This window comes from Halopseudomonas xiamenensis (assembly GCF_014219065.1).
Lineage (GTDB): Bacteria > Pseudomonadota > Gammaproteobacteria > Pseudomonadales > Pseudomonadaceae > Halopseudomonas > Halopseudomonas xiamenensis.
The window spans coordinates 1-111,527 of sequence record NZ_JACLGO010000012.1 but is presented as its reverse complement, the minus strand read 5'-3'; the positions used below and the strand labels follow the sequence as shown (position 1 = coordinate 111,527).

The 111,527-nt window shown below is 60.9% G+C and carries 116 protein-coding genes (1 of these 116 running past the window's edge); 71 read left to right on the top strand and 45 right to left on the bottom strand.

Going from position 1 to position 111,527, the window contains the following annotated elements; genetic code table 11:
• The 38 genes from rplA to H6X51_RS10145 form a co-directional block, all read left to right on the top strand.
• Window positions 1-376, top strand: partial view of a 50S ribosomal protein L1 gene (rplA, locus tag H6X51_RS10330; protein WP_185267455.1) — the 3' portion only. Its footprint begins 320 nt before the window's first position; only the last 376 of its 696 coding nucleotides appear in the window; the start codon falls outside the window, past its left edge; the stop codon is at window positions 374-376.
• A gap of 202 nt (window positions 377-578) precedes the next feature.
• Window positions 579-1,079: a 50S ribosomal protein L10 gene (rplJ, locus tag H6X51_RS10325; protein ID WP_185267454.1), complete on the top strand. Its 501-nt coding sequence runs from the start codon at window positions 579-581 to the stop codon at window positions 1,077-1,079.
• Between the two features lie 82 nt (window positions 1,080-1,161).
• Entirely contained in the window at window positions 1,162-1,533 is a 372-nt protein-coding gene (gene rplL / locus H6X51_RS10320; RefSeq protein WP_185267453.1) for a 50S ribosomal protein L7/L12, read from the top strand.
• Between the two features lie 205 nt (window positions 1,534-1,738).
• Window positions 1,739-5,809: a DNA-directed RNA polymerase subunit beta gene (gene rpoB / locus H6X51_RS10315; protein WP_185267452.1), complete on the top strand. Its 4,071-nt coding sequence runs from the start codon at window positions 1,739-1,741 to the stop codon at window positions 5,807-5,809.
• A gap of 67 nt (window positions 5,810-5,876) precedes the next feature.
• Window positions 5,877-10,076 carry a DNA-directed RNA polymerase subunit beta' gene (gene rpoC, locus H6X51_RS10310; RefSeq protein WP_185267451.1) on the top strand — a complete coding sequence of 1,400 codons (4,200 nt, stop codon included), beginning with the start codon at window positions 5,877-5,879 and terminating at the stop codon, window positions 10,074-10,076.
• Window positions 10,077-10,222: 146 nt separating this feature from the next.
• The gene (rpsL, locus tag H6X51_RS10305) at window positions 10,223-10,594 is read left to right on the top strand and encodes a 30S ribosomal protein S12 (RefSeq protein ID WP_036993737.1); all 372 of its coding nucleotides are present in this window, start codon (window positions 10,223-10,225) and stop codon (window positions 10,592-10,594) included.
• A 95-nt stretch (window positions 10,595-10,689) separates the two neighbouring features.
• On the top strand, window positions 10,690-11,163 hold the full coding sequence (rpsG, locus tag H6X51_RS10300; protein ID WP_185267450.1) for a 30S ribosomal protein S7: 474 nt from the start codon (window positions 10,690-10,692) through the stop codon (window positions 11,161-11,163).
• A 21-nt stretch (window positions 11,164-11,184) separates the two neighbouring features.
• A complete protein-coding gene (fusA, locus tag H6X51_RS10295; protein WP_185267449.1) occupies window positions 11,185-13,287 on the top strand; it encodes an elongation factor G in 2,103 nt (700 codons plus the stop codon).
• A gap of 33 nt (window positions 13,288-13,320) precedes the next feature.
• Window positions 13,321-14,520, top strand: a complete 1,200-nt coding sequence (tuf, locus tag H6X51_RS10290; protein WP_105646772.1) for an elongation factor Tu — start codon at window positions 13,321-13,323, stop codon at window positions 14,518-14,520.
• A gap of 154 nt (window positions 14,521-14,674) precedes the next feature.
• Window positions 14,675-14,986 (top strand): 30S ribosomal protein S10, encoded by a 312-nt coding sequence (rpsJ, locus tag H6X51_RS10285; protein WP_044501102.1) that lies wholly within the window; start codon window positions 14,675-14,677, stop codon window positions 14,984-14,986.
• Between the two features lie 94 nt (window positions 14,987-15,080).
• On the top strand, window positions 15,081-15,719 hold the full coding sequence (rplC, locus tag H6X51_RS10280) for a 50S ribosomal protein L3 (protein ID WP_185267448.1): 639 nt from the start codon (window positions 15,081-15,083) through the stop codon (window positions 15,717-15,719).
• Window positions 15,720-15,731: 12 nt separating this feature from the next.
• Window positions 15,732-16,334, top strand: a complete 603-nt coding sequence (rplD, locus tag H6X51_RS10275; RefSeq protein WP_185267447.1) for a 50S ribosomal protein L4 — start codon at window positions 15,732-15,734, stop codon at window positions 16,332-16,334.
• Window positions 16,331-16,627, top strand: a complete 297-nt coding sequence (rplW, locus tag H6X51_RS10270; RefSeq protein ID WP_105646758.1) for a 50S ribosomal protein L23 — start codon at window positions 16,331-16,333, stop codon at window positions 16,625-16,627. The genes rplD and rplW overlap by 4 nt, the downstream gene beginning before the upstream one ends.
• A gap of 14 nt (window positions 16,628-16,641) precedes the next feature.
• Window positions 16,642-17,466 (top strand): 50S ribosomal protein L2, encoded by an 825-nt coding sequence (gene rplB / locus H6X51_RS10265; RefSeq protein ID WP_185267446.1) that lies wholly within the window; start codon window positions 16,642-16,644, stop codon window positions 17,464-17,466.
• A gap of 15 nt (window positions 17,467-17,481) precedes the next feature.
• Window positions 17,482-17,757, top strand: coding sequence for a 30S ribosomal protein S19 (gene rpsS, locus H6X51_RS10260; protein WP_105646756.1), 276 nt, complete (start codon window positions 17,482-17,484; stop codon window positions 17,755-17,757).
• A 12-nt stretch (window positions 17,758-17,769) separates the two neighbouring features.
• On the top strand, window positions 17,770-18,102 hold the full coding sequence (gene rplV, locus H6X51_RS10255) for a 50S ribosomal protein L22 (protein ID WP_185267445.1): 333 nt from the start codon (window positions 17,770-17,772) through the stop codon (window positions 18,100-18,102).
• An 11-nt stretch (window positions 18,103-18,113) separates the two neighbouring features.
• Window positions 18,114-18,794 (top strand): 30S ribosomal protein S3, encoded by a 681-nt coding sequence (rpsC, locus tag H6X51_RS10250; protein WP_185267444.1) that lies wholly within the window; start codon window positions 18,114-18,116, stop codon window positions 18,792-18,794.
• Between the two features lie 11 nt (window positions 18,795-18,805).
• Entirely contained in the window at window positions 18,806-19,219 is a 414-nt protein-coding gene (gene rplP, locus H6X51_RS10245; protein WP_036993714.1) for a 50S ribosomal protein L16, read from the top strand.
• Complete coding sequence (gene rpmC, locus H6X51_RS10240) at window positions 19,219-19,410, top strand: 50S ribosomal protein L29 (protein ID WP_036993711.1); 192 nt, start codon at window positions 19,219-19,221, stop codon at window positions 19,408-19,410. Before rplP ends, rpmC begins: the two co-directional genes overlap by 1 nt.
• A gap of 2 nt (window positions 19,411-19,412) precedes the next feature.
• Window positions 19,413-19,676 (top strand): 30S ribosomal protein S17, encoded by a 264-nt coding sequence (gene rpsQ, locus H6X51_RS10235; RefSeq protein WP_185267443.1) that lies wholly within the window; start codon window positions 19,413-19,415, stop codon window positions 19,674-19,676.
• Window positions 19,677-19,720: 44 nt separating this feature from the next.
• Window positions 19,721-20,089, top strand: coding sequence for a 50S ribosomal protein L14 (gene rplN, locus H6X51_RS10230; protein WP_036993708.1), 369 nt, complete (start codon window positions 19,721-19,723; stop codon window positions 20,087-20,089).
• Window positions 20,090-20,100: 11 nt separating this feature from the next.
• On the top strand, window positions 20,101-20,415 hold the full coding sequence (gene rplX, locus H6X51_RS10225) for a 50S ribosomal protein L24 (protein ID WP_185267442.1): 315 nt from the start codon (window positions 20,101-20,103) through the stop codon (window positions 20,413-20,415).
• A 17-nt stretch (window positions 20,416-20,432) separates the two neighbouring features.
• Window positions 20,433-20,972 (top strand): 50S ribosomal protein L5, encoded by a 540-nt coding sequence (rplE, locus tag H6X51_RS10220; protein WP_185267441.1) that lies wholly within the window; start codon window positions 20,433-20,435, stop codon window positions 20,970-20,972.
• A gap of 9 nt (window positions 20,973-20,981) precedes the next feature.
• The gene (gene rpsN, locus H6X51_RS10215; protein WP_185267440.1) at window positions 20,982-21,287 is read left to right on the top strand and encodes a 30S ribosomal protein S14; all 306 of its coding nucleotides are present in this window, start codon (window positions 20,982-20,984) and stop codon (window positions 21,285-21,287) included.
• Window positions 21,288-21,326: 39 nt separating this feature from the next.
• Entirely contained in the window at window positions 21,327-21,719 is a 393-nt protein-coding gene (rpsH, locus tag H6X51_RS10210; RefSeq protein ID WP_185267439.1) for a 30S ribosomal protein S8, read from the top strand.
• A 12-nt stretch (window positions 21,720-21,731) separates the two neighbouring features.
• A complete protein-coding gene (rplF, locus tag H6X51_RS10205) occupies window positions 21,732-22,262 on the top strand; it encodes a 50S ribosomal protein L6 (protein ID WP_185267438.1) in 531 nt (176 codons plus the stop codon).
• 11 nt (window positions 22,263-22,273) lie between these two features.
• On the top strand, window positions 22,274-22,624 hold the full coding sequence (gene rplR / locus H6X51_RS10200) for a 50S ribosomal protein L18 (RefSeq protein WP_185267437.1): 351 nt from the start codon (window positions 22,274-22,276) through the stop codon (window positions 22,622-22,624).
• 10 nt (window positions 22,625-22,634) lie between these two features.
• Window positions 22,635-23,138: a 30S ribosomal protein S5 gene (rpsE, locus tag H6X51_RS10195; protein ID WP_185267436.1), complete on the top strand. Its 504-nt coding sequence runs from the start codon at window positions 22,635-22,637 to the stop codon at window positions 23,136-23,138.
• A 6-nt stretch (window positions 23,139-23,144) separates the two neighbouring features.
• Window positions 23,145-23,327, top strand: a complete 183-nt coding sequence (gene rpmD, locus H6X51_RS10190) for a 50S ribosomal protein L30 (protein ID WP_185267435.1) — start codon at window positions 23,145-23,147, stop codon at window positions 23,325-23,327.
• Between the two features lie 3 nt (window positions 23,328-23,330).
• A complete protein-coding gene (gene rplO / locus H6X51_RS10185) occupies window positions 23,331-23,765 on the top strand; it encodes a 50S ribosomal protein L15 (protein ID WP_185267434.1) in 435 nt (144 codons plus the stop codon).
• Window positions 23,766-23,772: 7 nt separating this feature from the next.
• Window positions 23,773-25,101 carry a preprotein translocase subunit SecY gene (gene secY, locus H6X51_RS10180; RefSeq protein ID WP_185267433.1) on the top strand — a complete coding sequence of 443 codons (1,329 nt, stop codon included), beginning with the start codon at window positions 23,773-23,775 and terminating at the stop codon, window positions 25,099-25,101.
• A gap of 24 nt (window positions 25,102-25,125) precedes the next feature.
• On the top strand, window positions 25,126-25,242 hold the full coding sequence (rpmJ, locus tag H6X51_RS10175) for a 50S ribosomal protein L36 (protein WP_074781302.1): 117 nt from the start codon (window positions 25,126-25,128) through the stop codon (window positions 25,240-25,242).
• 173 nt (window positions 25,243-25,415) lie between these two features.
• On the top strand, window positions 25,416-25,772 hold the full coding sequence (gene rpsM / locus H6X51_RS10170; protein WP_105646743.1) for a 30S ribosomal protein S13: 357 nt from the start codon (window positions 25,416-25,418) through the stop codon (window positions 25,770-25,772).
• Window positions 25,773-25,792: 20 nt separating this feature from the next.
• Window positions 25,793-26,182: a 30S ribosomal protein S11 gene (rpsK, locus tag H6X51_RS10165; protein ID WP_022962893.1), complete on the top strand. Its 390-nt coding sequence runs from the start codon at window positions 25,793-25,795 to the stop codon at window positions 26,180-26,182.
• A 15-nt stretch (window positions 26,183-26,197) separates the two neighbouring features.
• Window positions 26,198-26,818 carry a 30S ribosomal protein S4 gene (gene rpsD / locus H6X51_RS10160; RefSeq protein ID WP_185267432.1) on the top strand — a complete coding sequence of 207 codons (621 nt, stop codon included), beginning with the start codon at window positions 26,198-26,200 and terminating at the stop codon, window positions 26,816-26,818.
• Between the two features lie 26 nt (window positions 26,819-26,844).
• A complete protein-coding gene (locus tag H6X51_RS10155) occupies window positions 26,845-27,846 on the top strand; it encodes a DNA-directed RNA polymerase subunit alpha (protein WP_185267431.1) in 1,002 nt (333 codons plus the stop codon).
• A gap of 25 nt (window positions 27,847-27,871) precedes the next feature.
• Complete coding sequence (gene rplQ / locus H6X51_RS10150; RefSeq protein WP_036993680.1) at window positions 27,872-28,255, top strand: 50S ribosomal protein L17; 384 nt, start codon at window positions 27,872-27,874, stop codon at window positions 28,253-28,255.
• A gap of 219 nt (window positions 28,256-28,474) precedes the next feature.
• Entirely contained in the window at window positions 28,475-29,935 is a 1,461-nt protein-coding gene (locus tag H6X51_RS10145) for a catalase (protein WP_185267430.1), read from the top strand.
• A 144-nt stretch (window positions 29,936-30,079) separates the two neighbouring features.
• Here the strand turns inward: H6X51_RS10145 and H6X51_RS10140 are convergent, their stop codons facing one another.
• From H6X51_RS10140 to uvrA, 4 genes are read right to left on the bottom strand one after another with little or no spacing between them, the layout of a single operon-like run.
• Complete coding sequence (locus tag H6X51_RS10140) at window positions 30,080-30,853, bottom strand: MetQ/NlpA family ABC transporter substrate-binding protein (RefSeq protein ID WP_185267429.1); 774 nt, start codon at window positions 30,851-30,853, stop codon at window positions 30,080-30,082.
• Window positions 30,854-30,894: 41 nt separating this feature from the next.
• Window positions 30,895-31,560 (bottom strand): methionine ABC transporter permease, encoded by a 666-nt coding sequence (locus H6X51_RS10135; protein ID WP_185267428.1) that lies wholly within the window; start codon window positions 31,558-31,560, stop codon window positions 30,895-30,897.
• Window positions 31,557-32,561: a methionine ABC transporter ATP-binding protein gene (locus H6X51_RS10130; RefSeq protein ID WP_185267427.1), complete on the bottom strand. Its 1,005-nt coding sequence runs from the start codon at window positions 32,559-32,561 to the stop codon at window positions 31,557-31,559. Before H6X51_RS10130 ends, H6X51_RS10135 begins: the two co-directional genes overlap by 4 nt.
• Before the next feature lie 16 nt (window positions 32,562-32,577).
• Window positions 32,578-35,412, bottom strand: a complete 2,835-nt coding sequence (gene uvrA / locus H6X51_RS10125) for an excinuclease ABC subunit UvrA (RefSeq protein ID WP_185267426.1) — start codon at window positions 35,410-35,412, stop codon at window positions 32,578-32,580.
• A 209-nt stretch (window positions 35,413-35,621) separates the two neighbouring features.
• Here uvrA and H6X51_RS10120 point away from each other — a divergent pair, with 209 nt between their 5' ends.
• Together H6X51_RS10120 and ssb are read left to right on the top strand one after the other, a co-directional pair.
• Window positions 35,622-36,992: an MFS transporter gene (locus H6X51_RS10120; RefSeq protein ID WP_185267425.1), complete on the top strand. Its 1,371-nt coding sequence runs from the start codon at window positions 35,622-35,624 to the stop codon at window positions 36,990-36,992.
• Between the two features lie 28 nt (window positions 36,993-37,020).
• Complete coding sequence (gene ssb / locus H6X51_RS10115) at window positions 37,021-37,524, top strand: single-stranded DNA-binding protein (protein ID WP_185267424.1); 504 nt, start codon at window positions 37,021-37,023, stop codon at window positions 37,522-37,524.
• Between the two features lie 292 nt (window positions 37,525-37,816).
• On the opposite strand, the gene H6X51_RS10110 is transcribed toward ssb, so the two are convergent.
• The gene (locus H6X51_RS10110) at window positions 37,817-38,323 is read right to left on the bottom strand and encodes a cupredoxin domain-containing protein (RefSeq protein WP_185267423.1); all 507 of its coding nucleotides are present in this window, start codon (window positions 38,321-38,323) and stop codon (window positions 37,817-37,819) included.
• Between the two features lie 346 nt (window positions 38,324-38,669).
• Here H6X51_RS10110 and H6X51_RS10105 point away from each other — a divergent pair, with 346 nt between their 5' ends.
• Window positions 38,670-39,347 carry a histidine phosphatase family protein gene (locus H6X51_RS10105; protein WP_185267422.1) on the top strand — a complete coding sequence of 226 codons (678 nt, stop codon included), beginning with the start codon at window positions 38,670-38,672 and terminating at the stop codon, window positions 39,345-39,347.
• Between the two features lie 81 nt (window positions 39,348-39,428).
• On the top strand, window positions 39,429-40,307 hold the full coding sequence (locus tag H6X51_RS10100; protein ID WP_185267421.1) for a sugar nucleotide-binding protein: 879 nt from the start codon (window positions 39,429-39,431) through the stop codon (window positions 40,305-40,307).
• 55 nt (window positions 40,308-40,362) lie between these two features.
• Here H6X51_RS10100 and H6X51_RS10095 read toward each other — a convergent pair whose 3' ends face one another.
• On the bottom strand, window positions 40,363-41,034 hold the full coding sequence (locus tag H6X51_RS10095; RefSeq protein ID WP_185267420.1) for an OmpW family outer membrane protein: 672 nt from the start codon (window positions 41,032-41,034) through the stop codon (window positions 40,363-40,365).
• Between the two features lie 212 nt (window positions 41,035-41,246).
• On the opposite strand from H6X51_RS10095, the gene H6X51_RS10090 reads away from it, so the two are divergent.
• From H6X51_RS10090 to H6X51_RS10065, 6 genes are read left to right on the top strand one after another with little or no spacing between them, the layout of a single operon-like run.
• Window positions 41,247-41,990, top strand: a complete 744-nt coding sequence (locus H6X51_RS10090) for a DUF3450 domain-containing protein (RefSeq protein ID WP_235991300.1) — start codon at window positions 41,247-41,249, stop codon at window positions 41,988-41,990.
• A complete protein-coding gene (locus H6X51_RS10085) occupies window positions 41,987-43,333 on the top strand; it encodes a MotA/TolQ/ExbB proton channel family protein (protein ID WP_185267418.1) in 1,347 nt (448 codons plus the stop codon). Before H6X51_RS10090 ends, H6X51_RS10085 begins: the two co-directional genes overlap by 4 nt.
• Window positions 43,326-43,841, top strand: coding sequence for a MotA/TolQ/ExbB proton channel family protein (locus H6X51_RS10080; protein WP_328795655.1), 516 nt, complete (start codon window positions 43,326-43,328; stop codon window positions 43,839-43,841). Before H6X51_RS10085 ends, H6X51_RS10080 begins: the two co-directional genes overlap by 8 nt.
• 12 nt (window positions 43,842-43,853) lie before the next feature.
• Entirely contained in the window at window positions 43,854-44,267 is a 414-nt protein-coding gene (locus tag H6X51_RS10075) for an ExbD/TolR family protein (protein ID WP_185267417.1), read from the top strand.
• Window positions 44,267-44,956 (top strand): energy transducer TonB, encoded by a 690-nt coding sequence (locus H6X51_RS10070; protein ID WP_185267416.1) that lies wholly within the window; start codon window positions 44,267-44,269, stop codon window positions 44,954-44,956. The genes H6X51_RS10075 and H6X51_RS10070 overlap by 1 nt, the downstream gene beginning before the upstream one ends.
• 2 nt (window positions 44,957-44,958) lie before the next feature.
• Complete coding sequence (locus H6X51_RS10065; protein ID WP_185267415.1) at window positions 44,959-46,065, top strand: tetratricopeptide repeat protein; 1,107 nt, start codon at window positions 44,959-44,961, stop codon at window positions 46,063-46,065.
• 13 nt (window positions 46,066-46,078) lie between these two features.
• On the opposite strand, the gene H6X51_RS10060 is transcribed toward H6X51_RS10065, so the two are convergent.
• The 11 genes from H6X51_RS10060 to H6X51_RS10010 form a co-directional block, all read right to left on the bottom strand.
• The gene (locus H6X51_RS10060; RefSeq protein ID WP_185267414.1) at window positions 46,079-46,594 is read right to left on the bottom strand and encodes a DUF3299 domain-containing protein; all 516 of its coding nucleotides are present in this window, start codon (window positions 46,592-46,594) and stop codon (window positions 46,079-46,081) included.
• Window positions 46,595-46,606: 12 nt separating this feature from the next.
• A complete protein-coding gene (locus tag H6X51_RS10055; protein ID WP_185267413.1) occupies window positions 46,607-47,869 on the bottom strand; it encodes an ABC transporter permease in 1,263 nt (420 codons plus the stop codon).
• Complete coding sequence (locus H6X51_RS10050; RefSeq protein WP_185267412.1) at window positions 47,869-48,579, bottom strand: ATP-binding cassette domain-containing protein; 711 nt, start codon at window positions 48,577-48,579, stop codon at window positions 47,869-47,871. The genes H6X51_RS10055 and H6X51_RS10050 overlap by 1 nt, the downstream gene beginning before the upstream one ends.
• A gap of 22 nt (window positions 48,580-48,601) precedes the next feature.
• Window positions 48,602-49,216: a DUF2796 domain-containing protein gene (locus H6X51_RS10045; protein ID WP_185267411.1), complete on the bottom strand. Its 615-nt coding sequence runs from the start codon at window positions 49,214-49,216 to the stop codon at window positions 48,602-48,604.
• Between the two features lie 96 nt (window positions 49,217-49,312).
• Window positions 49,313-50,590, bottom strand: coding sequence for a cytosine permease (codB, locus tag H6X51_RS10040; protein WP_185267410.1), 1,278 nt, complete (start codon window positions 50,588-50,590; stop codon window positions 49,313-49,315).
• 25 nt (window positions 50,591-50,615) lie between these two features.
• Complete coding sequence (locus H6X51_RS10035; RefSeq protein WP_185267409.1) at window positions 50,616-51,896, bottom strand: amidohydrolase family protein; 1,281 nt, start codon at window positions 51,894-51,896, stop codon at window positions 50,616-50,618.
• Between the two features lie 122 nt (window positions 51,897-52,018).
• Window positions 52,019-52,825: an outer membrane protein OmpK gene (locus tag H6X51_RS10030; RefSeq protein ID WP_185267408.1), complete on the bottom strand. Its 807-nt coding sequence runs from the start codon at window positions 52,823-52,825 to the stop codon at window positions 52,019-52,021.
• 63 nt (window positions 52,826-52,888) lie between these two features.
• A complete protein-coding gene (locus H6X51_RS10025; RefSeq protein ID WP_185267407.1) occupies window positions 52,889-53,311 on the bottom strand; it encodes a DMT family transporter in 423 nt (140 codons plus the stop codon).
• 60 nt (window positions 53,312-53,371) lie between these two features.
• Complete coding sequence (gene hydA / locus H6X51_RS10020; RefSeq protein WP_185267406.1) at window positions 53,372-54,817, bottom strand: dihydropyrimidinase; 1,446 nt, start codon at window positions 54,815-54,817, stop codon at window positions 53,372-53,374.
• 71 nt (window positions 54,818-54,888) lie between these two features.
• The gene (locus H6X51_RS10015; protein ID WP_185267405.1) at window positions 54,889-56,382 is read right to left on the bottom strand and encodes an NCS1 family nucleobase:cation symporter-1; all 1,494 of its coding nucleotides are present in this window, start codon (window positions 56,380-56,382) and stop codon (window positions 54,889-54,891) included.
• 581 nt (window positions 56,383-56,963) lie between these two features.
• A complete protein-coding gene (locus tag H6X51_RS10010; RefSeq protein WP_185267404.1) occupies window positions 56,964-57,878 on the bottom strand; it encodes a LysR family transcriptional regulator in 915 nt (304 codons plus the stop codon).
• A 156-nt stretch (window positions 57,879-58,034) separates the two neighbouring features.
• On the opposite strand from H6X51_RS10010, the gene H6X51_RS10005 reads away from it, so the two are divergent.
• Together H6X51_RS10005 and H6X51_RS10000 are read left to right on the top strand one after the other, a co-directional pair.
• Window positions 58,035-59,378, top strand: coding sequence for an aspartate aminotransferase family protein (locus H6X51_RS10005; RefSeq protein WP_185267403.1), 1,344 nt, complete (start codon window positions 58,035-58,037; stop codon window positions 59,376-59,378).
• A 33-nt stretch (window positions 59,379-59,411) separates the two neighbouring features.
• Complete coding sequence (locus H6X51_RS10000; protein ID WP_185267402.1) at window positions 59,412-60,902, top strand: CoA-acylating methylmalonate-semialdehyde dehydrogenase; 1,491 nt, start codon at window positions 59,412-59,414, stop codon at window positions 60,900-60,902.
• A 73-nt stretch (window positions 60,903-60,975) separates the two neighbouring features.
• Here H6X51_RS10000 and alr read toward each other — a convergent pair whose 3' ends face one another.
• From alr to H6X51_RS09985, 3 genes are all read right to left on the bottom strand, one after another.
• Window positions 60,976-62,046 (bottom strand): alanine racemase, encoded by a 1,071-nt coding sequence (gene alr / locus H6X51_RS09995; RefSeq protein WP_185267401.1) that lies wholly within the window; start codon window positions 62,044-62,046, stop codon window positions 60,976-60,978.
• A gap of 106 nt (window positions 62,047-62,152) precedes the next feature.
• The gene (locus H6X51_RS09990) at window positions 62,153-62,509 is read right to left on the bottom strand and encodes a RidA family protein (protein WP_185267400.1); all 357 of its coding nucleotides are present in this window, start codon (window positions 62,507-62,509) and stop codon (window positions 62,153-62,155) included.
• A 27-nt stretch (window positions 62,510-62,536) separates the two neighbouring features.
• A complete protein-coding gene (locus H6X51_RS09985; protein ID WP_185267399.1) occupies window positions 62,537-63,796 on the bottom strand; it encodes a D-amino acid dehydrogenase in 1,260 nt (419 codons plus the stop codon).
• 299 nt (window positions 63,797-64,095) lie between these two features.
• Between H6X51_RS09985 and H6X51_RS09980 the strand changes: the two genes are divergently transcribed.
• Window positions 64,096-64,776, top strand: coding sequence for a TetR family transcriptional regulator C-terminal domain-containing protein (locus H6X51_RS09980; protein ID WP_221627301.1), 681 nt, complete (start codon window positions 64,096-64,098; stop codon window positions 64,774-64,776).
• 61 nt (window positions 64,777-64,837) lie between these two features.
• Here the strand turns inward: H6X51_RS09980 and H6X51_RS09975 are convergent, their stop codons facing one another.
• The 9 genes from H6X51_RS09975 to H6X51_RS09935 all read right to left on the bottom strand — a co-directional run bounded on the left by H6X51_RS09975 (window position 64,838) and on the right by H6X51_RS09935 (window position 74,646).
• Window positions 64,838-66,070, bottom strand: coding sequence for a Zn-dependent hydrolase (locus H6X51_RS09975; RefSeq protein ID WP_185267398.1), 1,233 nt, complete (start codon window positions 66,068-66,070; stop codon window positions 64,838-64,840).
• Between the two features lie 66 nt (window positions 66,071-66,136).
• Window positions 66,137-67,141 carry a TIGR03842 family LLM class F420-dependent oxidoreductase gene (locus H6X51_RS09970; protein WP_185267397.1) on the bottom strand — a complete coding sequence of 335 codons (1,005 nt, stop codon included), beginning with the start codon at window positions 67,139-67,141 and terminating at the stop codon, window positions 66,137-66,139.
• Window positions 67,142-67,179: 38 nt separating this feature from the next.
• A complete protein-coding gene (npdG, locus tag H6X51_RS09965; RefSeq protein WP_185267396.1) occupies window positions 67,180-67,848 on the bottom strand; it encodes an NADPH-dependent F420 reductase in 669 nt (222 codons plus the stop codon).
• Window positions 67,845-69,305: a coenzyme F420-0:L-glutamate ligase gene (gene cofE / locus H6X51_RS09960; protein WP_185267395.1), complete on the bottom strand. Its 1,461-nt coding sequence runs from the start codon at window positions 69,303-69,305 to the stop codon at window positions 67,845-67,847. The genes npdG and cofE overlap by 4 nt, the downstream gene beginning before the upstream one ends.
• Window positions 69,299-70,270, bottom strand: coding sequence for a 2-phospho-L-lactate transferase (cofD, locus tag H6X51_RS09955; RefSeq protein ID WP_185267394.1), 972 nt, complete (start codon window positions 70,268-70,270; stop codon window positions 69,299-69,301). Before cofD ends, cofE begins: the two co-directional genes overlap by 7 nt.
• On the bottom strand, window positions 70,267-71,493 hold the full coding sequence (gene cofH / locus H6X51_RS09950) for a 5-amino-6-(D-ribitylamino)uracil--L-tyrosine 4-hydroxyphenyl transferase CofH (protein ID WP_185267393.1): 1,227 nt from the start codon (window positions 71,491-71,493) through the stop codon (window positions 70,267-70,269). Before cofH ends, cofD begins: the two co-directional genes overlap by 4 nt.
• Window positions 71,494-71,504: 11 nt before the next feature.
• A complete protein-coding gene (cofG, locus tag H6X51_RS09945) occupies window positions 71,505-72,644 on the bottom strand; it encodes a 7,8-didemethyl-8-hydroxy-5-deazariboflavin synthase CofG (RefSeq protein WP_221627300.1) in 1,140 nt (379 codons plus the stop codon).
• Window positions 72,645-73,057: 413 nt separating this feature from the next.
• A complete protein-coding gene (gene trxA / locus H6X51_RS09940) occupies window positions 73,058-73,936 on the bottom strand; it encodes a thioredoxin (RefSeq protein WP_185267392.1) in 879 nt (292 codons plus the stop codon).
• 56 nt (window positions 73,937-73,992) lie between these two features.
• Window positions 73,993-74,646, bottom strand: coding sequence for a class I SAM-dependent methyltransferase (locus tag H6X51_RS09935; protein WP_185267391.1), 654 nt, complete (start codon window positions 74,644-74,646; stop codon window positions 73,993-73,995).
• 179 nt (window positions 74,647-74,825) lie between these two features.
• On the opposite strand from H6X51_RS09935, the gene H6X51_RS09930 reads away from it, so the two are divergent.
• The 12 genes from H6X51_RS09930 (at window position 74,826) to H6X51_RS09875 (ending at window position 84,343) form a co-directional block, all read left to right on the top strand.
• Window positions 74,826-76,325, top strand: coding sequence for an AMP-binding protein (locus H6X51_RS09930; protein ID WP_185267390.1), 1,500 nt, complete (start codon window positions 74,826-74,828; stop codon window positions 76,323-76,325).
• 93 nt (window positions 76,326-76,418) lie between these two features.
• Complete coding sequence (gene nrdR / locus H6X51_RS09925; protein ID WP_105646702.1) at window positions 76,419-76,886, top strand: transcriptional regulator NrdR; 468 nt, start codon at window positions 76,419-76,421, stop codon at window positions 76,884-76,886.
• A complete protein-coding gene (gene ribD, locus H6X51_RS09920; protein ID WP_185267389.1) occupies window positions 76,879-78,012 on the top strand; it encodes a bifunctional diaminohydroxyphosphoribosylaminopyrimidine deaminase/5-amino-6-(5-phosphoribosylamino)uracil reductase RibD in 1,134 nt (377 codons plus the stop codon). Before nrdR ends, ribD begins: the two co-directional genes overlap by 8 nt.
• Before the next feature lie 82 nt (window positions 78,013-78,094).
• The gene (locus H6X51_RS09915; protein WP_185267388.1) at window positions 78,095-78,760 is read left to right on the top strand and encodes a riboflavin synthase; all 666 of its coding nucleotides are present in this window, start codon (window positions 78,095-78,097) and stop codon (window positions 78,758-78,760) included.
• Between the two features lie 18 nt (window positions 78,761-78,778).
• A complete protein-coding gene (gene ribBA, locus H6X51_RS09910) occupies window positions 78,779-79,873 on the top strand; it encodes a bifunctional 3,4-dihydroxy-2-butanone-4-phosphate synthase/GTP cyclohydrolase II (RefSeq protein ID WP_185267387.1) in 1,095 nt (364 codons plus the stop codon).
• A 58-nt stretch (window positions 79,874-79,931) separates the two neighbouring features.
• Window positions 79,932-80,408, top strand: coding sequence for a 6,7-dimethyl-8-ribityllumazine synthase (gene ribH, locus H6X51_RS09905; protein ID WP_185267386.1), 477 nt, complete (start codon window positions 79,932-79,934; stop codon window positions 80,406-80,408).
• A gap of 54 nt (window positions 80,409-80,462) precedes the next feature.
• Window positions 80,463-80,897, top strand: coding sequence for a transcription antitermination factor NusB (gene nusB / locus H6X51_RS09900; RefSeq protein ID WP_185267461.1), 435 nt, complete (start codon window positions 80,463-80,465; stop codon window positions 80,895-80,897).
• 26 nt (window positions 80,898-80,923) lie between these two features.
• Window positions 80,924-81,901, top strand: a complete 978-nt coding sequence (thiL, locus tag H6X51_RS09895; protein WP_185267460.1) for a thiamine-phosphate kinase — start codon at window positions 80,924-80,926, stop codon at window positions 81,899-81,901.
• The gene (locus H6X51_RS09890) at window positions 81,894-82,388 is read left to right on the top strand and encodes a phosphatidylglycerophosphatase A family protein (RefSeq protein WP_185267385.1); all 495 of its coding nucleotides are present in this window, start codon (window positions 81,894-81,896) and stop codon (window positions 82,386-82,388) included. The genes thiL and H6X51_RS09890 overlap by 8 nt, the downstream gene beginning before the upstream one ends.
• A gap of 102 nt (window positions 82,389-82,490) precedes the next feature.
• The gene (ribA, locus tag H6X51_RS09885) at window positions 82,491-83,102 is read left to right on the top strand and encodes a GTP cyclohydrolase II (protein ID WP_185267384.1); all 612 of its coding nucleotides are present in this window, start codon (window positions 82,491-82,493) and stop codon (window positions 83,100-83,102) included.
• Entirely contained in the window at window positions 83,099-83,530 is a 432-nt protein-coding gene (locus H6X51_RS09880; RefSeq protein WP_185267383.1) for a hypothetical protein, read from the top strand. The genes ribA and H6X51_RS09880 overlap by 4 nt, the downstream gene beginning before the upstream one ends.
• A gap of 54 nt (window positions 83,531-83,584) precedes the next feature.
• Window positions 83,585-84,343, top strand: a complete 759-nt coding sequence (locus H6X51_RS09875; protein ID WP_185267382.1) for an NYN domain-containing protein — start codon at window positions 83,585-83,587, stop codon at window positions 84,341-84,343.
• Window positions 84,344-84,411: 68 nt separating this feature from the next.
• Here H6X51_RS09875 and H6X51_RS09870 read toward each other — a convergent pair whose 3' ends face one another.
• On the bottom strand, window positions 84,412-85,785 hold the full coding sequence (locus H6X51_RS09870) for a DUF1329 domain-containing protein (protein WP_185267381.1): 1,374 nt from the start codon (window positions 85,783-85,785) through the stop codon (window positions 84,412-84,414).
• Window positions 85,786-85,812: 27 nt separating this feature from the next.
• A complete protein-coding gene (locus H6X51_RS09865; protein WP_185267380.1) occupies window positions 85,813-87,615 on the bottom strand; it encodes a DUF1302 domain-containing protein in 1,803 nt (600 codons plus the stop codon).
• Between the two features lie 325 nt (window positions 87,616-87,940).
• Between H6X51_RS09865 and H6X51_RS09860 the strand changes: the two genes are divergently transcribed.
• Window positions 87,941-88,906: an AraC family transcriptional regulator gene (locus tag H6X51_RS09860; protein ID WP_185267379.1), complete on the top strand. Its 966-nt coding sequence runs from the start codon at window positions 87,941-87,943 to the stop codon at window positions 88,904-88,906.
• Here H6X51_RS09860 and H6X51_RS09855 read toward each other — a convergent pair.
• The 9 genes from H6X51_RS09855 to crp all read right to left on the bottom strand — a co-directional run bounded on the left by H6X51_RS09855 (window position 88,870) and on the right by crp (window position 100,662).
• Window positions 88,870-92,502, bottom strand: a complete 3,633-nt coding sequence (locus H6X51_RS09855; RefSeq protein ID WP_185267378.1) for an ATP-binding protein — start codon at window positions 92,500-92,502, stop codon at window positions 88,870-88,872. The genes H6X51_RS09860 and H6X51_RS09855 overlap by 37 nt on opposite strands.
• A complete protein-coding gene (locus H6X51_RS09850; protein ID WP_221627299.1) occupies window positions 92,502-93,155 on the bottom strand; it encodes a DUF4194 domain-containing protein in 654 nt (217 codons plus the stop codon). Before H6X51_RS09850 ends, H6X51_RS09855 begins: the two co-directional genes overlap by 1 nt.
• Window positions 93,148-94,587 carry a Wadjet anti-phage system protein JetA family protein gene (locus tag H6X51_RS09845; RefSeq protein WP_185267376.1) on the bottom strand — a complete coding sequence of 480 codons (1,440 nt, stop codon included), beginning with the start codon at window positions 94,585-94,587 and terminating at the stop codon, window positions 93,148-93,150. Before H6X51_RS09845 ends, H6X51_RS09850 begins: the two co-directional genes overlap by 8 nt.
• 100 nt (window positions 94,588-94,687) lie before the next feature.
• Window positions 94,688-96,571, bottom strand: a complete 1,884-nt coding sequence (gene dxs, locus H6X51_RS09840) for a 1-deoxy-D-xylulose-5-phosphate synthase (protein WP_185267375.1) — start codon at window positions 96,569-96,571, stop codon at window positions 94,688-94,690.
• 108 nt (window positions 96,572-96,679) lie between these two features.
• Window positions 96,680-97,567, bottom strand: coding sequence for a polyprenyl synthetase family protein (locus tag H6X51_RS09835; protein WP_185267374.1), 888 nt, complete (start codon window positions 97,565-97,567; stop codon window positions 96,680-96,682).
• On the bottom strand, window positions 97,564-97,803 hold the full coding sequence (locus H6X51_RS09830) for an exodeoxyribonuclease VII small subunit (RefSeq protein WP_185267373.1): 240 nt from the start codon (window positions 97,801-97,803) through the stop codon (window positions 97,564-97,566). The genes H6X51_RS09835 and H6X51_RS09830 overlap by 4 nt, the downstream gene beginning before the upstream one ends.
• 72 nt (window positions 97,804-97,875) lie before the next feature.
• On the bottom strand, window positions 97,876-98,598 hold the full coding sequence (locus H6X51_RS09825; protein WP_185267372.1) for a 16S rRNA (uracil(1498)-N(3))-methyltransferase: 723 nt from the start codon (window positions 98,596-98,598) through the stop codon (window positions 97,876-97,878).
• A gap of 3 nt (window positions 98,599-98,601) precedes the next feature.
• Window positions 98,602-99,954: an adenosylmethionine--8-amino-7-oxononanoate transaminase gene (locus tag H6X51_RS09820; RefSeq protein ID WP_185267371.1), complete on the bottom strand. Its 1,353-nt coding sequence runs from the start codon at window positions 99,952-99,954 to the stop codon at window positions 98,602-98,604.
• A gap of 63 nt (window positions 99,955-100,017) precedes the next feature.
• Complete coding sequence (crp, locus tag H6X51_RS09815; RefSeq protein WP_185267370.1) at window positions 100,018-100,662, bottom strand: cAMP-activated global transcriptional regulator CRP; 645 nt, start codon at window positions 100,660-100,662, stop codon at window positions 100,018-100,020.
• A gap of 181 nt (window positions 100,663-100,843) precedes the next feature.
• Between crp and H6X51_RS09810 the strand changes: the two genes are divergently transcribed.
• Window positions 100,844-101,266 carry an OsmC family protein gene (locus H6X51_RS09810; RefSeq protein ID WP_185267369.1) on the top strand — a complete coding sequence of 141 codons (423 nt, stop codon included), beginning with the start codon at window positions 100,844-100,846 and terminating at the stop codon, window positions 101,264-101,266.
• Between the two features lie 112 nt (window positions 101,267-101,378).
• Here H6X51_RS09810 and coq7 read toward each other — a convergent pair whose 3' ends face one another.
• A complete protein-coding gene (gene coq7 / locus H6X51_RS09805; protein ID WP_185267368.1) occupies window positions 101,379-102,023 on the bottom strand; it encodes a 2-polyprenyl-3-methyl-6-methoxy-1,4-benzoquinone monooxygenase in 645 nt (214 codons plus the stop codon).
• Between the two features lie 42 nt (window positions 102,024-102,065).
• Complete coding sequence (locus H6X51_RS09800) at window positions 102,066-102,404, bottom strand: histidine triad nucleotide-binding protein (RefSeq protein ID WP_328795654.1); 339 nt, start codon at window positions 102,402-102,404, stop codon at window positions 102,066-102,068.
• A 79-nt stretch (window positions 102,405-102,483) separates the two neighbouring features.
• Here H6X51_RS09800 and H6X51_RS09795 point away from each other — a divergent pair, with 79 nt between their 5' ends.
• A complete protein-coding gene (locus tag H6X51_RS09795; RefSeq protein WP_185267366.1) occupies window positions 102,484-103,965 on the top strand; it encodes an AAA family ATPase in 1,482 nt (493 codons plus the stop codon).
• Here H6X51_RS09795 and hemJ read toward each other — a convergent pair.
• Window positions 103,962-104,384 (bottom strand): protoporphyrinogen oxidase HemJ, encoded by a 423-nt coding sequence (gene hemJ, locus H6X51_RS09790; protein ID WP_185267365.1) that lies wholly within the window; start codon window positions 104,382-104,384, stop codon window positions 103,962-103,964. The genes H6X51_RS09795 and hemJ overlap by 4 nt on opposite strands.
• A 117-nt stretch (window positions 104,385-104,501) precedes the next feature.
• Here hemJ and argC point away from each other — a divergent pair, with 117 nt between their 5' ends.
• From argC to erpA, 4 genes are all read left to right on the top strand, one after another.
• Window positions 104,502-105,536 (top strand): N-acetyl-gamma-glutamyl-phosphate reductase, encoded by a 1,035-nt coding sequence (gene argC / locus H6X51_RS09785; RefSeq protein WP_185267364.1) that lies wholly within the window; start codon window positions 104,502-104,504, stop codon window positions 105,534-105,536.
• Window positions 105,536-106,282 (top strand): DUF6776 family protein, encoded by a 747-nt coding sequence (locus H6X51_RS09780; RefSeq protein ID WP_185267363.1) that lies wholly within the window; start codon window positions 105,536-105,538, stop codon window positions 106,280-106,282. Before argC ends, H6X51_RS09780 begins: the two co-directional genes overlap by 1 nt.
• Window positions 106,282-106,707, top strand: a complete 426-nt coding sequence (locus tag H6X51_RS09775; RefSeq protein ID WP_185267362.1) for a bactofilin family protein — start codon at window positions 106,282-106,284, stop codon at window positions 106,705-106,707. The genes H6X51_RS09780 and H6X51_RS09775 overlap by 1 nt, the downstream gene beginning before the upstream one ends.
• 66 nt (window positions 106,708-106,773) lie before the next feature.
• A complete protein-coding gene (erpA, locus tag H6X51_RS09770; protein ID WP_185267361.1) occupies window positions 106,774-107,127 on the top strand; it encodes an iron-sulfur cluster insertion protein ErpA in 354 nt (117 codons plus the stop codon).
• Window positions 107,128-107,143: 16 nt separating this feature from the next.
• Here erpA and H6X51_RS09765 read toward each other — a convergent pair whose 3' ends face one another.
• Window positions 107,144-108,244: an anhydro-N-acetylmuramic acid kinase gene (locus H6X51_RS09765; RefSeq protein WP_328795653.1), complete on the bottom strand. Its 1,101-nt coding sequence runs from the start codon at window positions 108,242-108,244 to the stop codon at window positions 107,144-107,146.
• Entirely contained in the window at window positions 108,245-109,702 is a 1,458-nt protein-coding gene (locus tag H6X51_RS09760; RefSeq protein WP_185267360.1) for an OapA family protein, read from the bottom strand.
• 239 nt (window positions 109,703-109,941) lie between these two features.
• On the opposite strand from H6X51_RS09760, the gene tyrS reads away from it, so the two are divergent.
• On the top strand, window positions 109,942-111,141 hold the full coding sequence (gene tyrS / locus H6X51_RS09755; RefSeq protein ID WP_185267359.1) for a tyrosine--tRNA ligase: 1,200 nt from the start codon (window positions 109,942-109,944) through the stop codon (window positions 111,139-111,141).
• Window positions 111,142-111,527: the final 386 nt, after the last annotated feature.

Sequence of the window (111,527 nt, the reverse complement as noted above, 5' to 3'; positions counted from 1 at the left end):
TGATCTGAACTACGACGTGGTCATCGCTTCCCCGGATGCGATGCGTGTGGTTGGTCAGCTGGGTCAGGTACTGGGCCCGCGTGGCCTGATGCCGAACCCCAAGGTCGGCACCGTATCCGCCGACGTGGCCACCGCGGTGAAGAACGCCAAGGCCGGTCAGGTTCGCTACCGCACCGACAAGAACGGTATCATTCATTGCTCCGTAGGCAAGGTCGGTTTCGAGCCGGTCAAGCTGAAGGAGAACGTGGAAGCTCTGCTGGCCGATCTGAAGCGTGCCAAGCCGTCCACTTCCAAGGGCGTTTACCTGCAGCGCGTGTCCCTGAGCACCACCATGGGCCCGGGTCTGCAGGTTGATCACAGCGCTCTGAATATCTGATTCAACGACGCGCCGCTTGCGGCGCGTCAACTATTGGGGTCCCTGCCAGTTGGGGGCTGTCCAAGACCGTAGGGGGCGCAAGCCTTAAACCGGGAGCAATCCCAAGCCTACGCAGATGGTGCTCACGATTCAGTGCAGGCTGGATCAGACACCAAAACACGTCGCCCCAGGGCGATCAATGGTAAATCCAGGAGTAGAACCCGTGGCAATTAAGCTCGAAGACAAAAAGGCCATCGTCGCTGAAGTCAACGAAGCTGCCAAAGGTGCGCTGTCTGCCGTTGTGGTTGATGCCCGCGGTGTGAGCGTGTCTGCCATGACTGGTCTGCGCAAAGACGCGCGCGAAGCCGGTGTGTACGTACGTGTTGTACGTAACACCCTGCTGCGTCGTGCAGTTGAAGGCACCGAGTACGAATGCCTCAACGAAGTCTTTGTCGGTCCTACCCTTATCGCGTTCTCCAACGAGCACCCGGGCGCAGCCGCCCGTCTGTTCAAGGAATTCGCCAAGGGCCAGGACAAGTTCCAGATCAAGGCAGCCGCGTTCGAAGGCAATTACCTTGCAGCTGATCAAGTCGACAAACTGGCTTCTCTGCCGACCTACGACGAGGCTATCAGCCAGCTGATGAGCGTTATCCAAGGCGCTACCAGCAAGTTCGTTCGTACTTTGGCCGCTGTCCGCGATCAGAAGGAAGCCGAGGCTGCCTGATTGGCTGGCTAGTGCTTTGTTCGTTTGCTTTTAATGTTTTGACGACCCCAAGGGGCGTCCCCCAATACAGGAATATAGAGTCATGGCTCTGACCAACGAAGATATCATCAACGCAGTATCTGAAATGTCCGTTATGCAGGTCGTTGAACTGATCAGCGCAATGGAAGAGAAGTTCGGTGTGTCCGCTGCTGCAGCTGTTGCTGCTGGCCCGGCTGCTGGTGGCGCTGCTGCCGCTGAAGAGCAAACCGAGTTCAACGTCATCCTGACTGCCGCTGGCGACAAGAAAGTCAACGTCATCAAGGCTGTTCGTGAACTGACCGGTCTGGGCCTGAAAGAAGCCAAGGCCATGGTTGACGGCGCTCCGTCCACCATCAAGGAAGGCGTTTCCAAGGACGAGGCCGAAGCGGCCAAGAAGTCTCTGGAAGAGGCAGGTGCAGCGGTCGAGCTCAAGTAAGCTTGCGCGACCTTGCGTCGACAGTCTGATCAACGGTCAGATTGATGGCTGGTGGCCTGTGTGCCACCGGCCTTTTGCCGTTCCAGCCTGATGGGTTGCGACGGTACCACTCCAAGCGAGTGAGCAAGACAAGGTCTTGCAAGCATTTTCAGGCTTTCCCGTCAGGGGGAGCCACTCAAGCAGGTGACCAAGCTGGGGAACGCTGATGGCTTACTCATACACTGAGAAAAAACGTATCCGCAAGGACTTTGGCAAACTGCCGCATGTGATGGATGTGCCCTATCTGCTGGCTATTCAGCTGGATTCCTACCGGGAATTCCTGCAAGCCGGTGTGGATAAGGACAGCGTTCGTGATATCGGTCTGCACGCGGCCTTCAAATCTGTCTTCCCCATTATCAGCTATTCCGGTAATGCGGCGCTCGAGTATGTCGGTTACCGGCTGGGTGACCCGGCTTTCGATGTAAAGGAGTGTGTGCTGCGCGGTGTGACCTATGCGGTCCCGCTGCGGGTGAAAGTGCGCCTGATCATCTTTGATCGCGAATCGGCCAGCAAGGCGATCAAGGATATCAAGGAGCAAGAAGTCTACATGGGTGAAATACCCCTGATGACCGAGAACGGTACCTTCGTGATCAATGGTACCGAGCGTGTGATCGTCTCCCAGCTGCATCGCAGCCCGGGTGTGTTCTTCGACCATGACCGTGGCAAGACGCACAGTTCCGGCAAGCTGCTGTATTCCGCCCGCGTGATTCCCTACCGCGGTTCCTGGCTGGACTTCGAGTTCGATCCCAAAGATGCGGTGTTCGTCCGTATTGACCGTCGCCGTAAGCTGCCGGCGTCGGTGCTGCTGCGCGCGCTGGGCTATCAGACCGAGGAAATCCTCGACATCTTCTACGACACCAACAAGTTCGAGGTGCAGGGCGAGAGCCTGCAGCTGGAGCTGGTACCGCAGCGCCTGCGCGGTGAGATCGCCACTTTCGATATCACTGACGGCAAAGGCAAGGTCATCGTCGAGAAGGGCCGCCGGATTACCGCGCGCCATATCAACCAGCTGGAAAAAGCCGGTATCAACAGCCTGGAAGTGCCCTACGACTACCTGGTTGGCCGTACCATCGCCAAGACCGTGGTGCACCCGGCGACCGGCGAAATTCTGGTTGACTGCAACACCGAGATCAGCGTCGATCTGATCGACAAGCTGGTCAAGGCGCAGATTTCGCAGATCGAAACCCTGTACACCAACGACATCGATTGCGGTCCGTTCATCTCCGATACCCTGCGTATCGATACCACCACCAGCCAGCTCGAAGCGCTGGTGGAGATCTACCGCATGATGCGTCCCGGCGAGCCGCCGACCAAGGATGCCGCCGAAACCCTGTTCGGTAACCTGTTCTTCAGCAGCGACCGCTACGACCTGTCCGCCGTCGGCCGCATGAAGTTCAACCGCCGTATCGGCCGCGAGGAAATCGAAGGCGCCGGCGTACTGAGCAAGGAAGATATCATCGAGGTGCTCAAGACCCTGGTCGATATCCGTAACGGCAAGGGTGTGGTCGACGATATCGATCACCTGGGTAACCGTCGCATCCGCTCGGTTGGCGAAATGGCCGAGAACCAGTTCCGTGTGGGCCTGGTACGCGTTGAGCGCGCCGTGAAGGAACGCCTGTCCATGGCCGAAAGCGAAGGCCTGATGCCGCAGGACCTGATCAACGCCAAGCCGGTGGCTGCCGCGGTCAAGGAATTCTTCGGTTCCAGCCAGCTGTCGCAGTTCATGGACCAGAACAACCCGCTGTCCGAGATTACCCACAAGCGCCGTGTGTCCGCGCTTGGGCCGGGCGGTCTGACCCGTGAGCGCGCCGGCTTCGAAGTGCGTGACGTACACCCGACCCACTATGGTCGTGTATGTCCGATCGAAACCCCGGAAGGTCCGAACATCGGTCTGATCAACTCGTTGGCGACCTATGCGCGTACCAACGAGTACGGCTTCCTGGAAAGTCCCTATCGCCGCGTCAAGGACACCGTTGTTACCGACGAGATCGTGTTCCTGTCGGCCATCGAGGAGGCTGACCATGTCATCGCCCAGGCCAGTGCCGAGGTACGTGATGGCAAGCTGGTCGAAGAGCTGGTCGCGGTTCGTCACATGAACGAGTTCAGCGTCAAGGCGCCGGAAGAAGTCACCCTGATGGACGTATCGCCGCGTCAGGTCGTGTCGGTCGCCGCCTCGCTGATCCCGTTCCTCGAACACGATGACGCCAACCGTGCCCTCATGGGTTCGAACATGCAGCGCCAGGCTGTACCGACCCTGCGTGCCGAGAAGCCGCTGGTAGGTACCGGTATGGAGCGCAACGTGGCGCTGGACTCCGGTGTCTGCGTGACCGCCCGCCGTGGTGGTGTGGTCGACTCGGTGGATGCTAGTCGTATCGTTATCCGTGTGAACGACGACGAGGTCGAGGCCGGTGAGGCCGGTGTGGATATCTACACCCTGACCAAGTACACCCGTTCCAACCAGAACACCTGCATCAACCAGCGTCCGCTGGTGAAGAAAGGTGATGTGGTGGCGATCAAGGACATTCTCGCCGACGGTTCCTCCGTCGATATGGGTGAGCTGGCCCTGGGCCAGAACATGCGCGTGGCGTTCATGCCGTGGAACGGCTACAACTTCGAGGACTCGATCCTCGTTTCCGAGCGTGTGGTTCAGGAAGACCGCTTCACCACCATCCACATCCAGGAACTGACCTGCGTATCCCGTGACACCAAGCTGGGGCCGGAGGAGATCACCTCGGACATCCCCAACGTCGGTGAAGCGGCGCTGGGCAAGCTGGATGAGGCCGGTATCGTCTACGTCGGCGCCGAAGTCGGCCCGGGCGACATCCTGGTCGGCAAGGTCACGCCCAAGGGCGAGACCCAACTGACGCCGGAAGAGAAACTGCTGCGCGCGATCTTCGGTGAAAAGGCCTCCGATGTGAAGGATACCTCCCTGCGCGTGCCGACCGGCACCAAGGGTACCGTCATCGACGTGCAGGTATTCACCCGCGATGGCGTCGAGCGCGACAGCCGTGCGCTGGCCATCGAGAAGCAGCAGCTCGACGAGATCCGCAAGGATCTGCAGGAAGAGTTCCGCATCATCGAGACAGCAGCGTTCGAGCGTCTCGGTGCGGCGCTGATCGGGCAGTCCGCCGAAGGTGGCGCTGGCCTGAAGAAAGGTACCGCGTTGACCGCCGAGATCCTCGAAGGTATCGAGCGTGGCCAGTGGTTCAAGCTGCGCATGAGCGATGATGCGCTCAACGAGCAGCTGGAGCGCACCCAGGCCTACCTGATCGATCGCCGCAAGATGCTCGACGAGAAGTTCGAGGACAAGAAACGCAAGCTGCAGCAGGGCGACGACCTGGCGCCGGGCGTACTGAAGATCGTCAAGGTCTACCTGGCGATCAAGCGTCGCATCCAGCCGGGTGACAAGATGGCTGGTCGCCACGGTAACAAGGGTGTCATCTCGGTGATCATGCCGATCGAGGACATGCCGCATGACGAGAACGGCACGCCGGTGGATATCGTGCTCAACCCGCTGGGTGTACCGTCGCGGATGAACGTCGGTCAGATCCTGGAAACCCACCTGGGCCTGGCGGCCAAGGGCCTGGGCGAAAAGATCAACCGCATGCTGGAAGAGCAGCGCAAGATTGCCGAGCTGCGCGAGTTCCTCGACGAGGTGTACAACAAGGTTGGTGGTCGCCAGGAAAACCTGGATGCCCTCAATGACCAGGAAGTCATCGACCTGGCCAACAACCTGCGCGCTGGTGTGCCCATGGCCACAGCGGTGTTTGATGGCGCCGAAGAGGTCGAGATCAAGCACATGCTGCGCCTGGCGGACCTGCCGGACAGCGGTCAGATGCGCCTGTACGATGGCCGTACCGGCAATGCATTCGATCGCCCGGTCACCGTCGGCTACATGTACATGCTCAAGCTGAACCACCTGGTCGACGACAAGATGCACGCCCGTTCGACCGGTTCCTACAGCCTGGTAACACAGCAGCCGCTGGGTGGTAAGGCCCAGTTCGGTGGTCAGCGTTTCGGTGAGATGGAGGTCTGGGCCCTGGAAGCCTATGGCGCAGCCTACACCCTGCAGGAAATGCTGACCGTGAAATCGGATGACGTGAACGGCCGGACCAAGATGTACAAGAACATCGTGGACGGCGACCATCGCATGGAGGCCGGCATGCCGGAGTCCTTCAACGTGCTGGTCAAGGAAATCCGTTCGCTGGCCATCGATATCGACCTGGAATCCGAATAACCACCGACTGCCCACGTCTCGGGCGGCGCGATCCGCCGCCCTTGAGACACTGCGAGGAGTATAGGCCTTGAAAGACTTATTGAACCTGCTCAAGTCCCAAGGACAGATTGAAGAGTTCGATTCCATCCGAATCGGCTTGGCATCGCCGGAAATGATCCGGTCCTGGTCCTACGGCGAAGTGAAAAAGCCGGAAACCATCAACTACCGTACCTTCAAACCGGAGCGTGACGGCCTGTTCTGCGCCAAGATCTTTGGCCCGGTCAAGGACTACGAGTGCCTGTGCGGCAAGTACAAGCGCCTCAAGCACCGTGGCGTGATCTGCGAGAAGTGCGGCGTGGAAGTCGCCCTGGCCAAGGTGCGTCGTGAGCGCATGGGCCACATCGAGCTGGCTTCGCCGGTCGCGCACATCTGGTTCCTGAAATCCCTGCCGTCCCGGATCGGTCTGCTGCTGGACATGACCCTGCGCGATATCGAGCGGGTACTGTATTTCGAAAGCTATGTGGTGATCGAGCCGGGTCTGACCACGCTGGAGAAGGGCCAGCTGCTGAACGATGAGCAGTACTTCGAAGCGCTGGAAGAGTTCGGTGACGAGTTCGACGCGCGCATGGGTGCCGAAGCGGTATTCCAGCTGCTGACCGCGATGGATCTGGATCACGAGATCGGCCGCCTGCGTGAGGAAATTCCGCAGACCACCTCGGAAACCAAGATCAAGAAGCTGTCCAAGCGTCTGAAGCTGATGGAAGCCTTCCACGGCTCCGGCAACAAGCCGGAGTGGATGGTCATGACCGTGCTGCCGGTACTGCCGCCGGACCTGCGTCCGCTGGTACCGCTGGACGGTGGCCGCTTCGCCACCTCGGACCTGAACGACCTGTACCGCCGGGTGATCAACCGTAACAACCGTCTCAAGCGCCTGCTTGATCTGTCGGCGCCCGACATCATCGTGCGCAACGAGAAGCGCATGCTGCAGGAGTCGGTGGATGCGTTGCTGGACAACGGCCGTCGCGGTCGTGCCATCACCGGTACCAACAAGCGCCCGCTGAAATCCCTGGCCGACATGATCAAGGGCAAGCAGGGTCGTTTCCGTCAGAACCTGCTGGGCAAGCGCGTCGACTACTCCGGTCGTTCGGTGATCGTGGTTGGTCCGACCCTGCGTCTGCACCAGTGCGGTCTGCCGAAGAAAATGGCCCTGGAACTGTTCAAGCCGTTCATCTTCGGCAAGCTGGAACACCGTGGCCTGGCGACCACCATCAAGGCCGCCAAGAAGATGGTCGAGCGTGAGCTGCCCGAGGTCTGGGATATCCTCGCCGAAGTCATCCGCGAACATCCGGTACTGCTGAACCGTGCCCCGACCCTGCACCGTCTGGGTATCCAGGCGTTCGAGCCGGTGCTGATCGAAGGTAAGGCCATCCAGCTGCACCCGCTGGTGTGTGCGGCGTACAACGCCGACTTCGACGGTGACCAGATGGCCGTGCACGTACCGCTGACCCTGGAAGCCCAGCTGGAAGCCCGTGCGCTGATGATGTCGACCAACAACATCCTGTCGCCGGCCAGCGGCGAGCCGATCATCGTGCCGTCGCAGGACGTGGTTCTGGGGCTGTACTACATGACCCGTTCGCATATCAATGCGCGCGGTGAAGGCATGCGTTTCAGCAGCATTGCCGAAGTCGAAATGGCCTATCGCAGCGGCCAGGTCGAACTGCATGCGCTGGTCAAGGTACGCATTACCGAGACCGTCAAGCACCAGGACGGCAGCACGGTAACCGAAACCCGTATCGTCGACACCACTGTCGGTCGTGCACTGCTGTTCCAGATCCTGCCCGAGGGGCTGCCCTTCGCGCTGGTCGATCAGCCGTTGAAGAAGAAGGCGATCTCCAAGCTGATCAACACCAGCTACCGGGTGGTGGGTCTGAAGGAAACCGTGATCTTCGCTGACCAGTTGATGTACACCGGTTTCGCCTACTCGACCATTTCCGGTGCCTCGATCGGTGTCAACGACTTCGAGATTCCGCAGGAGAAGGCGGACATCATCGAGCGTGCCACCGCCGAAGTGAAGGAAATCGAGGACCAGTATGCCTCGGGTCTGGTTACCGCCGGCGAGAAGTACAACAAGGTCATCGACCTGTGGTCCCGTGCCAACGATGAAATTTCCAAGGCGATGATGGACAACCTGAAGGTTGACCGTGTCCTCGACCGCGAAGGCAAGGAAGTGGACCAGGAGTCCTTCAACTCCATGTACATGATGGCTGACTCCGGTGCCCGGGGCTCGGCGGCACAGATTCGCCAGCTGGCCGGTATGCGTGGCCTGATGGCCAAGCCGGACGGCTCGATCATCGAGACGCCGATCATCGCCAACTTCCGTGAGGGTCTGAACGTACTGCAGTACTTCATCTCCACCCACGGTGCCCGTAAGGGTCTGGCCGATACGGCACTGAAGACCGCCAACTCCGGTTACCTGACCCGTCGTCTGGTCGATGTGGCCCAGGATCTGGTGATCACCGAAGTGGACTGTGGCACCGACCAGGGTCTGGTGATGAAGCCGCATATCGAAGGTGGCGACATCGTCGAGCCGCTGGGTGAGCGGGTCCTGGGTCGGGTCATCGCCCGCGACGTGCTCAAGCCGGGCACCGACGAGGTGATCGTGAATGCCGGTACCTTGATCGACGAGCAGTGGGTCGAGTTCCTCGAAACCAACAGTGTCGATGAAGTGCTGGTACGTTCGCCGATCACCTGTGAAACCCGCTACGGTGTGTGCTCCACCTGCTATGGTCGCGACCTGGCCCGTGGGCACCAGATCAACATCGGTGAGGCAGTGGGTGTCATCGCTGCCCAGTCGATCGGTGAGCCGGGTACCCAGCTGACCATGCGTACCTTCCACATCGGTGGTGCGGCCAGCCGGACCGCCGCGCAGGACAGCGTTCAGGTCAAGAGCGCCGGTACCATTCGTCTGCACAACCTCAAGCATGTGGTGCGTGACGATGGTGCGCTGGTTGCCGTGTCCCGTTCCGGTGAGCTGGCCCTGGCCGACGAGTTCGGTCGTGAGCGCGAGCGCTACAAGCTGCCTTACGGTGCAGTGATCTCCATCCATGAGGGTGAGCAGGTCCAGGCCGGGCAGGTGGTGGTCAAGTGGGACCCGCACACCCACCCGATCGTGACCGAAATCGCCGGTACCGTGCAGTTCGTGGGCATGGAGGAGGGTATCACCATCCGCCGCCAGACCGACGAGCTGACCGGCCTGAGCAACATCGAGGTGATGGCGGTACACGAGCGGCCGTCCGCTGGTAAGGATATCCGTCCGACCATCAAGCTGATCGGCAGCGACGGCAAGGAACTGATGCTGCCGGGTACCGATGTGCCGGCGCAGTACTTCCTGCCGGAGAAGACCCAGGTCAACCTGTCCGATGGGGCGCAGGTAACCATTGGTGACGTTATCGCGCGTATCCCGCGGGAAACCTCCAAGACCCGCGATATCACCGGGGGTCTGCCGCGCGTGGCGGATCTGTTCGAGGCGCGCCGTCCGAAGGAGCCGTCCATCCTGGCGGAAGTCAGCGGGACCATTTCCTTCGGCAAGGAAACCAAGGGCAAGCGTCGCCTGGTGATCACCCCCACCGATGGCAGCGATCCGTACGAGGAGCTGATTCCGAAGTGGCGTCACCTGAACGTGTTCGAGGGTGAGCAGGTCACCAAGGGTGAGGTTATCTCCGATGGTCCGAGCAACCCGCACGATATCCTGCGTCTGCTGGGTGTCAGCGAGCTGGCCAAGTACATCGTCAACGAGATCCAGGACGTGTACCGCCTGCAGGGTGTGAAGATCAACGACAAGCACATCGAGGTGACCATCCGTCAGATGCTGCGCAAGGTCGAGATCACCGAGTCCGGCGATTCCAGCTTCATCAAGGGTGACCAGGTCGAGCTGACCCAGGTGCTGGAAGAGAACGAGACGCTGGCGACGCAGGACAAGTTCCCGGCCAAGTACGAGCGCGTGCTGCTGGGTATCACCAAGGCCTCGCTGTCGACCGAATCGTTCATTTCGGCGGCCTCCTTCCAGGAGACCACCCGCGTGCTGACCGAGGCTGCCGTCACCGGCAAGCGCGATCATCTGCGCGGTCTGAAGGAAAACGTGGTGGTCGGTCGTCTGATTCCGGCCGGTACCGGTCTGGCCTATCACGCCGAGCGCAAGCGTCAGCGCATGGCTGACAAGCCGACCAAGGTAAGTGCAAGTGAAGTCGAGCAGGCACTGTCCGATGCGCTGAATTTCAGCGGCAACTAGGTAGTGTCACCCGTCGCGGACCGCGGCGGGTGTGCTTGACGCTCAGGGGCGGGGTCTATAGAATTCCGTACCCCTAAAATAGGCGGGGCATTTTGCCCTGCCGTTTTATTTAATATGTCCCAGGGACATCTATGGAGTTTTGCTAGATGGCAACAATCAACCAGCTGGTTCAAAAGCCGCGCAAGCGTGTTGCTGAAAAAAGCGACGTGCCCGCGCTGCAGAACTGCCCGCAGCGTCGCGGTGTATGTACTCGCGTATATACCACCACGCCGAAGAAGCCGAACTCGGCTCTGCGTAAGGTCTGCCGTGTGCGCCTGACCAACGGCTTCGAAGTTTCTTCCTATATCGGTGGTGAAGGCCACAACCTGCAAGAGCACAGCGTCGTTCTGATTCGCGGCGGCCGTGTAAAAGACTTGCCGGGTGTGCGTTACCACACTGTTCGCGGTTCGCTGGACACCTCCGGTGTCAAAGACCGTAAGCAGGGTCGTTCCAAGTACGGCGCCAAGCGTCCGAAGTAATTGAATTCATTTAACCTGAGTCGATAAGAGTAAGGTCAGGCGTAACCATATTGTTGCAGTCCTGAGCTAACCTGAAGACCGTTTGAGGGCTTATCATGCCAAGACGTCGTGTAGCGGCAAAACGTGAGATCCTGCCAGAACCAAAATATGGCAGCCAGATTCTCGCCAAATTCATGAACCATGTAATGGAAAGCGGCAAGAAATCCACCGCTGAGCGCATCGTGTACGGTGCTCTGGAAAAAGTCAAAGAGCGTACCAAGACTGATGATCCGGTCGAGCTGTTCGAAAAGGCACTCGATGCCATCGCGCCGCTGGTCGAGGTCAAGTCGCGCCGTGTAGGTGGTGCCACCTACCAGGTTCCGGTTGAAGTGCGTCCCTCCCGCCGCAATGCCCTGGCAATGCGCTGGCTGGTAGATGCTGCCCGTAAGCGTGGCGAGAAGTCGATGGATCTGCGCCTTGCTGGTGAACTGCTTGATGCATCCGAAGGCAAAGGTTCTGCGGTCAAGAAGCGTGAAGACGTGCACCGTATGGCTGAAGCTAACAAAGCCTTCTCCCACTATCGCTTCTAAACAACGACTCAGGAGACTATCGTGGCTCGTACAACCCCGATCAATCTGTACCGAAATATCGGTATTTGTGCGCACGTCGATGCGGGCAAAACCACAACCACGGAACGGATCCTGTTCTACACCGGCGTCAACCACAAGATGGGTGAAACCCATGATGGCGCCAGTACCACTGACTGGATGGCGCAGGAGCAGGAGCGTGGTATCACCATTACCTCTGCTGCGGTAACCGCCTTCTGGCAGGGTTCCGAGAAGCAGTACAAGCAGCACCGCGTAAACGTCATCGACACCCCCGGCCACGTTGACTTCACCATCGAAGTAGAGCGTTCCCTGCGCGTGCTCGACGGCGCGGTCGTGGTATTCTGCGGCACCTCCGGGGTTGAGCCGCAGTCCGAGACCGTATGGCGTCAGGCCAACAAGTACGGTGTGCCGCGTATTGTCTACGTGAACAAGCTGGACCGTCAGGGTGCCAACTTCCTGCGCGTGGTCGAGCAGATCAAGAAGCGCCTGGGTCACACCCCGGTGCCGCTGCAGCTGCAGATCGGTTCGGAAGAGAACTTCGCAGGTCAGGTCGATCTGCTGCGCATGAAGGCTATCTACTGGAACGATGCCGACATGGGTATGACCTTCCGTGAGGAAGAGATCCCGGAAGACATGGTCGAGCTGGCCAATCAGTACCGCGAGAATCTGGTCGAAGCAGCTGCCGAAGCCAACGAAGAGCTGATGAACAAGTACCTGGAAGAGGGCGAACTGACTCTGGAAGAGATCAAGGCCGGTCTGCGTCAGCGTACCCTTGCCAGCGAAATCGTTCCCGCTGTCTGCGGTTCCTCGTTCAAGAACAAGGGTGTGCCGCTGGTGCTGGACGCCGTTATCGACTTCCTGCCGGCCCCTGATGAGGTCGAGGCCATCAAGGGTGTACACCCGGATGACGACGAGAAGACCGATCAGCGTATTTCCAGTGACGACGAGCCTTTCGCCGCACTGGCGTTCAAGATCGCTACCGACCCCTTCGTTGGTACCCTGACCTTCGTTCGCGTGTACTCCGGCGTACTGGCTTCCGGTGACTCGGTGATCAACTCGGTCAAGGGCAAGAAGGAGCGCGTCGGCCGTATGGTGCAGATGCAGGCCAACAACCGCGAAGAAATCAAGGAAGTGCGCGCTGGTGACATCGCTGCCCTGATCGGCATGAAGGATGTGACCACCGGTGACACCCTGTGCGATATGGAAAAGCAGATCGTACTGGAGCGCATGGAATTCCCCGAGCCGGTAATCCATGTTGCCGTCGAGCCGAAGACCAAGGCCGACCAGGAGAAGATGGGTATCGCTCTGGGCAAACTGGCCCAGGAAGATCCGTCCTTCCGCGTGCGTACTGACGAGGAATCCGGCCAGACCATCATCGGTGGTATGGGTGAGCTGCACCTGGACATCATCGTTGACCGCATGAAGCGCGAGTTCAACGTTGAGGCCAACATCGGCAAGCCGCAGGTGGCCTATCGCGAAGCGATTCGCAATACTTGTGAAATCGAAGGCAAGTTCGTGCGCCAGTCCGGTGGTCGTGGTCAGTTCGGTCACGTCTGGATTCGCTTCGAGCCGGCTGATGAAGCTGCCGAAGGTCTGGTTTTCGCCAGCGAAGTGGTTGGTGGTGTGGTACCCAAGGAATACATTCCTGCGGTACAGAAGGGCATTGATGAGCAGATGAAGAACGGTGTTCTCGCCGGTTACCCCCTGCTCAGCCTCAAGGCAACCATCTTTGATGGTTCTTATCATGATGTGGACTCGAACGAAATGGCGTTCAAGATCGCCGCTTCCATGGCCACCAAGCAGTTGGCCCAGAAAGGCGGTGCTGTTCTGCTCGAGCCGATCATGAAAGTTGAAGTAGTGACCCCTGAGGACTACATGGGTGACGTGATGGGTGACCTCAACCGTCGTCGTGGTCTGGTCCAGGGTATGGAAGACTCTCCCTCCGGGAAGGTCATCCGTGCTGAGGTTCCGCTGGGTGAGATGTTTGGTTACGCCACGGATGTACGCTCCATGTCCCAAGGACGCGCGAGCTACTCCATGGAGTTCTCCAAATACGCCGAGGCTCCCTCGAACATCGTTGACGCTATTATCAAGAAGCAAGGTTGATTGCTTCCTGGCTAATTCAAGAGGTTACTAATCGTGGCAAAAGAAAAGTTTGAACGCAGCAAACCGCACCTGAACGTGGGCACCATCGGTCACGTTGACCATGGCAAGACCACTCTGACCGCTGCCCTGACCCGCGTTTGCGCCGAAGTGTTCGGCAGCGCCGGCACCTCCAAGGGTTACGATCAGATCGATAACGCCCCTGAAGAAAAGGCGCGCGGTATCACCATCAACACCTCGCACGTAGAGTACGATTCCCCGACTCGTCACTACGCGCACGTTGATTGTCCTGGTCACGCCGACTACGTCAAGAACATGATCACCGGTGCTGCCCAGATGGACGGCGCGATCCTGGTCTGCTCCGCTGCTGACGGCCCCATGCCGCAGACCCGCGAGCACATCCTGCTGTCCCGTCAGGTAGGCGTACCCTACATTGTCGTGTTCCTGAACAAGGCCGACATGGTTGACGACGAAGAGCTGCTGGAGCTGGTGGAAATGGAAGTGCGCGATCTGCTGAGCACTTACGACTTCCCTGGCGACGACACGCCGATCATCGTTGGTTCGGCGCTGATGGCGCTGAACGGTCAGGACGACAACGGCATGGGCACCACCGCCGTCAAGACCCTGGTCGAGACTCTGGACAGCTACATTCCTGAGCCTGAGCGTGCCATCGACAAGCCGTTCCTGATGCCGATCGAAGACGTGTTCTCGATCTCCGGTCGCGGTACCGTTGTGACTGGCCGTGTTGAGCGCGGTATCGTTCGCGTCCAGGAAGAAGTGGAAATCGTTGGTATCAAGGACACCGTCAAGACTACCTGTACTGGTGTCGAGATGTTCCGCAAGCTGCTGGACGAAGGCCGTGCCGGTGAGAACGTTGGCGTTCTGCTGCGTGGTACCAAGCGTGAAGACGTTGAGCGTGGTCAGGTTCTGGCCAAGCCGGGCACCATCAAGCCGCACACCCAGTTCGAAGCTGAAGTGTACGTGCTGGGCAAGGACGAAGGTGGTCGTCACACCCCGTTCTTCAAGGGCTACCGTCCGCAGTTCTACTTCCGTACCACTGACGTGACCGGTTCCTGCGAACTGCCGGAAGGCGTGGAAATGGTCATGCCGGGCGACAACGTCAAGCTGGTTGTCACCCTGATCGCTCCGATCGCCATGGAAGACGGCCTGCGCTTCGCGATTCGCGAAGGTGGTCGTACCGTTGGCGCCGGCGTGGTTGCCAAGATCATCGCCTGATGATCCAGCTGTAAACAAGAGCCCCCGATGATCGGGGGCTTTTGTATTGTGGTTGACACTGGGCTGGTGCGTCTGTAATATTGCGCCTCCCTTGGATGGGCCCGCCTGTGTCTGGGTGTGCTCTGAAGAATTGAAACTTGGAGTTTCTGGTCAAATGCAGAACCAACAGATTCGTATTCGGTTGAAGGCTTTTGACCATCGCCTGATAGATCAATCAACCCAGGAAATCGTGGATACCGCGAAACGTACTGGGGCTCAGGTGCGTGGTCCGATACCTTTGCCGACACGCAAAGAGCGTTTTACCGTGCTGATTTCTCCGCACGTCAACAAAGATGCCCGGGATCAATATGAAATTCGTACCCACAAGCGGGTACTGGATATCGTTCAGCCCACCGACAAGACTGTCGATGCGCTGATGAAACTGGACCTTGCAGCTGGCGTTGAGGTTCAGATCAGCCTCGGCTGATAGCCCCACACGACGGGGGCTATCCAGCCGTGTAACGCCCTGAAATGGGCGGCCATAGCGGGTAATAGCCCCGTGCACTCATGAGGTTTACAACATGACTATTGGTGTAGTCGGCCGGAAATGCGGTATGACCCGCGTTTTCACTGAAGATGGTGTTTCCATTCCTGTTACGGTGGTCGAGGTCGAGCCAAACCGTATCACTCAAGTCAAGTCCCTGGATAAGGACGGCTATCAGGCTGTTCAGATCACCGTGGGCGAGCGTCGCGCCAGTCGCGTCAGCAAGCCGATGGCCGGGCATTTTGCCAAAGCCAATACTGCTGCAGGTCGCAGCGTATGCGAATTCCGCCTGGAAGAAGGTGCCGAATTCGACGCGGGTGCAGAAATCACCGTTGGTATTTTCGAAGCGGGCCAGAAAGTCGACGTTACCGGTCAGTCCAAAGGTAAGGGCTTTGCCGGTACCATCAAGCGCTGGAATTTCCGCGGCCAGGATGCCACCCACGGTAACTCCCTGTCCCACCGTGTTCCGGGTTCCATTGGCCAGTGCCAAACCCCCGGTCGCGTATTCAAGGGCAAGAAAATGGCCGGACACATGGGCGCCAGACAAGTGACTGTGCAGACCCTGGAAATCGTACGTGTCGACGCCGAACGTAACCTGCTGCTGATCAAGGGCCCGGTTCCCGGCGCACCCGGCAGCGACGTTATTGTCCGCCCGGCCGTCAAGGTCAAGGGTTAAGGGGGAGTCCAGATGAATTTGAATGTAGCTGGTGCGAGCGCGATCGAAGTATCCGATCTGGCCTTCGCCACCGAGTTTAACGAGACCCTGGTTCACCAAGCCGTTGTTGCCTACATGGCTGGTGGTCGTCAGGGCACCAAGCAGCAGAAGACCCGCTCCGAAGTGTCCGGTGGCGGCAAGAAGCCCTGGCGCCAGAAAGGCACCGGTCGCGCTCGTGCCGGTACCATCCGCAGCCCGATCTGGCGCGGGGGCGGTACCACTTTTGCAGCTCGTCCGCGCAACCATGAGCAGAAGCTCAACCGGAAGATGTATCGTGGCGCCATGCGCTCGATCCTGTCCGAGCTGGTGCGTCAGGATCGCCTGGTCGTGGTTGACAGCTTCGGTGTCGAAGCGCCCAAGACCAAGGCCCTGGTTGGCAAGCTCAAGGAGCTGAGCCTGGAGAACGTGCTGATCGTTACCGATAGCCTGGATACCAACCTGTACCTGGCTGCACGTAACCTGCCGCATGTCGATGTGCGTGACGTGCAGGGTTCCGACCCGGTCAGCCTGATCGCTTACGACAAGGTACTGATCACCGTGCCTGCTGTTAAGAAGTTCGAGGAGATGCTGGGATGAACCAAGAGCGCATTTTCAAAGTACTGCTTGGCCCGCATGTATCCGAGAAGGCTACCGTGCTGGCTGACAGCAAGAACCAGATCGTGTTCAAGGTGGACACCACCGCGACCAAGCTGGAAATCAAGAAAGCCGTTGAGCAACTGTTCAACGTCAAGGTCGACAGCGTGTCGACTCTGAATGTCAAAGGCAAGACCAAGCGAACCGTTCGCGGCCTGGGCAAGCGTAATGACTGGAAGAAGGCCTATGTCAGCCTGCAGCCCGGTCAGGACATCGACTTTGCCAGCGCTGAATAAGACAGGGGTACATCATGGCGATTGTTAAATGTAAACCTACTTCCGCTGGCCGCCGCTTCGTTGTAAAGGTCGTAAGCTCGGACCTGCACAAGGGTGCTCCCTATGCACCTCTGCTGGAGAAGCAAGGCAAGTCTGGTGGACGTAACAATAATGGTCGTATCACCACGCGTCATCGTGGTGGCGGTCATAAGCAGCACTACCGTCTGGTCGATTTTCGTCGCAACAAGGATGGCATTCCTGCCACCGTTGAGCGTATCGAATACGATCCGAACCGTACCGCTCATATTGCTCTGCTGAAGTATGCCGATGGCGAGCGTCGCTACATCATCGCGCCCAAGGGTGTGACTGCTGGCGATCAACTGGTCTCTGGTGCCGATGCGCCGATCAAGCCCGGTAACACTCTGCCGCTGCGCAACATCCCGGTGGGTAGCACCATCCACGCGATCGAACTGAAGCCGGGTAAAGGCGCTCAGGTTGCCCGCAGTGCCGGTGCTTCCGTACAGCTGGTCGCCCGTGAAGGCGCCTATGTCACCGTTCGCCTGCGTTCCGGCGAAATGCGCAAGGTCCTCGGCGAGTGCCGTGCCACCCTGGGTGAAGTATCCAACGGTGAACACAGCCTGCGCTCCCTGGGCAAAGCCGGTGCCACTCGCTGGCGCGGTGTGCGTCCGACCGTTCGTGGTGTTGCCATGAACCCGGTTGATCACCCGCATGGTGGTGGTGAAGGGCGTACTTCTGGTGGTCGTCATCCGGTGTCGCCGTGGGGCTTCCCCACCAAGGGTGCCAAGACTCGGTCCAACAAGCGCACTGACAATATGATTGTCCGTCGTCGCAGCAAGTAATAGAGGGGAAACGACGTGCCGCGTTCTCTGAAGAAAGGTCCTTTTATCGATCTTCACCTGTTGAAGAAGGTCGAAACAGCAGCAGAAAAGAACGATCGCAAGCCAGTCAAGACCTGGTCGCGCCGCTCCATGGTTCTGCCGCAGATGGTTGGTCTGACCATCGCAGTACACAACGGTCGTCAGCATGTTCCGGTCATTGTTACCGAAGACATGGTCGGCCATAAATTGGGCGAATTCTCTGCCACGCGTACCTATCGCGGTCACGCGGCAGACAAGAAAGCCAAGCGCTAAGGGGTTAGGAAGATGGAAGTAGCCGCTACCGTTAAGGGCGCCCGACTCTCTGCCCAGAAAGCTCGCTTGGTCGCCGATCAGATCCGCGGGAAGAAGGTGGACGAGGCCCTGAATCTGCTGACTTTCAGCAACAAGAAGGCCGCTGACATCATCAAGAAAGTGCTGGAGTCGGCGATTGCCAACGCCGAGCACAATGATGGTGCAGACGTGGATGACCTGAAGGTCTCCACCGTGTTTGTCAACGAAGGTCGCTCCCTGAAGCGCATCATGCCGCGGGCCAAGGGCCGCGCTGATCGCATCGTAAAGCGGTCTTGCCACATCACGGTCAAGGTTGCTGACAAGTAGGAGTCGATCACATGGGTCAGAAAGTAAATCCGACGGGCATTCGCCTCGGTATTGTTAAACAGCACACTTCGGTGTGGTACGCAGATGGCCGCACCTATGCGGACTATCTGAACACTGACTTGAAGGTACGCGAGTACATTCAGGACAAATTGAAAAGCGCTTCTGTCAGCCGCGTTGACATCCAGCGCCCGGCACAGACCGCCCGCATCACCATTCACACCGCCCGCCCAGGCATCGTGATTGGCAAGAAAGGCGAGGACGTCGAGAAGCTGCGTCAGGAACTGACCAGCCAGATGGGTGTTCCGGTGCACATCAACATCGAAGAGATCCGCAAGCCGGAACTCGACGGTGCCCTGGTGGCCCAGAGCGTTGCCCAGCAGCTCGAGCGTCGGGTCATGTTCCGCCGCGCGATGAAGCGTGCTGTACAGAACGCCATGCGTATTGGTGCCAAGGGTATCAAGATCCAGGTCAGCGGCCGTCTCGGCGGCGCCGAGATCGCCCGTACCGAATGGTACCGTGAAGGCCGTGTGCCGCTGCACACTCTGCGTGCCGACATCGACTACGCAACGGCTGAAGCCCACACCACCTACGGTGTGATCGGTGTGAAGGTTTGGATTTTCAAAGGCGAGATCATTGGTGGTCAGCCCGAGGAAGTCAAAGCCGTCGCGACCAAGAAAAAAGCTGCTAAGTAAGGGGTACGCACATGTTACAACCCAAGCGTACGAAGTTCCGCAAGCAGATGACCGGTCACAACCGTGGCCTGGCGCATCGCGGCAGTAAAGTGAGCTTTGGCGAATACGCACTCAAATCCGTCAGCCGTGGTCGTTTGACCGCACGTCAGATTGAAGCGGCACGTCGTGCTCTGACTCGTCACGTCAAGCGTGGCGGTAAAATCTGGATCCGTGTCTTCCCTGACAAGCCGATCTCCAAGAAGCCTCTCGAGGTGCGGATGGGTAAAGGTAAGGGTAACGTCGAATACTGGGTAGCCCAGATTCAGCCGGGCAAGGTCCTGTATGAGATTGAAGGTGTTTCCGAAGAGCTGGCGCGCGAGGCATTTGCCCTGGCCGCTGCCAAGCTGCCGCTGGCAACCACCTTTGTTAAGCGGACGGTGATGTGATGAAAGCGACAGAACTTCGTGAAAAATCTGCCGAGCAGCTGAACGAGCAGCTGCTCACCCTGCTGCGTGACCAGTTCAATCTGCGCATGCAGAAGGCAACCGGTCAACTCGGCCAGAGTCACCTGCTGAAGCAGACCAAGCGTGACATCGCTCGAGTCAAGACCGTGCTCAATCAGAAAGGTGGTAACTGATCATGGCCGAGAACACTACAGTTCGTACCGTTACTGGCCGTGTGGTCAGCGACAAGATGGAAAAAACCGTTACTGTGCTCATCGAGCGTCAGGTAAAGCATCCGCTGTACGGCAAGTACGTACGTCGGTCTACCAAGCTGCATGCGCATGACGAGAACAACGAATGCCGCATCGGCGATTTGGTAACCATTCGGGAAACCCGTCCCTTGGCCAAGACCAAGAGCTGGACCCTGGTACAGATCGACGAGCGCGCGGCGCAAGTCTAAGCCCCGCGCTGTTATAGCGGATTATTTAAGGGTCGGAGAAAGTTATGATTCAGACTCAATCCATGCTGGATGTGGCTGACAACAGTGGTGCACGCCGCGTTATGTGCATCAAGGTTCTGGGCGGTTCTCACCGTCGCTACGCTGGCATTGGCGATATCATCAAGGTGACCGTGAAGGAAGCGATTCCGCGCGGCAAAGTAAAGAAAGGCCAGGTGCTGACTGCGGTCATCGTGCGTACCCGTCACGGCGTACGCCGTACCGACGGTTCGCTGATCCGTTTCGATGGCAACGCTGCTGTTCTGCTCAACAACAAGAATGAGCCGATCGGTACCCGCATCTTTGGGCCAGTGACTCGTGAGCTGCGTAACGAGCAGTTCATGAAGATCGTTTCCCTCGCGCCCGAAGTGCTGTAAGGAGCCCGGTCATGCAAAAGATCAAACGTGACGACGACGTAATCGTCATCGCCGGCAAAGACAAAGGCAAGCGCGGCAAGGTCCTCAAGGTCCTGGTCGACAACCGCCTGGTGATTTCCGGTGTCAACATTATCAAGCGCCACACCAAGGCCAACCCGATGGCCGGTGTGCAGGGCGGTATTGTTGAAAAGGAGGCGCCGATCCACGTCTCCAACGTGGCTATCTTCAACCCTGAGACCAGCAAGGCCGATCGCGTCGGCTTCAAGGTCGAAGACGGTAAGAAGGTTCGTATTTTCAAGTCGACCCAAAAAGCCGTCGACGCTTGAGAATCTAGGTGCTTACCATGGCAAGATTGAAAGAACATTATCGGAACACCCTGGTTCCGCAGCTCAAGGAACAACTGGGCCTGCAGAACGTGATGGAAGTTCCGAAAATCACCAAGATCACCCTGAACATGGGCCTTGGTGAAGCAGTAGGTGACAAGAAAGTCATTGAAAACGCACTGGCTGACCTGGAAAAGATCACCGGCCGTAAAGGCATCGTGACCTATTCCCGCAAGTCGATTGCTGGCTTCAAGATTCGTGATGGCTGGCCGATCGGTGTCAAGGTGACCCTGCGCCGTGAGCAGATGTACGAATTCCTGGATCGTCTGCTGTCGATCTCGCTGCCGCGTGTACGTGACTTCCGTGGTCTGAATGCCAAGTCCTTCGATGGTCGCGGCAACTACAGCATGGGTGTCAAGGAGCAGATCATCTTCCCGGAAATCGATTACGACAAGATCGATGCCCTGCGTGGTCTGGACATTACCTTCACCACCACTGCTCGGACTGACGATGAAGGCCGTGCGCTGCTGCGCGCGTTTGCTTTCCCGTTCCGCAACTAGGAGTCAGCAATGGCCAAAATCAGCATGAAGAACCGCGAGGCCAAGCGCGCTCGTCTGGTTGCCAAGTACGCCGCCAAGCGTGCTGAGCTCAAGGCGCTGGTCGGCAACGTCAACGTGTCTGTCGAAGACCGTTGGAATGCCCAGGTAGCCCTGCAGAAATTGCCGCGTGATGCGAGCCCAGTGCGTCAGCGTAACCGCTGCCGCGTGACTGGCCGTCCGCACGGCGTATACCGCAAGTTCGGTCTTTCCCGCATCAAACTGCGCGAAGCTGCCATGCGCGGTGATGTACCCGGTCTGGTCAAGGCCAGCTGGTAAACAAGACCTTAATTACTCAGTTTCAGGAGCACAAAGCCCATGAGTATGCAGGACCCGTTAGCCGATATGCTAACCCGTATCCGTAATGCCCAGATGGCTGAAAAGTCCAGTGTCAGCATGCCTTCGGCAAAGCTGAAGGTGGCTGTCGCCAAAGTCCTTAAAGAAGAAGGCTATGTAGCCGGTTACGAAGTTCAGGGCGATATCAAGCCTGTTCTGTCGATCGAGCTCAAGTACTTCGAGGGCAAGCCGGTAATCGAAGAGCTGAAGCGCACCAGTCGTCCTGGTCTGCGTCAGTACAAGTCCGTTGACCAGCTGCCCAAGGTCAAGGGTGGACTGGGTGTGTCGATCGTCTCCACCAACAAGGGTGTGATGACTGATCGTGCCGCTCGCGCTGCCGGTATCGGCGGCGAAGTGCTCTGCACCGTATTCTGATAGGGGGTTACGATGTCTCGCGTCGCTAAAAACCCTGTCAAATTGCCGCAGGGTGTAGAAATCAAAGTTGACGGCCAGGAAGTATCGGTCAAGGGCCCCAAGGGCGCCCTTAGCCTGAATATGCATCCTGCCGTCGAGATGGTCCAGGAAGACGGCGAGCTGCGTTTCGCACCGCGTCCTGGTAGTGTCAATGCAGCCATGGCCGGCACCACACGTGCACTGGTCAACAACATGGTTGTAGGCGTCAGCCAAGGCTTCGAGCGCAAGCTGCAGCTGGTCGGGGTAGGTTACCGGGCGCAGGCCAAGGGGCAGGTTCTGTCTCTGGCTCTGGGCTTCTCCCACCCGATCGACTATCAGTTGCCGGAAGGTGTTTCCGTGGAAACCCCGAGCCAGACTGATATCGTCATCAAAGGTATCGACAAGCAACTGATCGGCCAGGTAGCCGCGGAAATCCGCGACTTCCGTCGCCCAGAGCCTTACAAAGGCAAGGGTGTTCGCTACGCCGACGAGGTCGTGCGTCGTAAAGAAGCCAAGAAGAAGTAGGGCATAGCAAAATGAGCGATAAAAAAGTTATTCGTCTCCGTCGCGCTCGTCGTTCGCGTCTGAAACTGCGCGAGCTCGAAGCCGTACGTCTGTGCGTGTACCGTTCTTCGCAGCACATGTACGCGCAAGTGATCTCGGCCGATGGTTCCAAGGTTCTGGCCAGCGCTTCCACTCTTGACGCCAGTCTGCGCGGTGGCAACACCGGCAACGCTGAAGCCGCCAAGCAGGTTGGACTTCTGGTTGCTGAGCGTGCCAAGGCCGCCGGTGTAACTCAGGTCTCCTTCGACCGTTCCGGCTTCAAGTATCATGGCCGCGTGAAAGCGCTGGCCGACGCCGCTCGTGAAGGCGGGCTGGAATTCTAAGGGTAGAGCTATGGCTAATTTCGAGCAAAAGCGTGACGAAGGTTACATTGAGAAACTGGTTCAGGTTAACCGCGTCGCCAAAGTAGTCAAAGGCGGTCGGATCTTTGCCTTCACCGCGCTGACCGTGGTCGGCGATGGCAATGGTCGCGTGGGCTTCGGTCGTGGCAAGGCGCGTGAAGTGCCTGCTGCGATCCAGAAGGCCATGGAAGCCGCACGTCGTAACATGATCCAGGTGGATCTGAATGGCACCACCATTCAGTATCCGCTGCGTGCCGCTCATGGCGCCTCCAAGGTGTTCATGATGCCGGCTTCCGAAGGTACCGGTGTCATCGCCGGCGGTGCAATGCGCGCCGTTCTGGAAGCTGCAGGCATTCATAACGTACTGGCCAAGTGTTACGGTTCCACTAATCCGGTCAACGTTGTCCAGGCTACCTACAAGGGTCTGAAGTCAATGCAGTCTCCCGAGTCTGTTGCGGCCAAGCGTGGCAAGACCGTTGAAGACATCGTGGGGTAAGCTGACATGGCTAATGCAAAAATCAAAGTCACCCAGTTCAAGAGCGTGATCGGTCGTCTGCCCAGCCACAAGGCCTGTATCCAAGGCCTGGGTCTGCGTCGCATCGGTCACACCGTCGAAGTGGAAGATACTCCGGCTGTTCGTGGGATGATCAACAAGGTCGCCTACATGGTCCGGGTCGAGGGTTAAGACATGAAACTGAATGATCTGCGTTCCGCGCCCGGTGCACGCCCAGCCAAGCTGCGCGTCGGTCGTGGTATCGGCAGCGGCCTGGGCAAGACTGCCGGCCGCGGCCACAAGGGTTTGACTTCGCGCTCCGGCGGTAAGGTCGCTCCGGGTTTCGAGGGTGGTCAACAGCCGTTGCACCGTCGTCTGCCGAAGTTCGGCTTTACCTCCAGAATTGCGATGGTTACTGCCGAAATTCGTACCAGCGAGCTGAACAAGCTGGACGTTGATGTCATTGATCTGCAGGCATTGAAAGATGCCAACATCATTGGCAGCAAGTTTGTGCGGGCCAAGGTCGTCCTGTCCGGTGATGTGACCAAAGCGGTTACACTCAAGGGCCTGATGGCTACCAAGGGTGCCCGTGCAGCGATCGAAGCAGCTGGCGGCAAGATCGAGGAATAAGGACTACATGGCTAAGCAAGGCGCTCTCTCTGGAATGAATCAAGGCGGCCTGACCGAACTGTGGGGGCGCTTGCGCTTCCTGTTCCTGGCAATCATCGTTTACCGAATTGGCGCGCATATACCGGTGCCCGGTATCAATCCTGATCGCCTGGCTGATATGTTCAGACAGAATGAGGGGACCATTCTTAGCCTGTTCAACATGTTCTCGGGTGGTGCCCTGGAGCGGATGAGTATCTTCGCTCTGGGGATCATGCCGTACATCTCTGCATCCATCATCATGCAGCTGATGACGGCGGTCAGCCCCACCCTTGAGCAGTTGAAGAAGGAAGGCGAGTCCGGACGCCGCAAGATCAGTCAGTACACCCGCTATCTCACACTGGTTCTGGCATTCATCCAGGCGGTGGGGATGTCGGTTGGCCTGGCCAGCCAGGGCGTGGCCTTCGCTGGTGGTTTTGGCTTCTATTTCATAGCGGTCACTACCTTCGTCGCCGGTGCCATGTTCATGATGTGGCTGGGCGAACAGATCACCGAGCGGGGTGTCGGCAACGGTATCTCCATGCTGATCTTCGCTGGCATCGTCGCCGGCTTGCCGAGCGCGATCGGGCAGTCCTTCGAGGCGGCCCGTCAGGGTGATATCAATATCTTCGCCCTGATCGCCATCGCGCTGCTGGCAGTAGCGATGATCGCCTTCGTGATCTTTGTCGAGCGTGGCCAGCGGCGGATTACCGTCAACTACGCCAAGCGTCAGCAAGGTCGCAAGGTGTTCGCTGCGCAGACCAGCCACCTGCCGTTGAAGGTGAACATGGCTGGTGTGATTCCAGCGATCTTTGCCAGCAGTATCCTGCTGTTCCCGGCGTCCCTGGGCACCTGGTTCGGCCAGGGTGAAGGCATGGGTTGGTTGCAGAGCCTGTCCCAGGCGATCGCACCGGGCCAGCCGTTGAATATCATTCTGTTCAGTGCAGGGATCATTTTCTTCTGCTTCTTCTATACAGCCTTGATGTTCAACCCCAAGGATGTGGCTGACAATCTGAAGAAGTCAGGCGCCTTCATTCCGGGTATTCGCCCGGGTGAACAGTCCGCCCGCTATATCGACGGTGTACTGACCCGCCTGACCATGTTCGGTGCGCTGTACATGACTGCGGTCTGCTTGCTGCCGCAGTTCCTGGTGGTGTCGGCCAACGTGCCGTTCTACCTGGGCGGGACTTCGCTGCTGATCGTCGTGGTGGTTGTGATGGACTTCATGTCGCAAGTACAATCGCACCTCGTTTCACAGCAGTACGAGTCTCTTTTGAAGAAATCGAACCTGAAAGGTTACGGCAGCGGCATGCTGCGCTGATATTTCAGGATTCTGGAGAACGATATGAAAGTTGCAGCATCAGTCAAGAAGCTTTGCCGTAACTGCAAAGTGATCCGTCGCAACGGTAGCGTACGGGTTATTTGCAGCGCTGAGCCCCGTCACAAGCAGCGCCAGGGTTGATCATCAACCTGCACTGATTGAAGACTACGTCTCAGGATAACCGCCGCCCGACCAGTTGACTGGTCGGGTGGTTGATTTTTTTATATGTTAGCGCTACCCTACTGCACCCTTTTTCACGCAACCTTGTTACGTTTTGGGTTGAGTCAGGTAGCTGTCAGACGGAGTAAATTTGGATGGCCCGTATTGCAGGCGTCAACATCCCGGATAACAAGCATGCTGTTATCTCTCTGACCTATATTTTTGGTATCGGTCAAACCAAGGCACAGCAGATCTGTGCCGCCACTGGCATTGAGCCCAGTGTCAAAATCAAGGATCTGAGCGAGGAGCAGATTGATCTGCTGCGTAACGAGGTTGCCAAGAGTAACACCGAAGGTGACCTGCGCCGCGCGATCAACATGAACATCAAGCGTCTCATGGATCTGGGTTGCTATCGTGGTCTGCGTCATCGTCGTGGTCTTCCGGTTCGCGGCCAGCGTACCAAGACCAACGCTCGTACCCGTAAGGGTCCGCGCAAGCCGATCCGTAAGTAATCGCGAAGGAATATACAGATATGGCTAAGCCTGCTGCTCGTGTTCGTAAAAAAGTAAAAAAGACAGTGGTTGATGGGATCGCCCACATCCATGCGTCTTTCAACAACACCATCATTACCATCACCGACCGCCAGGGCAACGCTCTGAGCTGGGCGACTTCCGGTGGTTCCGGTTTCCGTGGTTCGCGTAAAAGCACCCCGTTCGCTGCCCAGGTGGCTGCCGAGCGTGCTGGTCAAGCGGCCCTGGAATACGGTCTGAAAAACCTCGACGTTAATGTGAAGGGCCCCGGCCCGGGTCGTGAGTCCGCAGTGCGCGCGCTGAACTCTTGTGGTTACAAGATCAGCGGCATCACTGATGTCACCCCCATCCCACATAACGGCTGCCGCCCGCCCAAGAAGCGCCGCGTGTAATCAGGAGACGGTAAAATGGCTAGATATATTGGTCCCAAATGCAAGCTGTCTCGTCGCGAAGGCACTGATCTGTTCCTCAAGAGCGGCGTACGCGCTCTTGATTCCAAGTGCAAGCTGGAGAGTCCTCCTGGCGTGCATGGTCAGCGTCGTGGCCGTCTCTCCGAGTACGGCACCCAGCTGCGCGAGAAGCAAAAAGTTCGTCGTATCTATGGTGTCCTCGAGCGCCAGTTCAGCAACTACTACAAGGAAGCTGCCCGCCTGAAGGGTGCTACCGGTGAGAACCTGCTGCAACTGCTCGAGCGTCGTCTGGACAACGTGGTTTACCGCATGGGTTTTGGCTCCACTCGCGCCGAAGCTCGCCAGCTGGTTTCCCACAAGGCCATCAGCGTCAATGGCAAGACCGTGAACATTGCATCCTACCTGGTATCCCCGGGTGATGTGGTTGCCGTTCGCGAGAAGGCCAAGAACCAGCTGCGCATCAACGGCTCCCTGGAGCTGGCGGCTCAGCGTGGTCAGGCAGAATGGCTGCAAGTCGATGCTGCCAAGAAGGAAGGTGTCTTCAAGAGCCTGCCCGCACGGAGTGATCTGTACGCCGACATCAACGAGAACCTGATCGTCGAGCTCTACTCCAAGTAAGCGATAGTCAGCAAAAGGTGCCTTTCATGCAAAATTCGGTTGCCGAGTTTCTTACTCCACGTCATATCGACGTTCAAGAAGCCTCGCCTACGCGTGCCAAGATTACTCTTGAACCGCTGGAGCGTGGCTTTGGTCACACCCTGGGCAATGCGTTGCGGCGCATTCTGCTCTCCTCCATGCCCGGTTGTGCCGTGGTAGAGGCGGAAATCGATGGCGTTTTGCATGAGTACAGCGCCATCGAAGGCGTTCAGGAAGATGTCATCGAGATCCTGCTCAACCTGAAAGGGCTGGCAGTCAAGATGCATGGTCGTGATCACGTTACCCTGACCCTTTCCAAGAAGGGCGCGGGCGTAGTCACCGCTGGCGATATCCAGCTGGACCACGATGTGGAGATCGTCAATCCCGATCACCACATCGCCACGCTGTCCGCCAACGGCGCGCTGAACATGAAACTGACCGTAGCTCGTGGTCGCGGCTATGAGCCGGCGGACTCGCGCCAGTCGGACGAGGACGAAAGCCGTTCCATCGGTCGTCTGCAACTCGATGCCACCTATACCCCGGTTCGCCGTGTGGCCTATGTGGTCGAGAGCGCTCGTGTCGAGCAGCGTACCAACCTGGACAAACTGGTCATCGACCTGGAAACCAACGGTACGCTGGACCCGGAAGAGGCGATTCGTCGCGCTGCCACCATCCTGCAGCATCAGCTGGCGGCCTTCGTTGACCTGAAGAGCGACCAGGAGCCGGTAGTGGAGCAGCAGGAAGACGAGATCGATCCGATCCTGCTGCGCCCGGTTGACGACCTGGAGCTGACTGTTCGTTCGGCCAACTGCCTGAAGGCTGAAAACATTTACTATATTGGCGATCTGATCCAGCGTACCGAAGTGGAGCTGCTGAAGACCCCGAACCTGGGCAAGAAGTCCCTGACCGAAATCAAGGATGTTCTGGCTTCACGTGGTCTGTCACTGGGTATGCGTCTGGACAACTGGCCGCCTGCAAGCTTGAAGAAGGACGACAAGGTTACCGCCTGATCGTCTGACACCGAGGAATTGAGAGATGCGTCATCGTAAAAGTGGTCGTCACCTGAGTCGGACCAGCTCGCACCGCAAGGCCATGTTCCAGAACATGGCGGTGTCGCTGTTCGAGAACGAACTGATCAAAACCACTCTGCCCAAGGCCAAGGAATTGCGCCGTGTTGCAGAGCCGCTGATCACTCTGGCGAAAGAAGATACCGTAGCCAATCGCCGTCTGGCGTTTGACCGCACCCGCAGCAAAGAAGCTGTTGGCAAGCTGTTCAACGACCTGGGCAAGCGCTACGCAGACCGTCCCGGCGGCTATGTTCGTATCCTGAAGTGCGGCTTCCGCGCTGGTGATGCGGCACCCATGGCCTACGTGGAACTGGTTGATCGCCCTGAGCTGGCCGCTGCTTCCGAAGAGTAAGCTGCAGACAGTTCAAGAAAACCGGGCTCAGGCCCGGTTTTTTATTGCCCGAAAATAGCGCTGCCTACCTGCCATCCGACTTCTTCCTCTTATTTGAAAATCCTATCGTTCAAGTTGACGCAAGTCATTGGGACTATCTTTTGCTGCCCCCTATCATTGCTCCAACGCCACCGGTTCGTTACCGCTGGCCGCCGAAAATGACCCAAGGAGAGTAATAAGATGACTGACAAGCCAAGACTTACCACGGTAGCGGGCGCCCCGGTAGCCGAGAACCAGAACGTGATGACCGCTGGCCCACGCGGCCCGATGCTGCTGCAGGATGTATGGTTCCTGGAAAAGCTCGCACATTTCGACCGTGAAGTGATTCCCGAGCGCCGCATGCACGCCAAGGGCTCGGGCGCTTTCGGTGAGTTCGTCGTGACCCACGACATCACCAAGTACACCAAGGCCAAGATCTTCTCCGAGATCGGTAAGAAGACCCCGATGTTCGCGCGCTTCTCCACCGTAGCCGGTGAGCGCGGTGCCGCCGACGCCGAGCGGGATATCCGTGGTGCGGCCCTGAAGTTCTATACCGAACAGGGCAACTGGGACATGGTCGGCAACAACACCCCGGTGTTCTTCTTCCGTGATCCACTGAAGTTCCCCGACCTGAACCACGCGGTCAAGCGCGACCCGCGCACCAATATGCGCAGTGCCAACAACAACTGGGACTTCTGGACCGGTCTGCCGGAGGCGCTGCACCAAGTGACCTATGTGATGGGCGACCGCGGTATTCCCGACGGCTACCGCCATATGCACCTGTTCGGTTCGCACACCTACAGTTTCATCAGTGCCGACAACCAGCGGTACTGGGTCAAGCTGCACTTCAAGACCCAGCAGGGCATCAGGAACCTGACCGACGAGCAGGCCGCCGCAGTGGTTGCCGGTGACCGTGAAAGCTCGCAGCGTGACCTGTACGATGCCATCGAGAACGGCGATTTCCCGCGCTGGACCATGTACGTGCAGATCATGCCGGAGGCGGATGCGGCCAGCTATCGTTTCCACCCCTTCGACCTGACCAAGATCTGGTCGAAGAAGGACTATCCGCTGATCGAGGTCGGCTACATGGAGCTGAACCGCAACCCGGACAACTACTTCCAGGATGTGGAGCAGGCTGCCTTCACACCGGCCAACGTGGTACCCGGTATCAGCTTCTCGCCGGACCGCATGCTGCAGGGGCGTCTGTTCTCCTACGGTGATGCGCAGCGTTACCGCCTGGGCGTGAACCACCATCAGATTCCGGTGAACGCGCCGCGTTGCCCGGTACACAGCTACCACCGTGACGGCGCCATGCGCATGGACGGCAACCAGGGCAGCCGCCTGCACTACGAGCCGAACACCTATGGCGAATGGCAGGAGCAGCCGGACTTCAGCGAACCGCCGATGGCACTGGAAGGCGCAGCTGCACGCTACGATTTCCGGGAGGACGATGCCGACTACTTCACCCAGCCCGGTGACCTGTTCCGTCTGATGGACGCCGACGAGCAGCAGCGGCTGTTTGCCAATACTGGGCGGGCGATGAACGGTGTGGAGCGCCACATCATGATTCGTCACATCACCCACTGTTACAAGGCCGATCCGGCCTATGGTGCAGGTGTAGCGGCAGCTCTGGGTATACCGATGTCTGAAGTGCCGGTCTGATAACGACCGGTGGTTGGAACGGCCCGCGACGTGGTATCAGTCGCGGGCTTTTTTGTGGCCTGCCATCCCTGGCGGCCACCCTTCGGGCCGCCACTGCGTGGCGTCAAAAATGGCTCCCGGCCATTTTTTGTGGAGGTGATGCAATCAGAACGCTGGAACCACGGCGCCCTGGTACTTCTCTTCGATAAACGCCTTCACTTCATCGCTGTGCAGCGCATCCACCAGCTTGTTGACCGCATCGCTGTCCTTGTTGTCCGAGCGGGTTACCAGGATGTTGACGTAGGGCGAGTCCTCACCTTCGATGGCCAGTGCGTCCTCGGTCGGGTTCAGCCCGGCTTCCAGGGCGTAGTTGGTATTGATCAGGGCCAGGTCGACCTGGTCCAGCACCCGCGGCAGGGTGGCCGCTTCCAGCTCGCGGATGCGGATGTTGTGCGGGTTGTCGGCGATATCGCGCGGTGTGGCGAGGATGTTGCTGTTGTCCTTCAGGCTGATCAGGCCAGCCTTGTCCAGCAGCAGCAGGGCGCGACCGCCGTTGGTGGCGTCATTGGGGATGGCCACGGTGGCACGGTTGGGGACGCTGTCCAGCGAATCCAGCTTGCGTGAGTAGATACCGAAGGGCTCGACATGCACCCCGGCGACGCTGACCAGGTCGGTGCCGCGGCCCTTGTTGAACTCATCGAGATAGGGCTGGTGCTGGAAGAAGTTGGCATCCAGGCGGCCTTCGGCGACCTGCAGGTTGGGCTGCACGTAGTCAGTGAAGACCTTGATATCCAGATCCACGCCCTGGCTGGCCAGGGCGGGTTTGACGAACTGCAGGATTTCGGCATGGGGCACGGCGGTGGCGGCGATGCTCAGCTTGTCCGCGGCATGGGCGCCGAAGGCGGTGGCCAGGGCCAGGATTGCGACGATCTTCTTCATGGGTGTGCTCCGAAAAGGACGGTAAGGTGGGCATTGCCCTGTTATTTACGTGAATAGTGGACGACCAGGCGGTCGCCGATACTTTGCAGAATCTGCACCAATACCAGCAGCAATACAACGGTGACCACCATCACGTCGGTCTGGAAGCGCTGGTAGCCATAGCGGATCGCCAGATCCCCCAGGCCACCACCGCCGACCACGCCGGCCATTGCGGTATAGGAGACCAGGGTGATGGCGATCACCGTGACCGCGGCGATGATACCCGGCCGCGCCTCGGGCAGCAGGGCGCGGGTGATGATCTGGCCGGTGGTGGCGCCCATCGACTGGGTGGCCTCGATGATGCCGCGATCGACCTCGCGCAGGGCGGTCTCCACCAGGCGGGCGAAGAACGGCGTGGCACCGACCACCAGCGGCGGAATAGCGCCGGCGACCCCCAGCGAGGTGCCGGTGATCAGCTTGGTGAAAGGAATCATCACGATCAGCAGGATGATGAACGGCAGCGAGCGCAGCGCGTTGACGATCAGCGACAGCACCGCATACAGGCCGTTGCGCTGGAACATCTGCCGCGGCCCGGTAAGGAACAGCAGGATGCCCAGCGGCAGGCCCAGCAGTACGGTGAACAGCAGCGAGCCACCGAGCATCAGCAGGGTGTCCAGGGTGGCGATCCAGATGTCATACCAGTCGATATTGCTGAACAGTTCGCTCATCCGCGCAGTACCTCAACGTGAACCTCGGCTGCCGCCAGGTGAGTCATGGCAGCGTCCACGTCGCCACCGATCAACGCCAGTGTGAGCTGGCCGCAGGGTTGTTCGCGGATGCGGTCGATGCGTCCGGCGAGAATGCTGTAGTCCACACCGGTGGCCCGGGCCACCTGGCCGAGCAGCGGGGCGAAGGTGGCCTCACCGAGAAAGGTCAGGCGCAGGATGCGGCCCGGCACATGGGCGAAGTCCTCGGCCTGGTCGGTGCTGCTCTCGTCATCGAACACGAAGCTGCGGGTGGTCGGGTGCTGTGGATGCAGGAACACCTCGCTGACCTTGCCCTGCTCGACAATGCGCCCGCCATCCATGACCGCCACCTGGTCGCAGACCCGGCGGATCACGTCCATCTCGTGGGTGATCAGCACTATGGTCAGCTTCAGCTCCTGGTTGATTTCCGCCAGCAGTTGCAGCACCTGCCGAGTGGTATGCGGGTCCAGCGCGCTGGTCGCTTCGTCGCACAGCAGGATGCTGGGTTCGGTGGCCAGTGCCCGGGCAATGCCGACGCGCTGCTTCTGGCCGCCGGACAGTTGTGCCGGGTACTTGTCGGCATGTTCGCTGAGGCCGACCCGCTCCAGCAGCGACCTGACCCGCTCGCCGATCTGGCGCCGGTCGAGTTCGCCGGCCAGGCGCAGGGGCAGGGCCACGTTGTCGGCGACGGTGGCCGAGGACAGCAGGTTGAAGTGCTGGAAAATCATGCCCACCCGCTGGCGAAAGCGCCGCAGGCCCGGTGCATCCAGGGCGGTGATGTCTTCGCCATCGACCAGAATACTACCGCTACTGGGTTCTTCCAGGCGGTTGATCAGCCGCAGCAGCGTGCTCTTGCCGGCGCCTGAATGGCCGATGATGCCGTAGACCTGACCCGCTTCGATGGTCAGTTCCGTGCTGTGCAGGGCGGGGATGCTCCGCCCGGCGACCTGATAGGCCTTGGTTACCTGCTGAAATTCGATCACGTATGCGTCCTTTGTATCAGTCCCTGTCGCGTTCCAGCAGCGGCCCGAGGAAGCGTCCGGTATGCGACTGGGGCGCCTCGGCGACCTGTTCCGGGGTGCCGGTGGCGATGATCTGCCCGCCCTTGGAGCCGCCCTCGGGGCCGATGTCGACGATCCAGTCGGCGGTCTTGATCACGTCCAGGTTGTGCTCGATCACCACCAGCGTATTGCCATGATCGCGCAGCCGGTGCAGCACATCGAGCAACTGCTGAATGTCGGCGAAGTGCAGGCCGGTGGTTGGCTCGTCGAGGATGTACAGGGTCTTGCCGGTATCGCGCTTGGACAGCTCGCGGGCCAGCTTGACGCGCTGGGCTTCGCCGCCGGACAGCGTGGTGGCCGACTGGCCGAGGCGTACATAGGACAGGCCGACGTCGATCAGCGTCTGCAGCTTGCGCGCCAATGCCGGCACCGCGTCGAAGAACTCCCGGGCTTCCTCGATGGTCATCTCCAGCACTTCGTGGATGCTCTTGCCCTTGTACTTGATCTCCAGTGTCTCGCGGTTGTAGCGCTTGCTCTTGCACACATCGCAGGGCACGTAGATATCCGGCAGGAAGTGCATCTCCACCTTGATCAGGCCATCACCCTGGCAGGCCTCACAGCGCCCACCCTTGACGTTGAACGAGAAGCGCCCGGCCTTGTAGCCGCGTGAACGTGCCTCCTGGGTGCCGGCGAACAGCTCGCGGATCGGGGTGAACAGGCCGGTATAGGTGGCCGGGTTGGAGCGCGGCGTGCGGCCGATCGGGCTCTGGTCGATATCCACCACCTTGTCCAGGTGCTGCAACCCGTCGAAGCTGGCATAGGGCGCCGGGTCCAGGGTGGTGGCGCCATTCAGCGCGGTGGCGGTGATCGGGTACAGGGTATTGTTGATCAGCGTCGACTTGCCCGAGCCGGAAACGCCGGTGACGCAGGTGAACAACCCCACCGGGATCTCCAGGTTGACCTTCTGCAGGTTGTTGCCACAGGCACCCTTGAGGCGTAGCCACTCGTTCTTGCGTACCGGAGTGCGCTTGGCCGGGACCGGGATCTTCACCGCGCCGGACAGGTACTTGCCGGTCAGTGAGGCCGGGTCGTCCATCACCTGCTGCGGCGTGCCGTGGGAGACGATGCGCCCGCCATGCACCCCGGCGCCCGGGCCGATATCCACCACGTGGTCGGCCAGGCGAATGGCGTCTTCGTCATGTTCGACCACGATCACCGTGTTGCCCAGGTCGCGCAGGTGGATCAGGGTGCTGAGCAGGCGCTCGTTGTCGCGCTGGTGCAGGCCGATCGACGGCTCGTCGAGGATATACATGACACCCACCAGGCCGGCGCCGATCTGGCTGGCCAGGCGGATGCGCTGGGCCTCGCCGCCGGACAAGGTGTCGGCGCTGCGGTCCAGCGCCAGGTAGTCGAGCCCGACATTGACCAGGAACATCAGCCGGGCACGGATTTCCTTGAGGATCTTCTCGGCGATCTCGCCGCGGCTGCCGGACAGGCTCAGTTGGGTGAAATACTCCGCCGCCGCGCCGACCGGCAGGGTGGTGATCCCCGGCAGGTTGCGCCCATCGATGAACACGTGGCGCGCTTCGCGGCGCAGACGGGTACCGCTGCAATCCGGGCAGGGCTGGGTGCTGAGGTACTTGGCCAGCTCCTCGCGCACACTCTGCGATTCGGTTTCCCGGTAGCGGCGCTCCAGGTTCGGCACTATGCCCTCGAACGGGTGTTCGCGCTTGACGATGTCGCCGCGGTCGTTGAGATAGCGGAAGGGGACCTTGTCATTGCCGGTGCCCTGCAGGATCAGCTTGCGATGCTTGTCGTCGATGTCGTCGAAGGGTTGATCCAGATCGATGCCGTAATGCTCGGCCAGCGAGCTGAGCATCTGGAAGTAGTAGACGTTGCGCCGGTCCCAGCCACGAATCGCGCCTTCGGCCAGGGTCAGCTCGCCGTTGACCAGCCGGCGGCTGTCGAAGAACTGCTTGACCCCCAGGCCATCGCAGCCGGAGCAGGCGCCGGCCGGGTTGTTGAAGGAGAACAGGCGCGGCTCCAGCTCGCTGATCGAGTGGCCACAGGCGGGGCAGGCAAAGCGGGCGCTGAAGGTGATCTCGTCGCCTTCTTCCCCTTCCATCGGCGCGACAATGGCGATGCCGTCGGCCAGGTGCAGCGCGGTCTCGAACGACTCGGCCAGGCGCAGCTGCAGGTCCTCGCGGACCTTGAAGCGGTCGACCACCACCTCGATGCTGTGCTTGCGGTTCTTCTCCAGTGCCGGTGCCTCGTCCAGCTCATGGATGCGACCGTCGATGCGCGCGCGGACAAAGCCCTGGGCACGCAGCTCATCGAGCAGAGCCAGGTGCTCGCCCTTGCGCTCGCGCAGCACCGGAGCCAGCAGCATCAGCTTGCTACCCTCGGGCAGCGCCAGTACCTGATCGACCATCTGGCTGACGGTCTGCGCCGCCAGCGGCAGGTCGTGATCGGGGCAGCGTGGTTCGCCGACGCGGGCGAACAGCAGGCGCAGGTAGTCGTAGATCTCGGTGATAGTGCCGACGGTGGAGCGCGGGTTGTGCGAAGTCGACTTCTGTTCGATGGAAATGGCCGGTGACAGCCCTTCGATGTGATCGACATCGGGTTTTTCCATCATCGACAGGAACTGCCGAGCATAGGCCGATAACGACTCGACATAGCGGCGCTGGCCTTCGGCATACAGGGTGTCGAACGCCAGGGACGACTTGCCCGAGCCGGACAGTCCCGTGATCACGATCAGTTTGTCGCGGGGCAGATCCAGATCGATGTTTTTCAGGTTGTGGGTACGGGCCCCACGTATCAGGATTGTATCCAAAGCGTACCACCCGGCAGACGGCAAAGCTGGTAAGTATACGTGTTTCGCGGCTCTCCCGGCAAAAGCGCTGGGCCGGTAACAGACGAAAAGCCGGTCGTATCCCCGGTCGCTGTGGGCTTGGCTGCGGCACGCGCGCGCGGCTTCTGTTCTGACCCCGCAAGCATGCTAAAATGCCGCGTTTTGTTCACTTGTTCATCAGCGGAGAATCCATGTACCAGGCAGACAGCATGTCGTCCGATGAGCGCCGTGCGGCTTCATCGCTGGCCACTGTGTTCGCTTTTCGCATGCTCGGACTGTTCATGGTGCTGCCGGTGCTGGCGACCTACGGCCAGGAACTGCAGGGCGCCACGCCGCTGCTGATCGGCATGGCCATCGGTGCCTATGGTTTCACCCAGGCGTTCCTGCAGATCCCCTTCGGCATGCTGTCCGATCGCATCGGCCGCAAGCCGGTGATCATCGGCGGCCTGTTGCTGTTCGCCCTCGGCGGCCTGGTGGCGGCGCAGGCCGACAGCATGTTCGGGGTGATCGCCGGGCGCGTACTGCAGGGCGCGGGGGCCATTGCCGCGGCGATCATGGCGCTGGTCGCCGATCTGACCCGCGATCAGCACAGGACCAAGGCCATGGCCATGATCGGCATGAGCATCGGTCTGTCATTCGCCCTGGCCATGGTCGCCGGACCGGTGATCGCCGGGGCCGCCGGGTTGGCCGGGGTGTTCTATACCACCTCGGTACTGGCGCTGGTCGGTATCGCCCTGGTGGCGCTGGTGGTGCCGACGCCGACCCGGGCATTGCACCACCGCGATGCCGGCGTGGCCCGTGGCGCATTCCTGCCGGCGCTGGCCAATGCCAATCTGCTGCGGCTGAACTACGGCATCGCGGTACTGCATGCGCTGCTGATGGCCTGCTTCGTGGCTCTGCCGCTGGCGTTGCAGGAACAGGCCGGCCTGCCCCGGGAAGACCACTGGTGGGTCTACCTCACCGCGCTGGGCCTGTCGTTCATCGCCATGGTACCGCTGATCATCTATGCCGAACGTCGGCGCCAGATCAAGCGGGTGGTCCTGGGTGCGGTGCTGCTGCTGGCGCTGGTGCAGCCGCTGATGTGGTGGAGCATGGCTTCACTGCCGTGGCTGGTCACCGCCATAGTGCTGTTCTTCGTCGCTTTCAATTTGCTTGAGGCGACCCTGCCGTCCATGCTCAGCAAGATCGCCCCGGCGGGCAGCAAGGGCACCGCCATGGGCATCTATTCGACCAGCCAGTTCGCCGGCGCTGCAATTGGCGGTGTACTGGGCGGCGCGGTCTACGGGAGTTTCGGGCTGGGCGGGGTGTTCGTCTGTTGCGCACTGCTGGCGCTTTCATGGTTGGCGATTGGTGTTACCATGGCCGAGCCTCCGTACGTTACCAGCTATCGGCTGACAGTCGACCCGACATTGGCCAGGGATGAGGGGCTGCTCCGCAGGGTACTGGATGTGCCAGGAGTAGCCGAGGCAATCATCGTGGCTGAGGAAGCAGCCGCTTATATCAAAGTCGATACACAGGTGCTGGATCGAGAGCAACTGGATCGGGTATTGAACCCGGTTTGAATACACCAGACACCCGAGGAGAGTGAGAATGGCCAGAGGCGTAAACAAAGTAATCCTGATCGGTAACGTGGGCGGCGACCCGGAAGTGCGCTATCTGCCCAATGGCAATGCGGTGGCCAACGTCACCCTGGCTACCTCCGACAGCTGGAAGGACAAGCAGACCGGCCAGCAGCAGGAGCGTACCGAATGGCATCGTGTGGTGTTCTTCGGTCGCCTGGCGGAAATCGTCGGCGAATACGTACGCAAGGGCTCCAAACTGTACGTCGAAGGTCGCCTGCAGACCCGCGAATGGGAAAAGGACGGCGTCAAGCGCTACACCACCGAGATCGTCGTGGACATCAACGGCCAGATGCAACTGCTCGACAGTCGCGGCCAGGGCGGCGGCGACAACATGGCCCCCCGCCAACAGTCGCGCCCGGCACCGCAACAGCAACAGTACGCCCAGCAGCCCGCACAGCAACAGCCGGCGCAACAGCCGCAGGCGCAGCAGATGCCGGACTACGACAGCTTTGATGACGATATTCCGTTCTGAGCTGCATCAGATGTACTCAAAGGCCCTGAATTTTCAGGGCTTTTTTGCTTGTTGGATGCTTAACTTCCGCACGTGCCGAAACGCTTGGAAAGGTTTGAGTTAACGGCCAGACCGCAGGCGTAGCGCAGGGGCGCTACACCCCGGAGCTGGTCGTTCCGGTGCCGGGCACCCTCAGAGCTGGCGCTACCGGGAGTGTAGCGCGCCCGCGCTACGCTTGCCGCCTGCCAGCCCGGCGATTGATGGAGCCAGAGTGCGTGCTTGGCAACAGGGTGAGCCAGAGCCGCCCCAGCGATCAGTGAACCTGAACCCTGCCAACCATGCCGGCCTCGAAATGTCCCGGAATCAGACAGGCAAAATCGACGGTGCCTGCCTGGTCGAATTGCCAGAGCAGGTTGCCCTGTTGGCCGGGTTCGAGTGTGAGCATGTTGGGCTCGGCATGGGGAGCGGCATGGGGCGTCTGGCGCATTTCCTCGGCGTGGGCCTGGAGCTCATCCATCGAGCCAATCACCATTTCATGGGGGAGCTGGCCTGAGTTTGTCAGGACGAAGCGAACCGTCTCTCCCTGGTCGACATGGATATCGCCCGGGGTGAAGCGCATGCTGTCATCCATATCCACCTCTATGGTGCGGGTGACCTGGTCGGCGTTCCCAGGCTGGCCGATCGCTGCGGAGGTGTGTGACATCGAGGACATATCGTGGCCCGACAGGTCATGCTGATGATGGCCGCCACCGTGGTTTCCCGCTGCCATGGCGATACCGGACAGTGCGCTCAGGAGCAGCGTGGGCAATACTTGTTTCATCCTGTCTATCCTCTTCGGTCAGGCCTGAGGGAAGCGCCCGCCTTCAAACAAGGTCAATGAGGCGAGCCGCTGATCCGGCTCTGGCTGGGTCGATGGCCGGGCCATCGAGCTGTGCTCAGGTCCATGCTCGCTCCGGTTGGCTTTTCAGGCCAGTTTCTTTTCTCTCAAAATGTGTCCAGCGTTTTCGCTGCCAATAGCGTGGAATGCCATGGGTCAAGGTTATCACTGGCGGATTACGACAGCTTTGCTGCCGGTATTCCGTTCTGAAATAGGCTTGTCTACCCGGTCCGGGATGCCTGACTATGATTCGCCCGGGCTTTTTTTGCCCAGAACCTGCGGAGCATGCATGTCGGAAATCTATTTTGTACGTCACGGCCAGGCTTCATTCGGCTCCAGCAACTACGATCAGCTGTCGGAGCTGGGGCATGAGCAGGCACGTCTGCTGGGTGAGTATTTCCGCGAGCGGGACATGCTCTTCGACCACATCATCACCGGCGACATGGTGCGCCATCGCGAGACCGCCGAGGGCATCTGCGTCGGTATGGGGCTGGATGCGCAGCAGTTCGAGGTGTATCCGGAGCTCAACGAGTTCGACTTTCACTCGGTGCTGAAGGCCTATACCACGCAGTTCCCCGAGCACGCGCTGCCGGACAAACCGGTGGCAGCGGACTTTTTCCGGCGTCTGAAAAAGGGCATCCTGCTGTGGTCCAGTGGCGAGCTGCAGGGCGAGTTGCCGGAGACCTGGGCCAGTTTCGAGCAGCGCCTCGGCGCCTTCCGCGAGAGCGTCATGCAGCGCCATGCCGGCCAGCGGGTGCTGGCGGTCAGCTCCGGTGGAGCCATCGCCATGTTGATTCGCCAACTGCTGCAGGCGCCGGAGTCGGTGATGGTCGAGCTGAACCTGCAGACCCGCAATACCGCGCTGACCCATTGCCGCTTCAACAGCCGGGCGATGCGCCTGAGCAGCTTCAACAACGTGCCGCATCTGGACCGCCCCGATCGCCAGGCGATGATCACCTATACCTGAGGCGCACGCGCTGCGCTGGTGACGTGAACCGCCGAACGTTGCACAATGCAGCATCTCAACAGTATCGACAGGTTCATGTGAATGCGAATGCGGGTATTGCTGCTCGGCGGGGAAAGTCCATTGGGGCAGGCGTTGCAGGCCCAGGCGGCGGCCGAGTTCATCCAACTGGAAGCGGTCGACCGCCCGGAGCCGGGTTGGCTGCCGGAAATGGCCGATCAGTTGCTGGCTGGCGCCAAGCCGGATCTGATATTGAATCTGGCATTCTACCGCGAACACTTCCAGCTGGGTCTGGAAGACCCCGAGTCATTGCAGGCCCAGCAGCAATTCAATGAACGGTTGATTCAGGGCTGCACCGCCAATGACACGACCCTGATGACGCTGTCCAGCGCCCGGGTATTCGATGGCAGCAAGACCTCGGCCTATATCGAAAAGGATGAGGAAAAGCCGGTTGGAGCACTGGGATGCTTCCAGGCAGAGCTGGAACGCAGCCTGCGTACCCAGTGCCCGCAACATGTCATCCTGCGTTTCAGCTGGCTGCTCGATGCTTCAGCCGAAGGGGCGTTGGCACGACTGGTCGCCGAGCTGAAGCGCTCGCCTGCGCTGGAGTTGGCCGAGGAGTGGCGTGGCAACCCGACGCCGGTGGCCGATGCGGCCCGGGTGATCCTTTCGGTACTCAAGCAACTGGACTGCGCTGCTCCCCTGTATGGCACCTACCACTATGGCAGCAACGAGCCGGCCACCTGGATCAGCTTTGCCCAGTACGTGATCCAGGAACTGATCGGACGCGGTGAGCTGCAGAACGCCCCGGCGATACAGCCGGTGCCCTTCGCCAGCCAGGTGGCGCTGGCGGGTCGACCGCAGAATGCGGTGTTGCTGGCGCGCAAGTTGCTGCTGGTGTTCGGTATCAAACCGCGCAGCTGGCGCAGCATGCTGCCGGCGCTGCTGGATGAGCTGAACTGAGTAATACGCAAATGAAAACGGCCGCAAGCGCGGCCGTTTTGCATTGGGGCAGGGGTCAGAACTTGTAGCCCAGGCCGACCATGTAGACCCAGGGATCGACGTCGACGTTGACCTTGACCGGGGCGCCACCCAGGCTGGTTTTGCCGGTGGTTTCGATATCGATATAACGCACCTGGGCGTTGACCATCCAGTTGTCATTCAGCATGTAGTCCGCACCGACCTGTGCCGCCAGGCCCCAGGAGTTTTCCAGGCTGAGGCCGTCGAAGCCGGCACTCTTGGCCGTGCCGCTGAGCGATTCGTCAAAGAACCAGGTGAAGTTGACGCCGGCACCGACATAGGGTTGGAAGGCCGAGGCCTTGTCCAGCGGATAGTAAACCAGGCTGACGGTCGGCGGCAGGTGCTTGATGCTGCCCAGCTTGTCGATAACCCCGGTGACTCCGACATTATGACTGAAGGGAGTGGCCGCCAGCAGCTCGACGCCGAGCTGGTCGGTCAGCATATAGGCAAAGTTCAGACCCAGCTGGGTATCACTGTCCAGGGTGGCGCCGGTCCCGGGAAGGGCTGCACCGGCCACTTTGACCGGGCCGCTATCCTCACGCGGATCAACCGTTACCGCACCGGCGCGGACGATGATGTCGCCAGCCTGGTGAGCCTGGGCAATGGACGCGGCCAGCAGGGCGGGGGCCAGCAGCAGGCAAGCGGAAATTCTGGATACAGTGCGTGACATTTAAATGTCTCCTTGGTGAGTCGATGGGGTTACTGTAAGGACCCTGCCGAGTACGAATATTGATCTATGGCAATTGTTCGATCGGTGCGCTTGCGACCGGATGTCGCGGTTGAATTATTTTGAGATGAAGATGATAATGCTTCTCTTTTGTGGCGAGCTGGGTCTCGTCGTTCCTCTGGAGATACTGGATGAGAGCGGTTTGGATAATCTTGATGGCAGGGCTGTTGCCTGTCATGGCGCTGGCGCAGGATGCGGCAGAGCAGGCGCTGACCGAGGGAGAGGCGCTGATGACCGATGCGCAGCGCTCCCAGCAACGCATCGATCAACTGGATGACGCAACGCGCGAGGCGCTGAACCGCTACCGCCAGGCCATCCAGCAGAAGGACCAGTTGGCTGACTACAGCAAACAACTGGCCGAGATGGTGCAGTCCCAGCGCCGTGAGCTTGAGGACCTGCAGGCCCAGCTTGCGACCATTGAGGAGACCCAGGCCGAGGTCATGCCGCTGCTGCAGCGCATGCTCAACTCGCTGGAGCAGTTCATCGAACTGGACCTGCCGTTTCTCGAGGACGAGCGGGCGGATCGACTGGCGCAACTCAAGGAGTTGATGATTCGGCCGGAAGTGACCGTCGCCGAGAAATATCGGCGGGTGCTCGAGGCCTACCAGATCGAAAGCGACTACGGTCGGACGCTGGAAGCCTGGCGCGGCAACCTGGAGGTCGGCGGCAGCCAGAGGGTGGTCGAATTCCTGCGCCTGGGGCGGCTGATGCTGTTCTACCAGACCCTGGATGGTCATTCACAGGGCTACTGGAACGCTACTGCTCAGCAGTGGGAGGCCTTGCCGGCGGGTTACAACCGCGTCCTGGCGCAGGGGCTGGGTATCGCCCGCCAGCAGCAGACCGCCGCCATGCTGCGTCTGCCATTGCCACCGGTCAGTGAACAGGGAGCTGTACAATGAAACGTCTGTTGATCGCCTTGACCATGGTATTGGTCAGCCCCCTGACGCTGGCTCAACCGGCTTCGCTGGACCAGTTGCTGCAGGATATCCGCCAGATTCGCAGCAGCGAGCAAGCCGCCATGCGCGAGCGCGAAGCGCAATTCCTGCGTGAGCGCGACAACCAGCAACGCCTGATGCAGCAGGCCGAGCGTGAGCTGGCGCCGATCAAGGCCGAAGCGGACCGGCTCAAGGCCGAGTTCGACAGCCTGGAGCAGGCCCTGGCCGATACCGAGGCGGAGATGAAGCAGCGCAGCGGTTATCTCGGTGAGTTGTTCGGCGTGGTGCGCCATGTGGCCTCCGATACCCGTAGCCAGTGGCAGGACTCGCTGCTGAACATGCAGTTCCCCGAGCGCCTTGCGCAGCTCGATCAATTGAGTTCCGCCGCCCAGATCCCGACGGTGGAAACCCTGGAGCAGTTCTGGTTCATGCTCCAGGAAGATATGACCGCCAGCGGCAAGGTCAGCCGTTTCAATGCGCCGGTGATCGATCGGGATGGCCAGCAGCAGGAGATGCCGGTGGTACTGGTCGGGCCTTTTGTGGCGCTGGGTGGTGAGCGTTATCTGAGCTACCAGCCGGAGGCGGGGACCCTGCAGGTGGCAGGCAACCAGCCGGATGGCCGTGGGCTGATCGGTGATTTCCTGGCCCCGCGCACCGAGCTGGCCGACCTGATGGTCGATCCCACGCGGGGTACCGTGCTGGCGCAGATGCAGCAGACCCCGTCGTTCATGGACCGGGTGCACCAGGGCGGGCTGGTCGGTTACGTGATCATGGCTTTGGGTGCATTGGGTGTGGTGTTGGCGCTGGGCAAGCTGGCCTGGCTGATGGCGGTATCGAACAAGGTCGAGCGCCAGGCCAATGACCTGGACAATCTGCGCGACGACAACCCGCTGGGCCGTATTCTCGGCGTGATCGGCAGCCAGCCGCGCCTCGAGGAACTGGAGACTCTGGAACTCAAGCTGGACGAGGCCATCCTGCGCGAGACGCCAGCGATGGAGCGTGGCAATGGCCTGATCAAGCTGTTCGCCGCGGTGGCGCCGCTGCTCGGCCTGCTGGGCACGGTGACTGGCATGATCGCCACCTTCCAGGCCATCACACTGTTCGGTACCGGTGATCCGAAGCTGATGGCTGGCGGTATCTCCCAGGCGCTGGTGACCACGGTGCAGGGCCTGGTGGTGGCCATTCCGCTGCTGTTTCTGCATGCGACCCTGGCGGCGCGCAGCAAAGGTGTGGTCCAGGTGCTGGAACAACAGAGTGCCGGCCTGATCGCGCTGCACCTGGAGCCCGGAGCCAAGCGCGGTGAGTGAAGCCTTCTGGTTGCTCAAGGACTTTCTCGACAGCGGTGGCTGGGTGCTGTGGACCATCCTGGGCTTCACCATAGTGTTGTGGACGCTGATGGTCGAGCGGCTGTGGTACCTGTGGCGGATATTTCCCAAGCGCTCGGCCAGTCTGGAACGTCATTGGCAGCGCCGCAATGACCGTAGCAGTACCGCCGCGCGTTATATACGCCAGGCTTGGCTGTCGGTAGCGCGGCAGCGGCTGGAACGCTTCATGCCGCTGATCCGGGTACTGATCGCCATGTGCCCGCTGCTGGGTCTGCTGGGTACGGTGAGCGGCATGATCCAGGTGTTCGATGTGCTGTCGATCAGTGGTACTGGCAACCCGCGGGCGATGGCCGCCGGTGTGTCCCGGGCCACAGTGCCGACCATGGCCGGCATGGTGATCGCCATCAGTGGATTGTTTTTTCTGGCGCGGCTCGATGCCAAATCGCGGCTGGCCATGCAGCGGCTGACTGACCGCCTGCATCACGAATAGGAACTCTTGAACATGCGCATGCGCAGACATTCGGCAGGAAACGACGATGAGGCCGGCATTGACCTGACCCCCATGCTCGACGTGGTGTTCATCATGCTGATCTTCTTCATTGTCACCAGTACCTTCATCAAGACCACCGGTATCGAGATCAATACGCCGACCGCCGACAGCGCCGAGCAGCAGCCCAAGGGCAATATCCTGATTGCCGTGGACCCCAACGGTGAGATCTGGATCGATCGCCAGCAGGTGGATATCCGCGGGGTGCGCGCCGCGGTGGAACGCCTGCGCGTGGACCAGCCCGAGAGCAGCGTGGTGGTGCAGGCCGACCAGGATGCCCGTAGCGGCGTGGTGATCCGGGTCATGGACCAGGTACGCATGGCCGGTGTGGCGGATGTGGCGCTGGCTGCCACGGCGGGAGCCAACTGATGCGTCTGCTGGTCAGCTTTGCCGGTGGCCTGCTGGTGACGCTGGCGCTGTTCGCGCTGATGATAGCGTTGGTCATGCCGCCGCGGGACAACCGCGATCTCGGCGAGGAACTGGCGCGCGTCAGCTTCGTGCGCAGCGTATCGGACTCATCAAGCGACAGCCGCCAGCGCCAGCAGCGGGAAGCGCCTGAACGGCCGCAACCGCCGGAGGTGCCCACGCCGCAACAGCCGCAGCAACCACAGGTCAGCACCAACGTACAGTTGAATATTGCCGTGCCGAACCTGCCTACGCCGGGCATCAGCGTTGCGGTGACGCCGAGCATGAGTGGGCTGACCGCTGCTGAGGTGCCGGCGGTTGCGGCCCCGGCACCTGCTGCGTCCGCTCCGGCACCGGCGGCTTCGGGGCCCTCGACTGCCGAGGAAGTCTCGCCGCTGGTGGATATTCCGCCCAACTACCCGCAGCGCGCACTGGCGGCGGGTATCGAGGGCGAAGTGACCCTGGCCTTCACCATCACGCCCGATGGGCGGGTGGAGAACCTGCGGGTAACTCATGCCCAGCCCAAGGGCGTATTCGAACGTGAGGCCCGCCGTGCGGCCAGCCGCTGGCGCTTCGCACCGCGCCGGGAGAATGGCCAGCCGGTGGCGCGTGAGGCAACCAAGACCTTGTATTTCCGTCTGGAGGGAAGGTGATCATGGGAACCGCCAAACTTTTCCGTAGAACGGTGCTGTGCCTGGCTTTGTTGACGCCCAGCCTGGTGCTTGCCCAGCAGGCCATCGACCCTATGGTGTTCATGGCCTTGAGCACGGCGCAGAAGGCACAGGAACAAGGTGATTTCGGGCAGGCACGTACTGCGTTGAACAAAGCCCTGGAGAGTGCCAGGGCCGGTAGTCTGGAGCTGGCGCTGATCCAGCAGCGGCTCGGCTACCTGGCGATCAGCGCCGGGCAGAACGAGCAGGCGATCGACTGGCTGAGCAAGGCGCTGGCGCACGATAAGCTGGACGACAAGGCGGCACGCCAGGACCGCCTGAACCTGGCCCAACTGCTGGCAGTCGATGGACGCTATCGGGAGGCTGCCGTGATGCTGGAGCGTGAACAGCGCAATGCGGCGCTGAACCTGGAACAGAAGCAGTTGCTGGTGCAGTGCTACAGCCAGACGCGCGACTATGCCAAAGCCGTTCCTCTGGCTGAGCAGGTGGTGCGGGCTGACGGCCGGGCAGACGATATCTGGTACCAGCTGCTGGTTGGCATGAGCTATCAGCAGGGCCAGTACGAGCGCGCCAGCCAATGGCAGAAGGTGCTGCTCCGGCGCCATCCGCAGAAGAGCGAGAACTGGCGGCAACTGGCTGGTCTGCAGAGCCAGGCCGGCAAGCAGCGGGCGGCGGCGGCTACCCTGCGCCTGGCCCATGAGGGCGGTGTCGGACTGAGTCAGACCGACCTGGACAACCTGGTGGCGCTGCAGGTCAACGCCGGTGCGCCGTGGCAGGCGGCGCGCCTGCTGCAAGAACTGATCGCTCAGCAACTGTTACCGGGCGATGCAGCGCGCCGGGAGCGCCTGGCCCAGCTGTGGACGCTGGCGCGTGACCGCGGTCGCGCCCGCCAGGCCTGGGCCGAACTGGCCAATGGCAGCAACCGTGCCGACCACTGGCTGCGGCTGGCGGGCATCCAGCTGGAGGAGGGTGACTGGTCGGAGCTGCTGGCGACGCTCAAGCGCGCCGAAAATGGGGCGAGCAGCCAGCAACGCCAGCTGATCCGGCAGTGGGAGGGTTATGCCCGCTCGGTGATCGAGAACAACAGCTGATCAGCGCCCACGTTCAATAGATATAGGGCTCGACGCTGGCCGCATCGATACGATAGCCAGCGTTGGCCAGTTCGTTCTCCATGTGCTCGACCTGAATCGTTCCGCTGATCCAGAACGGCTGGTACAGGTCGCGCAGCTTGATTCCGCCGCTGCTGCGCACATGCACTATCTGGTTGGAGGGTGGCGGCGGTACGTGGATGCAGGCGCCGAAGTAGGGCACCAGCAGAAACTCCTCGACCTCCATGGCATCGGTAATGGCCAGTGGCACCACATAGCCGGGCAGCTTGACCTGCCTGCCATCCAGCTCCCGCACCACAGGTGCTGCGGGCTCCATCTGCACCGCCGGGTCGCCCAGTTCCGCATCCATATCACCCAGCTGCGACAGATCGTGAATCGGCAGCGGTGTTTCCTGCAGTTCGCGTAGCTCTGGCGGCAGCAACTCGTCCCAGGAGATTTCCGTCGCGGCGTTAGCGGTTGCCGCTGCGAGCAGCAACAGGCCGGTGAACAGCAGTCGTGAACCCGTGCGCATGTCCGGTCCCGTTCAGGTGCGAATCGACAGTCCGTCGATCAGCGATTGACGATAGGCGCGCCAGGCCGGCACGCAACCCATGATGATGGCGGCCAGCAGTATGGCACCGAGCAGGCCCCAATCCCACAGGCCGGGTGCAGATAGCGGAATGAACAGGCCGTAGCGTGACAGGATCAGCGGCTGCGCCAGCCACATCACCAGATACATCAGCCCCAGCCCCAGCAGTATGCCCGCCAGTGCCAGGCCGGCGGCCTCCAGCAGCAACAGGCTGAACACATGCCGCGGGCGCGCGCCCACCGAGCGCAGGATGGCCATCTCCCGGCGCCGTTCGTTGAGGCTGGCGAGGATCGCCGTGAGCATGCCGACCAAGCCGGTCAGCACGACGAATACCGAGACGATGAACAGCGCCTGTTCCGCCACCCCGAGCAGGCTCCACAGTTCCTGCAGGGCGACCCCGGGCAATACCGCCATCAGCGGTTCGCCGGTAAAGCGGTTGATGTCGCGCTGCACAGCGAAGGTGGCGACGCGGCTGTCCAGGCCGAGCAGCATGGCGGTGATGGTGCTGGGCGTCAGGTCCAGGCTGCGCGCCTGCTCTGCATCGACACGCGCGGCGCCACGAGCCGGCATACCCTGCTGCCAGTCCACATGCAGCGCCTCCATGCCCTGCAGGCTGATATGGATGGTGCGGTCCACCGGCGTGCCGGTCTTGGCCAGGATGCCGCTGACGCGGAACGGCTTGTCGGCATGCTCGACGAAGCTCACCGCACCGGTGCCGTGCGCCAGTACCAGCTCGCTGTCCAGTTGGTAGTTCAGTTCCCGGGCGATATCCGCGCCGATCACCGCATCGTACAGATCGTCGAAGGCATGGCCTTCGGCGAATACCAGTGCACGGTCGCGGCCATGGCGAAAGTGCGTGAAGTAGTCGCCGTTGGTGCCCATGACCTTGAACCCGCGGTGCGAATCGCCCAGCGAGATCGGAATGGCCCAGTCGACCCGCGGGTGCTCGATGATCCTCTGGTAGCTGTCCCAGCGCATGTTGCTGCTGGCGTTGCCGATGCGGAACACTGAATACAGCAGCAACTGTACCGAGCCGGTGCGCGGGCCGACGATCAGGTCGGTGCCGGAAATGGTGCCGGCGAAGCTGGCGCGAGCCTCGTTGCGGATCTTCTCCACACCGAGCAGCAGGGTGACGCTCAGGGCGATGGCCAGCACCGTCAGCAGCGCCGAGTAGCGCCGGTTGAGCAGGCTGCGAAAGGCCAGGCGCAACAGGTACATCAGATCACCTCCGCGCGGCTGGCACGGTTGAGCTGGTGCAGCGACAGGCTGCGATCGAACAGCGGCTCCAGCGCCGCATCATGGCTGACGAACAGCAGACTGCTGCCCAGCGCCCGGCATTCGCTGAACAGCAGTTGCAGGAAGGCTTCCCGGGTATCGGCATCCAGTGCCGAGGTGGGCTCGTCGGCGATCACCAGTTCGGGACTGCCGATCAGCGCCCGGGCAGCGGCCACGCGCTGCTGCTGGCCGATCGACAGTTCGGTCACCGGCTGGTTGCGCAGCTGTGGCTGATCCAGCCCCAGGTGGCCGAGCAGGTGCAACGCGGCGGCCTGCACGCTGCCATGGCGCTGGCAGGCGCGCTGCTGGCGCAGGCGGGAAAAGTGGCAGGGCAGGATGATGTTCTCCAGCATCGACAGGTATGGCAGCAGATTGAACATCTGGAAGATATAGCCGGTGTGGTCCGCGCGAAAATGGTCGCGGGCCGAGCCGGACATGCCGGCCAGGTCTGCGCCGAGCAGGCGGATATGCCCGCTGGCCGGCAGTTGCACCCCGCCCAGCAGCCCCAGCAGGGTGGTCTTGCCGCTGCCGGACGGGCCCTTGAGAAACACCCGCTCGCCCGCCTGCAGGGTAAAACTGTCGATATCCAGCAAGGTGGCACGGCCGGGCCAGGCGAAGGTGATCCGTTCGAGTTGTACTACTGGTTCAGCCATCAGGGGTTCCGCTGGTGAATGGTCAGAAGCGCACGCGATTGCTGGTGGCGGTCAGCTCGCCGCCCTGTTGGCCGCGTGGGGTGATCGCCTGCAGGATCAGTTTCTCGCTGCCCGGGAACAGGCCGAACAGCATCACTTCCATGGATTCCAGCCGGGCCGGGGTGGCGCAGGAATAACTGTATTGCGCGCTGATATCGGCGTGCGCATGCTCACTGTGGTCATGGTCATGGTCATGGTCATGGTCATGGTCATGGTCATGGTCATGGTCATCATCGCCGGAATGGTCCGCCAGGGCAAACAGCGGGCTGTGCAGCTGCACTGAGTCCAGGCTGCATTGCGCCGCCGCGGGCAGGGCAAACAGCTTGTCCGGCTGGCGCAGGGTGTCCTGCAGATTGGCGAGCTGGTCACGCTGCGCCTGAGTGCGTGGTGCATGTTCGAAACCGAGCAGGTCATCCGCCGGGCTGGTCAGTTCGAGCTGCAACTGCTGGCCGTCGAGCACGATGTCCAGGTTGCCGACACCGTGCTGATGGGCCGCAGGGTTGTGCGAGCCATGGGCATGTCCGTGATGATCATGGGCGTGCGCAGCGAGGCTGACGATACCGCTCAGCGCGAGCGCGAAGGGAGCGAGACGCGACATTCGGAAGATCCTTGTTCAGATAAGCTGATGTTATCTTATTACAATTGAGTGCGAGGTCAAACCTGCATGGGCCGCCTCGGTGGCGGCTCATCCCGTTCAAGTGGTCGCAGGAACCGATTGGTACAGCAGTTTGCTGGCAATGCTGTGGACCAGGATGGCAACCACGATGGCATTCAATGGGGCGACACTGAGGATGCCGCTTTCTGGTGAAGCAAGCGATGCGATAATAGCCATTGCCCAGGCAACCAGGGCCGCCCAGTTGATCTCTTTGAAGCTATGCCCAATAAAAGCGGGATAGCGGGTTTTATAACGCAGATAGAAGTCGCTGATGATAATGCCGCCAATGGGCGGTAGCGCAATGCTGAGAAAGGTCAGCCAACCGACAAAATTATTGTAGAGCGTTTCAGCCAGTAGTGTACCGATAATGCCTGCGGCCCAGACCAGATGTACGCGTTTTATCCCGGTTATATTGGCCAGTCCGAGGCTGGAGGCATATAACGCGTTATTATTGGTGGTCCAGATATTCAGTACAAGCAACACAATGCCCGCGCCGAGGAGCCCTTGGAAAGCCAGTACTTCAGAAATATCAGCGTAGCCAGTGGCGATAGCACCGATAGCGCCGAAGATGAACATCAGGCTGTTACCAAAAGTGAAGCCGATAATGGTGGCCCAGATACCGATCTGCCGGTTTTTCGCAAAGCGCACGAAGTCGGGTGTCAGGGTGGCGCCACTGATGAAAGAGCCCACTGCCAATGCAATACCCACGGAAATGTCCATCGAAGCGGCAGGGGGCACTTCCATGAGGGTGGCTAACCCCCCTTCGGTATCGACGATCGCCTTGCCCAGCGAAGCGAAACCAAGCAGAAGAATGGCTGGCACGGCAATGAAGTTCAGCCACTCAAGTGCCTTGATGCCAATGGTGACGGTGTAGATCATCGCCAGCCCGCCAAGGATGATCAGCATGTAGGTGGGAATGCCCAGAAAGGTATTGACGGGATAGGCCAGCATGGCCACGCCAACGCCGAACCAGCCTACCTGGGTCACCGCCAGCATCAAGGATGGCAGCTTGGAGCCCACCCGGCCAAATGAGTACTGGGCCAGCAGGTGCGTCGAAATATTGGTTTTGGCGGCGGCATAGCCAAGCAACGCTCCATACACGCCCAGAATCAGATTGCCCGCCAAGACCACGACGATCAGATCAGGCCAGAGTCTGAAGCCTTCGCCGAGCTTGCCACCGGTCCACATGCTGGCGGCAAAGAGTGTAAAGCCCAGCATTACTGCCGACATGGATATCAGCCCGCGCCGAGATTGCTCCGGCACAGGGGTTAACGAGTAATCTTCGCCGCTTGTGTTGCGGTCATTATTATTAGACATGGGGCGTCCTCTTTATTCTGGATGCTTACATGAGATCACGACTGAAACTGACTGGTGTGGGTGCTGGGGTGATCAATAGCTGAGGTAGAGAAGCGCTGGTTCTGGCTAACACCTTGCCACGTCTGATCACTTCAAGGCGTGCAGCGCGTAATCTCAGCGCGTCGATAGGAGTGCTGGCCTGAAGAATGACCAGGTCGGCATTGTCTCCCGGATTGAGGCCGTAACCTTCCAGCCCCAATGCGTGAGCGCCGTTATAGGTGACGGCAGAAAAAGCCTGTCGCATTTCGTCCACGCCGGTCATGTGACCCACATGAAGCCCCATGTGAGCGACTTCAAGCATGTCGTGGGAGCCCATGCTGTACCAGGGGTCCATGACACAATCGTGCCCGAATGCGACGTTGATACCCGCATTCAGCATCTCCTTGACCCGAGTCATTCCTCGGCGTTTGGGATAGTTATCCTGACGACCTTGCAGAGTGATGTTGATCAGTGGGTTGGCTACCACATGTACACCAGCTTCACGGATTAAAGGCAGCAACTTGCTGGCATGGAAATTATCCATGGAGTGCATCGAGGTCAGATGTGAGCCAGTGACCCGGCCTTGCATGCCCAGGCGGTGGGTCTCGTATGCGAGGGTTTCTATGTGCTGTGAGAGCGGGTCGTCGTTTTCATCGCAGTGCATATCAACGCGCAAGCCTCGATCGGCGGCCAGCTCACACAGGGCGGTCACCGACCGGTCACCAGAGGCGCGTGTGCGTTCAAAATGTGGAATACCTCCGACGACATCCACGCCCATATCCAGAGCGCGCAGAAGATTCTGTTTACCGGTGGCTGAGCGGTAATAGCCGTCTTGGGGGAACGCGACCAATTGCAGGTCGATAAACGCCTGCATTTCCTTGCGAACTTCCAATAGCGCTTGCACGGCTAGCAGCCGGTCGTCACAGACATCGACATGGCTACGGATGGCCAATGTGCCGCGCGCGATAGACCAGTGACAGAGTTCTATGGCGCGCTTTTTGATGGCCTCTACCGTCAAATCCGGTTTCAGTTCGTTCCAGACACTGATTCCCTCCAACAGCGTGCCGCTATCGTTCAATCTCGGCTGACCGACACTCAAGGTAGAGTCCATGTGGAAATGGCTATCCACAAACGGAGGGGTTACCAAGCAGCCAGGGTGAGATAAAACCTGGTGGGCTTCGGCTTTTATATTGGGCCCCACCTCCAGGATTCTGCCTTCATGGATGGCAATATCAACGTTGCGTCTGCCGCATGGCAGGTTCACCTGGCGAATCAGCAGGTCAATCATGGTGCTACTCCTTATAGGCGTGTATCGGAAGCGTCTGGCTGGAATCGATCAACACGAGTCTAAGGTACCAGCACCTTGATGTGACGACCTGAGCCGAAAAAACGCTCCTCTGAGTTTGCTGCCTAGAAGTGCGCCTTCAATAGCAGGCTGGCGGTATTCTGATCAGTTGTTCCGACAAACTGCTCGCTGACGTAACCACCATCTTTGATACCGAACTTGTTCTTCCAGTAGTCGTACTCGATGCCGATATACACCTTTTCCCTCCAGCCCAGCGCCTTGCCCATGTCGTATTTGATCTGCGGGTTGATATGTACGTTGGCGTGATATTCGCCGCGGCTGTTCTTGTCGTTGTCCACAACCCAGTCGATGTAGCCATCAATCACCAGGTCGGACCGGCCCACCGGGATGGTATAGCTCCAGGCAGGGGTTATCTGCCAGACATTATCACCTGGCCGGCCACCATCGGTTTTGCGCAGATAGGTATTGAGTTGGAAGAAGTCAAATCCCGGTATTGCCAGATCGATGGCCGGGCCGATCAGATAGGCTTCGGTATCTCCCTTGCCAAACTCATAGGTCATCGAGACCAATATATCGGTAACAGGGCCGAAGGCGATATTGGCCCCACTGATCTTGCCAAAAGACAGGCGAGGGGAAAATTCACCGTAATGGGTCCGGTTATCGTCACCGTCATTGGCACCCTTGCCGTTGAAGTTGATCTGATCGATAAACAGGAACAGGTCACCTACGCTCCAGGCACTGGCATGTTCAAATGTGAAGGTTTGCTGGATAGGTGGGTCTACCTTGAAGTTCTTGCCGTAGAGATAGGTCAGGCTGTTGGTGTGCCATTGGATAAGCTCGCCAGCGCATACAGAGCTGGCAGCCAGTCCGCCAGTCATGAGCGCAAGCGAACAGCTGGTTATTCTTTTCATGTTCTACTCCAGGATATTGTTTTTATTTTACTTGGTCCGACTTCAGGTGCTTGGGCATACTCGTTAATACAGGCGTACGAGAATGCCTCCGGTAATCAACAACGCAATGCCCGCAGCGCGTCCGAGACTGAGTGCATGCGGGGTAAACCCCGCCAGGCCAAAATGATCAATCAAGGCTGCAGCAATCATTTGTCCGACCAGCACCATCCCCAGCATGGTGGCTGCGCCCAGTCGTGGGCTGAGCATGACCATTGCGCTGACAAAAAAGGCCCCCATAACCCCTCCGCCCCATTGCCAGAAAGGCACCGAGGCGAGATCGTCCCAGGCTGGACGGGGCAGGCGAACGGCCATGCACACGACAATCAGCAGCAGTAGCCCGACTGCGAAGGAGACGCATGATGCCCACAGGGCATGCCCTGCGCTCGATGCCAACTGGGCATTCAGGCCCGCCTGCAACGGTAGGACAGCCCCTGCCGCCAACGCCATGCATAGATATATCCACACTTTCCTTTCCTCGTCTGCGCAGGAGACTGCTTGGCTACGCCATTAGCCTCGACGTATTACAGGTTGCGGTGTATTCAACTCGTTCTCACGGGCGATGGCATCGAACACCGGGCCAAAGGCGGGCCGGGGAACGTACTGGCCGGCACCCTCCACGGCAAGCAATTCGCCCTCGCGCCAGACGATCTTCCCACGGCTCAGCGTATGGCTTGGTATGCCGGTTACCGTGCGGCCTTCAAAGATATTGAAGTCGATGTTCTGATGGTGGGTCTTGGCGGAAATAGTGCGCGTGCCAGTGGGGTCCCAGACCACCAGATCCGCATCGGCCCCCACGGAGACAGAACCTTTGCGCGGATACATGTTGAACAGCTTGGCAGTATTGGTCGAGGTTACCGCGACAAACTCGTTCATGGTCAGGCGACCCTTGTTGACGCCTTCATCCCACATGATCGCCATGCGGTCCTCGATTCCGGCGGTGCCGTTGGGAATAAGGGTGAAGTCATCCTTGCCAGCGGCTTTCTGGTCAGCGCAGAAACAACAGTGATCGGTCGCTGTGGTGTGCAAGTTACCGCCGCGCAGACCTTGCCAGAGCGCATCCTGATGTTCCTTTGCACGAAATGGCGGACTCATGACGTGAGCTGCGGCAAATGCAAAGTCAGGGTGTCGATAAACGCTGTCATCGATTACCAGATGGCCGGCCAGTACCTCGCCGTAAACGCGGTTTCCATTGTTGCGAGCACGGGTAATGGCTTCCAGGGACTCCTTGCAGGACACATGCACGATATAGATAGGCACATTCATTGCCTGGGCGATATGGATAGCCCGGTTGGCTGCTTCGGCTTCTACCACGGGCGGGCGGGAGAGCGGGTGCGCTTCGGGGCCGGTCATGCCCTTGGCGAGCAACTCCTGTTGCAGTTGAAAGACCAGCTCGCCATTTTCCGCATGAACGGTCGGCATCGCACCGAGTTCGACAGAGCGGCGGAAACTTTTCACCAGGGTTTCATCGTCCGCCATGATCGCGTTCTTGTATGCCATGAAATGCTTGAAGCTGTTGACGCCATGCTCGCGCACCAGCACTCCCATTTCCTCATGTACCGACTCGTCCCACCAGGTGATGGCGACATGGAAGGTATAATCTGCCGCCGCTTTGGCGGCCCAGTCACGCCATTGATGGAACGCATCGAGCAGAGACTGTTGGGGCGAGGGAATGACGAAGTCGATGATGCTGGTGGTGCCGCCGGCCAGCCCTGCGGCAGTACCGGTATAGAAATCGTCGCTGGCGACAGTGCCCATGAACGGAAGTTGCATATGAGTATGGGGATCAATGCCGCCCGGCATCACATACTGGCCGCCCGCATCTATTACCTCCGCCGTAGCGGGAACATCCAGATTCTTCCCGATTGCAACAATTTTTCCGCCGTCACAATACACGTCGGCTCGATACGTCTTGTCGGCAGTGACCACAGTGCCGTTCTTGATGAGTACGGACATTTCTGGTTCTCCTTACAGGTCTTGGCGAGCCGGCACGGGCAACTGCTTGCCGGCCCTATAGGTAACCGAGTTCACTCTGGTGTTTTCATACTGTTGTGCATGAGGAGCAGGTAGACACCGGCAGCAATCGCCAGGCCGACAAACCAGGCATAGGTGTAAATTTCCTGGAATACTGTGGGCACGCTATCGACAAAGCCGGCGACATGCAGAAAACCCGGCAGGTTGGGTAACACCCCTATCACCAAGGCGATCAGGGCTACCGGGTTCCAACCATTGCGATAGCTGTACTCCCCGTCATTGCGGAAGAGCGCATGGTGATTCAGCCGGGTTTTGCGAATAACGAAGTAGTCGGCAACCATGATACCGGCGACCGGACCGAGCAGTGCCGAGTAGCCAATCAGCCAGGTGAAGATATAGGCACTGGTCGACTCCAGTAGCTTCCATGGCATGATCGCAATACCGATACCCGCGGTCAGGTACCCGCCCATCTTGAAGGAGATCTTGCTGGGGCTGAGATTGGAAAAACCGTTAGCGGGGGCCACGACATTGGCAGCCAGATTAGTGGTCAGGGTTGCCAGGATCAGCGCGATCAATGCGATGACCACCGCGACACCACCCATCTGACTGGTCAGCTCAACGGGATCCCAGATGGCCCTGCCATAAATCACTACGGTTGCCGAGGTAACGGCTACGCCGATAAAGGCAAAGAGTGCCATGGGCAAGGGTAACCCCAGGGCCTGGCCGACAAACTGGTCCTTCTGGCTGCGGGCAAAGCGGGTGAAGTCAGGAATATTGAGCGCCAGCGTGGCCCAGTAACCTACCATCGCCGTCAGTCCTGGCCAGAACACGGACCAGAATTGTCCTTCCCGGGCGCCGCCGGCAATAAACTGAGAGGGCGTCGAGAGCATTTCACCAAAACCGCCTGCCTTGATATAAGCCCAGCCCAGCAAGGCGAGGCCCATGGCGATCAGAAAAGGCGCGGCGTAGGTTTCCAGCCAGCGGATGGATTCAGTGCCATAGGCAATGAAGACCACATGCATGGCCCAGAACAGCAGGAAACAGACCAACTGCCCCATGTCGATACCGAGAAATCCGATCACGCTACCGGCGATGGCATTATCGGTCATGATGTTGACGATGATATAAATTGCCGAGCCGCCCACCCAGGTCTGGATACCAAACCACCCGCAGGCAACCAACCCCCGCAACATGGCTGGCAACTTGGCACCTGCGGTGCCGAAAGAAGAGCGCAGCAGCACCGGGAAAGGAATGCCATGCTTGGTACCCGCATGGCCAATGGCAATCATGGGTACCAATACAATAATATTGCCGAGTAGAACTGTCAGGATCGCTTGCCACCAGGACATGCCTTCGGCTACCAGTCCTGCGGCCATCATGTAGGTTGGAACACAGACCACCATGCCGACCCAGAGCCCCGAGATGCTCTGCCAGGTCCAGGTCTTGTCTTCTGCTCTGGCGGGAGCCAGGTCTTCATTCCACAGGTCTGCGCTGGGGCTGCTGCTCGCAGAGATATCGTACTGAAGTGAATCAGCTTGAGTGTGCATTGCATTGTGCCTCGAATCTATTGTTTTTATTAAGCACGTCTGTATCCCGCGCCATACAGGATATTGTGTTATTCAAACTCTTGGTCTGTGCCGAGCGACAAATAGCCGTAATGAGCACGCTGCATCAGCAGCGTACGCTATATGTATGTCACTGAAATATATTAAGTGCTGCCCGGATATATGAGAGTTGTCAGTTCTCGCTTTCTCTCAAGCCGGGTTGTCTGGAAGCGGGATCAAATGGGACCTGGGGATGTAGCTGCACATGTTTTCATCCTCTTATCAGTGCTCTCTCATCGAGATATTCAAGTCGAATGCTAGTACAACGAATGGGCACCCATTTCCAAAAAAAATGTAAGCGCCTTCTGGTTATTGTTTCACGCTTATTGCCATCTTCTTTTTTGAATTTATAACAACATCATCAACCCTGTTAAGGCTGTTGTTTGCAAACCTACAATCAAGATTTGAGGGGGTCAAGTCTTTTTTTTCCAAAAGGTAAAATAATTCTTCCATCTAGTAGGCGGGATTTTTCTGGACCGTATGATTGCTCCTAGCCCGTCTGGACTGCTGTCATTTGGCAACTATCAGGGCAGTCGATCGAGCTCTTCCAGATAGCTCTCAAGTACCAGGTTAGGCGGAGCGGCTTTGCGAGTAATGGCGCTGTAATGGGTGACGTACCGGTTGGCTAGCGGGTCGATCGCCCGCATGGCTTCGTCGCGCACCCAGCGTTCGGCGTAATGGGTGGGTAGATAACCGATATAGCGGCCGGTCAGGATAAGAAAAGCGATTCCTTCGCGGTCCGTTGCCGAGGCCGCAGCCTTGAGTGGCTCGTGCAGTGCTTTGATTTCCGGGGTTTGCGCATAGGCTGGCAGGACCGCATCCCAGCCGCTGAGCGTTATCGGCTCCGATGCCGGGTGCTGGTACAGCGGGTGGGTGGCGCTGCAATACAGTTGCGAGACCTCTTCGTACAGCGGGCGATAATGCAACCCCGGCAGGGATTTCAAGGCTGGGATGATGCCCACATGCAGACGGCCATCCAGTACACCCAGCTCGATATCATTGGGCGGAATCATCCGGATGTTGATCTGCACCTCCGGGCCGCGATCCTTCAGCGCGCCCAGCGCCTGGGTGATCAACATCTGCGGCATGGTAACCAGGCTGTCGGTAATACCGATGTTGAGCTCGCCCTTCAGGTGATCGTGCAAACTGTTCACGTGGGTTCGGAAGCCCTCGATAGCCGCCAGCATCTGCAGGGTGGCTTGGTAGACCTCACCGCCTTCCTGGGTCAGGGAAAAGCCGCTGCGACCCCGTTGGCAAAGACGCAGTGCAAGACGACCTTCCAGCTCATTCATGGCGATGCTGATCGCCGCTCGGCTGATATTCAGCTCGACCTCGGCTGCGGAAAACCCCCCGCACTCAACCACCTTGCGAAAAATACGCAGCAAGCGCAGGTCGGTATCACTGATTTGGCCAGGCAATGCCAGTTTACGGGCTTTCATCTTGTTTTTTCCTCGATAACCGCTGTTTGGCAGGATAGCGGAGGGCGCCATGTAAGTTAAGTAATCGATTGCATGAAGATAAGTAAGTTTGGGTTTTACTTTAAATTGGGACTGGAGAGACTGACTGCACGAACAACCTACATGAAGGGTGATGTTATGTCTGATCTCAATACCCAGCGTCATGCCGGACTGACCCCCGAGCAGCTTGATGCATACTGGCTTCCCTATTCCGCCAACCGCCAGTTCAAAGCGGACCCGCGCGTGATCGTCGGAGCCGAAGGCAGTTACTACATCGATGCCGATGGCCGCAGGGTATTCGACGGTCTTTCTGGTCTCTGGTGCTGTGGCGCCGGACATAACCGTCCGGAAATTGCCGAAGCGGTTGCCAGGCAATTGCGTGAACTGGACTATGCCCCCGCTTTCCAGTTTGGCCATCCCAAGGCCTTTGAGCTGGCCGAGCGGATCACCCAGCTGACGCCGAAAGGCCTCGACCATGTGTTTTACACCAACTCCGGGTCGGATGCGGCAGATACCTCGCTGAAAATCGCCCGGGCCTATTGGCGCAAAAAAGGCAAGCCCACCAAAACCAAGCTGATTGGCCGGGCCAAGGGCTATCACGGGGTCAACTTCGGTGGCATCAGCCTCGGCGGCATCGGTGCTAACCGAATGCTGTTCGGCCAGGGTATCGATGCAGATCATCTGCCGCATACCTTGCTCAAGGAGAACCTGTTCAGCCGTGGCATGCCTGAGCGCGGTGTCGAGCGTGCCGAGGATCTGCTGGAGCTGATTGCCCTGCATGATGCCTCGAATATCGCCGCGGTCATTGTCGAACCGTTGGCCGGTTCAGCGGGCGTATTACCGCCGCCGGTAGGTTATCTGCAACGTCTGCGGGAGATCTGCGACCAGCATGAGATTCTGCTGATCTTTGATGAGGTGATTACCGGCTTTGGCCGAGTGGGTTCCAATACCGGCGCTGAAGAGTTTGGTGTCATCCCGGACATGATGAACGTGGCCAAGCAGCTCACCAACGGGGCTGTGCCCATGGGTGCGGTGATTGTACAGCGCGAGATCTATCAGACCTTCATGGAGCAGGGCGGGCCGGATTATGCGATCGAACTACCGCATGGCTACACCTATTCCGGCCACCCGGTAGCCTGTGCCGCGGCGCTGGCCTCTCTGGATATCTTGCAGAATGACCGCCTGGTCGATCGGGTTCGGGAAATGAGCCCGATATTCGAAAATGCCCTGCATGGCCTCAAAGGCACCCGCTACATCACCGATATCCGCAACTACGGGATGGCTGGAGCTCTGCAGATAGAAAGCCACCCCGGGGAGCCAGCGCGGCGCCCTTACGAGATTGCCATGAAATGCTGGAAAAAAGGCTTCTACGTACGCTACGGCGGCGACACCATTCAATTGGGCATGCCCTTCATCGTTGAACGTGAAGAGATCGACAATGTCGTCAATGCCATTGGCGACGCCATCAACGAGCTTGACTGATACCGCTAACAATACAGGCAGAGAGAACAGACGATGAAGACAATCGGACACTTGATCAATGGCACTATTGATACGCAATCCAGCCGTACCCAGGATATTTTCAATCCGTCGACGGGTGAGGTATCGAAGCAGCTGGCGCTGGCGAGTAAAACCACCGTCGAGGCCGCGATCGCTGCTGCCCAGGCCGCTTACCCTGAATGGCGCAATACCCCACCGCTCAAGCGTGCCAAGATCATGTTTCGCTTCAAGGAGTTGCTGGAACGCAATGCCGATGAAATCTGCCGGCTGATCGGCGAAGAGCACGGCAAGATTGCCCATGACGCCATGGGTGAGCTGCAGCGGGGGATTGAGAACGTCGAATACGCCTGTGGTGCACCCGAACTGTTGAAGGGCGAGTACAGCAAGAATGCCGGTCCGGCGATCGACTCCTGGAGCGAGTTCCAGCCCCTGGGTGTGGTGGCGGGTATTACCCCGTTCAACTTCCCGGCCATGGTGCCGCTGTGGATGTACCCCATGGCGATCGTGTGCGGTAACACCTTTGTGCTCAAGCCGTCCGAGCGTAATCCCTCATCGGTGCTGTTTATCGCTGAGCTGTTGCATGAAGCCGGTCTGCCGTCGGGTGTGCTCAACGTGGTCAATGGCGATAAGGAGGCAGTGGATACTCTGCTGTCGGATAAGCGCATCCAGGCGGTCAGCTTCGTTGGCTCGACGCCCATTGCCGAACATATCTACACCACGGCGAGCGCCAATGGTAAACGCTGCCAGGCGCTGGGCGGTGCCAAGAACCACGCCATCATCATGCCGGATGCCGATATGGATAACGCCGTATCAGCCCTGGTTGGCGCCGCCTTTGGCTCATCCGGAGAGCGCTGCATGGCCCTGTCCGTCGCCGTGGCGGTAGGGGACGAAGCAGCAGATGCATTGATCAGCAAGATGACCGAACGGATGCAGAGCCTCAAGGTGGGTGCCTTCTCGGACAAGAGCAATGATTTTGGTCCGGTCATCACCCGGGCGCACCAGGAAAAGGTCATCGGCTATATCGACAGTGCCGAACAGCAGGGCGCAACGATAGTGGTGGATGGCCGCAAACCGACCGTGGCAGGCTATGACCAGGGGTTCTATGTCGGTGGCACGCTGATCGACAACGTGACCGCCGACATGACCTGCTATAAGGAAGAAATCTTTGGGCCGGTGCTGTTGGTCATGCGTGTCAGCAGCATGCAGGAAGCCATGCAACTGATTGATGATCATGAATACGGTAACGGCACCTGCATCTTTACCCGTGACGGTGAGGCGGCACGCTATTTCAGTGACAACATCCTGGTGGGGATGGTCGGTATCAACGTGCCACTGCCGGTGCCGGTGGCCTATCACAGCTTTGGCGGCTGGAAGCGCTCATTGTTTGGTGATCTGCATGCCTACGGTCCGGATGCGGTGCGCTTCTATACCAAGCGCAAAACCGTGACCCAGCGCTGGCCATCGGCCGGGGTGCGGGAAGGGGCGCAGTTCTCTTTCCCCTCCTGAGGGGAAAGTCCCTTGGAATAGAAAAAGGCCGGGTCATATGATCCGGCCTTTTCTATTCCAGCTACGGCTCTGGTTACTCACGATAGCGCCGCGGCACGCGGTTCAGGTTGCAGAACAATTGATAGGCGATGGTGTCAGCCCAGGTGGCGACCTCGCTGGCCGGCAAGCCTGTACCCCATAGACGCACAGGGCTGCCCAGACCGCTGGCGGGCAGATCGGTGAGATCGACGGTAAGCATATCCATTGAAACCCGACCGATCAGCGTGGTGCGTTGATTATCGACCAGCACCGGTGTACCACTCCTGGCGTGTCGGGGGTAACCATCCGCATAACCCATGGCGACCACGCCAATCCGGGTAGGGCGCTGGGTCATGAAGCTCGCTCCATAACCGAGCGGCTCACCGCTTGCCACCTTATGTACGGCAATGATGCTTGAACTCAATTGCATCACCGGCTGCAGCTGCTCGGCATGGTGCTGGGCAAAGCCGAAGGGTGTGGCGCCATACAGCATGATACCCGGCCGCAGCCAGTCGCCATGCGCCTGTGGCCAGGCGAGTACACCGGGCGAGTTGCACAGGCTCGACGGGCCGGGCAGGTGGCCGGTTACTTCATTGAAGCACAGCAGCTGGCGCTCGGTAGCGCCGCAGTCCGGCTCGTCCGCACGGGCGAAATGGGTCATCTTTACCAGGCTGGCAACTTTGCTGCTGGCCTGGAGCGCACTCCATATAGCGGGATATTCCTCGGGCTTGAAGCCCACCCGGTGCATGCCGCTGTCCAGCTTCAGCCAGACGGTCAGGGGCTGCCTGATATCGGCCTGCGCCAGGTCGCGCAACTGGCCATGGTGGTGGATGACCACCCAGAGGTCGTGTTGCTGGATCAATGCCAGCTCCCCAGCATCAAACCAGCCTTCGAGTAATAGAATCGGTTGTTGAATACCTGCTTCGCGGAGCAGTAGAGCCTCCTCTATGCAGGCAACGGCAAAGCCGTCGGTAAGGGCCGACAGCGCTTGAGCGCAAGGTATGGCGCCATGGCCGTAGGCATTGGCCTTGATGACCGCCAGTGCCCTGTTTCCAGACAGTTGCCTGGCCAACTGGTAGTTATGGCGCAGGGCGCCAAGGTCGATCACTGCGTGAGCTGGACGCATAAGTTTCATTCCGGAATGTCGGGTTTCTGGGGGCGATGGCCTCAAGAGTGGCGGCAAGCCGGGGCGTTTTGAGGCCAAGGTTATCGCGATGCAGAACGCGGGCTACTTAAAGAGCGGCGATGATGGAAATTTCCACCAGGATATCCGGCTTGAGCACATCCGGCTCCAGGGTGGCGCAGGCTGGCGTTATCCCTTGCGGCAGCCATTGCTTCCATATCAGGTCCATGGCTGCAAAATCCGCCTCGATATGCTTCAGGTAGAGGGTGGCGGATAGAAGCCTGGTTTTATCCGTGCCGGCCTCAACCAGCAATCGTTCAATCGCCGTCAGGGTATTGTCTGCCTGCACATGGAGATCGTTTTCCAGTGGGGCGCTGTCAGCAAATCTGCCAGCCAGATAGACCGTATCCTGATGGACCAGAACCTGGCTCATTCGCACATTGGTATACAGAGCTTGAGTGTTCATAGCATGCCGCTCCTTATTGTTATCTGGTTATCTCGCGTATCGATCTACCTCAAAGCCTTCCATGCTTATAGCCATCTTGCTGCCGGCGATTCTGTCGACCAGCAACTGGCTTGAACCACAGGCCATGGTCCAACCCAAGGTGCCGTGGCCGGTATTGAAAAACAGATTGCGGAACTTGCTGGCGCCAATGATCGGTGTGCCATCGGGCGTCATGGGTCGATAACCGGTCCAGAAATCCAGTTCCTGAGCCTGGCCGCCCTCCGGGAACAGGTCATTCACCACCATCCTGAGCGTGGCGCGGCGCTTTTCCCTCAGTTCGGTATCAAAGCCGGCCAGTTCTGCCATCCCGCCCACCCGGATACGGTTGGCAAACCGGGTAATGGCAACCTTGTAGGTTTCATCCATTACTGTCGAAACCGGCGCCATCAGAGGGTCAGCAACGGGAAGGGTCAGCGAATAGCCTTTGACCGGATAGATCGGCAGGCTGATACCCAAAGGTTTTACCAGTTGTGGTGAATAGCTGCCCAGCGCGAGTACATAGCAATCCGCGCTCAGGATTTCATCATTGGCAAGTTTGACGGCTTGAATCCGATCATCATTTGCCAGCAGGCTGGTAATCGTATGGCCAAACTGAAAGGTTACGCCCATCTCTACGCATTTGGCTGCCAGTTGGCTGGTGAACAGATGGCAGTCGCCGGTTTCATCATTGGGCAAACGCAGGCCGCCGACGAACTTGTTCTTGCTGGGCGCCAGACCGGGTTCGTGGTGTATGCAGCCCGCCTGGTCGAGCAGTTGGTATGGCACGCCGCAGCGTTCCAGCACGGCAATGTCGCTGGTTGCGGCATCCAGCTGTTTCTGCGTACGTAGCAGTTGCAAGGTGCCCAGCTCGCGGTGCTCATAATTCACGCCGCTATCCGAGCGCAGCTGGATCAGGCAGTCGCGGCTGTATTCTGCCAGGCGCATCATGCGCTCTTTGTTGACGGCGTAGCGGCCCTCGGTGCAGTTGGAGAGCATCTGCATCATCCAGCGATATTGCCTTGGGTCGGAGGTCGGCCGAATGGCCAGTGGAGCATGCTCGGACAGCAGCCACTTGATCGCCTTGAGCGGAACACCGGGAGCCGCCCAGGGTGCGGAGTAACCGGGAGAAATCATGCCGGCATTGCCGAAGCTGGTCTCCAGCCCCGGGCCAGGCTGACGATCCACTACGGTGACTTCATAGCCTGCTTTAGCCAAATACCAGGCGCTGGTTACGCCAAGTACCCCACTGCCAAGGATCAACACTTTCATTGTTTCCTCGCGAGCGCAACAGAGTGCGCAGTTGTTGGTTTTGTTATTGTTTCAAGGGAAACTCTGGGCTGGTTATCGCAGCCGCCACCCTTCTGGTGGATGTTCTTCTGCAAATGATGCCGCTCTACTTGTCTGGACAATCCTGGCGGTCTGGCTCGCTAGTTGCCGGGGTGGCCAGGGTGTATAATCGTGCGCCTTACGAGCCCAGCCGCACTGGCTGCATGTACGATCGCGAGGCCAGAGCCCAGGGCTGGTGCGCTGTTTGCCGCATTTCATGACTGCAACCAAGAGGTAATCCCTTGGACCAACCCCCCAACCATTTGGCTGAAAACACCCATTCAAATGGCGACGCGGCCAAGCCCCGCAAGCGCTCAAGCGCCAGGAAAGCCCAGGAATCCCGCATCCTGGACGCTGCTGAAACACTGTTTGCGCAATATGGCTATAACGGCGCTTCTATCGAAGCGATTGCCGAGCAGGCTGGCCTGTCCAAACAGAACATGCTTTATTACTTTCCCTCCAAGGAAAACCTCTATCACCATGTGTTGAAAAACGTCCTCGATCTCTGGGTCGAGAAAATGACGCTGTTCGAGCAGACAGGTGATGATCCTGCCAGCAAGTTGCGTAGCTATATTCTCGGCAAACTGGAACTGTCACATTTACGGCCCAATGGCTCTAAGATATTCGCCAACGAGATCATCAATGGCGCGCCTCATATCAAGGACTATCTGCTGCAAAAGCTTTTGCCCAAGCTCGATACCGATATTGCCCTGGTCAGAAAATGGATCGCTGACGGCCTGATGGATCCTATCGATCCTTACCATCTGTTCTTCTCCATCTGGGCCGCGACCCAGACTTATGCCGACTTTTCTACCCAGATCGCCCTGGTACTGCACAAGGACAGTCTGGATACGAGCGACTTTGAAGATGCCGGGGATTTTCTCACCCACATCATTCTCAAAGGCACTGGGCTTACCGGATAACCTCTCGCTTTAGCTGCCCTGAAAGAGTTGCCTCTCTATCAGGGCAATGGCATCACTCAGCTCAACTATTGGCGCGTTCAACCACCGCCTGAAAAAGTACATTGCAGCCGGCTGCGAGATCTTCCGGTGTCGCATTCTCGGCCTCGTTATGGCTGATGCCGTTTTCACAGGGCACAAAGACCATGGCGGTGGGCGCTACACGGGAGATATAGCAGGCGTCATGTCCGGCACCGCTGACGATGTCCCGGTGGCTGTAGCCAAAGTCTTCTGCGGCCTGGCGTACCAGGGCAACACAGTCGGCGTCAAAGGGCACCGGCGGGGAATACCAGATCTGTTCAAAAGCCATCTCCAGTCCCAGTTCGGTGGAGACCGAGTCGGCTGTTTCACGCAGCGCCTGATCCATCTGTGCCAGTACATCGGCATCGGGGTGGCGAAAGTCCACGGTAAAGAACACCTGGCCGGGAATCACGTTACGTGAGTTGGGGAAGACCTGTAGCAGGCCGACGGTGGCGCAGGCGTTGGGTTGATGAGCGAGGCCGATCCTGTTGACGTGATCGATGATGCGAGCGGCACCGACCAGGGCATCACGACGACGGCTCATGGGGGTAGGGCCGGCATGAGACTCCTGCCCGGTCAGGGTGATTTCATACCAGCGCTGACCTTGCGCATCGGTGACCACGCCAATCTGCTTCTTCTCATCCTCCAGGATGGGGCCCTGTTCGATATGCGCTTCAAAAAAAGCCTTGAACGGACGGCCGCCGACATCATCCGGGCCGTTGTAGCCGATGCGTGCCAACTCCTCACCCATGGTCTTGCCATCCAGGTCAGCGCGACTCAAGCCGTAGTCCAGCTCGAACACACCGGCAAACACGCCGGATGCCACCATGGCGGGGGGGAAGCGCGAGCCTTCTTCGTTGGTCCACACTGACGCTTCGATGGGCGCGCGGGTGTCCATGCCCTTGTCATTCAGCGTACGAATCACTTCCAGGCCGGCCAGCACGCCGTAAATACCGTCGAACTTGCCACCGGTAGGCTGGGTATCCAGATGGCTGCCCATCACCACCGGGGGCAGGGAATCATCCAGCCCGGCACGGTGAGCGAAGATATTGCCCATCTTGTCGATGCGAATGGTGCAGCCTGCATCTTTGCACCATTGAACGAATAGATCACGTGCCTGCTTGTCCAGATCGGTCAAGGCCAGTCGACACACACCGCCCTTTTCCGTTCCGCCAATCTCGCCCATGTCCATCAGGCTTTGCCACAGCCGTTGCTGGTTGATCATGGTTTTCTGCATTGTCTTTGCCTCATTCGGTCATTGTTGTTGTTGCAGACCGGTGGCGTAGGCGCCACCGGTGCCAGCTCAGGCCTGGAATCGGGGAATAATGTGCTCGCCATACTGGGCAATGATGTTTTCCTCATCGCCATTATCGAGATAGATATTGAACTGGGTGGCGCCAGCCGCCTTGAGCTCGTTGAGTTTGCTGACGTGCTGCTCGGGTTCACCCAGCACGCAGAAGCTTTCAACGATGTCCGGGGTAATGAAGTCCAGGTAGGGGTTATCGCTCTGACCGTGCTTGGAATAATCGTAGCCCTTACGCTTCTCGATATAGTCGGTCAGGCTGGAAGGCACGGTGCCGCTGTCGCTGCCGTATTTCTCAACGATATCGGCGACGTGGTTGCCGACCATCGCCGGGAACCACTTGGTGGCTTCGATGCATTGATCCCGGGTGCCAAAATAGGCCGGAGCGGCGACGATCACCTTGTAGTCATGCATATCACGGCCTGCTTCCTTGCCGGCGGCGATGCTCTGCTCGGCCAGCCATTTGACCAGACTCGGCTCGCCGATCTGCAGAATCACACCATCGCCCACTTCCCCAGCGGTTTTCAGCGCCATGGGGCCATAGGCTCCGATATGCACCGGCAACTCGTAGCCATCGGACCAGGGGAGTTTGACGGGCTCAGCGCATTCACCATAAGTCACTTCTTCGCCACGGATCATGGCTTTTACCTTGGTGGTGAATTCGGCTACCCGCGCCAGCGAAGCGGGCTTCTTGCCCATCACTCGCACCGAGCTGTCACCACGGCCCAGGCCGATATCGAAGCGGCCGCCGCTTTGCTTGGCGAGACTGCCAAACAGGCTGGCAGCCAAAGACCAGTCGCGGGCATTGGGGTTGGTGACGCAGGGCGCAAAGCGCATTTTTGTGGTGTGTTCCATGCACATGGCGATGGCGGGATAGCACTCGCGCCATAGAATGTGCGAGTCATAGAACCAGCAATAAGCGAAGCCGGCGGCTTCGGCCTGTTTGACCAAGCTGCGGGCCCGTTCGGGGCTGACAAAACCTTTAAAGCAGATACCGAATTCCATTGTTATTCTCCTGTGTCGGTAGGTACTTCTCAATTGCCTCAGGCGCCTGGCGCCCAGATGCGGATTCCTGCGTGGGTGAAAGGGACTTTCTTGGAAATATTCAGGCGTATCAGAATCGGTGTAATGGCCTCGATACAGCGGGCACTGCTGGCCGGGCCGCAATCGTAGGCGGTTATGTCCATTTTGCTGATCAGCTCAATGACCTTGTCCTTGGCTGCCAGGGTGTCACCGCAGACCAGTACATCGCAGTTGATGGGGTGATCCAGATCATTCAGGGTGGCGGCGGATACGTTATGCAGCGCACCGACAACGGCAGTAGCCTCACCCAGCAACTGCTGGGCGGCTTCGGTAGCCGAGCCGGCAGCCGGCATGGCCACGGCACGCGGATTACCCTCCGCCAGCGGGACCACGATATCGACCAGGATCTTGTCCTGCAGCAGCTCGCCAATCGATTCGAGTGTGGCGTCATGGGCCGCATAGGGTACGGCCAGCACCACTATCTCATCGGCTGCGCCTACGGCGTCGCGGATATCCATGCCCCGAATAGCGGCAGCCGAGGCGGGCAGCAAAGCCTGGAGTTCCCGGGCTGTGGTGCTGGCCCGCTCGGCATCACGCGAGCCGATCGCCACCGGCACACCGGCACACGCCCAGCGTAAAGCCAGTCCCCGGCCCTGGGGGCCGGTACCACCTAGAATTGCAATAGTCATCGGAAGATATCCTCTTTTTGTGGTCTTATCAGGTCAGTTGCCGAGCTGGGGGCGGGCTCCCAGTCCACGCCCTGGAAAAGAATCGCGGGTGTCTTGCCGTTCTTGCTCATCAGCAGGCCGGAAGCGGCAGCTATTTCATCGGCCAGAGCGGGGATGGTGACGGCCAGCTCCCTGCCGAAGGCATCCTGGTCACCGACCAGGCTGACCTGGGCGGGCACATTGGCCAGGCCTATGGCGACATTGACCAGTCCCATCCGCCAGGGGCGGCCGAAGGTATCGGTGATGACCACGCCAAGGCGTACGGCAAAGGTTTCTTCGAGGGCAGCGCAGATTCTTCTGGCGCTGTTGTCGGGGTCCCTGGGCAGCAGGATGACGGTGTTTTCTTCGCCCACGTTGGACTCATCCACCGCCGCATTGGCGCAGATGAAACCCAGCCGGTGTTCAGCGATCAACACGCCTTCGGCTTGTTGGGGGTGCTTGAATGACCGCACTACGCGGCGGGATTCACGCAGAATCACTTCGACCTTGCGTGGGTCCTTGTTCAGCTGGGTTGCCAGTTGCCGGGCCTCTTCACCTGGTTTTATGGTTTCCAGAGAAACGACCTGACCCTCTGCCTTGGAAACGATCTTGTGGGCAATGACCAGGATGTCGCCATCCTTCAGCTGGACAGCATTACCTTGAAGCGCCTTGACCAGGATATCGGCCAGGTCGTCACCAGGCCGGATATCCCCGATGCCGGCCAAGGCAACCATGGTCAGCCCTTGCGGTTGACCCGGGGCAGGGACGCTTGCTGCGCCTGGTTGCGGCGACGGTGATGGCAGGTCACAGCATGCGGTGGCGGATTGATAAGTCGGTTCGCTGGATTGACTGGCCAGATGGGCAAGGTCATCCGCTGTGTCGATATCAAAGCGCAGTTTGGGCAGATGTATCTGGCTGCAAGTGATACCTCTTTGCTGCGCGGCATTGCGGTGCTGATCACTGGAGTATGGGCCGAACTGAAACGGCAAGACGTTCGGCGGGGTGGTCAGTAACGCGTTGGTGCCGCGATCATGTGCCGGGCAGATCAATACCGACGGGATCGGCCGCGGGTGGTTGATCAAGGTGCGTAGCTCGACCTCATCCAGCTGGGCGATATCGGCGGGGATCAGCAGTTGTGAATCATAGCCGTGCGCACAGCTCCACTCGGCTGCCAGTTGCGCAGCGGCTGACATGCCGCTGGAACAGCGTTCACGCAATACCGCAGCGCCATAGCGGCTGGCCAATTGGGCAATGGTTTCGCACGCTGTGACGACCAGTACATCCTGCTCGGGCATCCGGTCACGGAAGAACATCAAGGTTCGCTCACATAACCAGCGGGCCAACCCTTCACGCTGACTGGGTTCGAGCAAGGGCTCCAGCCGGGACTTGGCATCAGCGAAGTCCCGTACCGGGATCACTACCAGGGTTTTCATCAGCATGCCAGCTTCTCCACGGTAACCAACTCCTGGGCGAACTGCAGCAGCTCGCGGGCCAGGCGTGCCTTGTCGGCGGTATGCTGCATCAAGGTATGGGTGAGCATGACGTTGAGACCGCGTTCTTCCAGGGCCTCGGTCTCGGAGCGGTCCTGATGGTCGATGATCAGCCCGTCAATCAGGTCGGTATAACAGTCAGCAATGCCGATGTTGTCGCAGCTGTAACCGCAGGCGCTCAGCATGCGATCGGCCGGACCTTTCACGGTGGCGCCGCCGATTAACGGGGAGACGGCGATCTTGACGGCGTTGGACAGGGCAAATGCCTGCCCCAGGCCGGGCACCGCGAGGATCGGTCCGATACTGACAATCGGATTACTTGGGGCAATGACCAACAGGTCCGCCTCACGGATGGCAGTCAGGGCTTCCGGCGTTACCGTGGCGTGTTCCAGGCCATCGAGCTGGATCTCCAGGATCTCGGGCTGGCATTGTTCGCGGACAAAATATTCCTGGAACGACAGCCAGCCCTGAGGGGTTCTGATCCGGGTCTGCAAGCGGTCATCGGTTGGCAGAACGATATTGCTCTGCACACGGAAGGACTCGGCAATCCGTTGGGTGATAATGCTGGGTCGAACACCCTGCTTGCGCAGATGGGTCCGCATGATGTGGGTGGCCAGGTCCTGGTCACCCAGGTACATCCAGCTGTCGCAGCCCAGGCGTTTCAGGCCATCGAGTACGCGGTGGCTTTCATCCGCCAGACCCCAGCCTTTGTCACTGTCGATCCGGCCTGCCAGGGTATAGGTCAGGGTATCGATATCCGGGGACACCCACAGACCATGGAACTCCTGATCATCGGCGACATTGCCGATAATGCTGAGCTGGCCGGGCTCGCAAATGGCTGCCAGCCCCGTCGCGAGTTTGGCCCCGCCGACCCCGCCGGCGAGCAGGGTGATGCGTGGTTGGTGTCTGTTCATCGTAACCCCCCGGCAACCTGGGATAGTTGCAGGACAGGCACTATTTCAGGGCTGTCATAAACGGCAAGATGACGGTACAGCGTATTGCGCCGGACCGGCTGCCGGCCCATGTTGCGCATGATCTGAATAAAGCTGTCCGGGTGCATTTCCTGACCGTGCTCAGCCCCTGCCGCCCGGGAGATGCTCTCGTTCATCAGGGTGCCACCCAGGTCATTCACCCCGGCAGAAAGCATTTGCTGAGCCAGCTCTGGCCCCAGTTTGACCCAGGAAGCCTGAATATTGTCGATCCAGCCGTGGAGCATGAGGCGGGCGACCGCATGCATGCGAATATGCTCCAGCCGGGTGGGGCCCGGTCTGACACCGGCCTGCTCGAGGTACAGCGGGGTCTTGTGATGAATGAACCCCAATGGTACGAACTCGGTGAAGCCGCCGGTTTCCTTCTGGATGTCGCGCAGCAACGCCAGATGAGCAGCCCAGTGTTCTGGCCCGTCAATATGGCCGTACATGATGGTGGAAGTGGTGGGCAGGCCCAGCTTGTGAGCCGTCTTGACAATCTCCACCCATTCTTCGGTGGTCAGCTTGTCGCGGGTCAGCTGTTTGCGGATAGTGGTGTCGAGAATCTCCGCCGCTGTGCCGGGCATTGAGCCCAGGCCATGATCGATCAGGTCCTGGATGAACTCGGCATAGGACATCTTGCTCTTGCGTGCGCCAAACCAGATTTCGAAAGGGGAGAATGCATGGATATGCATATCCGGCAGTTTGGTTTTGATCGCCTTGAGTATGTCTCGATAGAAATGACCGGGAATGCCGGGGTGCAAGCCGCCCTGGATACAGACTTCGGTTGCGCCGCGTGCCCATGCCTCTTCGGCCCGGGAAACGATTTCTTCCAGATCGAAGAACTCGGCGTCAGGATCATCTTTACGCTTGGCAAAACTACAGAAGCGGCACCCCATGTAGCAGACATTGGTGTAATTGATATTGCGGTTGATTACGAAGGTCACTGTGTCGCCGACACTGGTATACCTCAAATGATCGGCGCAGGCAGTTAAGGCATCCAGTTCCGCGCCTTCGGTGCTGAATAAAATGATGGCGTCCGCTTCATCAAGTTCCTGGCCTGCTAATACGCTTTCCAGAATGCGCCGTACTGTTGTACTTACTCCGGGTTGGTAGAGTTCTTTTACCGATGTAGGTAAGGCAATACTTCCTGGCACTTGTGCATTCATTACGGAACTCCTCATGACAGGCACTGCTGTAACGCCAAGCCGTCAGCGCGAGCGAGAGTGGATAGCCGGGGAGCAATCTCACCAGCAAAGAAATGATCGGGGCGTTCAAGGTAGCTGGGGTATACCGCGAGGCGTTCTTCCAGCCCGTAGCCGCAGGCAGCGGTAGCATGGCGAAGCGCTTCTATTTGTGGCCAGGCACGTTCTGGATTGATGTGATCGATAGTCAACGGCGAAACACCACCCCAGTCATTGATGCCGGCTGCGATGTAGGAGGCAAACCGGGTTTCCAGGTTCGGCGGCGCCTGCAGGCTGATGGAGGGATCCAGCAGCAGCCGGGCCAGAACCAGCGTGCGAACCATGTCGTTCAGGCTTGGCTCCGGATGGTTAGCCATGGCAGTACCGGGTTTGGCTCGGAAGTTCTGCACTATGACTTCTTGAATATGCCCATGCTCAAGATGCAGGTTATTGATTGTCAAAAGGCTATCCACGCGCTCGGTCCAGGTTTCGCCTATGCCGATGAGGATGCCGGTGGTGAAGGGAACACCGAGGCGACCAGCCCGATCAAGGGTGCGAATACGCTGCACCGGGACTTTATCTGGGCAGGCGTAATGGGCTCCGCCCTTGGCAATCAAGCGGCGACTGACATTTTCCAGCATCATCCCCATGCTCACGCAGTGGGGCTTGAGCAGCCTGATATCTGCTTCCGAAAGAGTTCCTGCATTGACATGGGGCAGCATGCTGCTTTCGTTCACCACCATGGCGCAAACTTCTGCCAGGTAGCTGATCATGCTGCTATGTCCTTGACCGGCTAGCGCCGCGCGTGCCTCCGGATAACGTAGCTCGGGCTTTTCTCCAAGACTGAAGAGCACTTCCTTACAGCCCATGCGTTCGCCGTCGCGAACGACCTGCATAACTTCTGCAGGTGTCATCAGACGTGCGTTAGGGGAGCCAGGCTTTTGAACGAAGGTGCAATAACCGCAGTCATCACGGCACATATTGGTGAGGGGAACGAAAACAGCCCGTGAGTAACTCAGAGCTTTACCCCAGTGGGTATCTCGAATATCAGCAGCTTGGCGAGCCAGCTCTATGATTTCGCTATCAGACGCCTTTTCAAGCGCGAGTGCCTGTGAACGGGTCAACATGATGACCATTGCCTCCGTTATTGTTTTTGTGGAGTCTTAATCATGACCGTTTTTACCAAACGGTAAAAACAGAATAGACCTGATTTTGCCAAATGGTCAAACATTTAATTGCAATACTGCTAATCATATTTTCTGGCAAGCGCACGGGTGCCTCTAGAGCGCATGTTTGCTCTATTCCATGCTTGCCTTGCAGAAGAGCAGAAAAGCGAATCGGAACGCCGCAGAAGGCGCAAAATGAGAGATGCGAACGCTGTAGTCGGCTTTAGCTGGGGGCAACAAACCTGGGGGCGTAGCGCCCGGTCCACGTTCGGGTGCTACGCCAGCTTTCAGCAGGCAGGGGGGCTGTTGTCGAGCAGGCGCTCGACAACCCGGGGTTTGACAAGAGGCCTGGCTCGCGAGCGGCCAAGCCTCTTGTCAACCACTCAGTAGAGCAATTGGTACAGCTTGCGCCGGTAGCTGATGCTCAGCGGGTGATCATTGCCCAGCAGTTCAAAGGTCTGCAGCAGGGTACGTTGCGGGCTGTTGTCGGCATAGCCGCGGTCGCGTTGCATCAAGCGCAGCAGGCCTTCCAGCGCGGCCTGGTGCTGTTGCCCGGCGAGCTGCTGGATCGCCAGTTGGTAAGCTGCTTCGCTGTCCTCGGGGTTGTTCTGCAGTCGCTCGGCCAGCAGTGCGCTGGCGGGAAACTCGCTCGCCTGGCGGGCGAAGCCGAGGGCGGCGCGCAGGCCGGCGATGCCCTGTTTGTGGCTTTCCTGGTCCTGGATCGAGGTCAGTACCGTCTCGGCGTCATCGTGCTGGGCGCTGGCGATCAGCGCGCGGGCCAGCAGTAACAGCAGGGCGTCGTCGCTGTGCTCGGCCAGTGCCGGTTGCAGCAGGGCGATGGCCTGTTCGGGCTGGCCGGCTTCCAGCAGCGCCTCGACCGCTGCCGCGGTATCCTCGGCGGGTTGCGGCTCTGTCGCTGGTTCGGCGACATGCGGTTCGAGCATGCCGCGTATGGCGCTTTCCGGCTGGATGCCAGCGAAGCCGTCCACCGGCTGGCCATCCTTGAACAGCACCACGGTCGGCAGGCTGCGAATGCCGAAGCGTTCGCTCAGGGCCGCCTGTTCGTCGCAGTTGACCTTGGCCAGCAGCAGTTCGCCGGCGTAGCTTTCGGTGATGTTCGCCAGCACTGGCATCAGCGCTTTGCACGGCGCGCACCACTCGGCCCAGAAGTCCACCAGCACCGGTTTGTGATGGGAGTTTTCGATGACGTATTGGTCGAAGGTCTCGGTGCTGACATCGAATATGTAGGGTGACTGGCTCATGCTGGGTCCTGGGTCGAAGAGGCTTGCAGTTGTATGTGAGGGCGCCGGGCCGATTATCAAGCCATGGCCTGGTACAGGGCGACCTGGCGGAACTCGGCGGGCTCGCCCAGATCCGGCCAGGTTTGCCCGGCCAGCGTCGCCAGCCTGTGGTAGCCGGGGTGTTGCAGGTCACGCACCCGCGAGTCGGCGACCAGCACCTCGGTGGCGCGACCGCGGAAGTGTTCGAGGAAACCATGGTTATCGCGGTCGTAGAGGACATCGGCGGCGAGAATCAGGTCCAGCTCGCCGGCGACCTTGAAATAATCATCGGCCAGCACCAGGGGCAGGCCGTTGAGTTCGGCGTTCAGCGCCGCAGCCAGCTGTGCCGGCTGATCCAGATCGCAGGCGATACTGAGCTGGGCGCCAGCCGCGCTGCAGGCCAGCGCGACTATGCCTGAACCGCTGCCGAAATCCAGCACCCGCTTGCCACGCACCCGCTCGGGGTTATCCAGCACCCAGCGGGCCAGGGCCAGACCACTGCCCCAGCAGAAACCCCAGTAGGGCGGCTGTTCGAGCAGGCGCTGGGTTTCCTCGCTGGCGAAGGCGCGGTCCAGGTTGGCCGGGTCCAGCAGCCACAGCCGCAGCTGGGGCAGACCAGGCAGGCTGGTTGGTTGCAGTTGGGCATCGGGCAGGATTCGATGCAGGGTCTGGTGCAACTGGTCGAGCGGCATACTGGATATCCGGATGGTGCGCAGCGGGCATTGTAGCCTGCGCTGGCGGCAGGATACGAATGGCCATCGATTATGGTCTTTCTGGCAACAGTCTGGTCGGCTCGACTGTCATTGTCGATGGGCTGGCCTGTGTCTATAGTCAATCGTTCGGTTTCGGCGATAGCACAAGAGAGAAAACAATGACCGCAGAACTGTTTTTTTCCGGCTCCCGGCTGAGCCCCGAGCAGGTCGAGCAGCGCGGCTGGCAACTGTCCGGCGGCCTGGCTCGCCTGGGAGTCGAGGAGGGTGATGTGATTGCGCTGATGCTGCGCAACAGCCTGCCCTTTGTCGATGCCATCCAGGCCGGCCAGATTGCCGGTTGTTACTACTGCCCGATCAACTGGCATTTCAAGGCTGATGAGGTGGGGTACATCCTCAATGACTCCGGTGCCAAGGTGCTGCTGATCGAAGCGGACCTGCTGGAGCAGGTGCGCGGGGTCATTCCTGCGCAGGTGGTGGTGCTGGTGGTGGGTGCCGAGCCGGGTGCGCTGCAGGGGCAGGAAAAGGATTACCAGAGCTGGCTGGAAAACCAGGCCCCCTATGCAGGCCCGCCGCGCACGCCGCGCATGCAGATGGCCTACACCTCCGGTACTACGGGCCGGCCCAAGGGCGTCCTGCGGTTGCCGCCAGCGCCGGAACAGGCGGAACAGTTGCGCCAGCGCATGAGCCGGATGGTCGAGAGCGCCTGGGGCATTCGCCCGGGCGTGCGTGCCCTGGTCTCCGCGCCGCTGTACCACAGTGCCCCGGGCTCCTTCACCCAGCAGGCCCTGCAACAGGCGGAAACCCTGGTACTGATGCCGCGCTTCGATGCCGAGCAGACCCTGGAGCTGATCGAGCGGCACCGCATCGATACGCTGTTCCTGGTGCCGATCATGTACGTGCGCCTGCTGCGGCTGCCCGAGCAGGTGCGGGCACGCTACGACCTGTCATCGCTGCGCTTCGTCGCCTGCACCGGGGCACCCTGCGCACCGGAGCTGAAGCAGGCGATGCTCGACTGGTGGGGCCCGGTGATCCATGAGACCTACGCTTCCAGCGAGACTGGGATGATCACCATCCAGGACCCGGCCTCGGCCCGGCTCAAGCCGGCCAGCGTCGGCCGGCCGATCGGCGATGCGCGCATCCACATCATCGACGCCGATGGCAACGAATGCGCCACTGGCCAGCCGGGGGTGATCTACGTGCACCAGCCGGCGGTGACGGATTTCACCTATGCCAACAATCCCCAGGCGCGCGCCAGGGCTGGGCGGGGTGAGCTGGTCAGTGTCGGCGATATCGGCTACCTGGACGACGATGGCTATCTGTACGTCTGCGACCGGTCCTCGGACATGGTCATTTCCGGTGGCGTGAATATCTATCCGGCGGAAATCGAGCACGTGCTGATCGGTATGCCCGGCATTGCCGATTGCGCGGTGTTCGGCGTGCCTGATGCGGAATACGGCGAGGCGCTGGTGGCGGTGGTGGCCAGCACTGATCCGCAACTGGACGCTGAGGCGGTGCGCGCCCATGTGCGCCAGCACCTGGCGGGCTACAAGACGCCGAGGGAGGTGCGCTTCGTCGAGCAGTTGCCCCGGGATGACAATGGCAAGGTGGCCAAGCGCAAGTTGAGGGACAGCCATATTCCCGCGCCGGTCCAGCTGTGAGTCCGGCGCGGGCGTATCGGCAGGCGGGCAGGCATTTAACCGTGACGGACATCGGGGTAAGATGCCCGCTGCTTGCCCAACAGGAATTCTGCCATGTACTGTCCATTTTGCGGCGCCAATGACACCAAGGTGATCGACTCCAGGCTGGTAGCCGATGGCGCCCAGGTGCGTCGCCGGCGGGAATGTCTGGCTTGCCAGGAACGCTTCACCACCTTTGAAACCGCCGAGCTGGTGCTGCCGCGCATCATCAAGCAGGACGGCCGGCGCCAGCCGTTCGATGAAGACAAGTTGCGCGCTGGTCTGCTGCGGGCCCTGGAGAAGCGCCCGGTCAGCGTCGAGCAGATCGAGGCCGCGCTCGGGCGTATCAAGCATCGCCTGCGGGCCACCGGTGAACGCGAGATCAAGGCGATGGTGGTCGGCGAGATGGTCATGGCCGAGCTCAAGCAACTGGATGAGGTGGCCTATATCCGTTTCGCCTCGGTGTACCGGCGCTTCCAGGATCTGAACCAGTTCCGCGAGGAAATCGACCGCCTGTCCCGTGGCGAGCCGGGCGATGTCTGAACTGCCCACCGATCATGACTGGATGGCCCGGGCCATCCAGCTGGCGGCGCGTGGCCTGTATACCACCGAGCCGAACCCGCGGGTGGGTTGCGTGCTGGTCCACGCCGGCGAGCTGGTCGGCGAGGGCTGGCACCTACGTGCCGGTGAGGGCCATGCCGAAGTCAATGCCCTGCGCCAGGCCGGCCCGCGTGCGCGCGGCGCGACCGCCTACGTCACCCTGGAACCCTGCAGTCATTTCGGCAAGACCCCGCCCTGCGCCGATGCGCTGATCAACGCCGGGGTCAGCCGGGTCGTGGCAGCCATGCAGGACCCCAACCCGCTGGTGGCTGGCCAGGGGCTGGCGCGCCTGCACGCCGCCGGTATCGAGGTCAGTTGTGGTGTGCTGGAGGCCGAGGCGCGCCAGCTCAATCCGGGTTTCATCAAGCGCATGCAGCAGGGGCTGCCCTGGGTGCGACTCAAGTTGGCGATGAGCCTGGATGGCCGCACCGCCATGGCCAGTGGCGAGAGCCAGTGGATCACCGGCGCCGAGGCCCGCGCCGATGTGCAACGCCTGCGCGCGCGCAGCGGCGCGGTGGTCAGCGGCGCCGACAGCGTGCTGCTGGATGATTCGGCGTTGACCGTGCGGGCCGCCGAGCTGGGCCTGGAGCCAGAGCTGGCGCAGGCCGCAGCGCAGCGCCAGCCGTTGCGGGTGCTGATCGATGGGCGACTGCGCGTGCCCTTGTCGCAGCGCCTGTTCCGTGAGCCCGGAGCGGTGCTGGTGGTGTGCAGCGACACGGCGGGGCGCGAAGCCGACTACCAGGCCCACCAGGCCGAGCTGCTGGCCCTGCCCGGCAGTCATGGCCGGGTCGACCTGGCGCAGTTGCTGGCCGAGCTGGCCCGGCGCGGCTGCAACGAGGTACTGATCGAATCCGGCGCAGCACTGGCGGGTGCCTTCTGGCAGGCCGGACTGGTCGACGAGCTGATCGTCTACATGGCACCGCGGCTGCTCGGCAGCCGCGCCCGGCCGTTGCTGGAGCTACCCTTCGACAGCATGGCCGAGGCCATGGATGTGCGCATCACCGACCTGCGGGCGGTGGGCAATGACTGGCGGATCACCGCCCGACCGCTGCCGGTCGGGACTGACTGAAGGGGCCGGGTGGTCGGCTGGTGCTGTCGATCTGCCGCCAGCCTGCTTATAATTGCGCCCCTGTCATTCAATCGAGGCGAACATGTTTACCGGGATAATCGAAGCAGTTGGACAGATCGGCAGCCTGCAGCCGCGTGGCGGCGACGTGCGGGTTCAGGTCAGGACCGGCAAGCTGGATCTTGGCGATGTCAGGCTGGGTGACAGCATTGCGGTCAACGGCGTATGCCTGACGGTGGTGGAATTGCCCGGCGATGGCTTCTGGGCCGATGTCAGCCAGGAAACCATGCGCCGCAGCGCCTTCGTCGATCTGCAGGTGGGCAGCCGGGTCAACCTGGAAAAGGCCCTGACCGCCACCACCCGGCTGGGCGGGCACCTGGTCAGCGGACACGTGGATGGTGTCGGCAGGGTGCTGTCGCGTGATGAAGAGGCACGCTCGGTGCGCTTTCGTATCGAGGCGCCGGCAGCGCTGGCCCGCTATATAGCGGAAAAGGGCTCGATCACCGTGGACGGCACCAGCCTGACGGTCAACGGCGTTGATGGCGCGGTATTCGACCTGAATATAGTGCCGCACACCCTGCAGGAAACGGTGATGGGTGATTACCAGCCAGGACGCGCGGTGAACCTTGAGGTAGACGTGATTGCCCGTTACCTTGAACGCCTGCTGCTGGGTGACAAGGCCGCCGAGTCCGGTGCGGCCAGTGGCATCAGCATGGCATTCCTTGCCGATAACGGCTTTTTGAAGTCCTGACGCGCCCGGGAGGGCCGTATGAAACTGAATACTGTTGAAGAACTGATTGAAGATATCCGCGCCGGCAAGATGGTCATCCTCATGGATGACGAGGACCGCGAGAACGAAGGTGACCTGATCATGGCCGCCGAGGCCTGCCGGGCCGAGGACATCAACTTCATGGCCCGCTATGGCCGTGGCCTGATCTGCATGCCGATGAGCCTGGAGCGCTGCGAGCGGCTCAAGCTGCCGCTGATGGTACAGCGCAACGGCTCCGGTTTCGGCACCAAGTTCACCGTCTCCATCGAGGCGGCCGAAGGCGTGTCCACCGGCATTTCCGCTGCTGACCGGGCGCGCACCGTGCAGGCGGCTGCGGCCACCGATGCGGTAGCCGAGGATATCGTCAGCCCGGGCCATATCTTCCCGCTGATGGCCCAGCCGGGCGGCGTGCTGGCCCGCGCCGGACATACCGAAGCCGCCTGTGATCTGGCGCGCATGGCCGGCTTCGGCGAGTCCGGAGTGATCTGCGAGGTCATGAACGAGGATGGCAGCATGGCCCGCCGCCCCGAGCTGGAGGCCTTTGCCGAGGAGCATGGACTGAAGATCGGCACCATCGCCGACATGATCCACTATCGCCTGCTCAACGAGCGCACGGTCAAGCGCGTGTCCGAGCAGCCGCTGGATACCGAACTGGGCACCTTCAACCTGGTGACCTACCGCGACAGTCTGGAAAATGCCGTACACCTGGCGCTGACCCTGGGCGAGATCGAGCCGGAGCAACCGACCCTGGTGCGGGTGCACAACATGGACCCGCTGCGCGACCTGTTCATGGTCAAGCAGCCGGGGCGCTGGAGCCTGCGTGCGGCCATGGCCAAGCTGGCCGAGCAGGGCAATGGCGTGGTGCTGCTGCTGGGCAACCAGATGGAAGGCGACGAACTGCTGCATCACGTGCAGCAACTGGCTGGCGACGAAACGGCGCCGCGCCGACCGACGACCTACAATACCGTCGGGGCCGGTTCGCAGATCCTGCGTGACCTGGGCGTGCGGAAAATGCGCCTGCTGTCGATGCCGATGAAGTTCAATGCCATATCCGGCTTCGACCTGGAAGTAGTAGAATACCTGCCCTGCGAATAAACGCATTGGTTTCGCGGCGGCGCCCGGGCGCGCCGCCGGTTCTTTAAGAGAGATTGATATGACTGCTATCCGTACCATCGAAGGCGACTTCGTCGCTGCACAGGGTCGCTATGCCCTGGTTGTCGGCCGCTTCAACAGCTTCGTGGTTGAAAGCCTGGTCGACGGCGCTGTCGACACCCTCAAGCGTCACGGAGTCAAGGAAGCCGACATCACCATCGTCCGGGTTCCCGGTGCCTTCGAGATTCCGCTGATGGTGCGCAAGGTGGCCGAACTCAAGCAGTTCGATGCCATCATCACCCTGGGCGCAGTCATCCGTGGCGGCACTCCGCATTTCGAATATGTCGCTGGCGAGTGCGTCAAGGGCGTGGGCGCCGTATCCCTCGATTCCGGTATCCCGGTTGCCTTCGGCGTACTGACCGTGGACAGCATCGAGCAGGCCATCGAGCGCTCCGGCACCAAGGCCGGCAACAAGGGCGCCGAGGCGGCGCTGTCGGCAATCGAAATGGTCAGCGTGCTCAAGCAGCTGGAGGCCTAAGTGGCCGACCACGACGCGAAACCCAAGCGCTCCGGCGGGCAGTCACGCAACGCCATGCGTCGCAAGGCTCGCAGCCTGGCGCTGCAAGCGCTGTATTCCTGGCAGATGGCCGGCCAGTCGTTGACCGATATCGAAGCGCAACTGCGCAGCGATCCCGAGTATGACTTCGACAATGCCGACGGCGCCTACTTCCGCGAACTGCTGATGGGCGTGCCGCAGAATCTCGACGAGATCGACGGCCACCTGGGCCAGGTGCTGGATCGCGGCATCGCCGAAGTCGACCCTATCGAGCTGGCCATCCTGCGTATCGGCGTGTTTGAAATGACCCGTCGGGTGGACGTGCCCTACAAGGTGGTGATCAACGAAGGCATCGAGATGGCCAAGACCTTCGGTGCCACCGATGGGCACAAATACGTCAATGGCATCCTCGACAAGCTGGCCCCGCGCCTGCGCAGCGTCGAGGTGAATGCGTCCCGCCGGGGGCGCTGAGCTACCAGGGAGCGCCGCACATGCCGCTGGGTGAGTTCGGACTGATCGGTCGCTATTTTCAGCGCGCAGTCCTGCAACAGGCCGGCGATCCTGCTGCGGTTGTGCTCGGCATCGGTGACGATGCTGCTGTTCTGCAACCCGGGCCGGACTGTCAGTGGGTGATTTCCACCGACAGTCTGGTACAGGGTGTCCACTTCCCTGAATCCCACTGCCCGGCTGATCTCGGTTATCGTGCGCTGGCCGTTGCCGTCAGCGACCTTGCCGCCATGGGCGCCACACCTCAAGCCTTCACCCTCGCCCTGACCCTGCCCGGGGTCGATGAGCACTGGCTGCAGTCCTTCTCCGATGGGCTGGCGCAATGCGCGGTCGATCATCGCATCAGCCTGATCGGTGGTGACACCACGCGCGGCCCGTTGAATATCGGCATCAGCGTGTTCGGTGAAGTGCCGCGCGGTCAGGCGCTGCGCCGCAGCGGCGCGCAGCCGGGGGACCTGCTGTGCGTCGGTGGGCCGCTGGGCGACGGCGCCGCGGGGCTGGCGGTAGTGCTGGGGCAGGCATTGCCGCAGGGGCTCGGGGAGCAGCGGGACTACCTGGCGGCGCGCTTCTGGCGTCCGCGTGCGCAGTGCGAGTTGGGTATGGCGCTGCGCGGCATTGCCACGGCGGCGATGGATATTTCCGACGGCCTGTTGCAGGACGCCGGTCACCTGGCCCGGGCCAGTGCTGTTGCCCTGTATCTACAGGCCGATACGCTGCCCGGCTCCACGGCGCTGCAGGCCTGGCCACCGCAGCAGCAGCGTGAGTGGAAGCTGCGCGGCGGTGATGACTATGTGCTGCTGTTCACCCTTCCGGCCGAGCAGCACGCAGCGGTTGACGGTTGGCGCCAGCAGGGCTGGCCGGTCACGGTGATCGGCCGGGTCGAGGCGGGTGTCGGTGTCTGGCTGGATGATCAAGCTGTCGCCGGAGAGGGCGGCTACCAACATTTCAAGGAGTCCGCCGATGACTGAGTCCCGCTCGCCGACACCACCTTCGGTGTGGCGCAACCCCATTCACTTCCTGGCCTTCGGTTTTGGCAGTGGCGCCATGCCCAAGGCCCCCGGTACCTGGGGCACGCTGGTCGGACTGCCGTTCGTGCTGCTCTGGCAGCAACTGCCGCCCGGTGGTTACGCGGCGGTGCTGGTCGTGGCTACCCTGCTGGGCATCTGGCTGTGCCACCGTACCGCTGCTGACCTTGGCGTGCACGACCATGGCGGCATCGTCTGGGACGAGTTCGTCGGCGTGTGGATCGCCCTGTGGCTGGCGCCGCCCGGCTGGCTGTGGCTGCTCGGCGGCTTTGTACTGTTCCGCCTGTTCGATATCTGGAAACCCTGGCCGATCCGCTGGGTGGACCGCAAGGTCGGCGGCGGCTTCGGCATCATGCTCGATGACATACTCGCCGGTTTCATGGCCCTGCTGGCGCTGCTGGCCATCGAATGGCTGTTGCTGCTGGGGTGAATCTTGCCGTTTCGGCGCCGCCGGGGCAGATCGGCGCTGACTGGCGGGGCCTTGTCCTGCTAAGATAACGGCCCTCTTATAGCGTGGTGTACAGGAGACAGCGTGTCAGTCACCTTTGTTGCGTCATCCCAGCTGCCTACCAAATGGGGCACTTTTACCATGCACGGCTTCCTCGAACCCGGTACGGGCAAGGAGCACGTGGTATTGACCATGGGCGATGTGAGCGATGGCCAGCCGGTGCTCGGGCGTCTGCATTCCGAATGCCTGACCGGCGACGCGCTGTTCAGCCTGCGTTGTGACTGTGGCTTCCAGCTGGAAGCAGCGTTGAAAGCGATTGCCGACGAGGGGCGTGGCGCCCTGCTGTACCTGCGCCAGGAAGGCCGGGGCATCGGCCTGATGAACAAGATCCGCGCCTATCACCTGCAGGATGGCGGTGCTGATACTGTCGAGGCCAACGAACTGCTTGGCTTCGGTGCCGACCAGCGTGACTACGCGATCTGCAAGCCGATGCTGGCGCACCTGGGTATCACCAGCCTCAAGTTGCTGACCAACAACCCGCGCAAGGTCAAGGCGCTGGAGGATTTCGGCATCACCGTGGCCGAGCGCATCCCGTTGAAGACCGGCCTCAACCCGTTCAATCGCAACTACCTGGCGACCAAGGCCGGCAAGCTCGGCCATATGCTGGGGACCATCCATCAGGCCGAGGCTGAATGATGATCGATGCTCGCCCTCACTGGCAGGCCATGCGCCGCAACTGGCGTATGCAGTGCCTGGCGTCGCTGATCCTGCCGATCGCGGTGGTCTGGTTCTTCCATGACCGTGACGGCGGCGCCTACCAGAGCGTCGGCGTACCCCTGTTCATTGCCGGCCTGCTGACCCTGCTGCTGACCGTCTGGCGCTTCCGCCACTACAAGCAGGCGCTGCAGCAGGTCGATGCGCTGCAGGACGACAGCCAGGCCGAGTCGGCCTGGAATCGCCTGCACCATAACCAGTTGCTGGGGCTGACCAATGCCAAGCTGCCCGGCTGGGTCGGCATGCTGCACTACGTCTGCACCATGGAAATGGTGCCGTTGGTATTGCTGGTGCTGGCCAGCCAGGGCGCCATGTTGTTGTACCGCCCGGCGCCGCAGCGTTTCGCATAACCTGGGTTGCTGGTCGAGCATTGCGCTGGCACCCGTTCAAGCAGGGGGCAGGACATGATCGGAAACGGTAAGGCGCACAGCCTGGCGGTACTTATCGACGCGGACAATGCCAACCCGGCGATCATCGAGGGGCTGCTGGCGGAAGTCGCCAAGCTCGGTGTCGCCAGCGTCAAGCGCATCTACGGCGACTGGACCACGCCGGGGCTGGGCAAGTGGAAGGCCAACCTGCTGGAACATTCGATCCAGCCTATCCAGCAGTTCGCCTATACCTCCGGCAAGAACGCCACCGACAGCGCGATGATCATTGATGCCATGGACCTGCTGTACACCGGCACCTTCGATGGCTTCTGCCTGGTCTCCAGCGACAGTGACTTCACCCGGCTGGCCGCGCGCCTGCGCGAGTCCGGCAAGGCGGTGTACGGCTTCGGTGAGCAGAAGACGCCCAAGCCGCTGGTCGCCGCCTGTGACCGCTTCATCTATACCGAGATATTCCTGCAGCCGGATGTGGCTGAACACCCCGAGTCCGAGGGCAACCAGGGCAGCATCCGCCGCCGCAGCAGTCAGGAGCTGCGCCAGGATGCCAAGTTGTGCAACCTGTTCCGTCAGGCCATCGACGCCACGGCCGATGATGATGGCTGGGCCAGCCTGGGGCCGGTGGGCAGCCAGATCACCAAGCAGATGCCGGAGTTCGATCCGCGCAACTATGGCTACAGCAAGCTCAGCGAACTGGTGGAGGGCATCGGCCTGTTCACCCTGCGCCGTGAACAGAACCTGCTGAGGATCAAGGACCAGCGGCCCGGCAAAGGACGTTAAACAAAAAAAGGGATGTCCTTGCGGACATCCCAAGCCCTGTGAAAACAACACCTGTTTGCAGTGTGCGGTCAGCGTACCCCGGCTGCCCGCAGTGCAGCGGGGGTGAACTGATTGTAGGTGGGGACGAAATCGTACTGCGGCGCTGAAACCTCCTCGGTATACATGCCCAAGGCAATGTAGCGGCCGGCCAGCAGGTCATAAAGCGTCTCAATCGAATAGCCCGGAAGTTGTTGCACATAGTTGAAGGCTGCATGGCCTTCGCCAACCCGCCACAAGGTACCGCGTGCGTCGTAGTGGTCGCCGAGCACGATCATCCACGAGTCTTCATCCACGAAGAAGTTGCGTTGGGCGTACAGGTGGCGCTGGCCCGGTTTGACGTTGCCCTGCACCTCCCAGACCCGATGCAGTTCGAAGCGGGTATGCTCCGGATTGATGTGGCCGGCCTGCAACACGTCGGCGTATTTCAACCCACGTTGGGTCATGCGGTTGCTGTTATAGGGAATGTAGATTTCCTTCTTGCCTATCAGCTTCCAGTCATAGCGGTCGGGGGCGCCGTTGTACATGGAGAAGTTATCCGAGGTGCGCATGCCATCCGAGGCCGTGCCGGGGCCATCATAGGCGACCTGGGGCGCGCGGCGTACCCGACGCTGACCAGCATTGTAGACCCACGCCATGCGTGGCTCCTTCAGTTGGTCCAAGGTGTCATGTACCAGCAGGACGTTACCCGCCAGCCGTGCTGGCGCATTGACTCGCTGTTTGAAGAACACCAGATTGTTGGGCATGGCCGAGGCATCTAAGTCCGGCATCAGATGGGGATAGCCGACTTCTTCCTCCATCTTGACCAGGGTATAGCTTCCGTTGACCTGAGGTACGGCCTGCATGTACCAGCGCTTGACGTTGAGCCGGTAGCGGGTGTGGTGATTCCAGATGATCTCGGCGCCGGTCTGGGGAAGAGGAAAAGCAAAGGAACCGTGGGAGAAGTTCTCGATGCCATCGCCGCGGTTCACCAGGCGCGCCTGGCCGGCGGTCTGCTTCACTTGATCATAGATCTGTTGGGGATAGCCGATGCTGCGATGGCTCTGGTACACCGGCATGCGGAAGCTTTCGGGATAGCGCTCGAACAAGGCGATCTGACCGGGAGTGAGATTGTCCCGGTACTGCTGGTAGTTCTGCGCGCTGATCACCAGCAGCGGTTGTTCACTGGCATAGGGGTTGGAGAGGAAGTGATCCGCCAGCACTTCACCGGCATTACGGTCCAGACCACCGGTCCATTCGGGAATGGTGCCGCTGGCGTTACCAGCGCGTTCGGCGCCGATGGGGGTGAGCAGCGGACCGCCCAGCGAGGCGATATCCGCCTGTGTAAGGGTTTGCGCCGTGGCATTGAATGCCAGTAGGCATAGCGTCAGCCCAGCGGCGTTCAGCAGGTTTTTCTGTGTGTGCATGATGATGAATTCTCCGGTACCCATGGTTCAGAAGCTCACGCTGAAGCTCAACGATGCGAAGTCGCGATCGACACTGGTGTTGTATTTGCCATCGAAGAAGCTGGTGTAACTGAGGCTGGCAGCGTAGCGGTTGGCATACTCGGCTCCGAGGGCCAGGCTTGCCGATTTGGCGTTCTCGATGAAATTCGGGCTGTAGCCTTCGACGTCATGGGCAAAGGCCAGACTCGGGGCGAGGTTTATGCCGGCGAATACATTGCTGTACTCCAGTCCGGCACGCAGGCGATAGCCCCAGGAATGACGCGTCATATAGCCGTCATTCTCGCACCAGCTGTCGGCCCGGGAGGAACTACCCTGCGAGGAACAACTGCCATCGGCGAAGGGACTCTGCCCGAACAGCGAATCCCGTCCGAACCTGGTCTGGCCGTTACCACTGCCCAGGCCGTTGATGTGGTTGTATGCCACTTCGCCGGCCAAGGCCAGGCGGCTGGCTCCCAGTATCCGGTCGATAGTCTTGACCGCCGACAGCTGGGCCTGAATGAACTCCTTGCGTTCGTAACCGCGGATATACGTGCCGGTCGGCAAGCCGACCAGGCCACGGTGGGTATTGTCCTGGCCCAGCTGCAGGATTGTCCGGCTGACATCACTGCCAGCGATCTGCAGCGGCATATTGGGGCGATAGCTGATCTCGCCGGACACCGGCATGCCGGCAACGTTGGTCTGGAAGCTGATGCCGTACAGTCGCACATCCTCCGGGTATTCGAGGAAGTAGCCACCGGCACCGACGGTACCATTGAGCCCGGGAATCAGGTCAGCCGGTTCGAAGCTGGTAAGGAAGTTTCCAGCTACACCGGAGAAGCTGGGCGTACGCATGTGGTAGTTCATCGCGTACAGGCCGAACTCTGTGTCATTCAGTTGAGGCGCGAACCAGCGCAGGGCCACGCCGAACTGTCCCTTGTCTCTGGCATCGACATCCTTGCGGGCACGGGCGATGTAGATGTTACCGGGAATCGGCAGCACCTCGCCCTGGGGGCGATCCATGCCGGACACGATCAGACGGTCATGACAGCCCTTGGCGATCGGGTCGGAGCCGAAGAAGGTACCGCAGTTGTCGGTCACCGTGGGTGCCCACTTGAGCTGATAGAACGCTTCCAGCGTCAGGCTGTCATTCAGCGCCTGTGACAGGTACAGCATTTCCACCGGGATCAAGGCTTCCTTCACCTCAGCGCCCGGGCGGCGGAAGGCAGCGACATCGAGCGGGTTGATGGCATTGATCGAGTTGCCAACGAACAGGCTCTCGCCCCAGCTCACTACCTGACGGCCCAGGCGAATATTGCCGGGCAAGTTGCCGATGCTGTAGTTGTGATAGAGGAAAGCATCCAGCAGGGACATACCGGAACCTTTTTGCAAGGGTGAGCGACCGGCATCGTCGATGTCATAGAAACGCTGGCCACGATCCTTGGTCTCGAAATCGTACCAGTACATGCCCCGCAGGAATCCGCCCGAATTACCCTGACGCAGCTCGAGGTCATGAGTGCCTTTGAATATCTGCGAGAACACATCGCCGCGCTTGAAGTTCAACCGGCCATCGTCCGAGGTGCGCGCGGTGGCCTGGCCATTCATTGGCTCGCCATCGATCTGTGTATCGGTGTGGATAAATCGCCTGTCCGGATTATCCGTAGCCCAGCTGGCCCCTATCGACAGCTGTGAATCGAGCTGCGCCTCCAGTTTGCCGATGCGCCAATTGGCTGCCTGGGAATGACCACTGACACTTACCAAGACGATGGCCAGTGGCAAGCTGCGCATCAGTTGCAGCGGTATTATTGTTCTCATGTATCTGCTCCATTGATGTTCCGAGAGACCTGCTCCGGGCAGGTGCTGGCTAGTGTGCATATGAGTCGAATTTCAATCCCGGCTCATTGGGACACGATTTGCATGTATGGGCGGACGGGCGTCATGAGCCAGGGATGAATCACTCTTCATTTTCTCTGTCGCGCAGAGTACTCTGATAAAAAACAGCCGGGATGCGTGGTACGGCACGGCCAGGGACTTGATAGAAATGTATAACGATAAGGTTGTGGCGCTTTCCGAATCACCAAGGGAGTGGAGTGGGTGGAGCCGTGTGATAGGTCAGGCGCTGGCGACGCGAGGGTTGGATTTGCACTCATCACCGCTGGCGGAGCGACTGACGCGGCGCTTGCAGGATAACGAAGTGATGGATCAGACCGCCTGTACCCTGTTATGGCAGGAGGCACAGGCGATCAGTGGTGATCCATGGTTCGGGCTGAGTGCATATTGCGCCGATGGTGATCTGCCGCTCTCCCTGCAGATGATCGGCCTCACCGTATCGGCCAGTCTGAACATGAGCACCGCCATGAACAATCTGGTGCGCTTCTTTACCTTGGTGAGCACACAGGCACGTCTCGAGTTACGGGTGGTCGGCGATGACGCCCGGTTGTTGCTACACCCCCGTGGCCGTCCCCATGCCCAGCATATGGCGGCGTTGCTCAATATCGTGGGACGCTTGCTGGCACGCTGCGCCGTCCGGGGTGGCATTGCGTCTCCAGATATCACCCTGGGCATGCCGGGGGCGGACATTGCTCCCCAGCCGCAGGCTTGGTACCGGGAATGTGTCGCTGCGCAATCATACTGGTTAAAGGTCCCGCGCCTGTGGCTGGATCTGGATATGCCGGAGTCGACACCAGGGCTATTGCATGGGATGACCGGTGTGCTGCATGGCGTGCTGGCACGGGGGCCGGCCAGTGACATGGTGGAGAAAGTGCGGCACGCCATCCAGCAGGGGATGAGCAAGGGTCTGCTGGGAGAGGAGCAGATCGCTGCGCCGATGAATATCAGCACTCGCCACCTGCGTCGGCTACTGCGCCAATACGGTACCGGTTACGAGCGCCTGGTGGATGAGGTCCGGTGTGACGCTGCACTTCGCTTGCTGGCTGATCCACACAGCTCATTGACGCGTATCGCCTACGAGCTGGGATTTCAGGACCCGAGCAGCTTCACGCGGGCCTTCCGCCGCTGGACCGGATGCAGCCCGCGTGATTTTCGTCGTCGCCAGGCTCAGACACCTGGCTATACCACCTCCATGAAATCCAGCAATCCCTGCTGACGGATGACCCGACGGTGCTGCGCCCACAGCTCGGCCACCCGCTCGCGATTGAGCTGCTGGCGGTCGAGCAGCACGCGGGTGTTGAGTTCCCCCACCGGCTGGCTGGACGGCACCTTGCTGAACACGAACTGGTTGCTGATCAGGTCGAGGAAGGGGCCGGCCTTGCTGGTCGGCATGATGAAGATCAGCTGCAGGCCGAGGGTTTCGGTCAGGTAGCCGATCACCTCCCGTGAGCGGGTCTCGTCCATGTGCATGAACGCCTCGTCGACGATCACCATGCGCAGATGACTGTCGCCATCGTTGAAGCGGAAGGCGCTGGTCACCGCCGCGGCGCGGATGATGTAGGCCGGGGTTTCCAGCTGGCCACCGGAGCCGGTGCCATATTCGCTGAGACGGATCGCCGGCTTGCCCTGCGGATGCTTGAGGATGTCGTAGCGGCGGTAGCGCCGGTAATCGCTGATGCGCTCCAGCTCGCGCAGGGCCTGCTGCTCGTCGCCGTCCAGCAGCAGTGACAGCAGCCGGTCACGGACCTCGGCGGCCTGTTGCGACAGGCTGTCGCCAAACAGGCTGGTGCCATCGCCGAGGTTCGGCAGGCCCATCACTTCCTGGAAGAACTCCCAGTACTCGCGGTACTCCGGCAGCCAGTCCCAGTCGAACTGGAAGCGCTCGCGATCGGCACCGAACTGGTGGTGCTCCAGTTCGCGGTTCAGTTGTTCCAGCGCCCGCCGGCCATCATTGATGGCCTGGTGGATCTCGTGGCACAGGTCGCTGACGAAGGTGGTGTTGAAGCTGTCACGCAGGCTGGCCAGCTGGCTCTGCTTTTCCAGCAGTACGTTGTTGCGCAGGCGGTTGTACAGGTTGTCGAGCTGCTGGCGCAGGCCGCCGATATGCTCATAGAAGCCCAGGCTGTGCAGCGGTTCGGCGCTGTCGTGCAGCAGGCTGTCGGCGGGTTGGGCCTGCTGGTTGTATTGTTCCAGGGCACGCTCCAGGGCGATCGCCTGCTGATGCAGGCGCGCGGTGAGGGCGGCGCTGTCGGCGGCGAAGTCGAACTTGCCATGGCTCTGCTCGAGCATGCTGTCGAGCTGCTCCAGGCGTGCCTGTGGGTCCTGGCCCGGCAGCTTGCCGGCGGCCTCCAGCAGGTGCTGTTCGGCCTGATCCTTGTTCTCCAGCAGGGTATCGCCCTGGTCGGCCAGCTGTTTGATGCGCTGGCTGATCTGATGGTGCTTTTCATCCAGCCGGCCCTGCTGTTCCACCAGTTCCCGTTGGCGTTGCTGCAGCTGCCGGTGACGTTCGCTGACCCGTTGCTGTTCCTCTTCCAGGTCATGATGGTTGCCCAGCTCCAGTGTGCTCAGCTGTTGTTCCACCTCGCGCAACTGGCGTTGCTGGTCGAGCAGGTTGGCGGCGCAGGCGGCGTAGTCGAGCGGGCGGATCTGCCCCAGCAGCGCCGCCAGTTGCTGCAGTGCCTGCTGCTGCTGGCGCTGGCTGTGGCGCTGCAGCTGCAACTGTTCCAGCTGGTTCTGCTGCGCCTGCAGGTTGCGCACTCGGGCACCGGCACCGAACACCAGCTGGGCATCGTCGATATCACAGCGGAACAGCGCATAGTTGCCCGAGCCGAGCCCTTCGCGGGTGATGCCGCGCCGGGTGCGGCGCAGGGCTTCGGCATCTTCCACGCGCAGGACGCTAGCATAGGAGGCGCGCAGATAGTATTCGGCGATCTTGTGGCCGAAGCCCATGACCTGGAGGATGGAGTCCGCTGGTAGGCTGATCCGTTCGGCATCCTGGCGTGCCTTGTCACCCTGGATGACCCGGGCGCGGTTGCGTTCGCGGCTGCCCAGTTGGCGTACGATGCGAATGGCCTCGGCCTCGAATTGCGGCTCGACCAGGATGGCGAAACGGCTGCCGCCGATATAGCCCTCGATCGCCATCTGCCAGTCGGGGTCGAGTACCTCCACGTAATCGCATAGCACCCGTGGGTCGGCCTGGGGGCACTGCTGGCGGATGGCACGCAGGGCATCTTCCACATAGCCGGGATAACTGACCCGGCTGGCCTGCAGGCCCTTGACCTGTTGCTCGATCTGGCCGATCTGGCGCTCGGTCTGGGCCAGGCCGGCACTGCGCTCCTGACCCAGGCGGTCGACTTTCTGCAGCAGGCTGATGCCCTCCGGCAGGGCTTGCTGCAGGCGGCTGGCCAACTGGTTGTGGCTGTGCTGCTGGGCATGGATGGCATCCAGCCCGGCATCCAGCGGGGTCAGGTCGATCCAGTCACGTGCCAGCAACTGGTTGAGGTCGGCCACCGGCTGCTGTTCGGCGGCCAGTACCGCCTGGCTGAGTTCGCGCCAGCTGCGGTTGTTCAGCTGCGGCAGCTCCAGTTCCAGGCTGTGCTGACCCAGCAGTTGCTGCAGCTGGCGCAGGGCCTCGACGTTGCCATCGCGCTGCCGGGCCTGCTCCAGCAGGGGCGTGACACCGGCCTGCAGCTGCCCGTGCAACTGCTGCTGGCGGGCCTGCAGTTGATCCCGGGAGTGCAGCGCCGGGATACCCTGGCGGCGGGCTTCCAGTTGCACCAGCTCATGGTGGGCCTGCTCCAGGCGTTCGCTGGTCAACTGTTGTTCATCGCCGCTGGCGGCCAGCTGGGCGGCCAGTTGTTGTTGCTCGTCCTTGGCCGCCAGGTATTGCTGCTGGTTGTGCCGCCAGCTCTGGGCGGCGGCGGCATATTCCAGCCCGGTGCGCTCCAGCCAGCTGTCCAGGTACTGGTCGGCCTGGCCGCGGGCCTGCTGCAATTGCTCGACGGCGCTGCGCACGCGACTGGCTTCCTGCTCCATGCCGTGCACGGTGCGCAACAGATCACGAATACGCCGAATGGTATCGCCGAAGTCGCGGGCCTCGAGCACTTCCTCGGCGACGAACTGGTCGATCGAGCGCACCGGCTTGTAGGCCATGAAGTTGGCGAAGGTGCGTGCGGCATTCTTCGCCTCGCGTACCGACACGGCATCGCTGCGTCCACGCAGGGCGCCATACAGGCGCGCCAGGTAGGCGCTCTTGCGCTCGTAGACCTCGACGCCGCCCTTGCCGAACTGGCGGCGCAGCAGCGCCGGCAGCTCGGTGACCGGGACCACATGACGGCCGTCCTCGGCGTCACGCACGAAGTGCGACAGCGACAGCATCTCATCGGGCACTATCATCAGCAGCAGCTCGTTCTGCCGCGCCTGCCGACTGCTGCCGGCATTGTCCAGGTGGGCGCGCACGCCGATCACCGCGGTGAAGGGCTCGCCGCTTTCGCCCCGGGTCGGGTGGAACACCCCGGCGATATAGCCGTCGGTATCCCAGGGACGCGCGTAGGCACCATCGTCGCAGCCCAGCACATAGGAGGCGAGGGTACGCACCTGCTTGCCACCGCGGCCGCGCTGGGTGGTTTCGTCCTGCCCGGGGTTGTAGTTGAACAGGTTGTCATGGGCGGCGGTCATCAGCGTCTGCAGGGCATCGGCGGCGGTGGTCTTGCCGGAGCCGTTACCGCCGGAGAACAGGTTGACCGGGCCGTATTCCAGCTCTTCGACCGGCAGGTTGCCCCAATTGACGGTAATCGAACGTTTCAGATACATCAGGGCGTCTCTTGTTCAGGGTCTTGATCGGCGTCGTGGCGGCTCAGTTGATTCAGCACACTGTCGGTCACCAGGCTGATGATGCCGGGGCGGATGGTCAGCCAGGCTTCGCCATTATCCAGCTCGGCATCGCCGGGGCTGCGGATCAGGCGCAGCTGGCGCAGGCGGCGCAGCAGCGCCTGGCGTTCGGTGAGGCTTTCCGGCAGGCTGCGGCCGAGCAGGTTGCGACTGCTCAGGTTGAGCGCTTCGAGCGACAGCATCGCCTGACCCTGCTCGTCGAGCTGGCCTTCGCGCAGGGCCTTGTCGTACTCTGCGCGCAATACCAGGATCAATGCCACTTCCTGCTGGTTCAGGCGCTGGCGCAGGCCGCTGCCCGGCTCGTCATCGGCATCGGGCAGGCCCGGCACTTCGGCACCGGGCGGGAAGATGCGCAGCAGGTTGAAACGCGGTTCATGCAACAGGCGGATGCGCAGTACTGCCAGGTAGTCCTCGACCAGCTCGCGGACCTGCAGGAAGCGGTCGTACAGTTCGGCCTCACGTTTGCTCTCGTCGCGGCACAGTACGCCGCGGTCCAGCAGGCGGATCATCAGCTCGGAGAAGTCGGCGCTGCTGATACCGCGTTCGCCCAGTCGGGCTTCCAATGCGTCACGCATGGTGGTCGGGTTCCAGTTCGATAATGAAGCCGTCGCGGCGGCTGAAGTAGGATTCATCGCGCAGTACCTCGCCACTGCGCTCGATGCGCACCCGCAAACCGCGCGCGGCATGCTCGGCGCTGGCCAGTGCGATCAGGTGGCTGGCAGCCAGCAGGTCGCTGGCACTGTTGATCGGCAGGTCGCGGCTGTCGATCCGCCGCTGCTCGCCCAGCGCCGCATGCAGATAGTTGCGCAGGCTGCCGGCATTGATGTTGAACGCCTGGTCCAGCAGGCGTTGCACGGCCAGATCATGCAGGGTGTCGTCATCGGGGATGCCGTGGTCCTGCATCAGGCTATGTACCGGTGGCCGTTGCTGGCGTTCGCGCAGGCGTACCTGGCCCGGATCGACCAGCCCCAGGTTGACGCTGGCCATGCTCTGCCCGGCGGCTTCCAGGCGGGCGGCCTGTTCATCGGCTGGCAGACTGGCCAGCTCGCGGCACAGGCCGACGATATCGGTGTGCTGCTGGCTGTGCAGGTAGCTGAGCTGGCGGATGATGATGTCGGCGCGCTGGGTGAAGCTCTGCAGTGTCTTGCGCAGCGCCGGCAGCATGATGTCGGCGGCGTTGCGCAGGCGGCTGTCGATACTGTCGAGCAGGCGCCAGAGTACCGAGCTGCGCTGGTCGAGCACCAGGTCCGGGGCCAGGCGGCGCAGCTCGCGCTCGGCCTGGGCCTTCCACTCGTCGGGCATGCGGCGGATACGCTCGATCTGCAGCAACAGCTGCTCGCGGTGGCGCTCGACGCTGTCGGCGGACAGGCGGATGGCCAGGTCGGGCTGGAAGCGTTTTTCCATGAACTCGAAGAACTGGTCGCTGGCTTCCTGTATCAGTTGCCGGTCCTCGACCTCGCGCACCAGCTGGCGCTTGCGTTCCTCCAGCTCGGCGATGATATCGGTGAAGTCGGCGATGATGCGCTCGGAGTACTCGTGGGCATCCAGCAGGTCGTAGACCTCGCCGCGCTCGGCGAACGCCGACAGCGCATTCAGGGTGTTGCGGGTATTGCGATGGCGGGTGCGCACGCTGTGGCTGAGCGCCTCGGCCAGCGACTGGGTGAACAGGCGCCCCAGGCGGCTGAACGGGTAGGTGGACTGGAAGGTGGCCTGGTCGACCTGGCGTTCCAGCCAGCCATGCTCGACCAGGCTGTTGAGAATCCAGCCGGCCTGTTCGCGACTGTTGCGAAAGCGCCCGTGCTCCTCGTCATCACCCTCGAGCAGCGGTGCGCGCTGCAGCGCCTCGCAGAATACATCCACTACCTGCTCGCGCTTGAGCGACTCGCCGTAGTCGGCGCTGGCGCCGTATAGCCGCGCATGCAGCAGGCGCAGGCATTCGATGGTCTGCTCGCGGTACTTGCTGGTCAATGGCCGAAAAAACTGCAGGCGCTCGTTGCTGAAGAACATGGCGTATGCCCGGAAAATTCAAAGGGGCATTATGCCGGATTGGCCGGGCCGGTTCATGCCGTGTTTGTCTGGTCTGAGGCGCCTGTCCCACCCACCGAAGTCAGTCTTCGGCGGACAGGCGGTCGCGGATCGAGCGCTCGATGCCGCTGGCATCCAGGCCGCATTCGGCGAGCATGCTGGCCGGCTTGTCATGCTCGATATACAGGTCGGGCAGGCCCAGGTTGAGTACCTGTACCTGGATGCCCTGGTCCAGCAGCCACTCATTCACCGCGCTGCCGGCTCCGCCCATGATGGCGTTTTCCTCCAGGGTCACCAGCAGTTCGTGGCCGTCGGCCAGTTGCTGCAGCAGCTCGGTATCCAGCGGTTTGACGAAGCGCATGTTGGCGACCGTGGCATCCAGTGCCTCGGCGGCGAGCAGGGCATTGGCGTGCAGGGTACCGAAGTTGAGAATCGCCACCCGCTGGCCCTGGCGGGTGAGCACGCCCTTGCCGATCGGCAGCGCCTGCAAGGCCGGATCGACTGGGACTCCCGGTCCGGTGCCGCGCGGGTAGCGCACGGCGGCAGGGCCGTGGTGCAGGAAGCCGGTGGTCAGCATCTGCCGGGTCTCGTTCTCGTCTGCCGGGGCCATGATCAGCATGTTGGGGATGCAGCGCAGGTAGCTGATATCGAAGCTGCCGGCGTGGGTCGGGCCATCCTCGCCGACCAGGCCGGCGCGGTCGATGGCGAACAGCACGTCCAGGTCCTGGACCGCGACATCATGGATCAACTGGTCGTAGGCGCGTTGCAGGAAGGTCGAGTAGATGGCCACTACCGGCTTGGCCCCTTCGCAGGCCATGCCGGCGGCCAGGGTCACGGCATGCTGCTCGGCGATGGCGACGTCGAAATAGCGTTGCGGGAAACGCTCGCTGAAGGCGATCAGGTCGGAGCCTTCCTTCATCGCCGGGGTGATGCCGACCAGCCGGGCGTCGGCCTCGGCCATGTCGCACAGCCACTGGCCGAAGATGTTCGAATAGCGCGGTTTGCTCTGGCCGTTGCTGGCCGGCTTGGGCTCCAGCTTGGTGATCGCGTGATAGCCGATCGGGTCAGCCTCGGCCGGGGAGAAGCCCTTGCCCTTTTTGGTGACCACATGCAGGAACTGCGGGCCCTTGAGCTGGCGCATGTTGCGCAGGGTGGTGACCAGGGTCGGCAGGTCGTGACCGTCGATCGGGCCGATGTAGTTCCAGCCCAGCTCCTCGAACAGCACGCCGGGCGCGAGCATGGCCTTGGCGGTCTCCTCGGTCTTGCGTGCCAGTTCCCAGGCTGGCGGGATCTTCGACAGCACCTTCTTGCTGCCCTCGCGCATGTGCGCATAGGTGCGGCTGGAGAGGATCTTGGCCAGGTAGTTGGACAGCCCGCCGACGTTGTGCGAGATCGACATGTCGTTGTCGTTGAGCACCACCAGCATGTCGGCATCCACCTCGCCGGCGTGATTGAGCGCTTCGAAGGCCATGCCCGCGGTCATGGCGCCGTCGCCGATGACCGCCACGGTGCGCCGGTCCAGCCCTTGCAACTGCGCGGCGATGGCCATGCCCAGCCCGGCACTGATCGAGGTGCTGGAATGACCGACGCCGAAGGTGTCATAGGGGCTTTCGCTGCGCCGCGGGAAGGCGGAGATGCCGTCCTTCTGGCGCAGGGTGGCCATCTGCTCGCGGCGACCGGTGAGGATCTTGTGCGGATAGGCCTGGTGGCCGACATCCCACAGCAGCCGGTCCTCCGGCGTGTCGTAGATGTAGTGCAGGGCGATGGTCAGTTCGACGACGCCGAGCCCGGCACCGAAGTGACCGCCAGTCTGGCCGACGCTCCAGAGCAGGAACAGGCGCAGCTCGTCGGCCAGTTCCGGCAGCTGCGCCACATCCAGCTCACGCAGCTGTGCGGTGCTGTCCAGGCTGTCCAGCAGGGGCGTGCAAGGACGTTCAAGGGGTATGTCGTGGAAGGTGCTAGGCATCGAACAAAGGCTCTGATTGCCGCTGGGAGCGGCAGGAAACAAGGGCGCAGTTTAACCGATGAGGGTCGTTAGCCCAACACTGGCCGTCGCCACCGGGCGAACTGCTGCTCAGAATGGGCGTTGCACAATGTACCGGGCCATCTGCCGCAGGCGCTGGGCGTCGTTGCCGAACGGCTGCAGCGCGGCGATGGCCTGCTCGCAGAGCGAGTCAGCCAGTCGGTGCGCGCCGTCCAGCCCGAGCATGGACGGGTAGGTGGGTTTGCCGCGGGCCAGATCGGCGCCCTGCTGCTTGCCCAGTACGCTGGTGTCGGCCTCCACATCGAGGATGTCATCCTGCACCTGGAACGCCAGGCCGATGCAATCGGCATATTGCTCCAGCGCCGCCAGTTGCCCGGCATCGGCACGTTCGCTGGCCAGGGCGCCGAGCTGCACGCTGGCGCGGATCAACGCGCCGGTCTTGCGCTGGTGCATGTCCTGCAGGCTGTCCTGATCCAGCAGCCCGCCGACCGCGCCGAGGTCGATGGCCTGGCCACCGACCATGCCCTGGGGACCGGCGGCCCGGGCCAGCAGGCTGGTCATGCGCAGGCGGGTCTCGGCCTGCCAGCTGCTGGCCTGGCTGATCCATTCGAAGGCCAGCGCCTGCAGCGCGTCGCCGGCCAGGATCGCCGTGGCTTCGTCGAAGGCGCGGTGGCAGGTCGGTCGACCACGGCGCAGGTCGTCATCATCCATGGCTGGCAGGTCGTCATGGATCAGTGAATAGGCATGGATCAGTTCCACTGCGGCGGCGGCTACATCCACCGGCGTGTCGCCGACCCCGAACGCCTCGCAGCTGGCATAGGTGAGGATCGGCCGGATACGCTTGCCGCCGCCGGTGACGCTGTAGCGCATGGCGGCATACAGCCGTTCCAGCTTTGCCGACGGGTTGCCCAGCTGTTGCTCGAGGTAGCTGTCGATGCGGGTCTGGCAGGCCTTGAGATATTGCTCCAGGCCGTTCATTGGGCATCGCCCTCGAACGGCATGGTGCTCAACTGACCGTCCTGTTCCAGCAGTTGCGCGACTTTCTGTTCGGCCTGGGTCAGTGCCTGCTGGCATTCGCGGGTCAGGGTCACGCCCTGCTCGAAGGCGCTGAGTGATTCCTCCAGACTCAGGTCGCCGCTTTCCAGCCGTTCAACCAGGGTTTGCAGGGCGCCCAGCGATTGCTCGAAATCGACTGCGGTTTTTTTTCGGGCCATGGGGCTACCTCGGATGATGATGTGGTTGAAAAAACGGCTGAACATTACCCAAGCCGCCGGACAGGGTCAATTTCAGAAATCACCCCATAATTGCTGGGCAATGCTCAGGGCAACCACGGGTGCCGTCTCGGTGCGCAATACCCGTGGGCCGAAGCGGGCAGCCTGGAAGCCGGCGGCCTCGGCCTGGCCGATTTCCGCCGCGCTGAGGCCGCCCTCGGGACCGATCAGCAGCCCCAGACTGGTTGGCGCTGGCAGGCTGCGCAGGTCCTGGTCGGTGCGATGATGCAGTACCAGTTTCAGCTGCGCCTGCAGGCCGGCCAGCCACTCGCTCAGTGCCATGGGCGGGTTCACCACAGGTACCCGGCTGCGACCGCACTGTTCGCAGGCGCTGATCGCGATCTGCTGCCAGTGCTGCTGGCGCTTGTCAGCCCGCTCGCCCTGCAGCCGCACTTCGCAGCGCTCGGTGAACAGCGGGGTGATCTGCGTCACGCCCAGTTCCACTGCCTTCTGGATCGCCCAGTCCATGCGCTCGCCACGGGACATGGCCTGGCCCAGGTGGACCGCCAGTGGCGATTCGGCCTGGCCATCCACGGCGGCGGCCAGGGCAATGCGCACCTGACGCTTGCCGACCTCCAGCACCTGGCCCGGCCATTCCTGGCCGGAGCCATTGAATATCTGCACCGGTGCGCCGGGGCCCAGCCGCAATACCCGGCCGACATAATGCGCCAGGTCACCTTCCAGCGACTGTTCGCCTTCGGCCAGTGGTGCGTCCAGATAGAAGCGGGAGACGCGCATCGGTCAGTTCCTGGTGGCCTGCTCGATACCTTCCCAGGCGACGCTGGCCAGGTGGTCGATCTGCTCGGGGGTGATGATATAGGGCGGCATGAAGTACACCACACTGCCCAGCGGACGCAGCAGCGCTTCATGCCGCAGGCCGTACTCGTAGACGCGGATGCCGCGACGCTCCTGCCAGGGGTAGGGGGTGCGGCTGGCCTTGTCCTGGACCATCTCGATGGCCAGCACCATGCCGGTCTGGCGCACCTCGGCGACATGTGGGTGCTCGGCGAAATGCGCAGTGGCCTTGGCCATGTGCGCGGCCAGCGCCTGGTTGCTGGCGATCACGTCGCTCTGCTCGAACAGCTCCAGGGTCGCCAGCGCCGCGGCACAGGCCAGCGGGTTACCGGTGTAGCTGTGCGAGTGCAGGAAGGCGCGCAGGGTCTCGTAGTCGTCATAGAACGCCTGATACACCTCATCGGTGGTCAGACACACGGACATTGGCAGGTAGCCGCCGGTGAGCGCCTTGGACAGGCACAGGAAGTCCGGGCTGATGCCGGCCTGCTCGCAGGCGAACATGCTGCCGGTGCGGCCGAAGCCGACCGCGATCTCGTCGTGGATCAGGTGCACGCCATAGCGGTCGCAGGCCTCGCGCAGCAGTTTGAGATACACCGGATGGTACATGCGCATGCCGCCAGCGCACTGGATCAGCGGCTCGACGATCACCGCGGCGACCTGCTCGTGGTTTTCCGCCAGCGTCCGCTCCATGTGCTGGAACATCAGCCGGCTGTGTTCTTCCCAGCTGCTGCCCGGTTCGCGGTGGTAGCAATCCGGTGAGGGTACGGTGATCACGTCCATCAGCAGCGGTTCGTAGGTCTCCTTGTACAGGGCCACATCGCCCACCGCGAGGGCGGCCAGGGTTTCGCCATGATAGCTGTTGGACAGGGTGACAAAGCGCTTCTTCTGCGGCTTGCCGCTGTTGAGCCAGTAATGGAAGCTCATCTTCAGCGCCACCTCGATGCACGAGGAGCCGTTGTCGGCGTAGAAACAGCGGGTCAGCGGCGCCGGCGTCATCGCCACCAGACGCTCCGACAGCTCGATCACCGCCGGGTGCGAGAAACCGCCAAGAATGACGTGTTCGAGGGTGTCGAGCTGCTGCTTGACGCGCTGGTTGATGTGCGGATTGGCGTGGCCGAAGATGTTCACCCACCAGGAGCTGACCGCATCCAGATAACGATTGCCGTCGAAATCATGCAGCCACACGCCCTCGCCCCGCTGGATCGGGATGATTGGCATGTGTTCGTGATCCTTCATCTGGGTGCAGGGATGCCAGAGCACCGAAATGTCCCGCTGCATCCACTCGTTGTTCAGTCCCATGCTTGCCTCGCCGGATGAAAAGTGTCCGGCGATTGTACCTCAGGCAGACACCGGCTGCAGGCCCTAGCGAGTGCCGTAGATCACCATGGTCTTGCCCTTGACGCTGATCAGCTCCTGTTCTTCCAGGGTCTTGAGCACGCGCCCGACCATCTCGCGGGAGCAGCCGACGATGCGGCCGATTTCCTGGCGGGTGATCTTGATCTGCATGCCGTCGGGGTGGGTCATGGCGTCAGGCTGCTTGCACAGCTCGAGCAGGGTAGCGGCGACACGGCCGGTGACATCGAGAAAGGCCAGGTCGCCGACCTTGCGGGTAGTGCGGCGCAGGCGGTCGGCCATCTGCCGGCCCACGGCGTAGAGCAGTTCCGGGTCACGCTCGGTGATTTCGCGGAACTTGGCGTAGGTCAGTTCGGCCACTTCGCATTCGGTCTTGGCCTTGACCCAGGCGCTGCGGTCCTGCTCGACCTGCTCCTCGTCGAACAGACCCATCTCGCCGAAGAAATCACCCTGGTTGAGATAGGCGATGATCATGTCGCGACCCTGATCGTCCTCGATCAGTATGGTGACCGAGCCCTTGACGATGTAGTACAGGCGGTCGGAAATGTCACCGGCGTGAATGATGGTGCTGCGCGGGGCGAAGCGACGGCGATAACACTGTCCCAGAAACGCATCGAGATTCTTTATCTTGGGGGGCAGGGAAAGAGCAACCATTCTTGTCATCCTGTCATATATGATCGGGCAGACCATGCAAACATGGGCATCCTTGCAGCCTCTTCATGAGACCAATCCGGATTATGTCCAGTTTTCGGTGGAATGGCCAGCATCTGCCGCTGTGCCGGCGGTGTGCTATTCTCCGCCGCCAGCGAACAACGCATTGCAGCGGGAGAGCGGAATGAAAGCGCATATCAAATGGGTAGACGGCGCCATGTTTCTCGGCGAATCGGGCAGTGGCCATACCATCGTCATGGACGGGCCGGAGGAAGCCGGTGGGCGCAACATGGGCGTGCGGCCGATGGAGACGGTGCTCATTGGTCTGGGTGGCTGTGCCAGCTATGACGTGGTCAGCATCCTGAAAAAGGGCCGCCAGGACATTCGTGACGTGCACACCCTGCTGGAAGCCGAGCGCGCCGACAGTGAGCCCAAGGTGTTCACCCGGATCCACGTGCACTTCGTGGTGACTGGCAAACAGTTGAAGGAAGCGCAGGTCAAGCGCGCCGTCGAACTGTCCGCCGAGAAATACTGCTCGGCCTCGATCATGCTCGGTCGTGCCGGGGTCGAGATCACCCACGACTATGAGATCGTCGAGATCGACTGAGATGCGCTGGAGATGCTGGCGTTTCATCGTGCAGTGTGCGCGCTTCCAGTGTGCAGGCACGAGTCTCCCCTCGCCCCTTGCGGGAGAGGGGTTGGGGGAGAGGGGGAGAGCTTTAAATGCGGTAGGTGACGCTGGTCATGGCCTTGGACATCAGCTTCATCGCCGCCTTCACCGGCCGCGGGAAGACCACCCCGCCGGCCTGCAGCGCCTGACTGCCGTGCTCTATCTCATCCTCGCGCATCTGTTCGAGGATCGCTCGGGACTTGAGGTCGTCTTCCGGTAACTGGCGCAGGTGATCGTCCAGATGGCGCTCCACCAGTTGCTCGGTAGCGGCGACGAAGCCCAGGCTGATGCGGTCGCTGATCTTGCCGGCCGCCGCGCCAAGACCGAAGGACAGCCCATAGAACAGCGGATTGAGCAGACTGGTGCGACTGCCCAGCTCGCCGAGGCGCTGCTCGCACCAGGCCAGGTGGTCGATCTCCTCGGCGGCGGCCTGCTCCATCTGGCCGCGCACCTCCGGCAGCTTGGCGGTCAGCGCCTGGCCCTGATACAGGGCCTGGGCACAGACCTCGCCGGTGTGGTTGATGCGCATCAGCCCGGCCACATGCCGGCGCTGCTCATCGGTGACCGCATCGGCACGCAGGTGCTGTGCCGGTGATGGCCGCCCGGCCTGGGCCGCGCCCGGCACCAGGGTGCGCATGGCCTGCTCGGACTGGCACAGCAGGCGGTCGAACAGGCTGTATTGGCGGGTACTCATGTCATCTCTCCTGAAACCGGTTGCAGTGTGGGTCGTCGGGCTTCAACCCGGAGGCCAGCCCATCTGCCGCTGGCCCAGCACATGCAGGTGGATGTGGTAGACCGTCTGGCTGCCCATTTCCTTGCAGTTGAACACGGTGCGAAAGCCGCCCTCGCAACCCAGCTCCAGGGCCAGGCGCTGGCCGACATAGTTCATGTAGCCAACCAGTTCGCAATCTTCCTCTGTCATGTCGTTCAGAGTGGCGATATGCTTTTTCGGGATCACCAGAAAATGCACCGGAGCCTGGGGGTTGATGTCATGGAAGGCCAGGACGCGATCATCCTCGAAGATCTTCTTTGACGGGATCTTGCCTTCGGCAATGCTGCAGAACAGACAATCCACTGTGTGCTCCTCGTTATCGGTGGTAGTGTCGTCCAGTTTAACCAACCACCGACGGAATGGAACAGGGCCGGGATGCGTAATGAAGAATGATATCCATGATCTGGGGCTGGTACTGGACTCCCGGGTCCGCCTGATCGTCATCGAATCCTGGGAAGAGCTGCGCGTGCTCGAGGCGATTGCCACGCTGGCGGTCAAGCGCAGCCAGACCTGGTATACCTGGAACCAGGTCGAGGGTCTGCAGCGCCTGGGCTTCGGTACCGCGATCGATAGCGCCGAGGATCTCGGCGACCCGGAGCAGGCGCTTGACTACGTTCGCCGTCAACGCGAGCCGGCGCTGTTCGTGTTCTGCGACCTGCACCCGTTCATGCAGTCACCACGACTGGTCCGGCTGCTGAAGATGATCGCCATGGACCCGGCCGAGCAGGCGCCGACCCTGCTGCTGGTCAGCCATGAGCTGCCGCTGCCAGCGGAACTGCGCCGGCTGGCGGCGCGTATCAGCCTGAGCATGCCCTCGGATGAGCAACTGGCGGCGATCATCCGCGAGGAAGCGGCGCGCTGGACCGAACGCAACCAGGGGCGGCGGGTGCGTACCGACAGCCGCACCCTGGAACAGGTGGTGCGCAACCTGCGCGGGGTTACCCATGAGGAGGCACGGCTGCTGGCGCGCAAGTTGATCGTCGACGACGGGGCGATCACCCAGGAAGACCTGCCGGTGCTCAACCGCGCCAAGTTCAGCCTGCTGGACATGCAGGGTGTGCTGAGTTTCGAGCAGGATACCGCACGCTTTGCCGACGTCGGCGGCCTGGCGCAGTTCAAGCGTTGGCTGGCCGACCGCCAGGCGGCCTTCAATCGCCCCGGTGCGGCCGCGGACATGCCCAAGGGGGTATTGCTGGCCGGTGTGCAGGGCTCGGGCAAGAGCCTGGCAGCGCGGGCCGTGGCCGGCTTGTGGGGCCTGCCGCTGTTGCGGCTGGATTTCGCGGCGCTGTACAACAAGTACATCGGTGAAACCGAGAAGAACCTGCGCGAGGCACTGACCATGGCCGATGCCATGGAGCCCTGCGTGCTGTGGATCGACGAGATCGAGAAGGGCTTGGCCGATGATGGCGCCGACCAGGGCGTGTCGCGGCGGGTGCTGGGCACCCTGTTGACCTGGATGGCCGAACGCCGCAGCCGGGTATTTCTGGTGGCCACCGCCAACAACGTGATGCAGCTGCCGCCGGAGCTGATCCGCAAGGGCCGGCTGGACGAGCTGTTCTTCGTCGACCTGCCGGATGCGCGGGTGCGTGAGGACATCTTCCGTATCCACCTCGGCAGCCGCGAGCTGCCGGTCGAGCGCTTCGACCTGACCGCGCTGGCGGTGGCCAGTGAAGGTTTTGCCGGGGCCGAGATCGAACAGGCGGTGGTATCCGCGGTCTACAGTGCCGCGGCCCGTCAGGAAGAGGCCGGGCAGGCCCACGTACTGGCGGCGCTCAGCGAGACCTCACCGCTGTCGGTGGTCATGGCCGAGCGTATCCAGGCATTGCGCGACTGGGCCCGCCACCGGGCGGTGATGGCGGATTAGAACGGCTTGAGCACCACCAGCAACACGGCGCCGACCAGCACCAGCACCGGCGCCTCGTTGAACCAGCGGTAGAACACATGGGAGCGGGTATTGCTGTCATTGGCGAAGCGCCGCAGCTGTGCACCGCACAGGAAGTGGTAGACCACCAGCAGGGCTACCAGCGTCAGCTTGGCATGCAACCAGCCCTGCTGCAGCCACTGCGGCATGAGTACCAGCAGGGCAATGCCGAGCCCGACCGCGACCAGCATGGAGGGTGTCATGATGCCGCGGTACAGCTTGCGCTCCATGATCTTGAAGCGCTCGCGGCTGGTCTGGTCTTCGCTCATGGCGTGGTAGACGAACAGTCGTGGCAGGTAGAACAGCCCGGCGAACCAGGTGATGACGGCCATGATGTGAAAGGCTTTGATCCATAGATACACGTGAGGCTCCTGGTTTGACGTTATGGCGCGCTGGTAATTTCCCGCAGCGCTTTTATCATAGAGGGCTTGGGGTCGGACAGGCCCGTGTTGGCCATGTTAATAGAATCGAGGCGTGAAATGATCAAGATAGGCATTGTAGGGGGAACCGGGTATACCGGTGTCGAATTGCTGCGGTTGCTGGCGGCACACCCGCAGGCACGTGTCGAGATCATTACCTCGCGATCGGAAGAAGGCGTACGGGTAGCGGACATGTACCCCAACCTGCGTGGCCATTACGATGACCTGGCTTTCAGCGTCCCGGATACCGAGACCCTCGGTCGCTGCGATGTGGTGTTCTTCGCCACCCCGCATGGCGTAGCTCACGAACTGGCCGGCGAGCTGCTGGCCACCGGTACCCGCATCATTGACCTGTCGGCGGATTTCCGCCTGCGCGACGCCGAGCTGTGGGCCAGGTGGTACGGTCAGCCGCATGGTGCGCCGCAGCTGCTGGAGGAGGCGGTTTACGGTCTGCCCGAGGTCAACCGTGAGGCGATCCGCAGCGCCCGGCTGATCGCCGTGCCCGGCTGCTATCCGACCTCGGTGCAACTGGGTCTGATCCCGCTGCTGGAAGCCGGCCTGGCGCAACCGCACAACCTGATTGCCGACTGCAAGTCCGGCGTCAGCGGTGCCGGTCGCGGGGCCAAGGTCGCTTCGCTGTTCTGCGAGACCACCGAAAGCATGAAGGCCTACGGCGTACCCGGACACCGGCACCTGCCGGAGATCGTACAGGGCCTGCAGCGTGCCGCCGGCGGCGAGGTCGGGCTGACCTTCGTGCCGCACCTGACGCCGATGATTCGCGGCATCCACTCCACCCTGTATGCCCATGTGCCGGACCGCAGCGTCGATCTGCAGCAGCTGTTCGAGCAGCGCTATGCCAACGAGCCCTTCGTCGATGTCATGCCGGCCGGCAGCCATCCGGAGACCCGCAGCGTACGCGGTGCCAACGTCTGCCGCCTGGCGGTGCACCGGCCGCAGGATGGTGATCTGGTGGTGGTGCTGTCGGTGATCGATAACCTGGTCAAGGGCGCCTCCGGGCAGGCGATCCAGAACATGAACATCGCCCTGGGGCTGGACGAGAGTCTGGGCTTGCAACAGCCGGCGCTCATGCCCTGATGGATAGCGAAAAGGTCGACCAGCCCCTGACCGAGCAGAGTATCGAACGGCGCCCGGCCAACCCGCCGCCGCGCCGGCGCCTGCCTGTCTGGCTGTTGCTGGCCGGCCTGCCGCTGTGTGGCTGGCTGGGCTGGACGGCGGCGATGCACTCGGCGCAGATGCAGGACTACCAGCGCCTGCGCGAGGAGCGGGCCGGCATGCAGGCCGAACTCGAGGATACGCGCCTGCGCCACCAGCAACTGGAGGTGGACCTGCTGGTCGCCCGCCAGTCCGTCACTGATGGCCAGCAGGTGATCACCGATCTCGAGCAGCAGCTGTTTCGTCTGCAGCAGGATCTGGCCCAGTACCAGGGTGCGCTGGCGCCCAATGCCATGGCTCCGGGGGTACGGATTCAGGCTTTTGAGCTGCAGCGCACGGACGTGCCCGGGGTTTTCCGCTACAAGGTCATGGTCAGCCGGGTCGGCAATGAAAGCGATACGGTGCAGGCGACCCTGGGGATCGAGGTGCAGGGGCGCCAGGATGACCAGCAAGTGCGGATTCCACTGGCAGAACTCACGGCTGACCGCACCGAGACACTGGCGCTGAATTTTCGCTATTTCCAGGTGGTACCGGCCAATGGCGGCGAGGCCGAGTTGATGCTGCCGGTGGGATTTGTCCCCGAGCGGGTACACCTGAAAGTCGAGCATGACGGTAAGCTGTTGCTGGAACAGACCGTGGAATGGACTGAGACGGGAGTCGGATCCTGATGTTGAAACTGGACAGACGCAAGAACACCACGCTCAGCCAGTATGCTGGCAAGACCACGGTGATTGCCGCAGACACCGAAGTGCGCGGCGACCTGCGCTTCGGTGGTGCGGTGCAGGTGGATGGCAGGGTGATCGGTAACATCGATGCGGAAGAAGGCCTGGTCCTCGTTGCCCAGGAAGGCTACGTCGAGGGCATCATCAAGGCGCCGAGCGTGGTGGTCAATGGTGTGATCGTCGGCGACGTGCATGCCTTCGAGCATTTGCAGCTGGATGCCGAGGCGCGGATAGACGGTGATCTGTACTACCGGTTCATGGAGATGGTGTCCGGCGCGCAGATCAATGGCCAGCTGCATTATCTTGGCGACGGGCGCGCCGATGCCGGTGCCGGCGAGCTGGCGGGCCGACGCGAATTCAAGAGTAGTTGACCAAAAGAGTCGGGCAAACGGATAATAGCCGGCTTGTTGTGCTGCGGCACTGCCGCCGGAGGATGTATGTCTAGTGCTGAAGTTTTTACCCCTGCTCCCATGCAGTTTTCCGATAGCGCGGTGGACAAGGTCCGCTCGCTGATCGAGGAGGAGGGTAACGAGCGCTTGAGTCTGCGCGTATTCGTCACTGGTGGGGGGTGCTCCGGTTTCCAGTATGGCTTCACTTTCGATGACGAACTGGCCGAGGACGATACCGTCATCGAGCGTGGTGGTGTGCGTCTGGTGGTGGACCCGATGAGCTTCCAGTACCTGGCCGGCTCCGAGGTGGACTACCTGGAGGGGCTGGAAGGCTCGCGCTTCGTCATCAACAACCCGAACGCCGCCACCACCTGTGGCTGTGGCTCGTCATTCTCCATCTGAGGTTTCGGCCGGTATCTCAGGCCGGGTAGATCGCCCCCAGAATCCGTTCCCCGCTGGCCCCGGTGACCGCAGGCAGGTTGCCGCTCTGGCGCAGCTCGCAGCGCCAGGCCAGCCAGGCGAAAGCCATGGCTTCCATCCAGTCGGGGTCCACTCCCAGCACTGCAGTGCTATGTACCAGCTGGGGCGCCAATAACTGCTGCAGGCGTTCCATCAGCCAGCCGTTGCGTGCGCCACCCCCACAGATATACACCGCTTCGGGTTGCTGCGGGCAACTGGCGAGCGCCTCGGTGATACTGCGTGCGGTCAACTCCAGCAGGGTGGCCTGCACGTCGGCCGGGTGGTCCTGGCGATCATCGAGCTGTCGCTGCAGCCAGGCGGGGTGAAAGTACTCGCGACCGGTGCTCTTGGGTGCCGCGCGGCCGAAGTAGGGGTCCTGCAATAGCCTGTCCAACAGCTCGGGGATCACCTGGCCGCTACGTGCCCAGGCGCCATCGGCATCGAACAACTGGCCGGTATGGCGCTGTATCCAGTGGTCCAGCAATACGTTGCCGGGACCGCTGTCGAAGCCGCACACCTGATTGTCTGCGCTGAGCAGGGTCAGATTGGCGAAGCCGCCGATATTGATCAGCACCCTGGACTGTTGTGGATCGCTCAACAGCCAGGCATGGAAGGCCGGGACCAGCGGCGCACCTTCGCCGCCGGCGGCCAGGTCGCGACTGCGAAAATCGCTGATTACATCGACCCCGCACAGTTCCGCGAGCAGCGCAGGAGCGCCGATCTGCACGCTGAAACCGGATTCCGGGTGGTGACGAATGGTCTGCCCATGGCTGCCGATAGCCGAGACCTGGCTGGCGCTGATGCCGTGCTGCTGCAGCAACTGGTGTACACCCTGCGCCGCCAGGCGCGCCCATTGCTGACCGGCGATACCGGCCCGGTGGATCTCGTCGTCGCCGGGCTGGCACAGCGCAAGCAGGTCGTTGCGCAGGTCGGGAGGAAGTGGCAGGCACAGTGCGCCAACGAGTGTGGCGCGTGGTGAGGTGGGGGAAAAGGCGGTCAGGGCAATGTCGACACCATCCAGGCTGGTGCCTGACATGATGCCGACATATAGCGCGCTCACTCAGTCGTCCAGCTGGGCCAGTTGGGTCGCACCCTGCTGATCGAGGCTGGCCATCAACTGATTGCTCAGTGTCATGAAGGCTGTGCGCTCGCTCTGCGGAATGGGATCGGATGCCGGCAGCTTGACGCTGAGCGGGTCGACGTGGGTGCCATTGACCTGGAACTCATAGTGCAGGTGCGGGCCGGTCGCCAGACCGGTGGCGCCGACATAGCCGATCACCTGGCCCTGGGATACGTTGCTGCCCGCGCGCAGGCCCGAGGCGTAACGGCTCATGTGTGCATACAGGGTCTGGTAGGTCTGGCCGTGCTTGATCACCACGGTGTTGCCGTAGCCGCCCTTGCGCCCGACATGCACCACGCGGCCATCACCGGTGGCCTTGATCGGCGTACCGGTGGCGGCTGCATAGTCGACACCCTTGTGCGCGCGGATCTTGTTCAGCACCGGGTGGCGGCGGCCAGGGTTGAAGCGTGAGCTGATGCGAGCGAACTCGACCGGCGTGCGGATGAACGCCTTGCGCATGCTGGTGCCGTCTGCCCGGTAATAGCTGCTCTGGCCGTTGCGGTCAGTATAGCGTACGGCGGTATAGGTCTTGCCGCGGTTGGTGAAGCGGGCGGCGAGGATATTGCCGGTACCGACGCGCTGGTCGTCGACGTGTTTCTCTTCGAACAGCACTTCGAAGCTGTCGCCCTGGCGGATTTCACGGGCGAAGTCCACGTCATAGCCGAAGATGTTCGCCATCTGCATGGTCAGGTTGTGCGACAGGCCGGCATTCTGCGCGGCGAGGAACAGTGAGCTGTCGATACTGCCGTTGGCGAAGCGGGTGCTGACCTCGGGCTCGATGACATCCTTGCTGAACGCGTAGCTGTCGCCATCGCGGTCGATGCGAATGGTTTCCAGGCTGTTGAGCTTGGAGCGCATACCCAGCAGTTGGCCCTCGTCATCCATCTTGAAGTCGACCTCCTGGCCGACGCGCAGGCGGGTGAATGCCTTGGCGTCCTTGCTGCTGTTGACCACCGCATGCAGGGTGTTGGCAGACAGTCCGGCATTCTGGAACAGGATGGACAGGGTATCGCCGGGTGCCACGGTCACGCTGTTCCACTCCGGGGCAGGTGCTGCGACGGATGCGACGGGCTCGACCGCTACCGGTTGCAGGCTGATGCCTGCCTGCACGACTTCCGGCGAGGCGGTGGTATGCATGGACTCGGAAGTGCTGGTCAGCTCCAGCGGCGAGGTGAGTGTGACTGTTTCGCTGATCAGGGCATCCAACTCTTCAGAGAGCGCAGGTTCTGACGCTTCCAGGCGCAGTTCCTGCAGGTCGAGCTGGACCAGGGTTTTCTTGGCTTCGACTTCGGTTGTGGGGATGACGAGCAGAAAAATGCTCAGCGCGGCGGCGATACCACTGGCAGCCATCAGGTGGCTTTTCGGGTAGCGCGGTGACTTTGACTTGTGATGACCCATAAGCGCTCTTCTGGTTGATTCTGTGAAAAGTGAAGTAACTTGCTAAATTATAACCGAAAGTGCCTTAAGGCAAGGTTTTTGCGTACCCGTCCGTCAGGTTTTCGGCGTCATTTTCAAGTCTGTGCTAGTCACGGGTCGGCTGCATCGCCGGGTCAAGTTTAATCTTGGTCGTCAATGTTGTATCGTTTCTCCCCTTTCTTCTTTGACCTTTATCAAACTTCACTGAACAGGAATCAAGCATGAAGCCGGTTGACGAGCAGTTGGCGCTGATCAAGCGCGGGGCGGACGAAATATTGGTGGAAGCCGAGCTGCGAGCCAAGCTGGAGCGCGGCACTCCGCTGCGCGTCAAGGCCGGCTTCGACCCGACGGCTCCTGATCTGCATCTGGGGCATACGGTGCTGATCAACAAGCTGCGCCAGTTCCAGGAGCTGGGCCACGATGTGCTGTTCCTGATCGGTGACTTCACCGGCATGATCGGCGACCCCAGTGGCAAGAACGCCACTCGCCCGCCGCTGACCCGCGAGCAGGTGCTGGACAATGCCGAGACCTATAAGGAACAGGTATTCAAGATTCTCGATCCGCAGCGTACCCAGGTGATGTTCAACTCGCAGTGGATGGATGATTTTTCCGCTGCGGACATGATCCAGCTGGCCGGCAAGTACACAGTGGCGCGGATGCTCGAGCGGGACGATTTTGACAAGCGCTACAAGGGTGGGCAGTCGATCGCCATTCATGAATTCCTCTATCCGCTGATCCAGGGCTATGACTCGGTGGCGATGCGCGCCGATATCGAGCTGGGTGGTACCGATCAGAAGTTCAACCTGCTGATGGGGCGGGAGTTGCAGCGCCAGTATGGACAGGAGCCGCAGATCACCTTGACCATGCCGTTGCTGGTCGGGCTGGATGGCGAAATGAAGATGTCCAAGTCCCTTGGTAACTATGTCGGGATCAACGATCAGCCGGGGGTGATGTACAACAAGATCGTCTCCATGCCCGATACGCTGATGTGGCGCTACTTCGAGTTGCTCAGTTTCCGCAGTATGGAGGAGATCGCTGGCCTGCGTGCCGATGTCGAGGCGGGAGCCAACCCGCGGGATATCAAGATCAAGCTGGCGGAAGAGTTGGTGGCACGCTTTCATGGGGAAGAGGCTGCAGTCAGTGCCCATCGTTCGGCAGGCAATCGGTTGAAGGATGGCGAGCTGCCGGAGGATCTGCCGGAAGTGGTTATCGAATCAGCAGCGGATCTGCCGATATCGGCGGTGCTGAACCAGGCCGGTATGGTGAAGAATGCGGCGGCGGCACGGGATCTGCTCAGCGCCGGCTCGGTGAAGGTCGATGGCCAGGTAGTGGATCGAGAATTCGTGTTCCAGCTGGGCTCGGAACATGTCTGTCAGGCCGGCAAGAAGAAATTTGCCAGAATTACCGTGAAAAGCGCTTGACGGCAAAACTGTCGGGCCTATAATGCGCCCCTCGCTTGTCGCGTTGGGGTTTGAAAACCTCAATTAAATCAAGGGGTTATCCTGTTTTGCACGATGTGCTCAGGGTGATTTTCCAGTTGACAGACAAGCGAAACGGCGTAGAATGCGCCGCTCACCGCCAGGGTGGTTCGGACAAGGTTTCGAACAGCCAGTGACCGGTGAGAACGGATTGAACGGAAGGCGTTGACACAGGGGTTTAGTCCTGTAGAATGCGCCTCCCTGGCCCGGAACGGCAAGATGGTTTCAGGTCGGATCTTCAGGTGGTGAGCGTGCAGATTGCCTCACAAAAACACTTGACAGATCAGAAGGTTGGCGTAGAATGCGCGGCCTTGGTTGAGCAGAGACTG

Bases quoted from the DNA above. Each gene is read 5' to 3' on its own strand.
- H6X51_RS10030 (WP_185267408.1), bottom strand. From the start codon at position 52,825: ATGAAAAGAATAACCAGCTGTTCGCTTGCGCTCATGACTGGCGGACTG.
- rpsJ (WP_044501102.1), top strand. From the start codon at position 14,675: ATGCAGAACCAACAGATTCGTATTCGGTTGAAGGCTTTTGACCATCGC.
- H6X51_RS09990 (WP_185267400.1), bottom strand. From the start codon at position 62,509: ATGAACACTCAAGCTCTGTATACCAATGTGCGAATGAGCCAGGTTCTG.
- rpsQ (WP_185267443.1), top strand. From the start codon at position 19,413: ATGGCCGAGAACACTACAGTTCGTACCGTTACTGGCCGTGTGGTCAGC.
- rpmJ (WP_074781302.1), top strand. From the start codon at position 25,126: ATGAAAGTTGCAGCATCAGTCAAGAAGCTTTGCCGTAACTGCAAAGTG.
- dxs (WP_185267375.1), bottom strand. From the start codon at position 96,571: ATGCCTAGCACCTTCCACGACATACCCCTTGAACGTCCTTGCACGCCC.
- H6X51_RS10120 (WP_185267425.1), top strand. From the start codon at position 35,622: ATGTACCAGGCAGACAGCATGTCGTCCGATGAGCGCCGTGCGGCTTCA.
- H6X51_RS09865 (WP_185267380.1), bottom strand. From the start codon at position 87,615: ATGAGAACAATAATACCGCTGCAACTGATGCGCAGCTTGCCACTGGCC.
- H6X51_RS09985 (WP_185267399.1), bottom strand. From the start codon at position 63,796: ATGAAAGTGTTGATCCTTGGCAGTGGGGTACTTGGCGTAACCAGCGCC.
- H6X51_RS10025 (WP_185267407.1), bottom strand. From the start codon at position 53,311: ATGGCGTTGGCGGCAGGGGCTGTCCTACCGTTGCAGGCGGGCCTGAAT.
- rpsD (WP_185267432.1), top strand. From the start codon at position 26,198: ATGGCTAGATATATTGGTCCCAAATGCAAGCTGTCTCGTCGCGAAGGC.
- H6X51_RS10155 (WP_185267431.1), top strand. From the start codon at position 26,845: ATGCAAAATTCGGTTGCCGAGTTTCTTACTCCACGTCATATCGACGTT.
- H6X51_RS09820 (WP_185267371.1), bottom strand. From the start codon at position 99,954: ATGGGACTGAACAACGAGTGGATGCAGCGGGACATTTCGGTGCTCTGG.
- ribD (WP_185267389.1), top strand. From the start codon at position 76,879: ATGTCTGAACTGCCCACCGATCATGACTGGATGGCCCGGGCCATCCAG.
- H6X51_RS09775 (WP_185267362.1), top strand. From the start codon at position 106,282: ATGTTGAAACTGGACAGACGCAAGAACACCACGCTCAGCCAGTATGCT.
- rplE (WP_185267441.1), top strand. From the start codon at position 20,433: ATGGCAAGATTGAAAGAACATTATCGGAACACCCTGGTTCCGCAGCTC.
- cofE (WP_185267395.1), bottom strand. From the start codon at position 69,305: ATGCTGATGAAAACCCTGGTAGTGATCCCGGTACGGGACTTCGCTGAT.
- crp (WP_185267370.1), bottom strand. From the start codon at position 100,662: ATGGTTGCTCTTTCCCTGCCCCCCAAGATAAAGAATCTCGATGCGTTT.
- rpmC (WP_036993711.1), top strand. From the start codon at position 19,219: ATGAAAGCGACAGAACTTCGTGAAAAATCTGCCGAGCAGCTGAACGAG.
- H6X51_RS09845 (WP_185267376.1), bottom strand. From the start codon at position 94,587: ATGTTCTTCAGCAACGAGCGCCTGCAGTTTTTTCGGCCATTGACCAGC.
- ribBA (WP_185267387.1), top strand. From the start codon at position 78,779: ATGAAACTGAATACTGTTGAAGAACTGATTGAAGATATCCGCGCCGGC.
- rplX (WP_185267442.1), top strand. From the start codon at position 20,101: ATGCAAAAGATCAAACGTGACGACGACGTAATCGTCATCGCCGGCAAA.
- H6X51_RS09875 (WP_185267382.1), top strand. From the start codon at position 83,585: ATGATCGGAAACGGTAAGGCGCACAGCCTGGCGGTACTTATCGACGCG.
- rpsK (WP_022962893.1), top strand. From the start codon at position 25,793: ATGGCTAAGCCTGCTGCTCGTGTTCGTAAAAAAGTAAAAAAGACAGTG.
- H6X51_RS10110 (WP_185267423.1), bottom strand. From the start codon at position 38,323: ATGAAACAAGTATTGCCCACGCTGCTCCTGAGCGCACTGTCCGGTATC.
- H6X51_RS09975 (WP_185267398.1), bottom strand. From the start codon at position 66,070: ATGCAGAAAACCATGATCAACCAGCAACGGCTGTGGCAAAGCCTGATG.
- argC (WP_185267364.1), top strand. From the start codon at position 104,502: ATGATCAAGATAGGCATTGTAGGGGGAACCGGGTATACCGGTGTCGAA.
- codB (WP_185267410.1), bottom strand. From the start codon at position 50,590: ATGTCTAATAATAATGACCGCAACACAAGCGGCGAAGATTACTCGTTA.
- rpsM (WP_105646743.1), top strand. From the start codon at position 25,416: ATGGCCCGTATTGCAGGCGTCAACATCCCGGATAACAAGCATGCTGTT.
- H6X51_RS09780 (WP_185267363.1), top strand. From the start codon at position 105,536: ATGGATAGCGAAAAGGTCGACCAGCCCCTGACCGAGCAGAGTATCGAA.
- H6X51_RS10105 (WP_185267422.1), top strand. From the start codon at position 38,670: ATGTCGGAAATCTATTTTGTACGTCACGGCCAGGCTTCATTCGGCTCC.
- H6X51_RS09915 (WP_185267388.1), top strand. From the start codon at position 78,095: ATGTTTACCGGGATAATCGAAGCAGTTGGACAGATCGGCAGCCTGCAG.
- H6X51_RS09855 (WP_185267378.1), bottom strand. From the start codon at position 92,502: ATGTATCTGAAACGTTCGATTACCGTCAATTGGGGCAACCTGCCGGTC.
- rpmD (WP_185267435.1), top strand. From the start codon at position 23,145: ATGGCTAATGCAAAAATCAAAGTCACCCAGTTCAAGAGCGTGATCGGT.
- H6X51_RS10065 (WP_185267415.1), top strand. From the start codon at position 44,959: ATGGGAACCGCCAAACTTTTCCGTAGAACGGTGCTGTGCCTGGCTTTG.
- alr (WP_185267401.1), bottom strand. From the start codon at position 62,046: ATGCGTCCAGCTCACGCAGTGATCGACCTTGGCGCCCTGCGCCATAAC.
- H6X51_RS10050 (WP_185267412.1), bottom strand. From the start codon at position 48,579: ATGGCTGAACCAGTAGTACAACTCGAACGGATCACCTTCGCCTGGCCC.
- H6X51_RS09970 (WP_185267397.1), bottom strand. From the start codon at position 67,141: ATGGAATTCGGTATCTGCTTTAAAGGTTTTGTCAGCCCCGAACGGGCC.
- H6X51_RS09850 (WP_221627299.1), bottom strand. From the start codon at position 93,155: ATGCGTGACGCATTGGAAGCCCGACTGGGCGAACGCGGTATCAGCAGC.
- erpA (WP_185267361.1), top strand. From the start codon at position 106,774: ATGTCTAGTGCTGAAGTTTTTACCCCTGCTCCCATGCAGTTTTCCGAT.
- rpsN (WP_185267440.1), top strand. From the start codon at position 20,982: ATGGCCAAAATCAGCATGAAGAACCGCGAGGCCAAGCGCGCTCGTCTG.
- rplF (WP_185267438.1), top strand. From the start codon at position 21,732: ATGTCTCGCGTCGCTAAAAACCCTGTCAAATTGCCGCAGGGTGTAGAA.
- tyrS (WP_185267359.1), top strand. From the start codon at position 109,942: ATGAAGCCGGTTGACGAGCAGTTGGCGCTGATCAAGCGCGGGGCGGAC.
- ribH (WP_185267386.1), top strand. From the start codon at position 79,932: ATGACTGCTATCCGTACCATCGAAGGCGACTTCGTCGCTGCACAGGGT.
- coq7 (WP_185267368.1), bottom strand. From the start codon at position 102,023: ATGAGTACCCGCCAATACAGCCTGTTCGACCGCCTGCTGTGCCAGTCC.
- hydA (WP_185267406.1), bottom strand. From the start codon at position 54,817: ATGTCCGTACTCATCAAGAACGGCACTGTGGTCACTGCCGACAAGACG.
- rpsH (WP_185267439.1), top strand. From the start codon at position 21,327: ATGAGTATGCAGGACCCGTTAGCCGATATGCTAACCCGTATCCGTAAT.
- H6X51_RS09825 (WP_185267372.1), bottom strand. From the start codon at position 98,598: ATGCGCGTCTCCCGCTTCTATCTGGACGCACCACTGGCCGAAGGCGAA.
- H6X51_RS10070 (WP_185267416.1), top strand. From the start codon at position 44,267: ATGCGTCTGCTGGTCAGCTTTGCCGGTGGCCTGCTGGTGACGCTGGCG.
- H6X51_RS09890 (WP_185267385.1), top strand. From the start codon at position 81,894: ATGACTGAGTCCCGCTCGCCGACACCACCTTCGGTGTGGCGCAACCCC.
- cofH (WP_185267393.1), bottom strand. From the start codon at position 71,493: ATGAATGCACAAGTGCCAGGAAGTATTGCCTTACCTACATCGGTAAAA.
- H6X51_RS09870 (WP_185267381.1), bottom strand. From the start codon at position 85,785: ATGCACACACAGAAAAACCTGCTGAACGCCGCTGGGCTGACGCTATGC.
- H6X51_RS10035 (WP_185267409.1), bottom strand. From the start codon at position 51,896: ATGATTGACCTGCTGATTCGCCAGGTGAACCTGCCATGCGGCAGACGC.
- rplD (WP_185267447.1), top strand. From the start codon at position 15,732: ATGAATTTGAATGTAGCTGGTGCGAGCGCGATCGAAGTATCCGATCTG.
- rplB (WP_185267446.1), top strand. From the start codon at position 16,642: ATGGCGATTGTTAAATGTAAACCTACTTCCGCTGGCCGCCGCTTCGTT.
- H6X51_RS09880 (WP_185267383.1), top strand. From the start codon at position 83,099: ATGATGATCGATGCTCGCCCTCACTGGCAGGCCATGCGCCGCAACTGG.
- npdG (WP_185267396.1), bottom strand. From the start codon at position 67,848: ATGACTATTGCAATTCTAGGTGGTACCGGCCCCCAGGGCCGGGGACTG.
- H6X51_RS09795 (WP_185267366.1), top strand. From the start codon at position 102,484: ATGAAGAATGATATCCATGATCTGGGGCTGGTACTGGACTCCCGGGTC.
- rpsC (WP_185267444.1), top strand. From the start codon at position 18,114: ATGGGTCAGAAAGTAAATCCGACGGGCATTCGCCTCGGTATTGTTAAA.
- rpsL (WP_036993737.1), top strand. From the start codon at position 10,223: ATGGCAACAATCAACCAGCTGGTTCAAAAGCCGCGCAAGCGTGTTGCT.
- nusB (WP_185267461.1), top strand. From the start codon at position 80,463: ATGCGTCGCAAGGCTCGCAGCCTGGCGCTGCAAGCGCTGTATTCCTGG.
- H6X51_RS10090 (WP_235991300.1), top strand. From the start codon at position 41,247: ATGGCAGGGCTGTTGCCTGTCATGGCGCTGGCGCAGGATGCGGCAGAG.
- rplC (WP_185267448.1), top strand. From the start codon at position 15,081: ATGACTATTGGTGTAGTCGGCCGGAAATGCGGTATGACCCGCGTTTTC.
- H6X51_RS10015 (WP_185267405.1), bottom strand. From the start codon at position 56,382: ATGCACACTCAAGCTGATTCACTTCAGTACGATATCTCTGCGAGCAGC.
- rplL (WP_185267453.1), top strand. From the start codon at position 1,162: ATGGCTCTGACCAACGAAGATATCATCAACGCAGTATCTGAAATGTCC.
- rpoB (WP_185267452.1), top strand. From the start codon at position 1,739: ATGGCTTACTCATACACTGAGAAAAAACGTATCCGCAAGGACTTTGGC.
- ssb (WP_185267424.1), top strand. From the start codon at position 37,021: ATGGCCAGAGGCGTAAACAAAGTAATCCTGATCGGTAACGTGGGCGGC.
- rpsE (WP_185267436.1), top strand. From the start codon at position 22,635: ATGGCTAATTTCGAGCAAAAGCGTGACGAAGGTTACATTGAGAAACTG.
- H6X51_RS09930 (WP_185267390.1), top strand. From the start codon at position 74,826: ATGACCGCAGAACTGTTTTTTTCCGGCTCCCGGCTGAGCCCCGAGCAG.
- rplR (WP_185267437.1), top strand. From the start codon at position 22,274: ATGAGCGATAAAAAAGTTATTCGTCTCCGTCGCGCTCGTCGTTCGCGT.
- rpsG (WP_185267450.1), top strand. From the start codon at position 10,690: ATGCCAAGACGTCGTGTAGCGGCAAAACGTGAGATCCTGCCAGAACCA.
- secY (WP_185267433.1), top strand. From the start codon at position 23,773: ATGGCTAAGCAAGGCGCTCTCTCTGGAATGAATCAAGGCGGCCTGACC.
- H6X51_RS09835 (WP_185267374.1), bottom strand. From the start codon at position 97,567: ATGAACGGCCTGGAGCAATATCTCAAGGCCTGCCAGACCCGCATCGAC.
- H6X51_RS09830 (WP_185267373.1), bottom strand. From the start codon at position 97,803: ATGGCCCGAAAAAAAACCGCAGTCGATTTCGAGCAATCGCTGGGCGCC.
- cofD (WP_185267394.1), bottom strand. From the start codon at position 70,270: ATGAACAGACACCAACCACGCATCACCCTGCTCGCCGGCGGGGTCGGC.
- H6X51_RS10055 (WP_185267413.1), bottom strand. From the start codon at position 47,869: ATGTACCTGTTGCGCCTGGCCTTTCGCAGCCTGCTCAACCGGCGCTAC.
- H6X51_RS10045 (WP_185267411.1), bottom strand. From the start codon at position 49,216: ATGTCGCGTCTCGCTCCCTTCGCGCTCGCGCTGAGCGGTATCGTCAGC.
- H6X51_RS10005 (WP_185267403.1), top strand. From the start codon at position 58,035: ATGTCTGATCTCAATACCCAGCGTCATGCCGGACTGACCCCCGAGCAG.
- H6X51_RS09810 (WP_185267369.1), top strand. From the start codon at position 100,844: ATGAAAGCGCATATCAAATGGGTAGACGGCGCCATGTTTCTCGGCGAA.
- rplN (WP_036993708.1), top strand. From the start codon at position 19,721: ATGATTCAGACTCAATCCATGCTGGATGTGGCTGACAACAGTGGTGCA.
- H6X51_RS10100 (WP_185267421.1), top strand. From the start codon at position 39,429: ATGCGAATGCGGGTATTGCTGCTCGGCGGGGAAAGTCCATTGGGGCAG.
- H6X51_RS10095 (WP_185267420.1), bottom strand. From the start codon at position 41,034: ATGTCACGCACTGTATCCAGAATTTCCGCTTGCCTGCTGCTGGCCCCC.
- H6X51_RS10135 (WP_185267428.1), bottom strand. From the start codon at position 31,560: ATGAGCGAACTGTTCAGCAATATCGACTGGTATGACATCTGGATCGCC.
- H6X51_RS10145 (WP_185267430.1), top strand. From the start codon at position 28,475: ATGACTGACAAGCCAAGACTTACCACGGTAGCGGGCGCCCCGGTAGCC.
- rplV (WP_185267445.1), top strand. From the start codon at position 17,770: ATGGAAGTAGCCGCTACCGTTAAGGGCGCCCGACTCTCTGCCCAGAAA.
- H6X51_RS09760 (WP_185267360.1), bottom strand. From the start codon at position 109,702: ATGGGTCATCACAAGTCAAAGTCACCGCGCTACCCGAAAAGCCACCTG.
- nrdR (WP_105646702.1), top strand. From the start codon at position 76,419: ATGTACTGTCCATTTTGCGGCGCCAATGACACCAAGGTGATCGACTCC.
- H6X51_RS10010 (WP_185267404.1), bottom strand. From the start codon at position 57,878: ATGAAAGCCCGTAAACTGGCATTGCCTGGCCAAATCAGTGATACCGAC.
- cofG (WP_221627300.1), bottom strand. From the start codon at position 72,644: ATGGTCATCATGTTGACCCGTTCACAGGCACTCGCGCTTGAAAAGGCG.
- H6X51_RS10085 (WP_185267418.1), top strand. From the start codon at position 41,987: ATGAAACGTCTGTTGATCGCCTTGACCATGGTATTGGTCAGCCCCCTG.
- rplQ (WP_036993680.1), top strand. From the start codon at position 27,872: ATGCGTCATCGTAAAAGTGGTCGTCACCTGAGTCGGACCAGCTCGCAC.
- rplW (WP_105646758.1), top strand. From the start codon at position 16,331: ATGAACCAAGAGCGCATTTTCAAAGTACTGCTTGGCCCGCATGTATCC.
- H6X51_RS10075 (WP_185267417.1), top strand. From the start codon at position 43,854: ATGCGCATGCGCAGACATTCGGCAGGAAACGACGATGAGGCCGGCATT.
- trxA (WP_185267392.1), bottom strand. From the start codon at position 73,936: ATGAGCCAGTCACCCTACATATTCGATGTCAGCACCGAGACCTTCGAC.
- H6X51_RS10140 (WP_185267429.1), bottom strand. From the start codon at position 30,853: ATGAAGAAGATCGTCGCAATCCTGGCCCTGGCCACCGCCTTCGGCGCC.
- H6X51_RS09935 (WP_185267391.1), bottom strand. From the start codon at position 74,646: ATGCCGCTCGACCAGTTGCACCAGACCCTGCATCGAATCCTGCCCGAT.
- rplP (WP_036993714.1), top strand. From the start codon at position 18,806: ATGTTACAACCCAAGCGTACGAAGTTCCGCAAGCAGATGACCGGTCAC.
- rplO (WP_185267434.1), top strand. From the start codon at position 23,331: ATGAAACTGAATGATCTGCGTTCCGCGCCCGGTGCACGCCCAGCCAAG.
- H6X51_RS10060 (WP_185267414.1), bottom strand. From the start codon at position 46,594: ATGCGCACGGGTTCACGACTGCTGTTCACCGGCCTGTTGCTGCTCGCA.
- H6X51_RS10000 (WP_185267402.1), top strand. From the start codon at position 59,412: ATGAAGACAATCGGACACTTGATCAATGGCACTATTGATACGCAATCC.